We start from the raw sequence: 115343 nt of genomic DNA, 5'->3' as shown, positions 1-115343 counted from the left end.
GGGACGCCTCTCCCTGGTGTTCCAGGACGTCTACCTGTTCGACGACACCATCGAGGCCAACATCCGCATCGGCCGCCCCGGCGCCACCCCGGACGACGTCCGCGAGGCGGCCCGGCTCGCCCGGGTCGACGAGATCGTCGACCGTCTCCCCGACGGCTGGGACACCCGCGTCGGCGAAGGCGGCGCGGTGCTGTCGGGCGGCGAGCGCCAGCGCGTCTCCATCGCCCGCGCGCTGCTCAAGAACGCGCCCGTCGTCCTGCTCGACGAGGCGACCGCCGCGCTCGACCCCGAGAACGAGGCCGCCGTCCAGGACGCCCTCACCGCCCTCACCGCCGACCGGACGCTCATCGTCATCGCCCACCGGCTCCAGACCATCACCGGAGCCGACCAGATCATCGTCCTGGAGGAAGGCCGCGTCACCCAGCGGGGACGTCACCCGGAACTCGTGGAGACCCCCGGAAGGTACGCCGACTTCTGGCACGAACGCACCCACGCCCAAGGCTGGCGCCTCACCACGACTCCTGGACACTGAGGGGAAGGAGCCGATCATGCGGTGCCGGGGTTCCGCGCGGTGATCAGGTGTTGCAGGGTGCGGCGATGGTCGGGCGCGACGCCGTGGACACCGTCGAGTTCGAAGAGTTCGGTCAGCGGTGCGACCTCGACGTCCACGAAGCCGGCGCCGGTGATGCGTTCCTGCCAGGCGGTGATGGTCTCCGCCTCGGCGAGGACCAGTGCGCGGCGGGCCTCCTCGTCGTAGGCGCGGGCCCTGGGGTCGGTGTCGAGGTGCCGCATCCCGCCGGCGTGCCAGGGGGCGTCGACGACGGCCAGCCGGCCGCCCGGTCGCAGCAGGCGGCGCCAGTTGCCCAGTGCGGTGTCGACGCCGGGCAGCGTCCACAGGAGGTAGCGGCTGACGAGCGCGTCGAAGGGGGCGCCCGGCACCGCGGGGTCGACGGCGTCGCCCTGGACGAAGGTGATGTCGAGGCCGCGGGCCCGCGCGTTGGTCGCGCGCGTAGGCGACCATGGCGGGGGCGAGGTCGATCCCGGTCACCCGGGGGCCGAGGGCGGCGATGGTCAGCGCGGCGTGACCGGTGCCGGTGCCGACGTCGAGCACGGTGGCGGTGCCGTCGGGCAGTGCGCTCCGCCAGACCCGCATCCAGGCGGCGCTGTAGTCGGGGTGCCCCAGCCGCTGCTCCTGGAATCGCTGGTAGGCGGATGCGTGCTGGTCCCAGTACCGGGTGATCTGGTCCTGGACCGCCGGGTTGTACGGCATGGCGTCACCTCTCCTTGAGGTAGGCCGCGAGACGCTCCAGGCCGTCAAGGACCAGGGGCGTGGGCGGTTCGGTGAAATTGAACAGCTGCACGGTCATCGCGTCGTTCTTGACCGCGCGCAGATCTCCGGCGCCGGGGATGTCGAGCAGTGCCTGCTTGATCTCCTGGTCGGTGCCGTCGGTGTGCAGCAGGACGATGACGTCCGGGTCGCGTCCCAGCAGCTCCTCCATCGAGACCTCGAAGACGCGCTTGTCGACGTCGGCGAACACGTTCCGGGCGCCGAGGGTCTCCAGTTGCGGCGTGGCCATGCTCTGGCCTCCGTACGCCCCGACGGTCCCCTCGCCTCGGTAGGGCCACAGCACGGCGACCTTGCGGCTCTTCTGGGCGGGCAGGCCCGCTTCGACCGTCTCGATGCGCCGCCGGAGCTCCGTGACGGCCTGCTCGGCCTTGGCCTCGCGGCCGAAGACCTTCCCGTACAACCGCATCTGGCTGTAGATCGTCTCGTAGCCGGGGTCGCTGATCCCTTCCGGGCAGAAGCTGGGCTCCAGGAGCACCGGGATGCCCGCCGCGGCGAGCGACTCCCGCGTGACGCCCTCCGGGAGGCCGAGCAGCAGGTCGGGCTCCTCGGCGATGATCGACTCGGTGGAGATCCTCAGGTGCCCGTCCGAGCCGAGCCGGTCGGTGAGGGACGGCACCTTGCGGACCGCCGCGAGGGTCTGCTCGGAGTAGTACTCCGCCGGGAACTTCCCGGCCCGCGAGGCCAGCCGGTCCAGCACGCCGAGCGAGGACAGGTACTGCAGCGGAGCACTGTTGACGATCATGACGCGCGAGAGCGCCCTGTCCAGCGTGACGTCCACCCCGCAGTTCTCGACGGTGACGGGATGGCCGCCCGCGCTCCCCCGGCCGCCCTCCTCCGGGCCGGTCGAGCCGCATCCGGCGAGCGCGGCGGCCAGCAGGCCGGTCCCCAGCCAGGCGAGGTGGCGCTTCATCTGACGTTTGCTCCCTGTGTCGGTATGGCTTTCAGGTCGTGGTGGACGACGTGGGGGTGCTCTCGTGCGGCGGGGCGGTTGCGTCGTCGAGGGGGTGGAAGAGGAACTGGATGCCCCGGGACGTCTCCAGCCGTTCGACGCCGACGCCGTAGACGTCCTGGAGCAGCTCGGGTGTGAGCACGTCGGCGCAGGGTCCGTGCGCGACGGCCTCCCCGTCCTGGAGCACCAGGACGTCGTCGCAGTACCGGGCGGCGAGGTTGAGGTCGTGGAGCACGATGACCGTGGTGACGCCCAGTCCGCGGATCATGCCGAGCAGCTCGTGCTGGAACCGGATGTCGAGGTGGTTGGTCGGCTCGTCGAGCACCAGGTGCGAGGGCCGCTGCGCCAGCGCCCGGGCGATCATCACGCGCTGCTTCTCACCGCCCGACAGCCGGACGAAGACCCGGTCCGCCAGGTGCCGCGCGCCGACCCTGCGCAGTGCCGCCGCCGCGATCCGGTGGTCGTCCGCGCTGTCGCGGGAGAGCGTCGCCTGATGCGGGGCCCGGCCGAGCAGGACCATGTCGGCCACGGTCATCGGCAGGTCGCCCGGCGCCTCCTGCAGCACGACGGCGACCTGCCGGGCGAGCGCCCGGCGGCCGATGGAGTTCAGCGGACGCCCGTCCAGCAGGACCTGCCCGCCGGCGGGCGTCACGATCCCGGTGAGCATCCGCACGACCGTGGTCTTGCCGCTGCCGTTGGGGCCCAGGAGCCCGAGGACCCGGCCGGACTCGGCCCGCACGTCGACGCCGCGCACCACCGTCGCGGCGCCGTAGGCGTAGCTGAGCCCGCGTCCCTCGATCATGAACGCCTCACTCGCTTCCGGCGTGCAGGCGGCGGACCAGGACGAGCAGGAACGGCGCACCGACCAGCGCGGTGATGATGCCGATGGGCAGCTCCTGCGGGCTCAGCACCATGCGGGCGGCCAGGTCCGCCCACAACAGGAAGGTCGCGCCCATCAGCGCGGCGACGGGAACGACCCGGCGATGCGCGGCCCCCACGACCCGCCGGGCCAGGTGCGGAACCACCAGCCCGACGAAACCGATGCTGCCCGACGCCGACACCAGCACCCCCACCGCCAGGGACACCAGGACCAGCAGCACCAGGCGGAACCGCGCCGGCGAAATCCCCAGGGTGTGCGCGGTCTCGTCCCCGATCGCCAGCGCGTCCAGCCGGCGCCCCCACAGGGCGAGCGTCAGCGTCACCAGGGCGACGGCGACCAGGACCACGGCCAGCGGCACCGACCAGTGCGCGAGCGCCAGCGTGCCCAGCAGCCAGAACAGCACCGACCGCGAGCCCTCGGCCGAGTCCGAGGCGAAGATCAGGAAGCTGGTCAGCGCGTAGAGCGCGTACCCGACGGCCACCCCGGTCATCAGCAGCCGGGTCGAGGTGACCCGCCCCGCCGTTCGCGCGATCACGAAGACCAGCAGCGAGGCGGCCAGCGCGCCCAGGAACGCGGCGATCTGCAGCGCGTGCTCGCCCCACCCGGCACCGAAGCCGAACAGGATCGCCGCCGCCGCGCCCGTCGACCCGCCGGAGTTGACCCCCAGCAGGTACGGGTCGGCGAGCATGTTGCGCACCATCGCCTGCAGAGCCGTCCCGGTGACGGCGAGCCCGCCGCCGACCGCCGCACCCAGCAGCACCCGCGGCAGCCGGACCCGCCACACGATCGAGTCGTGCGCCGCCCGCCAGGTGACGTCGGCCGGGCTGCCGATCACGTGGTGGCCGACGATGTCGAAGACGGTCGTCGGCGGCACCGACACCGCGCCCATCCCGACCGCGGCGACGGCCGTCCCGCAGAACAGCGCCGAGAGCCCGGCCAGGAGCAGCAGGTACCGGCGCCGCCGGGAGGATGCCCCCAGGTCGTCGAGGTCGTGCTCCGGTCCCGCGACGGCCAGGACCACCGGTGACGAGCCCATGCATCCCCTCGGCTACTGCAACTTATATGCAACAACTAAGATCATGCAGGAGCGTCCTGTCAAGCGACAGGAAACGAGTGGAGCCGGGAGCATGCGCAAGGCCAAGATCGCCGGATGACCCCGCAACGCGTTGACACGCTGACCCGGCAACCACCGCCCCCTGATCAGCGCGCAAACGGTCCAGGTACGCGGGGGCGGCGCCCGTCAGTCTGGCGAAGGCTCGTTCTCAGACCGCGGTGCCGGACCCGGCGGCGGTGAAATGTTGGGCGGCGACATGGGTTCCGCTTGAGGATCGAGGGTGGACACGCCCAGGGCGATGGGCCCGGCCGGACGATCGGTGGTGATGGCCAGGCGGCCCAGCCGCGGCAGCTCGCCGCGCTGAAAACCGCGCAGGATCGCCTGAACTGTCGGCACGACCAGAGAGATCAGTGCGCCCAGGAGGGCCGGGCCGAGCTGCTCCGGGGGCGTGGTTCGTTTGGGGAGGCCATGGCCGCGCACCCGCCTCACCCTGCCCGAGGGCCGTCCCGGTCAACGCGGTCGGCCGGGGGGCTGCGGCTGAGGCCTCCCCGAGTCAGGTGGCGGGTTGGACGCCGAGGCTTCGCAGCACGAAGGTGGTGACGCGGTCGACGGTCTCGTCCAGGTCGCGGGTGCCCTGTCCGAGCGGGTAGCGCTCGGCCCCGAGGCACGCGTGGACCAGGTGGGCGGTGCCGGCGGGATCGCACGGGGCGAACTCGCCCGCCCTGACGCCGTCTCCGATGATCTCGGCGAGGAGCCGGCCGAGCGGGCCGACATGGGCGTGCATCTGCCGGTAGCCGTCCGGCCCGAGCAGGGTCGCGAGCTCGGGCCCGGCGGGCTGGGGGTAGGCGGCGAAGTCGGCGAGCTGCTGCCGGACGTAGACCGTGATGCGTTCGGTGGGCCCGGTCGCGTCCTGGAGCGCGCGGTTCAGCTCCCTGGTGAAACGCGTCGTCTCGTACTCGGCGTGCGCGATCAGGAGTGCGCGGACGTCGGCGAAGTAGTTGTAGACGACGCTGCGATTGACGCCTGACCTCGCGGCGACCTCGGCCATCGACAGCCTGTCCACGCCGTCGGTGGTCATGATCTCGCGGACGGCCACCAGGATGCGCTCCCGCATGGCGGCGCGGTGCTGATCGAGGGATCCGGTGATGCGGGGCACGCTCGGCATGCTAGGCGATCACCTTTCTGCCTCGTCCTGACCAGCCAGGACGAGGGCGCACCCCTGAGAACGGTCTGATACTACGTGACGTAGTAGCAAATTGTCTGTATGGTGCGGTGCGTGTCGACCGAGATCAGGACGGGCCCGGTGGATCCGGCCGCCGGTGTCGAGGCGGTGTGCACGGCGAGCGGTCTCAGCCGCGGCTACCCGGACGCCGGAAGGCTCGCCGTGGACGGCGTCTCCTTCAGCGTCCGGCCCGGCGAGGTGTTCGGGGTGCTGGGCCGCAACGGCGCCGGGAAGACGACGCTCGTGCGGATGCTGGCCGGGCTGCTGCGCCCGGACGCCGGGTCCGTGCGCATCGGCGGGTCGGACGTGACCGGGCAGGCAGCGCGCGCCGCCGCGCATGTGGCCTACCTGCCGCAGAGCGAGTCGGCGCTGACCGACATGACCGTGCGCACGGCAGTGCGGACGACGGCACGGCTCCGCGGCCTCCCCCGCGCTCATGCCCGCCGCGAGTCCGCCGAACTGCTCACCGAACTCGGTCTCGAAGACCTCGCGGACGTCCGCATCGAGCGGCTCTCGGGAGGTCAGCGCAGGCTCGCGGCGGTGGCCACCGCGCTGACCGGGCAGCGACCCGTCCTGGTGCTGGACGAGCCGACCACCGGCCTCGACCTCGATGCCCGCCGGACCGTCTGGCAGGCGCTGGACCGGCGACGCGCCGGCGGGACGGCCATCGTCCTGGTCACGCACAACGTCCTCGAAGCCGAGACCCTCCTGGACCGCGTCCTGGTCCTGCACAAGGGACGAACCGTCGCCTTCGACACCCCCGGGCGGCTCAAGGACCGGTTCGGCGGCCTCGTCCGGCTTCACCTGGTCTGGCGCCATGCCCCGCCGCTCGCCCCCGGCGATCTCGGCGGCGAGATCCATGAGCGCGGGAACCGCTGGTCGGCGCGGCTTCCGGTCCGGGACGCGCAACGGGCGCTGACGCAGATCCTGTCCGGGCCCGCGTACGCGGCGCTCGACGACTTCAGCCTCGCGCCGCCCAGCCTGGAGGACGTCCTTCTCTCCTGCGACACCGGCGAGGTTTCCTGATGGCGTCCACGTCACTCCGGACCTTCGCACCCGGGACCTTCACGCCGGTGGCCGCGACCATCGCCGCCGTCCACACCGCGCAGTCCGGCCGCGCCCGCGCGGGCGGCGGCGCCGTGGTCATCGTCGCGACCGTCCAGTCGCTGGCGATCCTCGCGCTCCTGCGCGGCGTCGGCGGGTCCGCCGAGCAGGCGTCCCGCGCCGCGGTCGTGTCCGGGGCGGTCCTCACGGTCGTGGCGTTCATCGCCTGGAACCTGCTGGCCCAGCGGCTCTCGGCGCTCAAATCGGCCGGCGGCCTGGACTTCTACGGGACGCTGCCGGTCCGGCCCACCGCCGTCGTCCTCGGCTTCTGCACCTGCTACGCGACGTTCGCCGTCCCCGGAGTCGTGGTGACCGCGGTCGCGGGAACCGCCCTGTTCGGACTCCCCGTCGCCCCCCTGTGGGTGCTGCTCCCGGCCGTGCTCACCTCGGCGATCACCTTCGGCGGCCTCGGCGCGCTCAGCGGCCTCGCCCCGGCGCGTCCGGAGACCGCCACGCTCGCGGGGCAGTTCGGCCTGACCGCCGTGATGTTCGTCGGCTTGATCCCGCCGCAGTCGCTGCCGGACTGGTCGTCACCGATCCGAGCCGCCGTGCCGATCGCCTACGACATCGACGCGTTCGCGTCCGCCCTGACCCCGCACCCCGACTGGACGGCGATCGCGCTGCGCCTCACCGGTTCGGCCGTGTTCGGCGCCTGCTGCCTCGCCCTCGCCGCCCGCGCGTACCGCACCGCCATGAACCGCTGACATGGCCGGGTCGGCGGGTCAGGTGATCGGCCACATATTCAGGCTCCCGATATGAGGCGCAGCACACCGCAGGTGGGAGGTGGACCGGTCCCCGGCCCGGGATCATGAAGTGGCAACCACAGAACGGCGGTGAAGAGTGGCTCCCGCCACGTGGCCGCCCACGCCGCCGGTCGAGCAGCATGGCGTCCGCCACGGGCTTGATCGATGAGTCCGGTTTCCCACCCCCGGGAGCTGCACATGCCCATGCTTCGCAGATCATCCGTCTTCTCGGCCCTGCTGGGGCCGCTCCTCGCGACCCCTCTGGTGATGGCCGCGCCGGCCGCGCAGGCCGACGCCCGCTGCGCCCACATGAACAAGGTCCGCGTCCCCGGCGCGGTGCATCAGGTCGCCGCCTGCCTGGACGACCTGACCACCGCCGGCACCGTCGCCTCGGGCCACACCGACAAGACCGACTGGCAGGGCCTGCACTCGGTGGCCACCCGGAACCCGAGCGGAGTGCCGGGGATCCAGATCGACGGCTACTTCCGCGACGACTCCTCGTTCAACACCACCCACGGCTGGAACCACGACTCCCAGTTCGTCATCCGCCTTCCGAAGAAGTGGAACGGCGGACTGGTCGTCTCCGGGGCGCCGGGAAACCGCCGGCAGTACGCCAACGACTTCACCATCTCCGACTGGGTGCTGTCCAAGGGGTACGCCTTCGCCTCGACCGACAAGGGCAACAACACCGCGCAGTTCTACAAGGACGGCAAGCGTCCCGGCGACGCCTACCGGGAGTGGTACTTCCGGATGACCCAGGTCACCGTCGCCGCCAAGGCGACCGTCCATCGCCACTACGGCAAGGCCCCGCGCAGGACGTACGCGGCGGGCATCTCCAACGGCGGGCAACTGGTGCGCTGGGCGCTGGAGAACCACCCCGAGCTGTACGACGGCGGCATCGATTCCGAGGGGACACTGTGGCCGCGCAAGGGGCGGAACGCGCTGACCTACCTGCCGGTGGCGCTGCGCAACTACCCCAAGTACAAGGCGACCGGCGATCCCAAGGCGCACGCCGCGATGCTGAAGGCCGGCTTCGCCCCGGGCTCGGAGTTCCTGTGGGACTTCAACTACACGGCCATCTGGGACGGCACACAGCGAAGGGCCCGAGAGGAGCTCGACCCCACCTACGACGGCGACCTGGACGCGGGCATCCCGTACTGCGAGAGCGGCACACCCAACTGCGACGCCGACTACGAGTACTTCTCGCGTCCCCGCAAGGTGCACGACGCGGTGAAGCGGATCTCGCTCACCGGCCGCATCCGCAAGCCGCTGATCACAGTGCACGGGACGTTGGACAGCCTGCTGCCGATCAAGGTCCACGGCGACGTGTACGCCTCGCTGGTCCGTTCGCACGGGGCGGGCCCCCTGCACCGCTACTACCGGATCGGGGGCGCCTCGCACCTGGACATCGAATACGACATGTTCCCGGACAGAATGCGGCCGCTGCTCCCCTGCATGCGGACGGCCTTCGAGGCCCTCGAACGCTGGGTGGGCCCGGGCGGCGGTCAGGCGCCCCCGCCCAGCGCCACCATCCCGCGCCAGACCTCCGGTGACGTGGTCAACGCCTGCGCCATCGGCTGATCGGCTTTCACGGATTCAGCCGAGTGCTCGGCGGAGCTCCTCGACGTCCACGCCTACGGCGGACAGCACAGCGTGGCACGGGTCGTCGGGCTCCGCCAGCACCGCGGACAGAAGGTGCGTGGTACCGGTCGACGGGCTCTTGCGCTCATTGGCGAGCAGGCGTGCGCGGGTCACCGCCTTCTCGGCGCCGCCTTCCATGTCCGGAATGAGCGACCCTGCCTGCGGCCGGTCGCCCGCCGGGATCAGCTCGGCGACGGCGCCCAGCACCGCGGACGGGGTGGCCCCTCGGGTGCGCAGCAGTTCGGCGGCGCCGTTGACCTGGGCGACCCCGTCGCGGAAGCGGTGGCCGGCGATGGCGATCTGGTCGTCCAGGACGAGGATGGAGAGCAGAAGATGCGCCGTGGCCACGCTGGAGTGTCCGAGCCGGACGGCCTGACGCTGTGCCTCCGAGCGCACCGTGGGCACGACGGGCGACCCGTGGCCACCGCTGGTGAGCCACCTGCCGATGCGGCCGCCCCATCCCCGGCTTGGAGCGTGGTCGAGCATGCCCAGGTTCCGGAGCCCGTCGAGGCTGAGCATGTTCGGCTTGCCGTTCTGGCGCGCGGTCGGAAGCACGGCGAGCCTGGCGATGAGTTCGTCCCGGTCCAGCCGCCGTTCGAGCAGCGTCTCACTCGCCCGGTTGCCGGGGTCGTGCAGCAGTCCCATGAGCAGGTGGGTCTCGTTCGCCCAGGCGACGCCGAGTTCGTGAGCGGACACGAGCATCCGGCCGAGCGCGGCGGCCAGCGCGCCGGAGGGCAGCGGAGGCCGGCTCTCCGGCGCGGCCGATGTGTCGGTCGGCTTCGCCTTCCGGAAGGCGACCCACCCGGCCTCGTGCAACAGCGCGGTGACCGCGGACGCGGTCGACGGGTCGCCGCCGCCGTCGTCTTCGCTCAGCCAGACCGTCTCGTCCTTGGCCAGGATGACCCCGCGCAGTCCGCCGGTGTCGCGAGACAGCAGATCCACTGCCGCGGATTCGCCCCTGAGCAGTGCGAAGAGCAGGTGCTGGGTTCCCACGGTATCGCCGGTCTGGGCGGCTTTCCGGTACGCCTGAGCCAGCGCACCCACGACCTCCAGGGAGGCGTCGGTGGTGCGGGTCTGCGATGCGTTCATCATGCGATCTCCTTCCTTGATCATCACGAGGTAGCCTATGAACGCGCCATTTCGCGGGACATCTGCCGATCAGCCGGACTTCGTGGCCGATCGGCCATCATGAGGGAGCCGACCGGCGTAGCACGCGAGCCGCGTCCCGGACGAAGGTGAGGTGTTCGCAGATTTCTCCGCTGGTCGAACGGGCCCGCTCCCTCCGCGCGGACGTCGTCCGCGAGGCGCGGGAGGCGCGGGCCGCCGTGCGCTCCGCGCCGCGTCATGTGGTGGCCGGCGAGCTCGCGATGTCCCTGACGGCGCTCGCCCTTGGATTCCTGCCGCTCTGGGCGTCACCGCCGTCGCCGGGCCTCGTGGCCGCCACCGCGGCGAGCGCCTGCTGGGCGGCTCTCCTGGTCCCCGCGCGCAGGCGCTGGCCGGCCGCGACCCTGGTGGCCACCGCACCGGTGCTGGGCGGCACCAACGTCGGGGCGATAGCGGTCCTGCCCGTCATCGCCTACTCGACGGCACGGCGCATCCGTCCCGCCCGGCGCCTGTGGACGATGGTGCTGGTGACCGCGGGTGCCGGCCTCCCCCTCAGCGTCGCGTCGGAGATGAGCTCCTCGGTCGGGCTCGGCGAGGCGCTCGCCGGTCACGTGCTGAGCGCCGCGTTCCTCCTCCCGCTGCCGGCCTGGTCCGGGAGCCTGATGGGACAGCGCCGTCCCCTGGTCCGGTTGCTGCGCGAACGCAACGAGTACCTGGAGCGGGCGCAGGCGCTCAGCGGGGAAAAGGCGCGCATGAAGGAACGCGCGCGGATCGCCACCGAAATGCACGACATGCTCGGACACCGGCTCACCCTGATATCGATTCACACCGGGGCGCTGGAGATCACCATGGCCGAGAAGGCCCCGGAGGTGAGCGACCAGGCCGTGGTCCTGCGCACCACGGCGGCGACGGCGATGGCCGAGCTGCGCGAGATCCTCGGGGTTCTCCGCGACCCCATGGAGGGCGCCACCGAGACCGCCGGAGAACACAAGGGAACCCGCACCGATATCGCCGACCTCGTGACCGAATCCCGGCGAGCAGGAATCGACGTCGACCTGGCGTGGGCCGGCGAGGACCTCGGCGACGCGGACCCGCGGACGCGCCAAGCCGTTCACCGTGTCGTCCGCGAAGGCCTGACCAATGTGCACAAGCACGCTCCCGCCACACGCACCAGGGTCGAGGTCGCCAACGACGCCGGCCGTGTCCGCGTACGCGTGATCAACGGCCCGGTACGGGGCACGCCGCAGCGTGGCCCCGGCACCCGCCAGGGACTGGTCGGCCTGGACGAGCGGATCGCCCTGCTCCACGGAGCCCTCACCGCCGGTCCCACGCCCGAGGGCGGATTCGTGGTCGCGGCCGACCTCCCTCTGCGTCCGCCCGTCCCCATGCCCGGCGACCCCGCCATGCTGCGCGATGTACCCGAACCGCCCAAGCCGCTCGACGGCGAGGTGCTCACGATGCCCCGGGCGCTGGGCGCCGGATGCCTCGGGCTGCTGGTACTCGTCCCGGTCGTCCTCGGCACCGCCGCGCTGATCGTCGCCCGAGCCCTAGAATGACGCGCGTGATCCGGACCCTGATCGCCGAGGACGAGGCGCTCATGCGAGCCGGCATGCGCCTCATCCTCGACCACGCCGACGACATCGAGGTCTCGGCCGAGGTGACCGACGGCCCCTCCGCCGTCCATGCCTGCCGCGAGCAGCAGATCGACGTCGCCCTGCTGGACGTCAACATGCCCGGCGGCGACGGCCTCGCGGCCATCCCGGGCATCGTGCGCGAATCCCCCGAGACCAACATCGTCATGGTCACCGCCTTCAGCGACGACCACAACGTCGCCCAGGCCCTCCGGGCCGGGGCCGTGGGATTCCTCCTCAAGGACACCGGCCCCACCGAGCTGATCCAGGCCGTGCGCGTGGCCGCCACCGGGGAGTCGATCCTGGCCCCGCAGATCACCCGCCGGCTGATCGAACGCCACCTGCTCTCCGACGACGGCGCCGCGACGGCCAAACGCCGGATCGAGCGGCTCACCGACACCGAACGCGACGTCCTCCGCCTGGTCACCGCGGGCCTGTCGAACGCGGAGATCGGCCAGCGACTCCACATGGCCACGGGCACCGTGAAAGCGCATGTCAGCCGCATCCTCACCAAACTCGACTGCGCCAACCGGACCCAGGCCGCCATCCTGGCCCACGACGCCGGTCTGCCGACCGCCCAATGACCCTTCGTCAGGTCAGGGGCGGTTCCCATGCGGGCGGGAGGCCGAATCCGGCGAGCAGATCGGGGCCTCCGGAGAAGACGGTGATGCGGGCGATGCCATGGGGGGTCGTGGCCAGGACGCCGAGGCCGAACGCGCGGTGGATCCCGTCGGCGGAGCGGAGGTAGGCGGCAGCGGCGGGCTGACCGTTGGCGAGGACGGGGGTCATCCGCCAGTCGCCGGGCGATCCGCTCACCTTGGCGAGGTAGCGCAGGCAGGTCGCGATGCCGGAGAACCAGGTACGGGTGCCGACCATCTCGATGGCGGCGTCGGTGCGCAGCGCCCGTTCCAGGGCCCGGGTGTCGGCGTTCTGGAAGCCGGCGATGTACTGCTCCAGGAGCGCGCGGGCGTGTGGAGCGGTGGGTTCGGTCAGCCGCTCGCGTTCGGGAGCGGCCTCGTCGAGACGGGCACGGGCCCGCTGCAGCGCGCTCTTGACCGCCGGGACCGTGGTGTCGAGCATGGCCGCGACCTCGGCGGCGGGGAAGCCCAGCACTTCGCGCAGGAGGAGCACGGCGCGCTGCCGCGGCGGCAGGTACTGCAGTCCGGCGATGAGCGCGAGCCGCAGGCTCTCGCGTGCGGCGGCGATCGCTGCGGGGTCGTCCTCCTCCGGAGTTACCAGTGCGTCCGGAATGGGCCGTAGCCAGGCCACGTCCGGGTCCGCCCCGTGTTCGGGCAGGGCGTCCGGGTCGTCGGCCGGAGCCCCCAGGCCGGACGGCAACGCCCGCCTGCCGCGGTCGCGCAGGGCGGTCAGGCACGCGTTGGTGGCGATGCGGTACAGCCAGACCCGCAGCGATGACCGTCCCTCGAAGGTGCCGTAGGAGCGCCAGGCCCGCAGGTAGGTCTCCTGGACGAGGTCTTCGGCCTCGTCCGCCGATCCGAGCATCCGGTAGCAGTGCGCCAGCAGCTCGCGCCGGAACGGCTCAGTGCCGCGGGCGAACTCGTGCTCGTCGGGCACCCGCCCCTCCCCTTCTTCGCCATGAGCCGGTCACAGCCCGAGTCTGGGACGAACCCATCCGGCCATCCTGCCGATAGCGTCGTCGGCCTCCGGAGCCCTACCCGCGGCCATCTGGAAGGTGTGCTGCATATCGGGAAAGACGTCCAGCCTCACGTCGACGCCGGCCTTGCGGGCGTGCTCGTCGAGCATGCGTGCGTCGTCCAGCAGCGTCTCGTCCCCTGCCACCTGGATGTAGACCGGTCCGAGGCCGGCCAGATCGGCGTGCAGCGGGCTCGCGAGCGGGTCCCGGGGATCGCCGCCCTCACCCAGGAAGGTGGCCGCGAGCATCCGCACGGTCTCGGGGTAGAAGAAGGGATCCTTGTCGCGGTTGGTCTCGTAGGACTTTCCTGCGGCTTCCATGTCCGTCCACGGCGAGAACGGCATCGCGGCGGCGGGCAGCGGCAGGCCCCGCTCCCGCGCCCGGAGCTGAGCGGTGATCGACAGCCCGCCTCCGGAGGAGTCGCCGGTGAAGGCGATGTGAGCGGGGTCGATCCCCTGATCGAGCAGCCATTGGTAGGCGTCGACCGCATCGTCCACCTGCGCCGGATGGGTGTGGGCGGGAGCCAGGCGGTAGTCGAAGACCAGCGCCCGCATCCCTGCCGCCTTGGCCAGATGACCGAACATCTTGCGATGCGTGTAGATCGAGCCGCTGACGAAGCCGCCGCCGTGCATGCACAACAGGACCCGGTCCTGGACGCCGTGTTTGGGCACCAGCCACATCGCGGGCATGCCGTCCGCCTCGGCCTCGGTGTAGTCCACTCCCCGCGGTTCGGCGGTGAGGTCACCCCAAGCCTCGTCGTCGGGCTGCCCGGCGTCCGGCCGGGTCATCGCCTGCCGTGCCGCCGCCCAGTGCCGTCTGACCGCTTCGGACTGCCTGCTCGTCATCCCCCCTCCTCCGTCCTGGCCGCGAGCACCTGGCGTTCGCCGGTCATGATGATCCCTCCGGTTCTCGGGACGTGCCCTTCACCCATGCAGACCACCGCCCGCCGGAAAGGAATCGCGCTCCCTTGCCGAACTTCTCGGGGCGGCCCGCCCGACAGCGGCGCAGGGCCTGTGACGTTTGGTTTCAGCGTTCAGCGGGTGACAAGGGCATACGGCGGCGGGGAGCCTCCGGAGATCGTCCACCGTTTGAGCTCCGTCCACCAGGGGAGGACACTGGAACCAGATACCGGCTCCTTGGTGTCATCAGGGTCCAGAAGCGTGGCCCACCTTTACCTCGATTTCGAGTGAGGTGGCCCGTGTCCATGCCCTTCAGAACGTCGACCGGAATCACCGTCGAGCTCACCGGCCAACACGCGGTCCTGCGGTTGCCGAGCCAGGTCGATTTCGCCAATTACGACGATCTGCATACCTGCGCGCAGCGGTTGCTGGACGACGGCGTCCCCGCCATGATCTTCGATCTCACCAGCTGCGAGTACTGCGACTCCAGCGTCGTGGACGCGATCCTGCGCGCACACCGCCGCGCCGGCGAGCTGAACACGCCCCTGACCCTGCGGCTGCCGCCTTCCGGGATCGTGCGCCGTGTCTGCGCGATCACGGGCGTGACCCGCATCGTGCCCTTCGAGGAGTCCGCGGCCTCCGTCCACCGAGAATCGCGCTTCCGCCTCGGATCACCCGAACGCCGCTTCCGCCGCTGACCGCCTCCCCCGGCGCCGGCGCGCCGGTCAGCCCTCCAAGACGCTGAAGGCGGGGACGCCTGCCGCTGGTTCGGACAGGCATCCCCTTGCACCGGCGGACGCCGCGGCACTATCGCCGGGGCTGTCGATCCCCTAACCGAGATAACGAACTTCACACACGACGCACTCGCCAGGACGAGTGATCGTTAAAGTTGGGCGAGCAGGACGGATCGGTGGTGCATGGCTTCTCAGAGCGGGTGATTGCATGGGAAGGGACTTGTCCGGTGGGCGTGAACCCGAGCATCTGGCGAACGCGCTGGCGCAGCTGGCGCGCAACCTGCTGAGGCAGCCGACGGTCCAGGCCACGTTGCGAGAGATCGTCTCGGCATCGATCAAGTTGGTGGACGGCTGTACCGACGCGAGTGTCATGGTGGTGCACCGCGGAGGGACGCACGTCCTGGCGGCCTCCAGTTCGCTGGCCCGTGACTGTGACGAGATGCAGGCGCGGTTGGGCGAGGGGCCGTGTTTCGCGGCCGCGCGGGACAACGTCCAGTCGGTGCGGATCACCGACATGACCCGCGCCGACGAACGCTGGCCGCGTTTCGTGCGCGGGGCGCGGGAGCTGGGGATGGGGTCGATGCTGGCGTTCCTGCTGTTCACCGACATCGATGACCCCAAGCAGCCGAACCTGGGATCGCTGAATCTGTACACGCGCGAGTCCGGCGCGCTCACCGACCGCTCCGAGCAGATCGGGTGGCTGCTGGCCTCCCACGCCGCCGTCGCGCTGGCAGGGGCCAACAGCGAGGAGAACCTGCACGCCGCCATCTCCTCGAACCGGCGCATCGGCGAGGCCACCGGCATCCTGATGGAACGCCACAGGATCACCGGCGACGACGCCTTCGCACTGCTGTCGCGCGCGTCCCAGAACCACAACATCAAGCTCCGCCACGTGGCCGAACGGCTCATCGAGACCAGGCAGCTGCCTGACGCCCGCTGACCCGGGCGTCAGGGCGCGAGGTCGCCGCTCAGAGCCTTGACGCCCCTTGCCGCCGCCTCGTGCAGGTGCGTGTCGCACAGCTTGGTCGCGCGCTCGGCGTCGCGGGACGCGATGGCCTCGACGAGAGCGCGGATCTCCGCCACGACCTGGGGTGGACGTCCCGGCTGGGAGAGCGAGGTGGCGCGCAGGAGCCGCACCCTCGCCTGCACCCGGCCGAGGATGTCCTGCAACGTGGGACTCGCGGCCCCGTCGAGAAGGACGCGGTAGAAGTCGTCCTTGGCCTGGAGCAGCGCGAGCATGTCCCCGCCCTCGGCCACCACCGCCTCCACGCCGTCGACGGTCGCCCGCAGTGCCTCCACCGTGTCCGCCGGGGCGCGTTCGATGAACCGCCTCACCGCCAGCGTTTCGAGGGACGCCCGTACCGCGTACAGGTCCTTCGCCTCCTCCGGAGAGGGGGCGTAGACCACGGCGCCCTTCTTCGGGACCACCACGACGAGCCCTTCGGCGGTGAGCTCCCGGAGCACCTCCCGGATGGTCGTCCGGGAGACGCCCATCCGCTCGATGAGCTCCCGTTCGACGAGACGCTCGCCCGGCTTGAGGTCGAAGTTCAGGATCGCGTCCCGCAGCCCGCCCAGGACCTGCTCGCGCAGCGGGGCGGCGACGCGGCCCACGTGGATTCCGCTCAGCGCGCCGGTCAGCGAGTTCTCGCCGCTCGCCATGTCATGATCCCGCGGTGGCCGGACCCCGCGAGCCGTGCTCGGCCTCCAGCCAGCGCACGATCTCGGTGTGGTCCGCGTCCGCGGGGAGGACGCCGGCGGCCCGGGACCACAGGTCGGCGGCCGCCTCCCCGAGGCGGGCCGGCCATCCGGTGGCCTCCGCGAGCCCGACGGCGATGCGCATGTCCTTGAGCATGAGGCGCAGCCCGAAGCCGGAGTCGAAGCCGCGGTCGAGCATGAAGCGCGGCCACTTGGCCTCCGTGGAGGCGCTGCGGCCGCTCGACACGTTGATCGCGTCGAGCATCACGGCGGGATCCAGCCCGAACTCCCGGCCCGCCATGATCGCCTCCGAGCTGGCCAGCAGATGGGTCGCCGACAGGAGGTTGTTGAGCGCCTTGAGGGCGTGCCCCGCGCCGACCGGCCCGACGTGCATGACCTTGCCGCCCAGGACTTCCAGCAGGCCCCGCAGCCGCGCGACCGGTTCCGGTTCCCCGCCGGACATGACCGTCAAGGTGCCCTTCCGGGCGCCCGCCACGCCGCCGGACACCGGCGCGTCCACCAGCGGGACGCCCCGGGCGGCGGTCTGCGCGGCCAGTTCCCGGGTCCGCAGCGGTTCCGAGGAGCTCATGTCGACCAGGACGGCGCCCTCCGCCATCCGGTCGAGCAGGCCGTCCCCGATGACCACCGAGTGGACGATCGCCGAGTTCGGCAGCATCGTGACGACGGCGTCGGCGCCGTCCGCCACCTCCGCCGCCTCGGTGACCGGCGCCGCGGTGGCCTCGGCGAACCTCGCGCGGACGGCGGGGTCCGCGTCGTATCCGCGCACGGCGTAGCCGGCGCCGGCGAGGCGCCCGGCCATCGGGAACCCCATGTTGCCCAGCCCGACGAAGCCCACGACGGAACCGGGACCGATGGCCCGCTGGTCAGTCATGCGAGCGCACCTCGGCCAGCACCGTGTCGGCGACGCGGAAGGCTTCCAGGGCCGCCGGGGCTCCGCAGTAGACCATCGTCTGCAGCAGCGCCTCCTGGATCTCCTCCTCCGTGCAGCCGTTGGTGATCGCGCCGCGCACGTGGACGGCGAGTTCGTGCATCCGGCCGAGCGCGGTGAGCATGGCCAGGTTCAGGAGGCTGCGCGTCTTGCGGTCGAGGCCGTCGCGCGTCCAGATCTCGCCCCAGCAGTACTCGGTGACGAGGTCCTGGGCGGGACGCGCGAAGTCGGTCGCCTTCGCCAGGGACCGGTCGACGTGCTCGGCGCCCAGAACCTTCCGCCGGACCGCCAGCCCCTCGTCGAAACGATCGGTGGCCTGGTGCTTCGTCATGCGTGTACCCCATCTCGAGTCGTGTCCGTTGCCGCGCCCGCCCGGGTCACGGCGCGTCGCCCGCGGCGCTGTACTCGTCGTCGCCGACGGGCTCCAGCCAGCTGGTCGTCCCTAGGGAGACGGCCAGGTGCAGCAGGTAGCTTCCGGGCGCGCCGCCGTGCCAGTGGACCTCGCCGGGCGGAACCCACACGGTGTCGCCGGCCTGGAGCCGCTGCGGCGCCTCGCCCCGCGTGCGGACGAGGCCGCCGCCGGCGGTGACGTGCAGGATCTGGCCGTGCTCATGGCTGTGCCAGTGCGTGCGCGCGCCCGGGGCGAAGAAGACGTTGTTGACCGTGGTGCCGTCGGTCGTGGGCAAGACGGGGTCCAGCCAGACGGTCCCGGTGAAGGTCTCCGAGCGCCGCACGGACACTCCGTCCGCCGCCCGGCCGCGAATGATCTTCATGCCGAGCCCCTTCCGCCGTCCGGGCCGTCGTGGAGCCTGACCCCGCCCGCGATGTCGCCGATCGCGTCCACCACGCGGTTGCTGATCATGTCGGCGTAGCCGGTGCTGCCGGCCAGGCCGAAACTCGCCAGCGGCCCGGGGGCGTTGAGGCTGGGGACGCCCAGCTCGTGCAGGCGGTCGACGTACAGGACGACGTCCTTCATCATCAGCGCGCCGGTGAGGCCGCCTTCGAGGTAGTCGCCCTCGACGATGCGGGGGAAGCGGTTGAGCGTCGCGAAGTTGACGCCGCTGCCGGTGTTGAACACCTTGAGCAGCGTCCGCATGTCCAGCCCCGCCTTGCGGCCGGCCACCATCACCTCGGCGGTCGCCGCGAGGGCCACCGCGTTGAGGAAGTTGTTGAGCAGCTTGGCGGTGTGGCCGGCGCCGCTGCCGCCCATCGGGAACACCTCGGAGGCGAACAGGCCGAGCAGCCACCCGATCGACTCCAGGGCGTCCGCCGGGCCGCCCACCATGATCGTCAGGGTGCCCTTCTCGGCGGCGGCGGCACCGCCGGTGATGCCCGCGTCCAGGTAGGCGACGTCGCGCTCGGCGAAGGCCGCGTGCAGCCGGGCGGTCGAGGACGGGGCGGCGGTGCTGAGGTCCACCACGACCTGGCCGGCCCGGCTCGACGCCAGGAGCCCGTCGTCGGCGAGGACCACCGCCTCGACGGCCCTGCTGTCGGGGAGCGACAGCAGGACGACATCGCCGCCGTCGGCGACCTCGGCGACGCTCGCCGCCGCGGACGCGCCCGCCGCCGCGGCGCGCGAGGCGTCCAGGTCGAACCCGAGCACTGGATGCCCGGCGTCGACGATGCGCCGCGTGATGCGGCCGCCCATGTTCCCGAGTCCGATGAACCCGATCCGCGATCCGGTCACGTTCCCGCCTCCTCTCGTCCACGCGGAAGGCACGCGCCCTCCGCCGGAAACCGCCGTTCGCCCGTCATGAGACGTCCCCGGGATCCCAGGCCCCGGCGCCCCCGGACGGCCGGACCGTGTTCACCACGGACGCGCCGCCGTCCGCGGAGACGATCTCGCCGGTGACGTAGCCGGCGTCGTCGCTCAGCAGGAAGGCGACCACCCCGGCGATCTCATCGGGCGTCCCGACGCGGCGCATCGGGGTGGTGGTGCCGCGCCGCTCCATGTCCCCGCCGCCTCCCCTGGCGTCCCCGCCCCCGGCGAACAGCCCGGTCGGGACGAGGCCGGGGGCGACCGCGTTCACCCGCACGCCGAGCGGCCCGCCGTACAGGGCGCACCCGTGGACCAGACCCCCGACACCGTGCTTGGAGGTCTGGTAGGGCAGCAGGTCGGAGCTGCCGCGCAGCCCGGCGATCGACCCGGTGACGACCACCGCGCCACCGCCGCCCTGCTCCTCGTACCGGCGGAAGGCTGCGCGCAGGCCGAGGAAGGGGCCGCGCAGATTGACCCCGATCACATGATCGAACTCCTCGACCGTGAGATCGGGGAGCCGCGTGAACGTCCCGAAGATCCCCGCGTTGAGGTGGTGCAGGTCGATCCGCCCGAAACGGTCCACCGCGGCGCCGACGTAGCGGTCGACGTCCTCCTCCCGCGACACGTCCGCCTGGACCGCGAACGCGTCACCGGACAGGGCCTCGGCGACGGCCCGCGCCGCCGCGCCGTCGATGTCCACCACGACGACCCGCGCGCCCTCGGCCGCCAGGCGCCGGGCGCTGGCCGCGCCGATCCCCCCGCCCGCGCCGGTGACGACCGCGACCTTGCCGCCGAGTCCGCTCAGAGCCATGGTCTCGCTTCCTTCGTGTCGGCCGGTGCCGCTCGCGCGGCCCGGTGCGTCGTTCTCTGGAGGGGTCAGCCGATGCGGACGGCCGTTCCCGGGTCAAAGCCGTCGTGGACGGGGAAGCGCCGCAGCACGTCCGGGTCGTGCCCTGGGACGAGGACCCGTCCCGGTGCCGCGACGATCTCGTTGAGGAGGTCGAAGCCGCGGTACATCGCCTCGACGTCGGCGACGAACGTGAACGGCCGGTCCCGCTCGATCTCCTCGTAGTAGTGGACGGAGTCGGAGGCCAGGACCGCCTGCCCGCCGGCCGTGGCCACGAGGACGATCGCCTGGCCCGGTGTGTGGCCTCCCACGGGAACCACCTCGATCCCCGGGGCCACGGTGTACGGCTCGTCGATCAGGGTCATCCGGCCCTGCCCGCGCACCTCGGCCAGGTGGGAGGTCTCCCGCTCCTCCGCCGACACCGCGAACTGCGCGCGCCGGGCGTAGGGGCCGGTCCAGAACTCGAACTCCCGGCGGGCCATGATCACCTCGGCGGCGGGGAACCGCGCGAGGTTGCCGATGTGGTCGTAGTGCGCGTGGGTGACGATCACCTGCGGCACCGTCGCGGCGTCCACCCCGGCCCGCGCCAGCGCCTCGACGGGGTCGACCACGGTGGTGCGTCCCCTGCGGGCGCCGCCCTCCGGGCCGAAGCCGGTGTCGATCACGACGGTGCGGGCGGCGTTGCGGGCGACCCAGCAGTAGTAGTCCATGCCGAGCGGTTCGTCCGGCTCGCCATAGATGGCGTAGTTGAGGTAGATCTCGGCTTTCGTTCCGGTCCGCGTTCCGTACCGGAGCGCGGTCACCTCGTACGTGGCGCCGTTCACGCCCGCTCGCCCTGCCCGTTCTCCAGGTCCTTCATCTCCTCGACCACGATCGGCGCGGCGGACGTGGCCGCGTGGATCCCGATGACGCTGGCGATCTCCATGACCTCGAGGATCTCCTGCGCCGTCGCGCCGTGGCCCAGGGCGTTCTCGATGTGCAGCTTGAGGCCCTTGACGTACAGGTGCGTCGCGGCGGTGTCGAAGGCGATGTAGATGAGCTCCTTGACCTTCGGTTCGAGCGGGCCGGTCCGCCACGGGACCGAGGAGAACTCTGTGTAGGCCTCGAACATCTCGGGATCCAGTTCGAGCATCTCGTCCCAGAAGGAGTGCCAGTAGCCGCGCGTCCTGGTGAACTCGGCCTTCAACTCCTCCTGGCGGGCGGTCAGCGGCGCCGGGCCGTCGCGCAGGCCGCGTTCCTGGAGCACCTCCACCAGGACCGGCACGCCGATGTTCATCGCGTGGATGCCCAGCGTGGAGGTCAGTTCGAGCACCTCCATGATCTCCTGTGGGGTCGCGCCGAGCCGGAGCGCCGCCCGGACGTGCTGCCGGACGCCCGGGAGGTACATGTGCGTCGCGGCGGCGTCGACGGCGATGTAGACGAACTCCTTGACCTTGTCGTCCAGGTGGTTCTTCCGCCACGGGACGGCGGAGAAGCCGGTGTAGGCCCGCACGAACTCGGGGTCGAGTTCCAGCATGGCCTGCCAGGTGTCCCCCCAGGTACCGCGAACCCGGATGAACTCGGCCTTGATCTCTTCCTGCACAGCGCTGAGCGCCATGGGCGTCACTCCTTCGGGATCGCGGCGCCGGGACGGCGTCGGCCGCCGGCGGCGGGCCGCCCTCCGGATCCGACTCGACGTCTGACAATACGATCGTCAGACATTAGATGGCAAGAGTGCCTCCACCCTCACCGCCGGATCCCGGCCGGGAGAGGGGCTCGGCGATGGCCCGGAGATCACCCGCGGTCGCGCGGCAATACCCTGGCCAGGGTCGTAACGGGGCCGATGGCCGATCTCGTGAACCGACTATTGCCGCCGCGTTGAGCGCGGGCTACACTGCACCGTAAATTGTCAGACAAGCCGACAGTCCAACGAAACGCTCGGGGGCGACGCGGTCGTCGCGCGGTCGGGCAGGGCCGGAACCCGGTCCACCGGCCGATGGACGCCGGCGCCCTTCCCGCTCATGCCGGGCAGGACACCTCCGGTGGGGCGACGCAACAGGTCGTACCAGATCGGCAACTCCACGAACTCCCCCGTCAAACGCGCTAACAGGAGACGACCATGTCGTACGAACCCCGGGCCCGCACGTCCCGCCGCCGTTCCCCGAACCGCCCGAGGTCCCGCGCCCTGCTCGGTGCCGGTGCGACCGGCCTGGCACTCGCGCTCCTGGCGAGCGCCTGCGGCTCCGGTGGCGAGGCCGGGGCGTCCGGGTCGGACGGCCCGATCGACCTCGGCATCTCCGTTCCGCTGAGCGGCGCCGTCGGGTCGAGCTGCGCCCCGATGAACAAGGCCATGCTCGCCTGGTTCAAGCACGTGAACGACGGCGGCGGCGTCAACGGCCGGAAGATCAAGATCGACAACCGGGACGACGGCTACGACGCCGCGCGGGCGGTCACGAACACCAAGGCGTTCATCGCCAAGAAGGTCGACGCCGTCACCGGCCAGTGCGGGAGCCTCCAGCCTCCCGCCCAGGTCCCGCTGCTCGGCGCCGCCAAGATCCCCTTCCTGTTCGTGTTCGGCGCGTCCACGAAGCTGCTGGACCCGCTGAACCCCATGTACTTCAACCTGATGCCGACCTACGGCGAGCAGCTGGTCTCCGCGGTCCCGTGGGTCTTCCAGAACGACGGCACCGGCACCGTGGCGATCATGAGCACGACCACGCCCGACTCCGAGCACACGGCGGCGCAGGTGTCGGACGCGGTGAAGAAGGCGGGCGGCACCGTCGCGGGGACGTACACCGCCCCGCCGGGGACCGCCGACTTCTCCCCCTACGTGCTCAAGATGAAGGGGCTGCGCCCCGACTACATCGTGCTCAACCAGATCCCGCAGGACGCGGCGCGCTTCACCAAGGCGATGACGGCGCAGAAGCTCGCCCCGAACCGCAAGCTGCTCGGCAGCTCCGCGGTCTCGCAGGACACCTTCCTGTCCACCGTGGACCCGGCGGTCATGCCGAAGCTGGTCGTCACCTCCGACACCCTCGACCCGGCCTCGGCGAAGAACACCGAGTGCACCAAGGTCCTCCAGGCGGCGGGGCTCAAGGTGGAGGGCGTCACGCTCCGCGGCTGCGGGACGGCGCAGGTCGTCGTCGAGGCGCTCAAGCGCGTCGGGCCGAACGTGACGGGCACCGCCATCGCCTCGCAGCTGGAGTCCTGGAAGAGCGTCAAGGCGTCCGAGATCTATCCCGAGCTGACCTTCTCCAAGACCGACCACGTCGGCGTCAGCTCGCTCTACGTCCTCGGCGTCAAGAACGGCGAGTTCGAGCGGATCGGCCAGCTCGGCGGATGACCGCGCGCGGACCGCGGCGGCCGCGGCCGCCATTCTCCGCACGCGCCTCCCGCGCGTGCCGTCGGGTGTCCCCAGTCCCAAGGAATCGGTGAGTCGTCGTGCTCGCACTGTCGGTGGTCATCAGCGGAATCGCGTTCGGCCTGGTCATCGGACTGCTGTCGTTCGTCCTCGTCTTCCTTTACAAAACAACGGGTGTCGCGAATTTCGCCGCCGGAAACATCGGAATGTTCGAGACGTTCATTGTGTATCGGATCTATACCGCCCAAGGGAACGTCTACGTGGCGGCAGGGCTCGGGATCGCGCTGAGCGTGCTGTTCGGCGCCCTGCTCTACCTGGTCGTGCTGCGGCCGTTCAGCAGCGCGGGCAACGCCAACATCCTGGTCCGGACGGTGGCGCTCTACCTGCTGCTCGCGGCGATGGCGAACGTGTTCTTCGGCAAGCACCAGCCGTACACCTTCCCGACGCTGCTCCCCAAGGGCGGGACCTCGCTCGGCGGGGTGGTCGTCGCCTGGTCCGACCTGATCAGCGTCGGCCTGGTCGTGGTCATCGGCACGCTGTTCGTGGCGATGTTCCGCTTCACGAACCTCGGGCTGCAGTTCCTCGCCGTCGCGCAGCAGGCGCCGATCGCGCGGCTGCTCGGCGTCCGGGCCGGGCGGCTGTCCGCCGTCGCCTACATGATCGCCGGGCCGCTGACCCTGCTCATCGGCCTGCTCATGGCGCCCAAGCAGCTCCTGTTCTCCCAGATGATGGACCCGATCCTGCTGTACGCCTTCGCGGCGGCGGTCGTCGGCGGCTTCACCAGCCTGCTCGGCACCTTCGTCGGCGGGATCATCATCGGCGTGGTGACCAGCCTGGTCTCCACCTACGCCGGCGGCGACCTGACACTCGCCAGCGCGCTGGCGATCATGCTGCTCACCCTGGCCGTCCGGCCGAACGGCCTGTTCGGCACCCCCCAGGTTGCGAGGCTCTGATGCTGGCACGCGCACGCGAGAACGTCGGATGGCCCCTCCTGGCCATCCTGGTCCTGCTGGCCCTCACGCCCCTCGCCGTCACGGAGGTGAGCACCCGCTCCGTCCTCGTGGTGGCCATGATCTACGCGACCGGGGCGGTCGGGCTGGACGTGCTGACCGGCTACTCCGGGCAGTTCTCCTTCGGGCAGTTCGTCTACTTCGCCGTCGGCGCGTACGTGATGAGCTCGCTCCGTGAGCACGGCGGCCTGCCGTGGGCGGCCGCGCTGGTGATCGCCGTCGCCGCGGCGGGCCTGCTGGCCGCGCTGGTGGCCTCGGCCCTGGTGCGGCTGAAGTTCTTCGGCTCCGCCGTCGGCACCTTCTTCCTGGGCGCCGTGACGCTCGACCTGCTGAGCGGGAAGCGGCTGGCGGACTGGACGGGCGGTTCGAACGGGATCGTGGCGCCGCCGGTGTCGATCGGCGGCCTCGATCTGAGCTCCGGGACGGGCCTGTACTTCGGCGCGCTCACCGCGCTGGTCCTGGCCGCGCTGGTCTGCCTCCGCTACACCCGGACCCGGGCCGGCGTCGCGGCTCGGGTGATCAAGCAGAACGAGGTCGTCGCCGCGGTGATGGGGATCCGCGTCGTCCGGGAGAAGGTGCGGGCGCACGTCCTCGCCGGCTCGGTCGCGGGGCTCGGCGGCTGCATGCTCTCGATCAACCTGGGCTACCTGTCCCCCGAGACCTTCGGCGTGACCCAGTCGATCATGCTGTTCGCCATCGTCGTCGTCGGCGGGCTCGGCAGCATCGGCGGCCCCATCCTGGGCTCGGTGTTCTTCTTCGTCTCCACGTACGCGCTGTCCACAAGGTACGAGGGAGTGTCGGAGCTCTTCTTCGCGGTGATCCTGCTGGCGATCGTGGTCTTCTTCCACGGCGGGTTCTACGACCTCGGCGAGCGGCTGGCGCGCCTCCTCCGGTCCCGGTCCGGCGGCGTGCTGAGCCGTCCCGGCCGGGGCGGTTCGGGCGGGTCCGGGCCGGCGGCCCCGGTGATCGAACCGAAGCTCCCGGTGTCCACCGGTCCGCGCGCCGCGGGCACCGTCCGCGGCGGGAGTGACGACGTGCTGCTGCGGATCGAGCACCTCACCGTGCGATTCGGCGGTGTCAAGGCCCTGGACAGCGTCTCGCTCGACGTGCGCCGCGGTGAGGTGCACGCCATCATCGGGCCCAACGGGGCGGGCAAGACCACGCTGCTCAACGCCATCAGCGGGATCCAGGCGCTGTCGTCCGGGACGGTGGCCCTCAACGGCCGCGACCTCGGCGGCCTGTCGGTCTCGTCCCGGCGCAAGCTGGGCATCTCCCGCACCTTCCAGCACCCCTCGCTGGTCGGTGACCTCGACGTGCTGCGCAACGTCACGATCGGCTCGTTCGAGAGCCACGACGGCACCATCTGGACGGAGCTGGCCGGCACCGTGAGGCAGCGCCGCCGCCGGCGGCGGGCGCACGCCCGGGCCGTGGCCGCGCTGGAGACGCTGGAGTTCCCGCGAGAGCGCTGGCCGGCCCTCGCCGGCGACATCACGATGGGCGAGCAGAAGCACGTCGACATCGCCCGCGCGATGGGCGCCGAGCCGACGCTGCTGCTGCTCGACGAGCCGACGGCCGGCCTCGGGACGGAGGAGATGGCCTCGGTCGCCAAGGCGATCGAGGCGGTCCGCGACGCGGGCGTGTCCATCCTCGTGATCGCGCACCATGTCGGGTTCGTCCGGCAGGTGGCCGACCGGTGCACCGTCCTGGACTTCGGGAAGGTGCTGCTCTGCGAGACGCCCGACCAGGTGCTCCAGGATCCGCAGGTCAGGGAGGTCTTCATGGGGACGGGAGACAAGGCGTGACATCGTCGGGACTGCGCATCGAGGACCTGTACGTCAGGATCTCGGGCGCGCGCATCATCGAGGGGCTGACGCTGTCGGTGCCGGTCGGCGACATCGTCGGCCTGGCCGGCCGCAACGGCGCGGGCAAGACGACCACGCTGCGCGCCGTCTCCGGGCTGACCGGCCGCAGCGGCGGGTCCGTCCGGCTCGACGGCGCGCCGCTGCCCGGCAGGCCGGAGGCGGTCGCCCGCAGCGGCGTCGCCCACGTCCCCGAGGGCCGGGGCATCTTCGCCGACCTGACCGTGGACGAGAACATCCGGCTCGGCATGCTCGCCGGGCGCGGCCGGGACGACGGCCTCCGGCGCAGGCTGGAGGAGGCGTTCCCCGCCGTCGCCCGGCTGCGGGGCCAGAAGGCCGGACGGCTGAGCGGCGGCGAGCAGCAGATGCTGGCGCTCGTCCGCGGCCTGATCAGCCGGCCGCGGATCCTGCTGGTCGACGAGATGAGCCTCGGGCTGTCGCCGCGGGCGCTGCGCACCGCGATCGAGACGGTGGTCGCGTTCGGGCGGACGGAAGGGGTCGGCATGCTGATCGTCGACCAGAACAGCCGGATGCTGCACGAGCACTGCGACCGGATGTTCCTGCTCAAGGACGGGCGCGTCGAGCCGTGGGACGAGGCGGCCGAGTCCGCCTCGGCGTACTTCGACTGACGCGTACTTCGACTGACGCGTACCTCGACGGACGCGTACATCAACTGACAGGGCGGCGCCGATGGATGACCGGGACACCTCCGATCCCGGAGGGCGGGTGACGCGGCCGGTGACCCGGTCGCTGGCGGTCGTCCGCCGCCTGGAACCGAGGGTCCGGGCGTGGACGCACCTCGACGAGCGCGCCTGCCTGGAGCGGGCCGGGCAGGCCGACCGGGAGGCCCCCGGCCCGCTGACCGGCCTGGTGGCCGGCGTGAAGGACCTGGTGGACACCGCCGGCATGCCGACCTCGTACGGGTCGGCGGTCTACGCGGACCACCGCCCTCGCGCCGACGCCGCCGTCGTCCGGCTGCTCAAGGACGCCGGGGGCTTCGTCCTCGGGAAGACGGTGACGACCGAGTTCGCGCTCATGACCCCCGGTCCCACGACGAACCCGTGGCGGGAGACGCGCACGCCCGGGGGCTCCTCCAGCGGCTCGGCCGCGGCCGTCGCGTGCGGCATGGCGGACGTGGCCGTCGGCACCCAGACCTACGGCTCGCTGATCAGGCCCGCGAGTTTCTGCGGGGTGTGGGCGTTCAAACCGTCCCGCGGGCGGGTCCCGGTCACCGGGGTCAGGCCGATGGCGCCGAGCTTCGACCAGATCGGCTGGTTCGCCCGCTCGCCGGCGCTCATCGAGACCGTGCACCGCGCGGTCGCCGGCGCGGCGCCCGTCCGGCCCCTCTCCGCGCCGCCGCGCCTCGGGTTCCTGGACGTGTCGGCCTGGCCCGGGCTGGAGCCGGAGGTGCCGGCGAGCCTGGCGACGCTGCGGAAGGCGGCGGCGCGGCGCGGCGCGACCGTCGTCGAGCTGGACCTCGCGGACCTGCTCCGCCGGACGGGCGAGGCACACCACACGGCCGCGTCCAGCGAGATCGCGGAGAGCCTGCGGCCGGAGCTGGAGCGCCACGGGGACCGGCTCTCCGCACCGCTGCGGGGCTTCGTGGCCGAGGGCGCGCGCGTCACCCCGGCGGACCGCGACGCGGCGCACGCGGTGCTGCGGGACCTCGGGGCGCGGCTGGCCGCGGCGCTGGAGACGGTCGACGCCCTGCTGCTCCCGTCCGCCGTCGGGGAGGCGCCCCGCGGCCTCGCCTCGACGGGCGACCCGGTGTTCTGCTCGCCGTGGACGGCCGTCGGCTTCCCCGCGCTGAACGTTCCCGGGGCGACCGGCGCGACGGGCCTGCCGATCGGCGCGCAGCTGGTCGCCGGGCCGGAGCGGGACGACTTGCTGCTGGGATGCGCGTACTGGCTCGCCGGGGAGAGGTGACCGTGCGGGACGTGGAACGACCGCCGAACGGTCCCGTCCGGCGGTCGTGGCTCATTTCAGGTCGCCGGCTCCGGGTCGTCGACCTCCCAGCGGACGAACGTCACGTCCTCGTTCACCGGGTCGAACACGGCGCGGACCCGCCGGCCGACGCGCAGCGCGTCCGGGTCGCCCACCATCGTCCCGTACATCTTCCGGCCGGCGTCGAGCTCGATGAGGCCGACCGCGTAGGGGACGTCGGCGGCGAAGGCGGGATCGAGCGCCCGGTGGTAGACGGCGAAGCTCCACAGCCTCCCCCGGGCGGGGAACTCGTGCCACGCGCGTCCGGTATGCCGGCATTCGGGGCAGACGGGCTCGGGCGGCCACTGGAGGTAGGAGCAGTGCGTGCAGCGGGGCAGGACGAGCCGCGACTCGCGGGCGGCGGCCCAGAACGGCGCCGTGAGCGGATCGTCGACGTCCGGGAGGGGTTTGGCGCTGCCGGGCAGCGGTTCGGTGGCCTCGCTCATGCGGTCTCCCTGGTGGACAGAAGGGTGGCCGCGCCCTTCCAGAAATCGTGGGTCTGCGCGTGCAGGGCCAGCTCGGGGCCGTCCAGCTGGCGGTCCCCGCACTCCCCCCGAAGCTGGCGGACGGCCTCGTACAGATGCATCCAGTTGTGGGTGTAGCTCTCCGAGAGCTGCCCGCCGTGCGTGTTGACGGGCAGGGACCCGCCGGGCCTGGTGCGTCCCTCGGCGAGGAACGGGCCGGCCTCGCCGATGCCGCAGAAGCCGTACCACTCCAGCATCTGCAGCACCCACACCGAGGTGCCGTCCTGGAGATACGCCGCGTCGATGTCGCCCGCGGTGACGCCGGCCTCGGCGTACAGCCGGCCGGCGATGTCGCCGAGCCAGGGGCGCATCAGCTTGTCCTCGTTCTGCTCGTTCCGGATGGCCGACTGCTGGGCCATCGCGAGCAGGTGCACGGGGGCGGCACGGCAATCCCTGGCCCGCTCCGCGGACGTGACGACGACCGCGGCGCCGCCGTCGGAGATGAGGGTGAGATCGGGACGCCGGAGCGGCGCCACGATGTATGGGTGCCGGAGGTAGTCGCCGATCGTCATCGGCTCGCGGAAGACCGCCAGCGGGTTCAGCCGCGCCCATTCGCGCTGCGCGACCGACACCCAGCCGAGCTGCTCCTCCGTGGTGCCGTACAGGTGCATGTGCCGCCGGACGGCCATCGCGGCGGGGCCGGCCACGTGCACCAGGCCGGCGAGGCGGAGCCAGTCGCTCGACCCGCCGATCGGGCGGGAGAAGCCGATCCGCGCGCTGCGCGCGTTGGTCCCGAAGGTGAGCAGCACGGTGGTGGCGAGCCCGGACCGGATCGCCATCGACGCCAGGTGGAGGGAGAAGGAGCCCATCCCGTAGTCGAGGGTGGTGCTGAAGGCGGGGTTGACGCCGAGCAGCGGGCCCATGGTCTCGTCGGTTCCGTGCGCCGTGAGCGGCGCCTTGCACGTGATCAGCCCGTCCACCGCCGACATGTCGAGCCCCGCGTCGGCGAGCGCGAGCACGGCCGCGCGCACGGCGATCTCCTCGGGCGACTCGCCCGGGATCTCGCCCTGCTCCGTGGCACCGACCCCCACGATCGCGCTGCGTGCGCGTTGTCCCACCCGCCGTCTCCCAACCTTCCCGGCAGGCCGACCGGCCATGCCCACCACAAATCGTCTGACAATCAGACATTATGTGGTCCATCGTGGGGAGCGCAACAGGCGGGGTTCCGGGAGCGCCGCAGACCGCGCGTTCAAAGGTGAGACGGGCGCCTCTACGGGCCACCCGGACAGGTCCGATTCGGCTATCGTCCAGGAGTGAGTTGGTCTGGCCGTCCGACAGCGGGGACTGGAGCCCACGCGACGGCGGCCCCTTTGCTCAGGAGGAGTTCGGTCATGGCGGAGCGGAACAAGCCGGAGGGCGCGGGTTCGCCGTCCACGACCGGCATGGGGCTGCGCGCACCCATCGGCCGGGTGGCGGCACCGCTGCGCGACCAGGTGCTCCAGGTCGTCCGGGAGGCGATCCTCGACTTCCGGCTGCGGCCGGGGCAGCGGCTCATCGAGCGGGAGCTGATGGAGCAGCTCAGCGTGTCCCGCGCGACCGTGCGCGAGGTGCTCGCCCAACTCGCGTCCGAGGGGCTGGTCACCAACATCCCCCAGCGCGGCGCCATCGTCAGCGTCCTGACGACCGACGAGGCCGCCGACATCTACGAGATGCGCGTCGCCCTGGAGTCCCTGGCCGTCCGCCGGTTCGTGGAGCGGGCCACCGAGGAGCACATGTCCCGGCTGCGCGCGGCGCTGGAGGAGCTTGAGGCGGCCAGGAAGAGCGAGGGCGCGGACCTCGCGCGGCTCATCGCGAAGGACGAGCTCTACAAGGCCCTGTTCGCGGGCGCCGACAGCCCTCCGCTGACCCAGATGCTGACCAGCCTGCAGGGCCGCCTGCGGCGCCTCCGCTGGACGTCCCTGTCCGCTCCGGGGCGGCTGGACCGGACCATCGCCGAGATGCGCACCCTGGTCGAGGCGATCGAGGAGCGGGACGTCGGCCGGGCCATGGCCGCCTCCGACCTGCACGTGCGCAATGCCGCGGCGATCGCGCTGGCGCGGATGGCGGAGGCGACCGGCGAGCCCGCCGAGGGGGCCGAGACCGGCTCCGGCGAGGCCGGGCGCGGCGCGTAGCGGCTCGCCTCCGCCGGCGAGTGTCTGACATCGGGCCGCGTTCCCCACGGGCCCGTTAACACCGCGGACGCACCCTGCCCTACCCCGCGTGGCCGCGACGGCCCCGCGGGGTTTCCGCATGTCCGCGGGTCACACCCCTTCTTCCCACGGCCTCGACGTGCTGTAGCGGGCACCGTCCGCCCAGCCTTGACTGGCGTGGACTCGCGAGGCAAAATGAGGCGTATCGTCTGACTGTCAGACAATATTGAAACACCGGGCATCAGAGGGGCAGCGAGTGACGGAACGAGACCAGGAAAGCTCCCCGGACGCCGCGAGCATCCTCGTCGCGGACGTCGGCGAGGGGATCGTCCGCATCACCCTCAACCGGCCAGAGAAGCGCAACGCCCTCGACGCGCAGGCGCGGCAGGCCTTCCTCGACGCGCTGGACGCGGCCAGGGGCCGCGCCAAAGTGATCATCCTGGCGGGCGCCGGCGGCACGTTCTCCGCCGGGATGGACCTCAACCAGCTCGCGGGCGGCGACACCGCCCAGGAGGACGAGCTCAACGCCTCCTGGCTGCGGGTCCAGGAGGAGATCCGCCGGCACCCCGCGATCGTCATCGCCGCGGCGTGCGGATACGCGCTGGGCGGCGGGTCCACGCTGATCAACGCGAGCGACCTCGCGGTGGTGGCGGAGGACGCGCAGATCGGCATGCCGGAGATCGGGTTCGGCTTCTACCCCGGGCTGGCCGGGCCCGCCGCCCAGCTCAGGCTGGGCCCCAAGCACGCGGCCTGGCTGGTCCTGACGGCCAAGCGCATCGACGGGCGGACGGCCGTCGACTGGGGCATGGCCAACATCGCGGTCGGCGCCGACGAGGTCGACGGCGCGGCGCTGGACCTCGCCCGCCACATCGCCAGGTTCGACGCGGTCGCGCTGGAGTGGTCGAAGAAGGCCCTCTGGCACATCCCCATGCACGTCAACGAGTGGCGGACGGCGCTCGAGTTCGGCGCCTACACCAACTCCCAGATCCACGCGCGGACCGACGGCCACCGCCAGGCGCTGGACAACTTCACCGCGGGCCGCCCGAATCCCGGCCAGGGGGCGGCGTGACAGGGTCCGAGCCGCCGCGCCTGCGGGTCGTGGAGATCTCCGGCGGGGTGGGGGGTCCGGTCTGCGGCCGGCTCTTCGCCGGGCTGGGCCACGACGTCGTCCGGTGCGAACCGGCCGGCGGGGACCCGCTCCGCCGGCGCCCCCCGCTCAACGCCGCCGGGACCGGCCTGGAGTTCGTCGCGCTCAACGCCGACAAGGACGCCGTCCGGATCGGCTCCGGGGACGCCGGCGCCCGGGACCTCCACCGGCTGCTCGACCTGGCCGACGTCGCCGTCCTCGATCTCACCCCCGCCGCCGCCGCCGAACTCGGCCTCGGCGCCGACGGCCTGCGGGAGAGGTGGCCGCGGCTCGTCGCCGTCTGGATCCTCGGCTTCGGCCGCGACGGCGCCTACCGCGACATCCCCGGGGACAGCCTGCTCGCCGAGGCCTACGGCGGCCTCGCCACGATGATCGGCGAGCCGGACCGCCGGCCGCTTGGCCTCGGCGGCGAGCAGGCCGCCTACTGCGCCGGCGTGACGGGCTTCCTGGGCGCCATGCTGGCCCTGCGGCGGCGGGACGCCGGGCACGGGGGCGACCTCGTCGAGGTGACCATGTGCGACGTCGTGGCGTACATGGACTGGAAGAGCGACGTCGCCGAGTCCATGACCGGCCGTCCGCCCATGAGGTCCGGGGCCGACCCCGGCGACTGGCGGCTGGTCCGGGCGCGCGACGGATGGGTCGGCTTCATCTTCCAGCAGAAGCACTGGGCGCAGGTCGTCGAACTCGTCGGCGCGCCGGAGCTGGCGGACCCGCTGCTGGCGGACGAGTCCCACCGGCAGGCCAGGGCCGCCGAATGGTGGCCGGTCGTCGAGCGGTGGGCGGTGGAACGGTCCGCCGAGGACATCTACCGGCTGGCGCAGCGGCTCGGGCTGCCCTTCGGGTGGGCGGCCCGCGCGTCCGACCTCGTCCGGTCGCCCCAGCTGCGCCACCGCGGGTTCATCACGCCCGAACCGGACCCGGGCGGATCGACCCCGGCCGTGGGGACGCCCGTCCACACGGCCGGGCTGCCATGGCGGTCGGGGACGGCTCCCGAGCCCGCGGACCGGATGCCGGAGCGCTGGACGTCCCGGCCGCCGGGCACCGTCCCCGGGCCGCGCCCCCCGAGCGGCACCGCACCGCTCAGCGGGATCGTCGTGCTCGACTTCGGCACGATCACGGCCGGGGCCGCCGTCACCCGGTTGCTGGCGGACTACGGCGCGACCGTCCTGAAGATCGAATGGACGGACCGCCCCGACACCTTCCGCTCCTGGAAGATGCCCGATCCCGCCGGCGGCGCGGCCACGGCACCGACGTCGCCGTACTTTCCGTCCAACAACGCCGGGAAGCTCGGCGTCGCCGTCAACCTCAAGACGCCCGAGGGCCGGGAGGTCGTGCACCGGCTCGCCCGGCGCAGCCACATCCTCGTGGAGAACTACCGGGTCGGCGTCACGCGACGGCTGGGCATCGACGCCGACACGATCCGGGCGGTCAACCCCGACCTGCTCTACCTCTCGCTGTCCAGCCAGGGGCAGGACGGCCCGGAGGCGGGGAACAGCTCCTACGGATCCACCCTGGACCTGCTGTCCGGCCTGGCGTCGGTGACCGGGTACGAGGCGGACCGCCCGCTATGGTCGTCCTCCGACGTCAACTACCCCGACCAGCTGGTGTCCCTGTTCGGGGCCGCCTTCCTGGCCTACTGCCTCCAGCGCGGGATCGAGGGCGTCCACCTGGACGTCTCCCAGCGCGAGGTGGTCAGCTGGACGCTGGCGGCCGAGATCGCCGACCACCTGGTCAACGGGAACGACGCGGCGCCGCACGGCAACCGCCGCCCCGGCCGCACCCCGCACGACACCTATCCCTGCTCCGAGCCCGGCACGTGGATCGCCATCTCCTGCTTCACCGACCGGCACCGCGACGCCCTCGCCGCGCTCGCCGCCCCGGCGGCGCTGGCGGACCACGACGGGGCCTGGTGGTGGTCCCACGAGGACCTCGTCGACACCGAGGTGACGGGCTGGACGCGGCGCCGGACGAGGAAGGAGGCGATCGCCGAGCTGCACGCCGCGGGCGTCCCCGCCGTCCCGGTGCTGGACGCGGCCGGCCGACGCGACGAGCCGGGCTTCGCCTCGCGGGGGGTCACCCTGGCCACCTGCCAGGGGCCGGTCAAGGGCCTGCCGATGCGCCTGCACGGCCACGCCCCGCGCCCGGCGGTCACCGCGCCCGGCCTTGGCGCCCACACACGGGCGGTGCTCCGCGACCTGGGTCGCATGTCAGACGAAGAGATCGATGATCTGGAGGGGCGCGGTGTCATCCACTGCGGCCCTGAGGCGAGCCCCTCCCCTATCCGCGCCCCCGAGCCGAGGAGTGATCAGCCGTGACCGTCCCAGCCACTTCCAGCGGCGAGCTGCTGTCCATTCCCACCATGCTGATCCGTGGTGGCACCAGCCGGGGCGTCTACCTTCTGGAGAGCGACCTGCCCTCCGACCGCACGCTCTGGGGGCCGTTCCTCATCGCGCTGTTCGGGGCACGCGACGCCCGGCAGCTGGACGGTCTCGGCGGTGCCATGCCGACCACCAGCAAGTGCTGCATCGTCGGCCCGAGCACCCACCCCGAGGCCGATGTCGACTACACGTTCGCGCAGGTAGGGATCGGTGAGCCGAAGGTCTACTGGGACTTCAACTGCGGCAACCTGACGCCCGGCGTGGGGACGTTCGCCGTGCTGAAGGGGCTCGTTCCCGCCCGTCCGGGGACCACCAGGGTGCGGATCAACCAGACGAACACGGGGATGCTGCTCGGCGTCGACGTGCCCGCGGGCGACGACGGGAGCCCCCTCATGGACGGCCCGCTGGAGATCGCCGGGGTCTCCGGGACAGGCGCGCCCGTGCTCACCGACTTCTCCGCGACGGTCGGCGCCTCCCTGGCCGGCGGCGTGTTCCCGACCGGGAACCGCGCCGACACGCTGGACGTTCCCGGCATCGGGACGATCACCTGCTCGATCGTCGACCTCGCCAACATGTGCGTGTTCTTCCCGGCGGAGCAGGCCGGGATGACCGGGTACGAGACGATCGACCGCGGCCCGGACGTCGTCGGCACCTTCATCGCCGTCCGGCAGGCCGCGCAGCGGCTCCTCGGCGTCGACCCCCGCAAGACGACCCCGTGGCCGGTCGCCGTCGCGCCGCCGGCGTTCTACACCACGGTGGGCGGGCGGACACTGTCCCCGGACGCCTACGACTTCGCGGTGCGCTTCGCCGGGATCCAGCCGATGCGCGACACGATGCACGAGGCGTACCCGGGGACCGCGAGCTGCTGCACGGCGGTCGCGGCCGTCACGGCGGGCACCGTCGTCCACGACCTCTACGCCGCGCGGGACCACAAGGACGAGGCCGTGCTCATGGGCCATCCGTCCGGAGTCATGCGCGCGGACGCGAAGGTGACGGAGCACCCGGGCGGGTGCACCGTCGAGCACGCCGCCATCGCGCGGACCGTACGGCCGATCATGAGCGGGGAGGCGTACGTCCGCCGGTCCGACCTGGCGGCGCTGGCCGAGGAGATCGACCCCGAGGACCTCACGCGCAGCGGCCCGCCGTCCACGACACAGGTGGCCGCCCCGGCGCCGCCCGTCACCGGGGTCAGCGGCTGAGCCCGGCGCACCGGACCCGCGGACCCGGGGTCCGCGGGTCCGGCCGTGTCAGGCCGTCGCCCGCTTCGGGAGCTTCCACCCGGGACGGGGGAAGTGGCAGGTGTAGCCGTTGGGGTACTTCTGCAGGTAGTCCTGGTGCTCGGGCTCGGCCTCCCAGAAGTCGCCCGCCGGGGCGATCTCGGTGACGACCTTGCCGGGCCACAGCCCCGAGGCGTCGACGTCGGCGATCGTGTCCTCGGCGACGCGCCTCTGCTCGTCGCCGGTGTAGAAGATCGCCGACCGGTAGCTGGTGCCGATGTCGTTGCCCTGGCGGTTCTTCGTCGTCGGGTCGTGGATCTGGAAGAAGAACTCGAGCAGCGCCCGGAAGTCGGTCTGCTCGGGGTCGTAGACGACCTCGATGGACTCCGCATGGGTGCCGTGGTTGCGGTAGGTGGCGTTGGGCACGTCGCCGCCGCTGTACCCGACGCGCGTGGACACGACGCCGGGCTGGTGGCGGAACAGCTCCTCCATGCCCCAGAAGCAGCCGCCCGCGAGGATCGCCTTCTCGGTGGTCACGTCGTCTCCCTACTTGTCGTCGGTGTCGCTCGTGAACAACGTCCGGTACTCGCCATACCCTTCCTTCTCCAAGTCGTCGAGGTGGATGAACCGCAACGACGCGGAGTTGATGCAGTAGCGCAGTCCGCCCTTGTCGACGGGTCCGTCGGGGAAGACGTGGCCGAGGTGGCTGTCCCCGTGGAGCGAGCGGGCCTCCGTCCGGATCATCCCGTGGCTGGAGTCCTCGCGCTCGACGATGTCCGTCCCGTCGATCGGCCTGGTGAAGCTCGGCCAGCCGGTGTCGCTGTCGTACTTGTCGGCGGACGCGAACAGCGGCTCGCCGGACACGACGTCGACGTAGATGCCGGGCTCGTGGTTGTCCCAGTAGGCGTTGGCGAACGGACGCTCGGTGCCGCCCTCCTGAGTCACGCGGTACTGCTCCGGAGCGAGCCGCGAAACGGCTTCCGGGTTCTTGTGGTACTGGGTCTGCCGGGGCACAGCTCTCCCTTCCCGGCCTTGCGGCGTGAAGCTGGAACCAGGTGAGGTCCACCTGGACGCACATGTACAGACACTCCGCGGCCTGGTTCTATTCCCGTACAACTGGACTCCACGGTCCCGAACCAGGGTGCGATCGAGAACGGGCAACCGACGCAGGCCCAGGGTGGTGGAGGGTGGTGCGCGTATGCGGCGCCAGCTTGACATACTTGGACTGTCAAGTCCATTAGCGCAGGGGTGAACCGGATCTCCCCCTTGCACACGCGGACAGATAGGCTTCAAGTTGGACTCTGACGTCCAATCAATTGCGGTCTACTGAACACGCAGGTCAAGCAGTAGAGAGTCCCCAGCGTTCGTCATCTGGCAATACGGGATCATAGCGCCTTCGATCAAGCTCGTTCGTGATCATTTAAAGTGGACTTGACCGACCAGTTCTGGGACGACTAGGTTCAGGCCATCCGGCTGCGAGCCTTCCTTGGCGACGGGCTGCGAAGTCCCCCTGCGTCCGCGGGGAACCAATGCTGGTGAAGCGAGATGGCGAACAAGCGAGGACTGGATCGAGGGAGGGCCTGATGAAGGCGATCGTGGTGACGGACGAGGCCGCGGGGACGGCCGGAATGACGCCGGCGGAGCGGCCGGAGCCGGAGGCGACGATCAACGATGTCGTCGTTCAGGTTCACGCGTCGGGATTCACCCCCGGAGAGCTGACGTGGCCCGGCACCTGGACCGATCGCCTCGGCCGTGACCGGACGCCGTCGATCCCCGGGCACGAGCTGGCCGGAGTCGTCAGCGCCCTCGGCTACGGCACGAGAGGGCTGACGGTGGGACAGCGCGTGTTCGGGCTCGCGGACTGGACCCGCGACGGCACCCTGGCGGAGTACACGGCCGTCGAGGCGCGCAACCTCGCGCCGCTGCCGGGCGACGTCGACTTCACGGTGGGCGCGAGCCTGCCGATCTCGGGCCTGACCGCGTGGCAGGGACTGTTCGTGCACGGCCGCTTCCAGGTGGGGCAGAGCGTCCTCGTGCACGGTGCGGCCGGTGGAGTCGGGTCGATGGTGACGCAGCTCGCCCACCAGGCCGGCGCCTACGTCATCGGCACCGGACGTACCGCCGACCGGCAGGCAGCGCTCGACTTCGGCGCGCGGGAGTTCGTCGACCTCGACAACGACCCGCTGGGCGACGTCGGCGCGGTCGATCTCGTCTTCGACGTCATCGGCGGCGACATCGGGAAGCGGTCCGCAGGCCTGGTCCGCGCCGGAGGAATGCTGGTGACCGTCGCGGGCCCGCCCGAGGCGCGGCCGGCCGACGGTCTCGCGGTCGACTTCGTCGTCGAGGCCGATCGCGCGCAACTGGGCGAGATCGTCCAGCGGGTACGGGACGGACGACTGCGGACGAACATCGGCAACGTGGTGCCCCTCGACGACGCCGTCGCCGCCTTCAACCCGACCGAGCGTCCCAAAGGCAAGACGATTATTCGCGTTCGTCCATAGGCGCCGCTGCCACTCCAGGGGAAAGACCCCGTTCGGCCGCCGGGCGACGATCGGGCGAACGTCACGCGAGCGAGCGGCACGTGGTCGGGCGGGCGCCGATCTTTCGGGCCGGTAGCCTTGCCTTCGTGACCGGGTCAGGGAGTGCCGGGCAAGGGCCGAGGCTGACACGTCGCGGCGCGGCGACCAGGCGGCGCATCATCGAGGCCGCGGCCGAGCTCATGTACGTGAAAGGGGTCAGCTCGACCACTCTGGACGAGGTCCGCGCCGCGAGCGGCACGAGCAAGTCCCAGCTCTACACCCACTTCGCGGACAAGGAGCGGCTGGTCCGCGCCGTGGTCCAGCTCCGCGCGGAAGAGATCATGGAGCGCGAGCACGCCGCGCTGCAGCGCCTCAGATCGTTCAACGGCCTGGTTCGGTGGAGGGACGCGATCGTCCAGCGCAACGCACTGCAGAAGGGCGCGTACGGCTGCATCCTCGGTTCGATCGCCGGAGAGGTCTCCGACAGGGACGAGGTCGCTCGCCTCGCCCTCGCGAAGACCTTCGAAGAGTGGGAGAACCTCATCGAGGCCGGTCTGCGCCGCATGCAGGACGCCAGGACCCTCACGGCCGACGCCGACCCCAGGAAGCTCGCGGTGGGGCTGATGGCGGCGCTCCAAGGGGGCTACCTCTTGGCCCAGACCGCCCATGACGTCACCCCCATGGAGATCGCCCTCGACATGGCGCTGGATCACGTGAGGATGCACCTCTCGCCCTGACGGCCGCGCCCGAGCCCGGCGCGCTCGGGCTGCGGGCGACGCGGGCTCTTTCAGCCGTTCATCGGCTAGACGTCCATCGCCTGAGACCTGGCCGCCTCGGCCTTGATGAAGGCGGCAAGGCGGGCGAGTCCCGCGTCCACGTCCGCGTGCGTGAGGTAGCTCGTCGAAAGCCTGATCGTTCGGCTGCCTCCGCCCTCGGGATGGAAGTAGGACATCGGCGTCCAGATCACTCCGAACTCCTCGACCGATCTGGCCAGTGCGGCGTTGTCGGCGACGAACGGCGTCCGGACGGTCAGGAAGAAGCCGCCGGTGGGTTCGTTCCAGCTCACCCCGAGCCGGGCCCGGAGCTCGGCCGGGAACTCCCGGGCCAGGCCGTCCAGCACGTACCGCATGGTGTCGCCGTAGTGCGCGGCGGTCTCGACGTTGAGGTCGGAGACACGGCCGCCGACCGAGAGCAGGGCGCCTGCCACCGCGGCCTGGCTCAGCGCCGAGGTGTTCACGGTGACCATGCTCTTGATCTTCGCCAGCTCGTCGGCGAGCAGGCCGGTCGTCCCGTCGTCCCTCACCACCGGCTGGTCGGCGATCACGTAGCCGACGCGAGCGCCGGGAAAGACGGTCTTGGCGAAGGAGCCCAGGTGGACGACCCGGTTGTGCCGGTCGAGGGACTTCAGTGTCGGGACCTGGACCCCGGGACTGACCAGCCGGTACGGGCTGTCCTCCAGGAGGAGGACGTCGAGCCGTTCGGCCAGGTCGAGAAGTGCGTGCCGGGTCTCCAGCGGCAAGGTGACACCGGACGGGTTGGAGTGGTCCGGGATGACGTAGAGCGCGCGGGGGCGGCGGCCCCGCGCCCGCTCGGCCATGATCGCGGCCTCCACATCGGCGCACGCGAGCCCGTCCGGCCCCTCCGCCACGGCGGCCACCTCGGCCCCCAGCAGCCGGGCCGCTCCGACGATGCCCATGTAGCTGGGGCTGGAGACGAGCAGCACGTCGCCCTGACCCGACATCAGCGCGCGAAGGGCGAGGAACATCGCCTCCTGGCAGCCGACGGTGACCACGATCGAGTCGGGCGGCACGTCGATCCCCTCGTCCTGACGGACCGCGTCGGCGATCAGGTCGCGGATCAGTCCGGCGGACGGGCCGTACTGGAAGACCGTCTCGCGAACCTTGGCGGGCGACCGCCCCTCGTCCTCCAGATAGGTCAGGTAGCGGCGCACGTAGGTGAAGATCTGCTCGGTGTCGAAGAAGCCGTCGTACGGCCTGCCCGGGGCGAAGGACACGGCGTCGGGGTTGCGCAGCGTCACCTCGTTCAGGAAGTTCATCGTGTCCATGACCGGATCCGCGACGCTGGAATGCAGGTCCGCCATGCGCAGCACGGCACCGCGGCCCGGCCGGTGGCCCGCCGCCTCGCCGCCCCCCTCACCGCCCGCCTCGATGAGATCGGGGCCGATCTCGGCGATCGTCGCGACGCCGGCGGCCCTCATCTCGGCCCTGAGCTCCTCGACCAGGACTCTGAGCACCTGTTCCACACCTTCGGCGGCGCCGACCGTCAGGCCGTGCAGGACAGGACGGCCGACGAGGACCGCGTCGGCGCCGAGGGCGAGCGCGGCCAGCACGTCCCGGCCGCGCCGGACGCCGCCGCCGAGAAGGACCGGCACCCGTGCGTTCGCCACGGCCGCCACCCCGGGCAGGAGGCTGAGCGTGGCCGCCACGCCATCGTCCCGGTGAACGCCGTGGTTGGAGACGATGACGCCGTCGGCGCCGGTGTCGATCGCGTGCTGAGCGTCGGCGCCCGTCAGGACGCCCTTCGCCAGGATCGGCAGCGAGGTCAGTGAGCGCAGCCGTCCCAGTTCGGCCCAGTCGAGGGCGGGATCGGCGGCGGAGTCGGGACCCGCGGCGCCGACGGCGAGGACGACCGCCTCGAAGCCCGCGGTCTCCGCTCGTCCGAGGAGATCCTCGTTCACCGAACGATCACGGGCACGGCGGGTCTGGAGCCAGAGCGGGACGCCGCTCGCGGCGGCGAGGTCCTCGACCGGATGGGCGGCGGAGGCGCCGACCACGACCGGAGCCTCCGCGACGGCCTCCGTCCCGCGGATGACGCCGAGTTCCCCGGACTCGTGTCCGAGGGCCACCTGCGCCGGCGGGGCGGCACCCACCGGCGCGTCCCACACCCGGCCAAGGATCTTGGTGGTGGTGTCCGGGCGGTCGGGCGGCCCGCCCCGGGCGGGGAGACGCATCCGCACGCGCTCGAACGCGCCGAGGTTGGCCGCGAGCGCGCGCCGCTCGCGGTCATCGCCCTCGAAGACGTCCCAGGTCGCCGGAGAGGTTCGCGCCCGGGCCAACCGCATGAAGTCGTTCAGGGACCATTCCATTATTCGCCCTTTGCGGGAAAGAGTCGCGAGTCCCACGAATTGTTTCACCGCCGCCGAACGTCCACCAGGACGTACGATCGTTCATTCGAAGGCAATCTGCGACGCCGGACGGAAATCAGGTGTCCAACCGGCGCACGGCGCCGGTTGGACACCTTCGAGACGACCGCCGGCACCCCTGACCACTACCCTGTCAGGGCCGCCAGGTGCTTCGGAATTACCGGTCAGGGCGGTCATGTAGCAGCGCGATCGGTGCATGGGAGTGTTCTCTGTGACGGAGTTTGGCAGGATTCTGCAGTTCGACGCCGCTCGCGGCTACGGGTTCATCGCACCCGACCGGGGCGGCGCCGACGTCTTCGTCCACGTGAACGAATGCGAGGGCGACCAGTCGCGCTTCATCCCCGGAGCGCGGGTGAGGTTCGAGGTCATGGACGGCGACCGGGGAAAGAAGGCCTACTGCGTCGGCGTGGTGGCGGAGGCGACCTCTTCGGGTAACCCCGCCGAGCACGACGAGGACTCCGAATTCTGCGATGTCCTGACCATCGGGGAGATGCGCGCCACACTTACCGACATGCTTCTCCGGCTTTCTCCGGAACTGACCGGATCCCAGATCGTACGGCTTCGCGACGGTTTCCTGGCCCTCGCACGCGAACGCGGCTGGGTGGAGGGTTAGCTCAACGCCCGGAGCGGCCCGGCCCCCGGCCGGGGGCCGGGCCGCCCATCCTCATCGGTGCTCAGCCGACGCTTTCGCAATTCTCGGAGGAATGTGTCGTCTCCAATTGCTGCAGCTCCGCCGCGAACGACTTCAGGACGGAGGCGTAAGCGTGGCTCAGCTCGGCCATCGAGGACAGGCAGTGCGGGGGAAGGCCCTTCTTGATGGTCTCCTCGTGACGCACGACCGCCAGGCACGCCTCGAACATCCGCAGCAGCGCCCGGCCCGCCTCGGTGAACCGCAGGGAGGGATCCCTGCGGAGCCGTTCGAATCCGGTGACGAGTTCCGCGATGACCGTGATCGACGGCGCCATCGGCACGGGATCCCCGAGCTCGGCGGGCTTCCCGGTCACGGCCTCGGATTCGGCGGCCTTCGCCCTGGCGCCATGCCGCGGCAGGACCGGATCCTCGCCGCGGCGCACCCTGTCGCGCACGTCCGCGGCGGTGGCGGGAGAGATGCCGGCCTCCCGGGCGATCCGGCGGAGGGAGGCATCCGGATCGCGCGCGATCAACTTCGCCGCCCGCTCCCGGCCGGCCGACCCGTCGACCGGCCGGACCCTGCCGTCCCGGCCGATCCTGACGGCGGGCTGCGGGATGTCGCCGGCCACCTGTCTCCGCAGCCGGCCGACCTTCTTGTTCGACATGCCCACCACGATCGCGACCATGCGGTCCGACCACTCGGGATGGGTGACGAAGATGCGCTCGGCCGCGGCCATCCGGTCCCGCTGCGACAGGGGAAGGCCGTGCTGGATGTTGGCCGCGACCGAGAGCAGGAACACGTCGGCCTCGGTGCCATGGAAGAAGCGAGCGTCGATCTCCTCCTCACCGCGGAGGATGGCGGCGCGCAGGCGGTGCATGCCGTCGATGACCCGGCGCGACGGCAGGTGCACCACGATCGGGGGCAGAGCGCCGCCCGCGTCGGCGAGCACGCGCACATGCTCGGCGTCCTCGCCCTCCAGCCGCGGCGATCCCGCCGTCACCAGCGATGCTATCGGTATTCGCGCCACCGCCGAACGCTCGATGCCTTCCTGCTGAACGGAGAGATGCCTGACGAGCGCGTTCTCGCTCGAGAATGTTCCACCTGCGTTTGCCTCACGTCCAGTACCGTCCACACCGACCAACCCCAACCAGGAAGATGAAGCCGCCCACACAGCAGACTCATTCACCGTTCACTGCACTGAGGCCCGCTGTTGGGAGCCCACGAGCGACCCGATGCGGAAATGGGTACTCGAAGAACAGCGTCCGGTTACTCTGATCGAACAGGCCCATGAATGGCCGACCACGTGCGGAGCCGCGTGTGGGAGCCGGACTCCCGTCCGCCCGTCCCCCGTCTTCCCTCCAGTAGATTGCGGCCCCGCCGCGATCTTCACCCGACGTTACCGAGACCACCCTTACCGATGGCTAACCGAACAAGAGCCGAATGGTTAGCCGACTTCCACGGACCATCGAATGGTCGCCGGACGCGATCCGATTGTCACCGGGCGTACACGGTAACCGCATCGAGAGTGAATGCGGCCGCGCGTGCACCGGGCTGCCCCGAACGGGTGTTTATGGTCAGCGAACTGATCTGATCGGTTTGACCAGAAGTCCGCTGACCACCGCCATGACGGCCGCCAAAAGGAACAGAAGCGTGTAACCACCGAGGCCGACACTCGCGATCGCCACGATCGGAGCGACCACGACGGCACTGCTGCCCGCCATGTTCATCGTGCCGAGGTCTCTGCCCCGGTCCTCGTCGTTGCGCAGGAGCTGGGTCACGAGCGCCTGCCCGACCGCCAGATGGGCGCCGTAGCCGGCGCCGAGCGCGGTGGCGGCGACGACGGCCACCGTCCAGGTCGGCACCGACGCCATCCCGGTCAGGGCGACGGCCATCAGCAGCGCGGCGGCGACCACGAATATCCTGCGCCGTTCCAGGCGGTCGGACAGGCGGCCGATCAGCAGGCCCACCAAGACGATGCCCGAGGTGAACAGCAGGCTGAGCACCGCCACGCCCTCGGCGGGGTCACCGATCCGGATCTCGTCCCGGAGAAAGTAGAGCAGATAGACGGTGGCCAGTGACGTCGCGAGCTGTGCCGCGAAGCGCCCGGCCCACGCCCAGGCGAATTCGGGCCCCAGGGAGCCCGGATCGGGAAGCCGCCGTTGCCGCCGCTCCGCCCGCGCCGGCGCGGGCACGTCCCGCCCGATGAACGCATAGGGGACGGCGAGCAGCACCGCCAGCCCGGCGACCAGTGGATAGGCGTCCTCGATGGAGAGGCTCGACACCAGCAGCGTCCCGGCGACCAGTCCCACCGGCTGGGCGAGGTCGACCACGGCGAACACCGTGCCCCGGCGGTTCACCGCCACACGGTCGGCCACCACGGCGCACACCACCGCGTGGACGCCGCCCGTACCGCCGTGCACGAACGCCCAGCACAGGCCGACGCCGAGGAGCGACGACTGCAGGGGAAGCGCGAGCAGCGCGACCGCGCACACCGCGGAGCCGCCGATGATCCAGGAGCGGCGCCGGCCGAACCGCCACCGGGTGCGGTCGGAGAGCACGCCCATGAGGGGAGCCGAGACGACGGCCGCCGAGGCGCCCGCGGCGGTCACGATTCCGAGCGCCAATTCCTTGCGCGCGGCGCCGATGACCTCGATCTGCGAAGGCAGCAGGACCTGCGCGGACGCCAGCAGTCCGAGCCACGATCCGAGGGTGACCGCGAAGAGCGCGACGATCCACGAATATGAAAATGAAGCGAATGGTGGACTTTTCTTGGCGGGGGACGACGTTAACACAGGGGGATGACGCATTGGGAGCCTACAAACCCCGTACCCTCGACAGCATCGTATGGGCGCCGCTCGAATCTAGCACAGCCCCGGCAGGCCCATAACCCATTACCTATGAGCCGGTCAGACGCGCCCTGGCCCATTAAGGTCCGACCTCATCGCACATTACTGAGCTTCGGGAGACGGCGATTCATCGCGGAAGTCGACGCGCTCCCGCAGCCGCTCTTCGGCGGTGTGCTCGACGCGGGCCATGGTCAGCCGCAGGACCGGCGGGGCCATCACCGAGGTCACGATCGCGACCAGGACGATGATGGTGTACGCCTCGGGCCCGAGCACGCCGAGCCGCAGCCCCACCATCGCGATGATCACCTCGATGACGCCGCGGGCGTTCATCCCGGCGCCGAGGGCGAGCGCCTCCCAGTGCCCGATCCGGCTGGCCCGGGCTCCCAGGTACGCACCCGCGAACTTGCCGAGGACCGCCGCGAGCAGCACGCCGAGCCCGGCCAGCAGGACGCCGGGCCTGGCGAGCGCGGTCAGGTCCATGCGCAGCCCGGCGGTCGCGAAGAACACCGGCGCCAGCACCGACAGCACCACCCCGCGCAAGGGGGCCAGCCTGGCGGGATCCAGCCCGCAGCTGCTGATCACTATCCCGCACACGAAGGCGCCGAGCACGGCCTCCAGCCCCATCGCCTGCGTGCCCGCCGCGGCCAGCAGCACCAGGGCGCTCACCAGCGCGAGCGTGACGCCGTCCCCGCTCGCCCGATCGTGGCGGTCGGAGGCCCGGAGCACGGCCCGGATCAACGGGCGGACCGCCGGCGCGCAGGCGATGGTGAGCACCACGTAGCCGATCGAGAGCGCCACATGGCCGGCCTGCACGCCGCCGGTGGCCATCGCCGCGACCACCGACAGCAGCAGCCACCCGACGATGTCGTCGATCATCACCGCGCACAGAATCAGCTGCCCCACGTTGCGGTGCAGCAGGCGCATCTCCATCAGCGTCTTGGCGATGACGGGGATCGCGCTCACCCCCATCGCCACGCCGAGGAACAGCGCGAACGTGCCGCGGTCGGCCGTACCGGGCACCAGCGAGGCGGGCAGGACCAGCCCCACGACGACCCCGAGCCCGAGCGGGACCGCCACTCCGGCCGCGCTGACCCGGGCGGCGGTCGTCCCCCTCCGCCGGACCAGGCCGAGGTCCATGTGCGCACCGGTCAGGCCGACCAGCAGGAGGACACCGATCTGTCCCACCGCGTCGAGCAGGTGGAACTGGGCGGTGTCCTGCGGCAGGAACCAGTCGTAGAAGCCGGGCGCCAGGTTCGCCAGCACCGAGGGACCGACCAGCACGCCCGCGCACAGCTCCCCCACGATCGCCGGCAGCCCGAACCGGACCGCCACCCTGCCCAGTCCCACCGCGAGCGCGAGCAGTGACCCGACTTGCAGCAGGAAGAGCAACAGGTCATGGGGGCTGATCGGCGCCACCGGACCAACCGCGACTGGCATGGAGTTCCCTTCACCGGGACTCCGCGAGCCACCGGGCCGGTCGGACGTGTGCGGGTCAGGCGCTCGGGTGGGTCCAGTGCAGCCCGTCCGGCGTGCTGACGAGCCCGTCCGGGAAGAGCGGCGCCGGCTCCACGCCCAGCAGGACCTCCGCCTGCATGTTCGCGCTCTCGGCCATCGCGTTCGCCACCACGGGCCTGCCGTGCAGGTCGCCGGAGTCCGTGCCGCTCCGGCCGGCGGCCGCCAGTGCCTCGGTCCCGCTCACCAGCTCCTCGGAGACCGACTGCGGCGTGGCGTCGATCACGTCGCCGGAGGCCAGCCCGCCGACGAGCTCCACGAAGGCCTCCAGCTCCGAGTCGGGATAGTTCGTCACCTTCTTGGCCGCCCAGAAATAGGACCGCTCGTCCGCCTGCATCCCGTAGAAGGAGACGAGGAACTCGTAGAAGACGCCGTACTCTCGCCGGTAGCGGCGTTCGAACTCCTGGAACGCCTCCTTCTCCCCGACCGTGCCGGCCAGGCAGCTGTTCACGGAACGCGCGGCGAGCAGCCCGCTGTAGGTCGCGAGGTGCACCCCCGAGGAGAAGACCGGATCGACGAAGCAGGCGGCGTCCCCGACCAGGACCATGCCCGGCCGCCAGAACCGGGTGTTGCAGTACGAGTAGTCCTTGCGCACGCGCAGTTCCCCGTAGGGGCCCGACGTCACCCGCCGCGCGCCGGCCAGGTACTCCTTGATCAGCGGGCACGCCTCGATGAGGCGGTTCAGCGCCGCCTCCCGGTCGCCCTGCACCTTGCTCGCGGCGTCCCGGTGCACGACGGCTCCCACGCTGGTCAAGGTCGGCGAGAGCGGGATGTACCAGAACCAGCCGTCCTCGAAGGCGGCCGACAGGATGTTGCCCGAGTTGGGGGCCGGCAGGCGTTTGCCGCCCTCGAAGTAACCGAAGAGCGCGAGGTTGCGGAAGAACTCCGAGTAACGTCGCTCCCCTCCGACATGGCGGTGGGTGCGGCCGGTGTTGCCCGACGCGTCCACCACGAATGTCGACTCGACCGTGTGCTCGTTCCCGTCAGCGTCGACATAGCGGACGCCGCCGATCCTCCCCTCGTCCTCGAGCACGCCGATCACGGTGCTCTCCTCCCGCACCTCGACGCCGTGCCGGCGCGCGTTGTCCAGCAGGATCTGGTCGAACTTCATCCGTTCGACCTGGTAGGCGAACGACGTCGGGCCCGCGAGCTTCGGCGAGACCGCGAAGCTGAACGTCCACGGCTCGGGATTGGAGCCCCAGCGGAACGTCCCGCCCTTCTTCCTCGTGAACCCCGCGCTCCGCAGTTCCTCGTCCACGCCGAGCAGCCTGGCGATGCCGTGCGCCGTCGCGGGGAGCAGCGACTCGCCGATCTGGTAGCGCGGGAACGTGTCCCGTTCTAGGAGCAGGACCCGGTGCCCCTGCTTCGCGGTCAGGGTGGACACGGTCGACCCGCCGGGGCCGCCGCCGATGACCACGATGTCGAAACTCTCCGCCGTGGATGAACTCACTTCTCCTCCAGTTCAGTCGATCGAGGCGAGCAACGCGCGCACCGCCGATCCGATCCGGGCCATCGGGGCCGCCCGGCCCATGTCGCGGTGCTCGCAGTCCACCTCGTGCTCGTGCACCTCTCCCTCGACGAACGGCTTCCACGCCGTCGCCGACAGGCCGTCCCGGTCCCCGCGGACCGCGGTGAAGAGGTGGGCGTCCCCGCTGACCCGCGGTGGGGCGTGGTCCAGCAGGATCTTGTAGTTCGCGGCGAACACGTCGACGATGCGCCCGATGGTGACCTCGTCGAGGCTCGCCAGCGCGCTGCCCTCGCGGCGGGCGAGCCACAGCACGGTCGTGCGGTCGATCGGCCCGGTCACCGCCTCATCGGACGGCAGGTCGATGAAGTGCAGGAGATCGGCCAGCAGGTCCGCCTCGGTGCCCGCGTGCCGCAACCGGGAGGGGACCCGGGGATGGGTGTCGAGCATCGCGAGGAACTCGACCCGCTCTCCCTGCTCCTGAAGCCGGGCCGCCAGCGCGTGCGCCACCAGGCCGCCGAAGGACCAGCCGAGCAGGCGGTACGGCCCGGTGCCCCGCACCGACCTGATCACCGTCAGGTAGCGGTCCACCATCTCGTCCATGCCGCGGCTCGGCGGCAGGCGGCCGGTCAGCCCGCCGGCCTGGATCCCGTACACCGGCTGCTCCGCGTCGAGATGGGGCAGCAGCCTCGCGTACGACCAGCCGATCCCGCCCGCCGGGTGCACGCAGAACAGGGGCGGCCTCGACCCGGATTCGCGGAGCGGCAGCAGGACCTCCAGCGCGCTCTCCCGCCGGTCGAGCCCGAGCAGCCGGGCGAGCCGGCCGGGGGTGCCCGCCTCCACGATCGACGCGATGGGCAGGTCGTCGCCGAGCGTGAGGCGTATCCGGCTCGCCAGCCGGGCGGCGAGCAGCGAGTCCCCGCCGAGCTCGAAGAAGTTGTCGTCGATGCCGACCGCGGGCAGCACGAGCACCTCGGCGAAGATCCTGCACAGGACCTCCTCCTGCGGCGTCCGGGGCGCGGCACGGGAGCCGCGGGGCACGAACCGGGGCGCCGGCAGCGCGCCCAGGTCGAGCTTGCCGCTGGCGGTCAGCGGGAGCGCGGGGATCGCCACCACGGCCGCCGGGACCATGTAGTCCGGGAGGGCCTCGGCCACCCTGCGGCGCAGGCCCGCCGCCGAGACGTGGCCGTCCTCGACCGGCACCGCGTAGGCGACCAGGTACGCGGTGTCCCCCATGCGCCGCAGCCGCACCCGCGCCTGCGCGACCTCGGGGTCGGTGAGGAGCACCTCCTCGATCTCGGCGGGCTCGATCCGGTATCCGCGGATCTTGATCTGGTCGTCCGCGCGGCCGTGGAAGTCGAGCATGCCGTCGGGGCGCCGGCTGGCGAGGTCGCCGGTGCGGTACATGCGGGAGCCGTCCGAGCGGAAGGGATCGGCGACGAACCGGGCGGCGGTGAGGCCCGGCCGGCGCAGGTATCCCCGCGCGAGCCCGTGCCCCGAGACGAACAGCTCCCCGACCGAGCCGACCGGCGCCGGCCGCAGGCGGTCGTCCAGCACGTACGCCCGGGTGTTGAGGATCGGCCGGCCGATGGGGGGCCTGCCCGCCCCCGGCGGCAGGCGCGCCATCGTCGCGCACACCGTGCTCTCGGTCGGCCCGTAGCCATTGATCATCAGCCGGCCGCGCGACCACCGGTCGGCGACGCCCGCGGGGCAGGCCTCCCCCGCCACGATGAGCGCGAGGTCCGGCGGCAGCCGGTCGGGCCCTTCCTGGAGGGGCAGTACCGCGGGCGGCAGCGTGGCGTGGGTGATGGACTCCCTGGTGACCACGTCGGCGAGCGCCGCCCCCGGCATCAGCCGCTCCTGCGGCGCGAGCACGAGCGTCGCGCCGTGCAGGAGCGCCATGCAGATCTCGGACACCGCGGCGTCGAAGCCCAAGGAGGCGAACTGCAGGACGCGGCTGGCCGGCCCGACGCCGAACTCCTCCGCTTGGGCCGCGGACAGGCTCGGTATCCCGCGATGGGTGACGACCACCCCCTTGGGACGACCCGTGGAGCCCGAGGTGTAGACCACGTAGGCGGGATGGCCGACGTGCAGGGGCGCGACGCGGTCCCGGTCGTCGGTGAGGTCCACCGGTGAACGGCCGGCGGCCTCGCCGTCCAGTGCCGCGAACGGCAGGACCCGGCCGTGCCGCCCGAGGTGCGGCGGGGACCCGTCCGCGGTCAGCGTCAGCGCCGGCCCGGCGTCCTTCAGCATTCCGGCGACGCGGGGTGCCGGGTGCGACAGGTCGACGGGGAGCACCGCGCCGCCGGCCTTGAGCACGGCGAGCATGGCCACGATGACGTCGATGGATCGCGGCATCGCCAGGGCGACGACCTGTTCCGGGCCGATCCGCCGGTCCACGAGGGCGCGGGCCAGCCGGTTCGCCCGCGCGTTGAGCGCGGCGTAGCCGCAGTCACGGCCCTCGAAACGGAGGGCGACGGCACGGGGGGTACGCGCCGCCTGCGCCTCGAACAGGGCCGGGAGGGTCGCCTCCGGGAGTTCCCTGTCCGTCTCGTTCCATGGGGCGAGCGGCCGCCCGCCGACGTCCCGGCCGACGGTCAGCGTATCGGGTCCGGGCGACGCGGACTGGCTCATGCACTCTCTCCCACTGGCTGGGCGGCCGCGACGGGCCGGACGGAATCGGGGCCGATGTCGGCGAGCGCGCGGAGGCCCGCGAGGGCCATGGCGTCGGTCAGCTCGCCGAGCAGGATGTCCAGCACGTCCGTCACTCCCTGGGCGGCGCCGACCGCGAGGCCGTGCAGGACCGGCCGGCCGAGGAGCACCGCGTCGGCGCCGAGCGCGAGCGCGGCGAGCACGTCCCGGCCACGGCGCACTCCCCCGTCGAGCAGGACGGGGACGCGCCCGGCCACCGCCGCCGCGATCTCCGGCAGGACGTCGAGGGTGGCGGGGACGCCGTCGAGCTGCCGGCCGCCGTGATTGGACACGACGATGCCGTCCGCCCCGGCCTCGGCCGCCCGCACCGCGTCGGTGCCGGTGAGGATCCCCTTGAGCAGGATCGGCAGCGCGCTGACCGAGCGCAGCCAGTCCACCACCGACCAGTCGAGGTCGGGGGCGAACTCGGCCCTGGCGTGCGCGGCCGGCACGGTGAAGTCGTGGCCGTCGAGGTTGGCGGGGACGATCCCCTCGGGAAGCCGGAACCCGTTGCGCAGGTCGCGCAGCCTCCGGCCGAGGCGGGGCGCGTCGACGGTGAGGACGAGCGCCTCGAAGCCCGCGCCCTCCGCACGTTCGATGATGCGCCGCGTCATCGAGCGTTCGCGCAGGCAGTAGACCTGGAACCAGAGGGGGCCGCCGGCGCCGGAGAGCTCCCGAAGGTCGCGTCCGGCGAAGGTGCTGATCACGACCGGCACGCGGGCGGCCGCCGCCGTCCCGCGCACGGTGGCGAGCTCGCCCAGCGGGTGGGCCAGGGTCTGGTAGGCCAGCGGGGCGATCGCCACCGGCGCGTCCCAGGCGCGGCCGAGGATCGTGGTCGCGGTCTCGGGACGGCCGGCGCCGCGCAGGACCAGCGGCCGCAGCCACCGCCGGTCGAACGCCTCGACGTTGGCGGCGAGGGTCCGTTCCTCACCGGCGCCGCCCTCGAAGAAGTCCCAGACCGCGGGGTCGAGCCGGGCCCTGGCCGATCGCGCGAAGTCGTCGAGCGTCAGTCTCATCGCCGGGGAGCTCTTCAGTCCTGGGCGATCGGGTCGCTCGCCTTCCGGCGCTCCACGGCCTCGTAGAGGGCGTGGATGTTGTTGCTGCCGAAGGTGCGGGCGCCGCGGCGGTCGATCAGTTCGTAGAAGAGGGTGCCCCTCGGGTGCCGCGACTCGGTGAAGATCTGGAGCATGACCCCCGAGTGGTCGCGGTCGGCCAGGACGTTGAGCTCGCGCAGCGCCTCCACCGGGACGTCGATCGGTCCGAGGCGGGACGGCAGCATGTCGTAGTAGCTCGGGGGCGTGGTGAGGAACCGCACGCCCCTCTCGGCGCTCTCGGCCACGGCGGTCAGGATGTCCTCGGTCAGGAACGCGATGTGCTGGACCCCGGCGCCGTCGTGGGCCGCGACGAACGCGTCGATCTGGCCCGGGTCGCGGGTGACGTCCGGCTCCAGGATCGTGAGGGTCAGGCGTTCGGAGCGGCTCTGGACGACCTTCGAGTCCATGGCCTGGGAGCCGACGACGATCCGCTCCTCGAAGATCTGGCGCAGGCCGAAGACCTCCTCGTAGCGGCGCACCGTCTCCCCGAGCGTGCCCGCGGGAACGCAGACCGCGATGTGGTCGACGTCCGTGACCAGGCCCCAGCCGGAGCGGCCGCAGCCGGTCTCCTCGATCAGCGGGGCGAAGGGGCCGCCCGGCAGGTCGCGGGAGACGAAGCGGTGCTCCACGTCGCCGAACCCGGTCACCGAGGCGAAGCAGACCCGGGCGCCCTCGGGACCGAAGGTCTCCGGCGGGGCGACGGGGGCGGCCCCGCGCTCGACCGCCTCGGCGAACGCGGCCTGCGCGTCGTCGACGCGCAGGGCGATCACGCCGACGCCGTCGCCGTGCCGCGCGACGTACTCGGCGGCACGGCTGTCCGGGCTGGTGGCCGAGGTCAGCAGCAGGGTGATGCCGTCCTGCCGCAACAGCACCGACTCACATCCGCGAAGGCCCGTGTGGGCTCCACCGCGGCCTGCCAAAGCGAAACCGAACTGGTCGCGCAGAGCGGTGGCCGCCTCCTCGGCGTCCTCGACGAATAACTCGATGTGATCTATCGAGCGGATCTCCATGTGTCACCTCCAGGTCGCGCGCCGGCCGGCTCTGGCGGCGGTGCACTGCGGATCGTGCTCATGACGGCCGCCTTCCGAAGCGGCCGGCCTTCTCCAGGACGTCCTCGCTGTAGAGCCGGAGCGCCTGCTGCAGCGCGAACTCGGCCATGTAGAGGCGGAACTCGTCCTCCGGCTCCGCCGCGAAGTTGAGCATGTGCCGGTTGGCCGCCACGGCGGGGCCGCGTGAACGCGCGAGGACGCGTTCGACGGCCTCGTCCAGCTCGTCGCTCTCGTGGACCTCGTCCACCAGCGGGCGGGCGTCGGCCTCGGTGGCCCGGATCCGCCGGCCGCCGAGGATCACCTGGCGCGCGAGCCGATGGCCCGCGACGCGCGGGAGGCGGAGGTTCGCGGCCCCGGGGATGATGCCCTCCTGGGCGGCGGGCAGGCTGATGTAGGCGTCGGCCGCGGCCAGGACGTGGTCGAACACCAGCAGCAGCTGGGCGCCGCCGCCGATCGCGAACGTGTCCACGGCGGCGACCCACGGCTTCCCGGCGGCCGGGGAACGCCACGCCGCCGGGCGGTCGGTGCGCACGCCGCGCACGATCTTGTGGATGTAGCCGAGCTCGCGCCCCAGGAGGAAGCCGGCCAGCGAGATGCCCCCGGCGTGCAGCGCCTTCAGGTTGATGCCGGCGCTGAACACCCGCCGCCCGCGGTGGCGGGGATGGGTCATCGTGCCGCCGCGCAGCAGGCACACCTCCACGGCCGGGTCGAGCTGCGCCAGGTCGACGGCGGTCTCCATGTCCGCGACCTGGCGCTCGTCCTCGGCGTTGAGGCAGTCGTCCCGGCACATGGTCAGCCGGGCCACGCCGTCGGCGCGCTCCAGGGTCACCGATCCGAGGTCGGCCGTTCCGGTCGCGGTGAACTCCGGCAGCAGGGCGAGAGCGCGCGGTGTCGGGCGCAGCATCGCGTCGACCAGGTGGGCGCCGGCCGATCGCGAGCGCAGCACACCGCGGAAGAAGATGCCCTGGTCGATCTCGTGGCCCTCCTTGGCCGCCTGCGGCCTGGCGCGCTCGGCCGCGAGCCGTTCCGCGCCGGGGACCAGCCCCGGAAAGGCCAGGGCGGCGGCCTCGGCGAGCTCGGCCACCCTCAGCCGGCGTGTGCGGCCGGCGGTGAGCTCGTCGTAGACGGCCTCGGCATGCCGGTCCATGAACCGGGAGCGCAGCGCGCGGGCCGACTCCAGGGCCGACGCGGCGGCCAGTCTCTGTTCCGGCGACCGCTCCCCCGGCTCGGGCAGGCCCGCCAGCAGGTCATCGACCCGGGTCGCCGCCTCCGCGAGCTCGGCGCGGGCGGCGTCCAGGCCGGACGCCTCCGCGCGAGGAGCGCTCCGCGTCCGGTGGTCGGCGGCGGTCACGACGCGGCCCCGACGGCGGCGCGGCGCAAGACCCGGTCACAGGCCGCCAGATGGGCGCCCAGCGCTTCCTCGAAACCGGTCGTGGACGCCTCCGACATCAGCTGCCGCCGGATGGCCAGCTCGGATCCCGGCACGGCCGTCACCTCCACGGCCGCCAGGGCGCCCTCCGGGTCGTCGGCCACCTCGTCCACCAGATGCAGGGCGAGCGCGTCGGCGGCGGCGACCGGGGTCCCGAAGAGCACGGCCCGGCGGATCGGCGCGGCGGCCGCGCCGCGCTGCGCGAGGCGGTAGAGCGCCATCCCCGGCCAGGTCGTCCCCGCCAGGACGGAGGGCACCAGGCGCACCGCGGGGGTGGCGATGCGGTAGTCGGTGGCCAGCAACGCGTCCAGGGCCGGCCCGCCGCAGTCGCCGTCGGCCACGGCGACCGTGACCGCGGGCAGGCGCTCCAGCCGGCGCAGCGCGCGTTCCCACTTGCTGACGAGATCCACCGTCAGCCCCGCCGGCTCGGGCCCGCCGGGCGCACCCGACACCCGGACGACGACCCTGCTCGCGCCGGCCCGGTCCTCCGCGGCGTCGCAGACGGCGGCCACGGCGGCCACCATCCCGGGCGTCACGGGCCCGCGCCCGTCGATGGTCAGGGGCAGGTCACCGGGCGCCCGCGCGGGCAGATCCCCGATCGTCTCGTACTGTGCGTTCGTCATCCCGCCGCCCCCGTCACCACTGCACCAGTGCCGTCTCGATGGTCGATCCGGGTCCCATGGCCATCAGGACCCCGTACTCGCCGGGCCGGGTGACGCGTTCCCGGAGCAGCCGCTCGTAGGAGAACAGGAACGAGCCGCTCGACAGGTTGCCGTAGTCGCGCAGGACGCCGGTCGTGTGCCGGACGTCGTGGCGGGTGAGGCCCAGGTTCATCCGCACCGCGTCGATGACCTTCTTGCCGCCGGAGTGCACCAGCCAATGGCCGATGTCGCTGCGGCGCAGGCCGGCGCCGGACAGCAGCCTCGCGACGACGTGGCCGGCGTTCGCGCCGACCACGTACGGGATCTCCGGGGCGAGGTAGAAGCTGAACTTGCCCTGCGCGTCGTCCCAGTCGTAGCGCATCGCGCCGATCGCGTCGCCGATGAGGTGGCCGGCGAAGCCCAGAATGCGGGGACCGGCGGACGCGTGCCCGGCGGTCGTGTCCGCGCCGTCCGAGGGGCCGGCGACGAGGGCGACGGCGGCGGCACCGTCGCCGAACAGGCTGTTCACCACGGCCGTGCGCATCGTGCCGTCGATGACGTAGCCGGCCGAGCACGCCTCCGCGCACAGCATCACGGCGACCTTGCCGGGGTTGGCGGCGGCCCAGCCGGCGGTCGCGTTCAGCGCGTTGAGGCCGCCGTTGCAGCCCATCCCGACGACGTCGACGCGGACGACGCCGGGCGGGATGCCCGTGTCGCGGATGAGGTAGGCGCTCAGGCCCGGGCTGAGGAATCCCGTGGTGGTGACGCAGCACAGGTAGTCGATGTCGGCCAGGCCGAGGCCCGCGTCGTCCAGGCAGGCCCGGACCGCCTTCGCCCCCATCTCCAGGGCGTGGGCCTTGTGCTTGGCGAGCAGGTCGCCCTGGGCCTCGGTGACGCGGCCGCCGCCGGCGTCCCGCGGGGGGAGCACGAGGTGGCGCCGCTCGATCGCGCTGTTGAGGAAGACGGACCGGACCCGGGGATCGGTGATGTCGAAGATGTCGAGGATCTCGCGCTGGGAGTAGGACGTCTCCGTGGTCGCGGTGCCGATGCCCACGATCCTGGTGGCACCGGCCGATAAGGAGCGATCGGGCGCGGCGGGACCGGACGCCGGCGCCCGGACGGTGATCGTCATCGGAATGTCCACCCCCACATGCGGGGCTTGCTGCGGACGGGGACCACCGCTGTGAGCATGTCGGCGCCTGCCTTCCGGTGTGTGGTGGTTGCGGGATCGGACGCGGCGGGCGGCGCGGGGGTGCGCCGCCCGCCGATGGCATGGGGGCGCGGCCGTCACCAGCGCCATTCCTGCCGGCCGTAGAGGTGGCCGGCCGGGATCCCCCGGTCCTTGCACCAGGTCAGGAACTCGTCGATCTGCTTGATCTGGTACGTGTCCTCGTCGTAGGTGGTGGCCATGACGTGGCCGAGCCAGGGTTCCTCGCCCATGGCGTACACGTACGCCGACCCGGCGCCGAGCTCGGTCATGATGGCGGCGGCCTGCTCGGCGTTGGAGCCGGAGAGCTTGCGCGAGTCGCTCATCTTCTTGGTGACCGGGATGGTCAGCAGCGCCTGGTAGAGCCAGGTCAGCGGCGCGCCGTCGCACTCCATGCCGAGGAAGGCCATGTCGGCGACGCCCAGGTGCTGCCGCACGTGGCGGTAGAGCGACGGGGCGATGCCGGAGGAGTCGGCGCCGACGTAGATCTTCTTGCCCGCCAGCTCGACCCAGTACGTCGACTTCGCCCGGATGTCGAGGTCGCAGTGCTCTCCGAGGAACGGCGTGGCGGTGACCTTGCCGCCCGGGAAGTCGACCTCGTCGAAGTCGTCGACCTCCGTGACGGAGAACCCCAGGTGCTTGAGCATCAGGCCGAGGGACGGGTCGGACAGGTTGCCGCGGGACGCGCGCGGCACGACGACGCTGCCGACCCGGCCGCGCAGCTGCAGCAGCGTCTCGAGCACGATGTGGTCCTGGTGCCCGTGGGTGATCAGCACCAGGTCGATGCGGTCGGGGAGGTCGTCCAGGGTGTAGCGGTCCCCGGCGGAGCTGTCCGCGCTGATGAACGGATCGGTCACGATGGCGGCCTGCGGCGTCTGCAGGACCAGGCAGGCGTGCCCGAAGTAGCGCACGCGGCCGCCGGCGTCGATGTGGCGGTCGGGGGCGAGGGCGGGCCGCTCGGCGAGCATTCCGGAGAGCCGTTCGGTCTGCGCGTCGTCCAGTTCCAGCGCCTCGCGCAGGTGGCCGAGGGTCGTGGGGTGCACCCTGGCCTTGAACAGCTCCTCCAGACCGGGGTGGCGGAAGGGGATGCCGAGTTCGAGGACGTCCGGTGACGGCAGCCGCGGCGTGCTGAGGACGAACGGCCGCTCGATCCCGGTCTCGAACGACAGCTGCACCGACTGGCGCGACTCCTGGTAGAGGTCGGTGGTGTAGGCGACCGGCTCCATGAAGCGCATCTGCGCCTGGTTGTCGGTGTCGTAGGCGAGCTCGACGAGACCGCTCACCTCCGGGGGCAGCTTGTCGTACAGCGGGGTCAGGTCGAATCCGGTGGCATTGGCGCGCAGCGTTTCCTGGCCCTCGGCGACCGCCTCGGCGAACCGCAGGATATGCGCCCGGTCGCGCTTGATCCCGGCGAGCAGGTCGCGCACCTCGTCGGCGCGCTCCGCCGGGATGTTGACGAAGTAGCCGCCGCGCAGTTCCGGATTGCCGCTGGCGGCGATGTGCACCTGGGGGGACTGCAGGTACGACTCGAGGAGCGGCACCTGGAGGAACGCGAGATTCATCGCCGATTGCACCGGAGCCACCGTGTACGGCCAGGCGATAAACCGGTCCAGCAACGGCTCGACAATGACCTTCGACTTGAGGAACAGCGGCTCATCGGCCATCTGCGGCCTACCTCCGATTGAAAAGATATGGATGCAGACCGGACCATACTCTGCACTTTCCGTTCCTGGCCCAGGTGTTCAACTGCATCCGCGCGGCAGTTGAACGGGCAGGAGGGGCGGATACGGTCCATGGTATTGATCGGGTGGCCTGTGACGCCGTCACTGCCATTTTTCCGCTCCCAGACGATGGGAAATGACAGGTCTCTATGCCTTTTGTCAAGAGCAACGGAATCCGGCTCTCGTATCGGCGGTCGGGCCATGGAGAGCCAGTGCTTCTCATCATGGGGTCGTCCGCCGCGGGACATGTCTGGTCCATGCATCAGACGCCGGCGCTGAACAGGGCCGGATACGAGACGATCACGTTCGACAACCGGGGCGTCGCGCCGTCGGACGCGCCCGAGGGCGACTACACCCTCGCCGAGATGGTCGCCGACACCGCGGGACTGATCGAGGCGCTCGGCCTCGGCCCGTGCCACCTCGCCGGGGCCTCGCTGGGCGCCATGATCGCGCAGGAGCTGGCGCTCGGCCGCCCGGACCTGGTGCGCTCGGCGGTGCTGATCGCCCCCCGGGCCCGCTCCGACGCGTTCCGGCGCGCGCAGTCGGCCGCCGACCGGGAGCTGCACGCCAGCGGAGTCCGGCTGCCGCCCGGGTACCGGGCCACCCGGGCGGTGCTGGAGATGCTCTCGACCCGGACGCTGAACGACGAGGCCGCGGTCGCGACCTGGCTGGAGGTCTTCGAGGTCTCCGGGAGCGACACCGCCCACGGGCAGCTCGCCGCCGTCGAGACCCAGGGAGACCGGCGCGCCGCGCTGCGCGGGGTCACCGTGCCCTGCCGGGTCATCGCGTTCTCCGACGACCTGACCTGCCCGCCCCACCTGGCCGCCGAGGTCGCGCACGCGATCCCCGGCTGCGACCTCGTGGAGATCCCCGACGCCGGTCACATCGGGTACCTGGAACGCCCCGACGCGGTCAACGCCGCCATCATCGAGTTCCTCGGCCGCGAGAGCGGGACGGCGCCCGCGGTCAACGGCGCGGGAGTGAGGCGGGCGCCATGACGACGCCCGGCGGCTCCCGCATGGGCCCGCTCAGCCTCCGGCCGGCCCATGAGGCGGTGCCCCGCCGGCGCGTCAAGCGCGGGACGATCCGGCGGATGCTGCCGTACGCGCGGCCCTACCGGTGGCAGATCGCGCTGCTGCTGTCGACCACGGTGCTCGACGCCTGCATCGCGGCGGCCAGCCCGCTCGTCCTCAAGCTGATCATCGATCGCGGCATCGCGCGGGAGAACCTCTCCCTCGTCGTGGGGCTCAGCCTGGGGCTCGCGGGGCTCGCGCTGGTGGCCGCCGTGGCGAGCTTCGTCCAGAACCGGGCCTCGGGCCGCGTCGGCGAGGGGATCGTCTACGAACTGCGCACCGCGGTGTTCGCCCATGTGCAGCACCAGCCGCTGGCGTTCTTCACCCGCGTGCAGACGGGAAAGCTGATCAGCCGGCTCAACGCCGACGTGATGGGCGCCCGGCAGGCCCTGACGATCCTGCTGTCCCAGGCCCTGTCGGCGCTGCTGACCCTGCTCCTCGGGCTGGCCGCGATGTTCTACGTGTCCTGGCAGATCACGCTGGCGGCGCTGGCGATGATCCCGCTGTTCCTGATCCCCGGGCGGAAGATCGGGCACCGGCTGCAGCGCCTGTCCAGGGCGGTGATGGAGCAGGACGCCGAGATGAGCTCGATGATGACCGAGCGGTTCAACGTCGCGGGCGCGCTGCTGGCCAAGCTCTACGGGCGGGTGCCCGAGGAGCGGGAGCTGTTCGCCGCCAAGGCCGGCCGGCTGCGCGACGCGGGCGTCACGGCCGTGACCTGGGCGCAGTTCCTGCCGATAACCGTCATGCTGCTCACCTCCTTCACGACGGCCCTGGTGTACGGCCTCGGCGGCGCGCTGGCCATCGACGGCGCGCTCGGGGTCGGGAGCCTGGTCGCCATGGTGGCGCTGCTGCTCCGGTTGTACGGCCCCATCAACCAGCTCTCCAGCATGCAGTCGTCCGTCATGACGGCCCTGGTGAGCTTCGACCGCGTCTTCGAGGTGCTCGACCTCCGGCCGCTCGTGGCGGAACGGCCGGGCGCGCGTGCCCTACCGGTCTCCGGGCCATCCGATGAGGAGGGCCGGCCCGGGGGCGGCGCGTCCGGCGTCGAGTTCGAGAACGTCTTCTTCCGGTACCCGGCCGCCGAGGAGGTGTCGCTGGCGTCGCTGGAGTCGGCCGCGCAGCCCGCGACCGACCGGGTCGGCGCCTCCCGCGGAGTCCTGCACGACCTGAGCTTCCACGTCCCGGCGGGCACGCTCACCGCGCTGGTCGGCCCGTCGGGCGCCGGCAAGACCACCATCACCCATCTGGTGCCGCGCCTGTACGACCCGACGTCGGGCACGGTGCGCATCGGCGGCCACGACGTCCGCGACCTGACCTTCGCGTCCCTGGGCGAGCACGTCGGCGTGGTCACCCAGGACGCGCACCTGTTCAACGACACCCTGCGCGCCAACCTGCTGTACGCGCGGCCGGACGCCGGCGAGCGGGACCTCGTCGAGGCGTGCAAGGCCGCGCTGATCTGGGACACCATCGAGAGCCTTCCCGACGGGCTCGACACCATGGCCGGCGACCGGGGCTACCGGTTCTCCGGAGGGGAGAAGCAGCGGATCGCGCTGGCCCGGCTCCTGGTCAAGGCCCCGCCCATCGTCGTGCTCGACGAGGCCACGGCCCACCTGGACTCGGAGTCCGAGGCGCGGATCCAGCGGGCGCTCACGACGGCCCTCGCCGGCCGCACCTCGCTGGTGATCGCGCACCGGCTGTCCACCGTCCGGGAGGCGGACCAGATCCTGGTCATCGACTCCGGGACGGTCCGCCAGTGCGGGACGCACGACAGCCTGCTGGCCGAGGGCGGCCTCTATGCCGACCTGTACCACCGCCAGTTCGCCGGCCAGGCCGCGCAGCCGGCGGACGCCGGAGAGCGATGAGAGGGCACAGCCGATGACCGACTATCTGCCGCAGGTGGCGACCGTTCCGTTCCGTCTGGGCCGCCCGGAGGACCTGCCGGACGATCTGGCGGAGGTCGCCGCCGCCGGGGCCGGCACCCGGCACGCCGTCCGGCTCCTCGACGACGCCGCGTGGACCGGCTGCGACACGCTGGAAGGCGCCGCCCGCGCCGCGCGCGCGGCGCTGGCCGCCGACCACGGGCCTCGCGTCCGGGACGACCCGCGGGAGTCGGCGGCCAACCGCGACAACGACCTGGCCTTCGGGATCGAGCGCCACGGCGGCGCCGCGCTCCCGCTGATGGTCGACGCCGGGCTGGCCGCGCTGATCGGGCTTCTGGAGGCGGCCCGCCGGTGCGGCACCGGGCTGCCCGGGGACGACTGGGCCGACCTGTTCGCCGGCTTCGCGACGGTGACCTGCTGGCCGGCCGACCCCGCCGACCCTCCCGTCCGTCCGGCGCCGGGCCCACCGCGCCCGCATGGTGAGGCACTGCCGAAGGACGCGCTCCGCAAGTGGGTCCGCGGCCACCACGTCTTCATGGTCTTCGCCCAGTGCGGCGCGGTCGCGCTGCGCTGCCTGCGCTCGGCCGCCGACGCCGGCGACACGGCCGGCGCCCGGTCGGCGGCGCGGACCGCCACGACCATGATGCGCGCTTCGCGCGGTGCCCTGCGCTTCGCGGGCGACTCCGGCAACGACGAGTACGTGGCGGAGATCCGGCCGACGCTGATGCCGCCGATCGCCCCGCCCAAGATGAGCGGGCTGCGCTGGCGGGACCACGAAGCGCTGATCGGCGCGCTCGCCGACGCGGGCGACGCCTGGGCCGCGCTCGGCGACGACGGGCTGATCGCCGGCTTCCGCGACGCGCTGGACGGCGCGTACGCCGCGCACCGCGGCGTGTGCGAGCACTTCGTGGGCGACAGCTCCCCGAGCCTGCTGGCCACCGCCGGGTCCCGCCGGTCCGCGGTCGGGGTGCTCTCCCAGTTCCGGGACAAGCGGCTCGGCCTGCTGCCGCCCTCCGGCGGCCGGGAGGGCTGACGGATCGGACCGGGCCCGCCGCGGTCATGGGCGGCCCGCCGTCACGACCCCCATCCCGCTCGGCAGGCGCAGCGTGGACCGCGGCTCCAGCCCGGCGTCGCGCAGCAGCCGCCGGACGGCCTCGTCCCCGCGCTCGCCGCCGCCGTCGCCGCCGAACAGCGACATCAGGTAGAGGTCCATCCCGGCCGCGAACCGGGACGAGTCGTCGGTCCCGCCGTCCGGCAGCAGGTCGATGACCATGAGCGTGGCGTCCGGCGGCATCGCCGTGCGGCAGACGCGCAGGATGTCGACCGCCCGTTCGTCGTCCCAGTCGTGCAGCACGTGCGACAGCAGGTACAGGTCGCCGCCGGACGGGACCTCCGCGAAGAAGTCGCCGGCGACGAGCGAGCAGCGGCCGGCGAGCCCCCGGGCCGCGAGCCGACCGGCCGCGCGCGCCACCGTGCCGGGCAGGTCCAGCAGCCGGCCGTGCGCCCCCGGCACCCCCTCCAGCAGGCGTGCGAGCAGTTCGCCGTCGCCACCGCCGACGTCGACGATCCGCCGGTACGGGGTGAAGTCGACGGCGCCGAAGACCTCGTCGAGCTCGACGCGCAGCCCCTCGGCCTGTGACCGGTCGAACGTCGCGTTCAGTTCCGGCTCGCCTGTCAGGTGCTCGAAGAAGCCGGTGCCGAAGGCGTCGGTGAACGCCGACCCGCCGGTGCGGGCGGTGTGACCCAGCCGCGTCCACGCGGTGCCGACCGGACCGCCCAGCAGCAGCGCGGTCGGCCGGGCCGAGCCGGGCGCGTCCTCGCACAGCGTCGCGCCGAGCGGGGTGAGCCGGAAGGCGCCGTCGGCGTCCGCGGCGAACACGTCGAAGGCGCTGAGCGCGCGCAGCAGCCGCCGCACGGCGCCGGGATGGGCCGACACGCGGGCGGCCAGCTCCTCGGCCGTGCGCGGACCGTCGCGCAGCTCGTCGGCGAGCCCGAGCTCGGCCACGACGCACAGGGCCCGGGACACGATCTGCCCGTGCAGGAGGGCGCGCATCCGCACCGCGTGTTCGGTCATTTCGTGCTCCCCTCGTCCCGTGTGCTCAGCCACTCGGTCATCGCCTCCCCGACCAGCGGGACCATGTCGGGCCGGGTCATGTCCGAGTGGCCGCACGGCAGGCCCACGGTGGTGATCCGGCCCGCGAGATGGGACCCCCACATCGCCTCGGAGGAGAACTCCGCCGGCTTTCCGTCCTCCGCGACGAGGATCAGCGTGTCGCCGTCGAACCGGCCGTATCGATGAGCGCCCCTGACCGTCGCGTTGTTGTGGAACACGCGCGCCAGCCGCATGACCTCGTCGTCCAGCAGGCCTCCCAGCCGCTGCCTCGTCTCGGCGCGGATGCGCCGTGCCAGTCGCGCGACGGCGTCGGGCGGCACGGCGCGCGCGGGATCGCCGCCCGCGATGGCGGCGGCCGTCTCGTCGTCCTCCTCCTCGCCGGTGACCGCGGGCGCGGCGCCCCGATACGGCGGGTAGGCGTCCATGAGGATCAGCGACACGTCCTCGCCCTCGGACCTGAGCCGGACCGCGGCCTCGTGCGCCGGGGTCCCGCCGAAGGACCAGCCCACCAGGTGGTACGGACCGGACGGCTGCGCGGAGCGGATGCGCTCCACGTAGGCCGCGGCCATCTCGGCGACGGAGCCCGGCATCCCGTCCTCGCCGTCGAGGCCCTGCGCCTGCAGGCCGTAGAGCGGGTGCCCCTCCGGCATGTGCCGGGCGAACGGGAGGTAGCACCAGCTCAGCCCGCCCGCGGGATGGACGAAGAAGAACGCCGGCTTCGTACCGCCGGCGCGGATCTGCAGCAGCCCGCCGAGGGCGTCCCGCATGGACGACAGGGTGAACGAGTGGATCAGCCGGCCGGGCGTCGGGTTGGCGATCACCTCGCGCAGCGCGACCGTGACGCCCTCGGCCCGCAGCCGTTCGACGAGCCTCACCGCCAGCAGCGAGTGGCCGCCGAGCGCGAAGAAGTCGTCGTCCACGCCGACCTCGGGCACGTCGAGGACGTCGGCGAACGCCCCGCGCACGGTCGCCTCGAACATGTCGGCGGAGGCGAGGTTGCGGGACGGGGCGGAATCCGCCGCGCTCCTCGGGGCGGGCAGGGCGGCGCGGTCGACCTTGCCGCTCGGCCGCAACGGCAGGGCGTCCAGGACGACGACGGCCGAGGGCACCATGTAGTGCGGCAGCCGGGTGGCCGCGGACCTGCGCAGAGCGTCCGGCAGCGCCTCGGTGTCCGCGCCGGGATCGGCGGGCACGACGTAGCCGACCAGGCGCGCGTCGTCCTGCGCCTCGGCCCGGACGGTCACGACGGCCTGCGCGACCCGTTCGTCGGCCGACAGCACGGCCTCGATCTCCCCGAGCTCGATCCGGAACCCGCGGACCTTGACCTGGTCGTCGGTGCGCCCCGCGAAGACCAGCTCGCCGTCGGTGGTCCAGCGGGCGAGGTCACCGGTCCGGTACATCCGCTCGCCGGCCCCGAACGGGTCGGCGACGAACCGCTCGCCGGTCAGGGCGGGCCGGCCGAGGTAGCCGCGCGCCACACCGGCCCCGGCCACGTAGAGCTCCCCGGTCACCCCGGCCGGGACCGGCCGCAGGCGGGCGTCCAGCACGACGGTGCGGGTGTTCGCGATCGGCCCGCCGATCGGGACCTCCGCCGTCCCCGGGCGGCACCGCCACGCCGAGGCGTGGATGGTCGTCTCGGTCGGCCCGTACGTGTGGAACATGGCGCGTCCCGGCGACCAGCGGTCGACCAGCTCCGGCGGGCACGACTCACCGCCGACCTGCAGCACCACGTGCGGGGGTATCGCGCCCTCGCGGATTCCGGCCAGGACGGCGGGCGACATGGCGGCGTAGGTGATCTCGCGGTCGACGATGAAGCGCGACAGCTCCTCGCCCATCCGCTCCGCGTCGGGGACGACCACCAGGGTGGCGCCCGTCGACAGCGCGATCGACCACTCCAGGGAGAACCTGTCGAAGCCCGCCGACGTGGCCTGGGCGACCCTCACGGTCGGGTGCGTCCCCAGCCGGGCGCCTCCGGCCACCGCGGTGTTCACCAGCCCGGCACGGGTGACCACCACGCCCTTCGGCCGCCCCGTGGACCCCGAGGTGTAGCAGACGTACGCCGGGTGCTCGCCGCGCGGAGGCGCCGGCCGCTCGTCCGCCTCGATCGCCCGTGCGGGCAGCCCCGCCGTCTCGGCCGCGAACGCGGCGGAACCGACGTCGATGACCTGGCCCGGGAACCCCTGAACGGAGGCGGCCCCGAGCGCGTCGGCGACGACCAGCACGGGCCCGGCGTCCTCGAGGATGAAGGCGAGCCGCTCGGCGGGCTGCACGAGATCGAGCGCCAGGTAGGCGCCCCCCGCCTTCAGCACGCCCAGCAGGACGGCCGTCAGGCCGGCTCCCCGCTCCATCGCGACCGCGACCACCGACTCCGGGCCGGCCCCTCGGGCGATCAGCGCGCGGGCGAGGCGGTTCGCCCGCGCGTCCAGCTCGGCGTACGACAGCTCGGCGTCGTCGGCGAGCACGGCCGGGGCGTCCGGCGTCCGCGCCGCCTGGGCCTCGAACATCCCGGTCACCGACGTGTGCGGCACCTCCGTCGCGGTGTCGTTCCAGGCCCAGGTCAGCCGATCGCGCTCGGACTTGTCGAGCACCTCGATCGCGCCGACCCGCGCGGCCGGATCCTCTTCGAGGGCCGTCACCAGGTGGTCGACGCAGGTCTGCAGCATCCGGCAGACCACCGCCGCCTCCGCCGGCGCCACCGTGTCCACGGTCAGCTCGATCCCGTCGCCCAGGTCGTCCACCGACACGGTCATCGGGTAGTTGGTGGCCCTGCCGGTGTACATCATCTTGATGCCGGAGGGTGCCGGTGCCTGCCGCGAGGCCGACGCCGGGTCCGGGCCGTGGGAGTACCGGTAGTTGAGGATCGAGGTGAACAGCGGGCTGCCGCCGGGCACGCCGCTCGCCCGCTGGGCGAGGGCGAGCGAGGCGTGCTCGTGGACGAGCAGCTCGGCCAGCTGGCCGCGCATGGAGTTCAGCGCGTCCTCGACGCCGGTGCCGTCCATCCGGACCCGCACCGGCAGCGTGTTGAGGAACAGGCCCGCCGTCCGGTCCGCTCCCCGTCCCGCGTTCATGCGGCCGAACAGCACGGTGCCGAAGACGACGTCCTCGCGGCCGCTGAGGGTGGCCAGCACCCGCGCCCACGCCAGATGGAAGATCGTCGCCGGGCTCATCCCCAGCGTGCGCGCGACCTCCCGGGTCCGCCTGCTCACCTCCTCGTCGATGAACCGGCTCGCCGAGGTAATGCCGCTCCCGTCACGGTGGACGTCCAGCAGCCCGTACGGCGCCGTGGTCTCCTCGACGTCGCCCAGCAGATCCGCGAAGTACCGCTCGTGCTCCTCCCGCGGCACGCCCAGCCGCGCCTGCGCGACGAAGTTACGGAAAGGCAGCGGCTCGGGCAGCTCGTCCTCCCGGCCGGTCAAGATCGCACGTAGTTCGCCCAGCAGGACGTCCTGGGTCGTGTGGTCCTGGACCAGGTGGTGGATGCGCAGCAGTGCCAGCCAACGCCCGTCCACCGGCCGGTCGGAGACATGCACGTCGATCAGCGGCGCACGCCGCAGGTCCATCCCCGCACCCGCCGCCGCCAGCAACCGCCGCACCGGCTCGGCACCGTCATCCAGCACGACCTCCCGCACCGGCAGCACCGCCCGGCGGACCACCACCTGCACCGGCTCCCGCACTCCCTCCCACACGATCGCGGTCCGGTAGATGTCGCGCCGGTCGATCACCTGCTGCAACGCGGCCAGGAACCCGTCCAGGCGGTCCCGGGAATCGAAGCCGACGACCTTCGGGGAGACGTAGACGTCCCGGCCGCCGTCGGCCTGAAGCAGATGGTGGAAGAACAGACCCTCCTGCAAGGGAGCCAGCGGATAGACGTCCGCGATGTTGGCCGCACCGCCCTCCACCGCGGCGACGATCCGCTCCACCTCATCGGCGGACAGGTCCACGAGCGTGAGCATGTCCGGCGTGATCTCGGTGGCGTCCGCCGGGATGCGGTTCTCCGGCACCGGCACCTCGGCCGGGCCCGCCGCCGCGGCGAGGCTGGCCGGGCTGGGCGACTCGAACAGCGTCCGCACCGAGACCGACACCCCGCGCTCCCGCAGCACCTCCACCAGCCGCACCGCCAGCAGCGAGTGCCCGCCCAGCGCGAAGAAGTCGTCGTCCACGCCGACGGCGTCCAGGCCGAGCACCTCGGCGAAGGACTGGCAGAGGACCTCTTCCTCCACGCTGCTCGGGGCACGCCCGCTCACGACGGCGTGGTCCGGCGCGGGCAGGGCGGCCCGGTCGAGCTTGCCGTTGCCGGTCAGCGGCAGGGCGTCGAGTGCGACGAAGGCCGAGGGCACCATGTGGCCGGGCAGCTTCGCGGCGGCGTAGCGGCGCAGCTCGGCCTCGTCCGCGTCGCCCACCGCGTAGGCGACCAGCCGTTCGTCGCGCATCACCACCGCGGCCCGCTCGACCAGCGGATGTCCGGCGAGGACGCTCTCGACCTCGCCCGGTTCCACGCGGAACCCGCGGATCTTGACCTGGTCGTCGACCCGGCCCGCGAACTCCAGCTCCCCGCCCGCCGTCCACCGCGCCAGGTCCCCGGTGCGGTACATCCGCCCGCCGAACGGGCAGGCGACGAACCGCTCCGCCGTGAGCGCCGGACGTCCCGCGTACCCGCGGGCCACCTGGGCGCCGGCCACGTACAGTTCACCGGCCACCCCGGCCGGCACCGGCTCCAGCCGGCCGTCCAGCACGTACAGCCGGGTGTTGGCGACCGGGGTGCCGATCGGCGCCCCCGGCGCCAGCCGCGCCGTGGCCACACCGATCGTGGTCTCCGTGGGTCCGTAGTGGTTGAACACCTCGCAGTCCGCGGCCAGCAGCTCCGCGACCAGGTCCGGCGGAGCCGCCTCGCCGCCGAGCACCAGCGCGCCGCCCGGCACCGCGCCGGCCCCGAGCGCGGCCAGGTGCGACGGAACGACCTTCAGGAAGTCGATCCGGTGGTCGGCCAGATACGACCGCACCGCGGCCGCGTCGGTCACCATCTCCTCGGGCGGGATGTGGAGCCGGCCGCCGGAGGTGAGGCTCGCGAACACGACCGTGTTGCCGAGGTCGGTGGCCTGGCCCTGCAGCACCGCGTACCGGCCCGTCCCGAACCCGACGCGCTCCGGCACCGTGGACACGTAGTTCGCCAGCCCGCCGTGGGTGACCACCACTCCCTTGGGGCGTCCGGTCGATCCCGACGTGTAGATCACGTACGCCGCCTGCCCCGCGGCCACGGGCACGCGCGGTGCGTCGCCGGGCATCGCCGCCAGCAGTGCCGCCGTCGGCGCGCCGTCCAGCGCCTCCACCCGATGGCGGCCCGCCGGAAGATCGTCCAGCACCTCCTCGCAGGTGAGGGTCAGCACCGCGCCGCTGTCGGACTGCATGTGGGCTATCCGCTCGGCGGGCTGCCCCGGGTCGATCGGAACGTAGGCCGCGCCCGCCTTCCACACGCCCAGGATCGCCGCGACCATCTCGGCGCCGCGCGGCAGGCACACCCCCACCACCGACTCGGCGCCGACCCCCTGGCCGCGCAGGAAGTGCGCCAGCCGGTTCGCCCGCGCCTCCAGCTCCGCGTAGGACACCTCGCCGCCGTCCTCGACGACCGCGACCGCGTCCGGGGTCCGGGCCGCCTGGGCCTCGAACAGCTCCGGCACCGGCAGGGGCCCGGTCTCGGCCGCCGTGTCGTTCCATGCGACGAGCAGCCGGTCACGCTCGGCGGGGTCCAGCACGTCCAGCGCGCTCACCCGCGCCGACGGATCCTCGACCGCCGCCGAGAGGACCCGCACGAAGCGGTCCGCGATCCGCTCGACCGAGGCGGCCTCGAACAGGTCCGCCGCCCCCGCGATCTGCCCGCCGATCCCTCGCGGCGCACCGTCCGCCGCGAACTTCTCCCCCACCAGCACCGACAGGTCGAACTTCGCCGGGCCCTCGTTCATCGGCAGCGTCGTGGCACGCACTCCGGAGCGCGCGGGGCCCGGGCCGGCGTCCGGGCGCGTGCCGGTCACCGGCATGGTGTTGTGCATGGTGAGGATCACCTGGAACAGCGGCTGCCGGGCCAGCGAACGCGCCGGGGCGAGCTCCTCGACCAGCCGCTCGAAGGGCACGTCCTGGTGCTCGAACGCCGCCAGTCCCCGGCTCCGCACCCGTCCCAGCAACTCCGCGAACGTCGGGTCGCCCGACAGGTCGCTGCGGATCACGAGCGTGTTGACGAAGCAGCCCACCAGGTCGTCCAGCGCCTCGTCCGACCGGCCGGCCACCGCCGACCCGATCGGGATGTCGGTGCCCGCGCCGAGGCGGTTGAGCATGGTCGCCAGGGCCGCCTGGAGCACCATGAACACCGTGACGCCCTCGGCGCGCGCCACCTCGCGGACCCGCGCGTGCACCTCCGCCGGGACCTCCACCGCGGTCGCGTGCCCTCGATGCGAGGCGACGGCCGGCCGGGCGCGGTCGAACGGCAGCGCCAGCTCCTCCGGCGCGCCGGCCAGCGCCTCGCGCCAGTACGCCACCTGCCGCGACAGCGGGCTCTCCGGGTCGTCCGGCGAGCCCAGCACCTCGCGCTGCCACAGCGCGTAGTCGGCGTACTGGACCGGCAGCGGCGCCCATTCCGGTGCGCGGCCCGCGCACCGCGCCGCGTAGGCCGCGTTCAGGTCACGCGCCAGCGGCTCCATCGACCAGCCGTCCACGGCGATGTGGTGCACCATCAGGGTGAGCACGTGCTCGTCCCGTCCGAGGTCGAACACCCACGCCCTGAACGGGACCTCGGCGGACAGATCGAAGGCGTACTCGCTCGCCTCCGCCACGGCGCCGGCGAGTCCCTCCGGGGCCACCTCGGCGACCGTGGGCTCCCACTCCAGCTCCTCGACGCCCAGCACGCGCTGGTACGGCTCACCATCGGCCACCGCGTACACCGTCCGCAGCACCTCGTGCCGCCCGATCACGTCCCGCAGCGCCGCCGCCAGCGCCGCCCGGTCCAACCCTCCGGACAGCCGCACCACCACGGGGCTGTTGTAGGTCGGGCTCGGCCCCTCCAGCTGGCCGATGAACCACAGCCGCCGCTGCCCGTAGGACAGCGGCACCCGCTCGGGACGGGTCCGCGCGACCAGCGCCGGCCGCCTGTGACCGGCGCCGGAGAGCCGGGCCGCCAGCCCGGCCGCCGAGCGGGCCTCGAAGACCGCCCGCAGCGGCACCTCGACGTCCAGGACCGCGCGCGCCCGGCTCACCAGCCGCATCACCAGCAGCGAATGCCCGCCGAGCGCGAAGAAGTCGTCCTCCGGGCCCACCGACGGCAGCCCCAGCACCTCGGCGAACACCTGGCACAGGATCTCCTCCCGTGCGTCGGCCGGCCCGCGGCCCCCGCCCGCGCCGGCGGCGGGCCCGGGTGCGGGCAGCGCGGCCCGGTCGAGCTTGCCGTTGCCCGTCAGCGGCAGCGCGCCGAGCATGACGACCGCCGAGGGGACCATGTACTCGGGCAGCGACTCCGCGCAGAAGGCGCGCAGCGCGGCCGGATCGGCGTCGCCGGTCGCGTACGCGACGAGCCGCCGGTCGCCGGGCCGGTCCTCGCGGACCAGCACCGCGACCTGGCCCACCGACGGATGCCGGGCCAGGACCGCCTCGATCTCGCCCGGCTCGATCCGGAACCCGCGAAGCTGCACCTGCTGGTCGGCGCGCCCCCGGTACTCCAGCGTGCCGTCGGGGAGCCAGCGGGCCAGGTCGCCGGTGCGGTACATCCGCCCGGGTCCGTGCGGGCAGGCCACGAAGCGCTCGGCGCTCAGGCCCGGCCGGTTCAGGTAGCCGCGGGCCAGCCCGGCCGCGGCCACGTACAGCTCCCCGGTGACGCCGGCCGGCACCGGGCGCAGTCTCGCGTCCAGCACGTACAGCCGCATGTCGGGCAGGCCGGTGCCGATCGTGCCGCGCCCGCCGGCCGCGGACGACCGGTCCAGCGGACCGTACGTCGTGTGCACGGTCGTCTCGGTGATCCCGTACATGTTGACGAGCACCGGCGCGTCGTCCGGATGCCGCGCGTACCACGTCTCCAGGCGCGCCGGATCCAGCGCCTCGCCCCCGAAGATCACGTACCGCAGCGCCAGCTCGCCCGGCGGCTCCACCTCCGCGAGCTGGTAGAAGGCGGACGGCGTCTGGTTGAGCACCGTGACCCGCTCGCGGGCCAGCAGGTCGAGCGCCTCCTCCGGCGACCTCGACACGGCGTGCGGCACGACGACCAGCCGGCCTCCGTACAGCAGCGCGCCCCACATCTCCCAGACGGAGAAGTCGAAGGCGTACGAGTGGAACAGCGCCCATACATCGTCGGGGCCGAAGCCGTACCACCGCTCGGTCGCCGCCAGCAGCCGCACCACGTTCCGGTGCGGGACGACCACGCCCTTCGGGCGGCCGGTCGAGCCGGAGGTGTAGATCACGTACGCCGGGTGGTCCGGGGACAGCGGCACACGCGGGGCGGTGGCCGGATACCGGGACAGCCCGGCCTGGAAGGCGTCGTCGAGCAGGATCCGCTCGCCCGATCCGGGGTGCGGCCCCTTGGCCAGCAGCAGCGCCGGGCGGGCGTCGTCCAGCACGTACGCGATGCGGTCGGCGGGGTTCGCCGGATCGATCGGCAGGTAGGCCCCGCCCGCCTTGAGCACGGCGAGGATCGCCACGATCATGTCCTCGTCGCGCGGGAGCGCCAGCGCCACCGGCCGCTCCGGGCCGACGCCCCGCTCGATCAGGTGGTGCGCGAGCCGGTTCGCGCGCTCGTCCAGCTCCCCGTATGTGAGGGTGGAGCCGCCGCTGGTGACGGCGGGCGCGTCAGGCGTGCGGCCCGCCCGCTCCTCGAAAAGCGCCGGGATCGTGATCGCGCGGCTCGCGCCGGCGGCCCCCGTGCCCCGGCTCCACTCCGACAGGGTCCGCTCCCGCTCGGCCGGGTCGAGGACGTCCAGCATGCTCAACCGGACGCCGGGGTCGTCCTGGAGCGCGTCCACCAGGTTGGCGAGGCAGGTGTGCAGCAGCCGGCACAGTGCCGTGCCGTCGACCGCGTCCACCGCGTCCACCGTCAGCCCGAACCCGGCGCCGTGGTCCTCGATCGACACCGCCACCGGATAGTTGGTGGCCTCCCGCGCCGACACGGTCCGGATCCCCTCGGCGCGCCGGTGCGGCGCGTCGCCACGGTCCGAGCCGTGCCGGTAGTTCAGGATCGAGGTGAACAGCGGCCTGCCGCCCGGCATCCCGCTGGCCTGCTGGGCAAGGCTGAGCGGGGCGTGCTCGTGCACCAGCAGCTCGGCGAGCTGGTCCCGCATCGCGTCCAGCGCGTCGCCCACGCCGGTCTCATCGAGGCGCACCCGCACCGGCAGCGTGTTGATGAACAACCCCGGCACCCGGTCCGCGCCCGCGCCCGCGTTCATCCGGCCGAACAGCACGGTGCCGAACACCACGTCGTCCCGGCCGCTCACCGTCCCGAGCACCCGGGCCCACGCCAGGTGGAAGATGGTGGCGGCGCTGACGCGCAGGCCGCGCGCCACCTCGCGGACCCGTGCGCCGAGGTCGTGGTCGACGGTCACGCGGGCCCGTTCGACGCTCCCGCCGTCGCCGTGCACGTCGACCAGGTCGTACGGCGCGGTCGTCTCCTCGACGTCGCCGAGCAGGTCCGCGAAGTAGCGCTCGTGCTCTTCCCGCGGCATCCCCAGCCGGGCCTGCGCCACGAAGTCCCGGAACGGCAGCGGCTCGGGCAGCTCGTCCTCGCGCCCCGACATGATCGCGTCCAGCTCCGCCAGCAGCACCTCCACGGTGGTGTGGTCCTGGACGAGGTGGTGCGTCCGTAGCAGCGCCAGCCACCCGCCGCCGTCCTCCGGCGCGACGTGCACATCGATCAGCGGGGCGCGCCCCGTGTCCATCGCGGTCCCCTCCGCGGCGGCGAGGTCCGCCACCTCGTGGACCGGCAGCACCGCCCGGCGCGTCACCACCTGGACCGGCTCCCGCAGTCCCTCCCACACGACCCCCGTGCGGTAGACGTCATGCCGGTCGATCACGCGCTGCAGCGCGGCCAGGAAGGCGTCCAGGCGCTCCCGCGCGTCGAACCGGAGCACCTGGGGAACGAGATAGGCGTCCCGGCCGTCGTCGGCCATCAGGTGGTGGAAGAACAGGCCCTCCTGAAGCGGAGCCAGCGGATACACATCGGCGATGTTGGCGGCGCCGCCCTCCACCCTGTCCACGACCCGCCCGACCTCGTCGGCCGTGAGGTCGGCGAGCGGCAGCATCTCCGGGGTGAGGTGGTCGGCATCCGGCGGGATCAGGTTCGGCGGGACCTCGACCGTCTCGGCCTCGGCCCCCGCGGCCAGACCCGCCGGTGTCGGCGTCTGGAACAGCGTGCGCACCGACACCGAGACGCCCTGGTCGCGCAGCGCCTCCACCAGCCGGACCGCCAGCAGCGAATGCCCGCCCAGCCGGAAGAAGTCGTCCTCGACCCCCACGCCGTCCAGGCCGAGGACCTCCGCGAACGCGCGGCACACGATCTCTTCCCGCACGCCGGCCGGCGCCCGGCCGGCGCCCGCCGCGAACCGGGGAGCGGGCAGGGCCGCGCGGTCCAGCTTCCCGCTGGCGTTCAGCGGCAGTGCGTCCAGGCGCACGAACGCCGAAGGCACCATGTAGCCGGGCAGCCGGTCGGCCACGAACCGGTGCAAGTCCTCCTGACCTGCCTCGCCCACCGTGTAGGCGACCAGGTGCCTGCCCCCGGGACCGTCCTCACGCGCGACCACCGCGGCCTGGCGAACTCCCGGGTGAGCGGTCGTCACCGCCTCGACCTCGCCCGGCTCGATCCGGAAGCCCCGGATCTTCACCTGGTCGTCGGCGCGGCCCGCGAACACCAGCTGCCCGCCGGGTGTCCATCGGACGAGATCCCCCGTCCGGTACATCCGCTCGCCCGGCTCGAACGGGCACGCCACGAACCGCTCGCCCGTCAACCGCGCGAGCCCCAGATACCCCCGGGCCAACCCGGCTCCGGACACGTACAACTCGCCCACGACGCCCGGCGGAACAGGCCGCAGGGCGTCGTCCACCACGTACACACGGGTGTTGGGGATCGGGGTGCCGATCGGCACCGCGCCGCCGGCCACCGACTCGGGGTCGCACCGCCACACCGCCGCGTTCACCGTCGTCTCGCTGGGGCCGTAGCTGTTGAACATCACCCGCCCGTCCGAGGCCCACCGCGTCACCACCTCGGCGGGCAGTGCCTCGCCTCCCACGTCCAGCACGAATTCCGGATCCAGCGATCCCTCGGGGAGCGTGGCCACCACCGCCGGCGGGAGCGTCGCGTGCGTCACCCCCGACTCGTTCAGGAACCCCGCCAGTTCGCCCCCCAGCCGCCGCTCCGGGGGGACGATCACCAGCGCCGCCCCGCCCAGCAGCGCCAGCAGCCACTCCTCGCAGAACATGTCGAAGCCCACCGAGGCGAACTGCGCCACCCGCGACCGCCCCGGCACCAGCCCGAACCGGTCGTGGCTCACCGTCAGGTTCGCGAACCCCGCATGGGAGATCACCACGCCCTTGGGCCGGCCCGTCGACCCCGTCGTGTACACCACGTACGCCGCGTTCCCGCCCTGGACGTCCACGCGCCGATCACCGGTGTCCATCTCCGCGTCCGGCGAGGCGAGGCCGGGAGAGCCCATCTCCACGACCGGTGCCGGGGACCCGCTCACCGACGCCGCACCCGCCGCGTTCGTGATCACCAGGCACGGCCCGGCGTCGGCCAGCACGGACGACGACCGCTCGGCCGGCTGCGCCGGGTCCAGTGCCAGGTACGCGGCGCCCGCCTTCAGCACCCCCAGCAGGACCACCATCAGATCGGCGCCTCGCGGCATGGCGACGGCCACCACCGACTCCGGCCCCGCGCCCCGTCCCCGCAACCAGCGCGCCACCCGGTCCGCTCGCGCGTCGAGCTCCGCGTACGACAGCGAGATGTCACCGTCCACCAGCGCCATCGCGCCGGGAAGCCGCGCCGCCTGCTCCTCGAACATCCGCACCACCGACACGGTCGGCGCGTCCACCGCCGTCCGGTTCCACTCCACCAGCATCCGGTGCCGTTCGGCCGGGTCCAGGACCTCGACCCGGCTCACCCGCGCCGACTGGTCGAGCGCCACCGCGGACAGCACCCGGGCCAGGGCGTCGGCGAACCGCTCGGCCGTCCGCTGATCGAAGACGTCGGCGGCCGCGGTCACCGATCCGCGCAGCCCAGCCGGCGCGCCCTCGCCGTCGAAGACCTCCTCGACGCTGACGTCCAGGTCGAACGTCGCCGTCGCGGTCCCGGACCGGGGCGCCGACGCCGGCGCGCCGCCCGCGCGGACCCCGGGGAGGTCCAGGGTCGCCTGGGCGTTGTTCTGCAACGTCACCATCACCTGGAACAGCGGGTGGCGCGCCAGCGACCGGGCCGGAGCCAGTTCCTCCACCAGACGCTCGAACGGCACGTCCTGATGGGCGTAGGCGCGCAGGCTCGTCTCGCGCACCCGGGCCAGCATCTCGGCGAACGTCGGGTCGCCGGACAGGTCACCGCGGATCACCAGCGTGTTCACGAAGAACCCGACCAGACCGTCCAGCGCCTCGTCCAGACGGCCCGCGACCGCCGAACCGATCGGGACATCGGTGCCCGCGCCCAGCCGCGACAGCGTCACCGCCAAGGCCGCCTGGAGCACCATGAACACGGTCACGCCATGTTCGCGCGCCACCTCACGGACTTGGGCGTGCACGTCGGGCGGCACCGTGAGCGGCGCCCGGTACCCACGGTTCGATGCCATCGCGGGACGCGGCCGGTCGAACGGCAGCGCCAGCTCCTCCGGGACCCCCGCCAGCGCCTCGCGCCAGTACGCGACCTGTTCCGCGAGGAGGCTCCCGGGATCGTCCTCCGACCCGAGCAGATCCCGCTGCCACAGCGTGTAGTCCGCGTACTGCACCGGCAGCGGCGCCCACTCCGGCGCGTGCCCCGCTCGCCGGGCCGCGTAGGCGGCGCTCAGGTCGCGCGCCAGCGGCGCCATCGACCAGCCGTCGGCGGCGATGTGGTGCACCACCAGCGCCAGCACGTGCTCGTCCGGTCCGAGCGTGAACAACCACGCCCGGATCGGCACCTCGGCCGACAGGTCGAACGCGTACCGGTTCGCCTCGGCCACCGCGTCCGGCAGCTCGTCCCGGGTGATCTGGTCGGCCGTCAGGGCGAAGAACGGCTCGCCGCGGTCCAGCACCCGCTGGTACGGCTGGCCGTCGGCCACCGGGAACACCGTGCGCAGCACCTCGTGCCGTTCCAGCACGTCGCGGAACGCCTCTTCCAGCGCCCGCCGGTCCAGCTCGCCAGTCAGCCGCAGGGTGGTGGAGACGTTGTAGGCCGGGCTCGGCCCCTCCAGCTGCGCGAGGAACCAGAGCCGCCGCTGCGCGTACGACAGCGGCAGCCGCTCCGGACGCCCCACCGGCGCCAAGGCGGTGCGCGCCCGCTCGGCCTCGAACAGCCGTCCGGCCAGGCCGGCGGGGGTCGGCGACTCGAACAGCGTCCGCAGCGGCACCTCGGCTCCGAGGATGGTGCGCACTCGGCCCACCAGCCGCGTCGCGAGCAGCGAATGCCCGCCGAGTGCGAAGAAGTCGTCGTCCACGCCGACGTCGTCCAACCCCAGCACCTGCGCGAACACCTGGCACAGGAGTTCCTCCCGCGCGCTCGCCGGAGCACGGCCGGCCGGGGTCGCGGTCCCGAAGGCGGGTGCGGGCAGCGCCTTGCGGTCGAGCTTGCCGTTCACGGTCAGCGGCAGCGCGTCCAGGGCGACGAACGCGGCGGGCACCATGTGCTCGGGCAGGCCCGCCACCGCCAACGCCCTCAGCTCCGCCTCCTCCACCACACCCTGCACATAGGCGACGAGCCGCTCCTCATGAACGACCACCGCGACATCGGCCACCCCCGGATGCCGCGCCAGCACCGCCTTGACCTCACCCAGCTCCACCCGGAACCCGCGCAACTGCACCTGCTCGTCGCTGCGGCCCAGATACTCCACGTCTCCGCCGGCCCGCCACCGGACCACATCGCCGGTCCGGTACATCCGGGTCCCCGCCGCCCCGAACGGGTCGGCCACGAACCGCTCCGCACTCAACCCCGGACGATGCAGATAGCCCCGAGCCAGCCCCGCACCCGCCACGTACAACTCACCCGCCACCCCAGGCGGTACCGGCCGCAACCGCCGATCCAGCACATAAAGCCGCAGGTCCGCCAGACCAGAGCCGATGACGTTCGACGCGGTCCGCACCCGCTCGCGGTCCAGGGCGTAGCGGGTGGCGAACACGGTGGTCTCGGTGGGCCCGTAGACGTTCATGAGCCGCGGCGCGTCGTCCGCGTGCCGGTCGTACCAGTCCTCCAGGCGGCCCAGTTCCCACGACTCGCCGCCGATGTTCACGTGCCGCAGCGACCAGTCGTCGCGCTGTTCCGCCATGAGCTGGAAGAACGCCGAGGGCGTCTGGTTCAGCACCGTGACCCGCTCGGCCGCCAGCAGCTCCGCGAACTCGCGCGGCGACCGCGACGTCAGGTACGGCACCACCACCAGCCGGCCGCCGTACAGCAGCGGGCCCCACAGCTCGCACACCGTGAAGTCGAAGGCGTACGAGTGGAACAGCGTCCACGCGTCATCCGGTCCGAAGTCGAACCACCGCTCCAGCGAGCGCACGAATCGCACGACGTTCTGGTGGGGGACGACCACGCCCTTCGGGCGACCGGTCGACCCCGACGTGTAGATCACGTACGCCGCGTGCTCCGGTGACACCGCGACCCCGAGATCACCATCGTCATAGCCGAGGACGTCCACGTCCTCGACCCCAACGGTCACCACCGGATCGGTGTCACCCAGCACGAAATCGATCCGATCCTGCGGATAATCCGGATCGATCGGCACATACGCCGCCCCGGACTTCAGCACCGCCAGCACCGCGACGACCAGCTCCACCGACCGCGGCAGAACCAACGCCACGAAACGCTCCGGCCCCGCACCCCGCTCCACCAGGTACCGGGCCAGCCGGTTCGCCCGCGCGTTCAACTCCGCATAACTGATCGACGAACCCTCGAACGTCACCGCCGGAGCATCCGGCGTCCGCGCCACCTGCGCCTCGAACAGCGCCGGAACCGTCGACCGCTCTTCTACGACCGCCCCGCCGCCGGCCCACTCTTCCAAGATCACCGCGCGCTCGGCCTCACCGAGGACGGCGACGTCCGGCAGCCGGCGCGCCGGCGCCTCCTCCAGCGCGTCCGCCAGGTCGGCGACGCAGGTGTGCATCAACCGGCACAGAGCCGGTCCGTCGACGGACGCCACCGCGTCGACCGTCAGCCCGAACCCGGCGCCGCGGTCCTCCACGGACATGGCCACCGGGTAGTTCATGGCCTCCCGCGTCGACACGGTGCGGATGCCCGAGACACCCGCGGGCGCGGCATCGGTCCGGCTGTGCCGGTAGTTGAGAATGGAGCTGAACAGCGCGCTGCCGCCCGGCACCGCACTCGCCTGCTGGGCGAGGCTGAGCGGGGCGTGCTCGTGCACCAGCAGCTCGGCGAGCTGGTCCCGCATCGCGTCCAGCGCGTCGCCCACGCCCGTCTCGCCCAGGCGCACCCGCACCGGCAGCGTGTTGATGAACAACCCCGGCACCCGGTCCGCGCCCGCACCCGCGTTCATCCGGCCCAGCAGCACGGTGCCGAACACCACGTCGTCCCGGCCGCTCACCGTCCCGAGCACCCGGGCCCACGCCAGGTGGAAGATCGTGGCGGGGCTCACTCCCCGCGCACGGGCGATCGTCCGGATCCGCCGGCCCACCTCGCCGTCCACGTCCAGGCGGGCCTTCTCGGCCCCGCTCCCGTCGTGGTGGACGTCCAGCAGCCCGAACGGCGCGGTCGTCTCCTCGACGTCGCCGAGCAGGTCCGCGAAGTAGCGCTCGTGCTCCTCCCGCGCCATCCCCAGCCGGGCCTGCGCCACGAAGTCGCGGAACGGCAGCGGCTCGGGCAACTCGTCCTCGCGCCCCGTCATGATCGCGTCCAGCTCCGCCAGCAGGACGTCCTGCGTGGTGTGGTCCTGGACGAGGTGGTGCATCCGCAGCAGCGCCAGCCACCCGCCGCCCTCCTCCGGCGCGACGTGCACATCGATCAGCGGGGCGCGCCCCACCCGCATCGGCGCCCCGTCCTGGAGCCGCCCGACCTCCCGGACCGGCAGCTCCGCCCGGCGGACCACCACCTGCACCGGCTCGGACAGCCCTTCCCACACGATCGCGGTGCGGTAGATGTCGTGCCGGTCGACCACCCGCTGCAGCGCGGCCAGGAAGGCGTCCAGGCGCTCGCGCGCGTCGAACCGCAGCACCCGCGGCACCACGTAGGCGTCCTCACCGCCATCGGCCATCAGATGATGGAAGAACAGGCCCTCCTGAAGCGGAGCCAGCGGGTACACGTCCGCGATGTTCGCCGCACCGCCCTCCACCGCGGCGACGACCCGCTCCACCTCGGCCGCGGACAGGTCCACGAGCGTGAGCATGTCCGGGGTGATCTCCGTCGCGCCCGCCGGGATCAGGTTCTCCGGCACCGCCACCTCGGCCGGACCCGCCGAGACCGCCAGCCCGGCCGGTGTCGGCGCCTCGAACAGCGCCCGTACCGAGACCGGGACCCCGCGCTCGCGCAGCACCTCCACCAGCCGGACCGCCAGCAGCGAATGCCCGCCCAGCCGGAAGAAGTCGTCATGCACACCGACGACCTCCACGCCGAGGACCTCGGCGAAGGCCTGGCACAGGATCTCCTCCTGCACGCTCCCGGGGGCGCGGCCGGCGGCGCCCGCGGCGGAGTAGTCCGGTTCGGGCAGCGCCGCGTGGTCGAGCTTCCCGTTGGCCGTGAGCGGCAGCGCGTCGAGAGCGACGAAGGCCGCGGGCACCATGAACTCGGGGAGGCTCGCCGCGGCCAGCTCCCGCAGCTCCGCCGCCCCGGCGTCGCCGGTCACGTAGGCGACGAGGCGGTCGCCTCTCGCGACCACCGCGACATCGGTCACCGCTTCGTGCCGCGCCAGCACCGCCCGTACCTCGCCCGGCTCGACCCGGAACCCGCGGATCTTTACCTGCTCGTCGACGCGCCCGAGGAACTCCAGGTTCCCGTCCGCCCGCCACCGCACGAGGTCGCCGGTCCGGTACATCCGCTCGCCCGCGCCCGCGTACGGGCAGGCCACGAACCGCTCCGCGGTCAGGCCGGGCCGGCCGAGGTAGCCGCGGGCCACCAGCGTGCCCGAGACGTACAGCTCGCCCGCCACTCCGGCGGGCACCGGCCGCAGCCGCCCGTCCAGGGCGTAGAGCCGCACGCCCGCGAGCGGGCCACCGATCATGCTGCCCGGCGCGGCGGCGGCACGCGCGCGGTCCAGCGCGTAGCCGCTGACGAGCACGGTGGTCTCGGTCGGACCGTAGGTGTTCGTCACCAGCGGCGCGTCGTCCGGGTGCCGGGCGTACCAGTCCTCCAGGCGGCCGAGGTCCAGCGCCTCACCGCCCAGGAACACGTACCGCAGCGCCCAGTCGTCGCGCTGTTCGGCCATGAGCTGGTAGAGCGCGGCCGGCGTCTGGTTCATCACCGTCACGCGCTCGGCGGCCAGCAGCTCCGCGAACTCGCGCGGCGACCGCGAGATCTCGTACGGCACCACGACCAGCCGGGCGCCGTGCAGGAGCGCCCCCCACAGCTCCCACACCGTCAGGTCGAAGCCGTACGAGTGGAACAGCGTGCGCACATCGCCCGGCCCGATGTCGCACATCTCGTCCAGGGCCCGCACCATCCACACCACGTTCTGGTGGGAGACCACCACGCCCTTCGGACGTCCCGTGGACCCCGACGTGTAGATCACGTACGCCGCGTGCTCCGGCGCGATCGGCAGGCCGAGGTCGCCGTCGTCGTGGCCGGAGACGTGCACGTCCTCGGGCCGGACGACCAGCACCGGGTCGGCGTCGGCCAGCATGAACGCGATCCGGTCGTCCGGATGATCGGGGTCGATCGGCACATAGGGCGCCCCGGACTTCAGCACGGCCAGCACCGCGACGACCAGGTCGGCCGACCGGGGCAGCACCAGCGCCACCGGCCGTTCCGGCCCCGCACCCCGCTCCACCAGGTACCGGGCCAGCCGGTTCGCCCGCGCGTTCAGCTCCGCATAGCTGATCGACGAACCCTCGAACGTCACCGCCGGAGCGTCCGGCGTCCGCGCCGCCTGCGCCTCGAACAGCGCCGGGATCGTCGTGCGCTCCTCCGCGGGCATCGCGCCGCCGGCCCACTCGTCCAGGATCACCGCGCGTTCGGCCCCGTCGAGGATGTCGACCGCGCCGATCGGGGTGTCCGGCGCGGTGACGACCGCCTCGACCACGCGTTCCAGGCGGCCGGCGAACCGCGCGGCGGTCCCGGCCTCGAACACGTCGGTGGCCACGATCACCGCGCCGCGCAGCCCGGCCGGGGCTCCCTCGGCGTCGAAGGCCTCGGTGAGGCTGAACTCCAGGTCGAACTTCGCCGTCACCGGGCCGTCCGCGGGCCCGGCCGGCAGGCCGCCCGCACGCACGCCGGGCAGGTCCAGCTCCGGCCGGGCGTTGTTCTCGAAGGTCAGCATCACCTGGAACAGCGGGTGCCGCGCCAGGGAGCGGGCGGGCGCCAGTTCCTCGACGAGGCGCTCGAACGGCACGTCCTGGTGCTCGAACGCGCCCAGCCCCGTCTCCCGCACCCGCTCCACGAGCTCGGCGAACGTCGGGTCGCCGGACAGGTCGGTGCGGATGACCAGGGTGTTGACGAAGAAGCCGACCAGGTCGTCCAGCGCCTCGTCCAGACGGCCCGCGATCCCGGATCCGATCGGGATGTCGGTGCCGCCGCCCAGCCGCGACAGGGTGACCGCCACGGCGGCCTGGAGCACCATGAACACGGTGACACCGTGTTCGCGCGCCACCTCGCGGACCCGGGCGTGCACCTCCGCGGGCAGCGCCAGCGGCACCCGGTGCCCCCGATACGAGGCCGCCGCGGGGCGCGGCCGGTCGAACGGCAGCGCCAGCTCCTCCGGGACCCCCGCCAGCGCCTCGCGCCAGTACGCGACCTGTTCCGCGAGGAGGCTCCCGGGATCGTCCTCCGACCCCAGCAGCTCGCGCTGCCACTGCGCGTAGTCCGCGTACTGCACCGGCAGCGGCGTCCACTCCGGCGCCCGGCCCTCGCGCCGGGCCGCGTAGGCGGTGCCCAGGTCGCGCGCCAGCGGCGCCATCGACCACGCGTCTCCCGCGATGTGGTGCACCACCAGCGCCAGCACGTGCTCGTCCGGCCCGGCCTCGCACAGCCACGCCCTGATCGGGATCTCGGCGGAAAGGTCGAACGCGTGCCCGCCCGCGTCGGCCACCGCCTCGACCAGAGGCAGCTCGAACCCGGTCTCGTCCACTCGGAGGATCCGCTGGTACGGCTCGCCGTCGGCGACCGCGAACACCGTGCGCAGCACCTCGTGCCGTTCCAGCACGTCGCGGAACGCCTCTTCCAGCGCCCGCCGGTCCAGCTCGCCGGTCAGCCGCAGGGTCACCCGGATGTTGTAGGTCTCGCTGGGACCCTCCAGCTGCGCGAGGAACCAGAGCCGCCGCTGCGCGTACGAGAGCGGCATCCGCTCGGTGCGTTCCCTCGGGGCCGGCGCCGGCCTCTCCCGGCGGGCCTCGAAGAGGCGTGCGGCCAGGCCGGCGGGGGTCGGCGACTCGAACAGCGTCCGCAGCGGCACCTCGGCACCGAGCACGGCGCGTACCCGGCTCACCAGCCGCGTCGCGAGCAGCGAGTGCCCGCCGAGCGCGAAGAAGCCGTCGTCCACGCCGACGGTCTCCACGCCGAGCACCTCGGCGAACACCTGGCAGAGGAGCTCCTCCCGCACCGTGGCGGGCCGGCGGCCTCCCCCTGCCGCGAACTCGGGTGCGGGCAGCGCCTCGCGGTCGAGCTTGCCGTTCACGGTCAGCGGCAGCGCGTCGAGGGCGACGAACGCGGCGGGCACCATGTGCTCGGGCAGGCTCGCCACGGCCAGCGCCCGCAACTCCGCCGCCTCGGCGTCGCCGGTCACGTAGGCGACGAGGCGCTCCTCATGCACGACCACCGCGACGTCGGCGACGGCTTCGTGCCGCGCCAGCACCGCCTTGACCTCACCCAGCTCCACCCGGAACCCGCGAAGCTGCACCTGCTCGTCGCTCCGGCCCAGGTACTCGACATCGCCGCCGGCGCGCCACCGCACCACATCGCCGGTCCGGTACATCCGGGTCCCCACCGGCCCATACGGGTCGGCCACGAACCGCTCCGCACTCAGCCCCGGACGATTCAGATAACCCCGGGCCAACCCGGGACCCGCCACGTACAGCTCACCCGCGACGCCGATCGGCGCGGGCCGCAGCCGTTCGTCCAGCACGTAGAGGCGCAGGTCACCCACGCCGGCGCCGATGATGTTCCCCGCCGCGCTCTCGGCCCGCGCCCGGTCCAGCAGGTACCCGGAGGCGAAGAGCGTCGTCTCCGTCGGCCCGTACATGTTGGACAGCCGCGGCGCGTCGTCGGCGTGCCGGGCGTACCACTCCCCCAGGCGGCCCGGTTCCCACGACTCGCCACCGACCGTCACGTACCGCAGCGCCCAGTCGGGCCGCTCCTCGCTCACCAGCTGGAAGAAGGAGGAGGGCGTCTGGTTCAGCACCGTCACACCCTCGGCCGCGAGCAGCTCCGCGAACTCGCGCGGCGACCGCGACGTCAGGTACGGCACCACCACGAGCCGGCCGCCGTACAGCAGGGAACCCCACAGCTCGAACACGGTCAGGTCGAACGCGTAGGAGTGGAACAGCGTCCCGACATCGTCCGGCCCGAGGTCGAACCACCGCTCCAGGGAGCGCAGCAGCCGCACCACGTTCTGGTGCGGGACGACGACCCCCTTCGGGCGTCCGGTGGACCCCGACGTGTAGATCACGTACGCCGCATGATCCGGCGACACCGCGACCCCGAGATCACCGTCCTCGTGACCCGGGACGTCCACGTCATCGGCCCGAACCGTCAGCACCGGCTCGATGTCGGACAGGATCAAATCAATCCGATCCTGCGGATAATCCGGATCGATCGGCACATACGCCGCCCCGGACTTCAGCACCGCCAGCACCGCGACGACCAGCTCCACCGACCGCGGCAGAACCAACGCCACGAACCGCTCCGGCCCCGCACCCCGCTCCACCAGGTACCGGGCCAGCCGGTTCGCCCGCGCGTTCAACTCCGCATAACTGATCGACGAACCCTCGAACGTCACCGCCGGAGCATCCGGCGTCCGCGCCACCTGCGCCTCGAACAACGCCGGAACCGTCGAACGCTCTTCTACGACCGCCCCGCCGCCGGCCCACTCTTCCAGGATCAGCGCACGCTCCCCGTCACCGAGGACGTCCACCGCGTTCACGCGCACCGACGGATCCGCGACGACCTGCGCCAGCACCTGGGCCCAGACGTGCGCGAGCCGCTCGATCGTCCGTTCCTCGAACAGGTCCGTCGCGCCCGTCACGGCTACCCGCATGCCGGCCGGCGCGCCGTCGGCGCCGAAGCTCTCGGCGGCCGTGAACTGCAGGTCGAACTTCGCCGAGGACTCACCCGCGGGGAGGCCGGAAACCGTGAGGCCCGGCAGGTCGAGCTGGGCGGACCCCGTGTTCTGCACGGTCAGCATCACCTGGAACAGCGGGTGCCGCGCCAGCGACCGCGCCGGCGCCAGCTCCTCGACGAGCCGCTCGAACGGCACGTCCTGGTGCTCGAACGCCTCCAGGCCCACCTCGCGGACCCGGGCCAGCAACTCCGCGAACGTCGGATCCCCCGCCAGGTCGACCCGCATGACCAGGGTGTTGACGAAGAACCCGATCAGGTCGTTCAACGCCCTCTCGGTACGCCCGGCGACCGCCGACCCGATCGGGACGTCCGTGCCCGCCCCGTGCCGCGACAGCAGGACCGCCAGCGCCGCCTGCAGCACCATGAACGAGGTCATGCGCCGCTCGCGCGCCACGGTCACCAGGGCCCGGTGCACGTCGGCCGGGACCTCCAGCTCGACCCGGTGCCCGCGGTACGAGGGCATCGCCGGCCGTAACCGGTCCGCCGGCAGCCGGAGCTCCTCCGGGGCTCCGGACAGGGCATCGCGCCAGTACGCCACCTGCCGGGCGAGGATGCTCTCGGCGTCGTCCTCGTCGCCGAGCAGCTCGCGCTGCCACAGGGTGTAGTCGGCGTACTGCACCGGCAGGGGCTCCCAGCCCGGTCGCCCGCCCTCCCGCCGGGCGGCGTACGCCGCGGACAGATCGCGTGCCAGCGGGCCGGTCGACCAGCCGTCCCACGCGATGTGGTGCACGACCACGACGAGCACGTGCGCGTCCGGACCCTCCCTGAACAGCCACGCCCGCAGCGGGATCTCGGCGGCCAGGTCGAACGCGTGCCGCGAGACGCGGGCGACGGCGACCGGCAGCTCCTCCGCCGCCACTTCGGAGACGGCGAGCGAGAACCCGGTCTCGCCCTCCGCGAGGACCCGCTGGTACGGCTCGCCGTCCCGCTCCGGGAAGACCGTGCGCAGCACCTCGTGCCGGGCGAGCACGTCCCGGAGCGCCGCGTCGAGCGCCTCGGCGTGGAGCTCGCCGGAGAGGCGGAGTGCGATGGGGTTGTTGTAGGCGGCGTTCGGTCCCTCCATCTGGGTGAGAAACCACAGCCGCCGCTGGGCGTACGAGAGCGGGGTCATGATGATTCCTCCTGCGCGTGCATCCGCCGTAGCGCCGGCCGGGCCGTTCGCCGGCCGGCACCGTGTTCCGCGATCCAGGCCGCGAGCCCGGCCGGGGTCGGGGTCGAGAAGACCTGCCGGATCGGCAGCTCCACCCCCAGTTCCGCCCGTACCTCGCCGACCAGCTTGGTGGCGAGCAGCGAGTGCCCGCCCAGTGCGAAGAAGTCGTCGTCCACCCCGGCACGCTCCAGCCCGAGCACCCGTCCGAAGGCCCGGCAGAGGGTCTCCTCGGCCGCGTTCGCCGGCGCTCGACCGGTCGCGGCGGTCGAGGCCGCGGCGTAGTCGGGGGCGGGGAGGGCCTTGCGGTCCAGCTTGCCGCCCCGGGTCAGGGGCAGCGCGTCGAGGGCGGCGAAGGCCGAGGGCACCATGTAGTCGGGCAGCTTCGCGGCGGCGAACCGGCGCAGCTCGTCGCCGTCCGCGTCGCCCACCACGTAGGCGACCAGGCGCTCGTCGCGCGCGACCACCGCGGCCTGCGCGACCAGCGGATGACCGGACAGGACGCCCTCCACCTCGCCCGGCTCCACCCGGAACCCGCGGACCTTGACCTGGTCGTCGACCCGGCCCAGGAACTCCAGCAGGCCGTCCCCGGCAGAGCGCACGAGGTCGCCGGTGCGGTACATCCGCCCGCCGGACGGGCATGCCACGAACCGCTCCGCGGTCAGCCCGGCACGACCGGCGTAGCCGCGCGCCAGCTGGTCGCCGGCGACGTACAGCTCCCCCGCCACACCGGCCGGCACCGGCTGCAGGAACCCGTCCAGGACGAACATCCGCACGCCCGGCGCGGGCCGGCCGATCAGCACGCCGCCGTCGCCGCCGACCGGCACCGTCTCGCCGGGTGCCGCGGCCGAGATGACGCAGCCCACCGTCGCCTCGGTCGGCCCGTACTCGTTCACCACCGTCGCGGCGGGATTGGCGACGCGCCACCGCTCCACCACGCCGCCCGGCAGCGCCTCGCCGCCCACGACCAGGTCGCCGGCGAATCCCCGCATCAGCCCGTCCAGCATGGCCAGGTGAGTGGGCGTCACTTTCAGGAACGTGCACGCCGGCGCGTCGCCGGCGTCGTCGGTCAGGTCGATGATCCGCACGCGGCCGCCCGCCGCCAGAGGCCCCCACAGCGCGGTCACCGCCAGGTCGAACGCCACCCCGGAGTGCAGGCCCGCCGTACCGCCGAGCCCCGGATAGGCACGAGCGGCCCAGCCGAGATAGGCCGCCGCGCTCCGCTGCGAGACCAGCACGCCCTTCGGGCGGCCCGTCGACCCGGAGGTGTAGATCACGTAGGCCGCCTGGTCCGGCGGCGCCGGTACGCGCGGTGCACGGCCGGGCATTCCGGCCAGCCGCGTCGCCGTCGGCGCGTCGTCCATCGCCACCAGGCGATGACGGCCCGCCGGAAGGTCCTCCAGCACCTCCTCGCTGGTGAGCGTGAGCACGGCGCCGCTGTCGGCCTGGACGAAAGCGATCCGCTCCGCCGGCTGGCCCGGGTCGATCGGGACGTACGCCGCCCCGGCCTTCCACGTTCCCAGCAGGGCCGTCACGAGCTCGATCCCGCGCGGCAGGCACACCCCCACCACCGACTCGGCGCCGACCCCCTGGCCGCGCAGGAAGTGCGCCAGCCGGTTCGCCCGCGCGTCCAGCTCGGCGTACGACACCTCGACACCGCCGGCGGACACCGCCACCGCGTCCGGCGTGCGCGCTGCCCAAGCCTCGAACAGCTCCGTGACCGTGGTGGCCACCGCGGGCACCGCGTCGTCGCGGTCTTCCGGCCGCTCGGCCTCGTCGAGGACCCTGACGGACGACAGCCGGTCCGCCGGGTCGTTCTCCAGGGCCGTCACCAGGTTGCGGAGGCACGCGTGCAGCATCCGGCAGATCTCCGGGCCGGCCTCGGCCGCGGCGTTCACGGTCAGCGCGAAGCCGGTGCCCAGGTCGTCCACCAGCACGGTCACGGGGTAGTTGGTGCTGCCCTCGGCGGGCGTGTACACGGTGCCGATGCCGGGAGTCCGGACGGCGTCCCGCTGGTCCGGCGCCCCCGAGCGGTGGTGATGGCGGAAGTCGAACAGCGCGGTGAACAGCGGGCTGCCGCCGGGCACGCCGCTCGCCCGCTGGGCGAGGGAGAGCGGCGCGTGCTCGTGGACGAGCAGCTCGGCGAGCTGGCCGCGCAGTGCCTCCAGCGCCTCGCCGGCGCCGGTCCCGCCGACGCGCACGCGCACCGGCAGCGTGTTAATGAACAGGCCGGGCACCCGGTCCGCGCCGGTGTTCATGCGGCCGAGGAGCACGGTGCCGAAGACGACGTCGTCACGGCCGCTGAGGGTGGCCAGCACCCGCGCCCACGCCAGATGGAAGATCGTCGCCGGACTCGTCCGCAGCGCGCGCGCCACCTCGCGGACGCGGGCGGCGATCTCCTCGTCGACGGCAAGGGAGGCCCGCTCGATGCCGCGGCCGTCGCCGTGGACGTCCAGCAGCCCGTACGGCGCCGTGGTCTCCTCGACGTCGCCCAGCAGATCCGCGAAGTACCGCTCGTGCTCCTCCCGCGGCACGCCCAGCCGCGCCTGCGCGACGAAGTCGCGGAACGGCGGCGGCTCGGGCAGCTCGTCCTCCCGGCCGGCCAGGATGGCGTCCATCTCCCCCAGCAGGACGTCCTGGGTGGTCCGATCCTGGACCAGGTGGTGGATGCGCAGCAGGGCCAGCCAACGCCCGTCCACCGGCCGGTCGGAGACGTGCACGTCGATCAGCGGCGCACGTCGCAGGTCCATCCCCGCACCGGCCGCCGCCAGCAACCGCCGCACCGGGTCCGCGCCATCGTCCAGCACGACCTCCCGCACCGGCAGCACCGCCCGGCGGACCACCACCTGCACCGGCTCCCGCACCCCCTCCCACACGATCGCGGTCCGGTAGATGTCATGCCGGTCGATCACCCGCTGCAACGCGGCCAGGATGCCGTCGCGCCGTTCCCTCGAGTCGAACCCCAGCACGCGCGGCGAGGCGTAGACGTCCCGGCCGCCGTCGGCCTGAAGCAGATGGTGGAAGAACAGACCCTCCTGCAAGGGAGCCAGCGGATAGACGTCCGCGATGTTGGCCGCACCGCCCTCCACCGCGGCGACGACCCGCTCCACCTCATCGGCGGACAGGTCCACGAGCGTGAGCATGTCCGGCGCGATCTCCGTCGCGCCCGCCGGGATCCGGTTCGGCGGGATCTCGATCGCCTCGGGCGCCGCCACGACCGCCAGCTCGGCGGGTGTGGGCGACTCGAAGAGCGCCCGCACCGACACCGACACACCGCGCCCCCGCAACAGGTCCACCAGCCGCACCGCCAGCAGCGAGTGCCCGCCCAGCCGGAAGAAGTCGTCCTCCACCCCCACATGGTCCAGGCCCAGGATCTGGGCGAACGCGTGGCACAGGAGCTCCTCCTGCACGGTCGCCGGGGCCCGGCCCTCCCCGGCGGCGACCTCGGGCGCGGGCAACGCGGCCCGGTCGAGCTTGCCGTTGGTGGTCAGCGGCAGCTCGTCCAACGTCACGAACGCCGCGGGCACCATGTAGTCCGGCAACCGCTCGGCGGCCAGCCGCCGCAGCCGGTCCTCGTCGGCCCGCCCGACGACGTAGGCCACCAGCCGCCTGTCCCCCGCGGAGTCCTCGCGGGCGACGACCGCGACCCGCGCGACCCGCGCGTCGCCCGCCAGCACGCTCTCGATCTCGCCCAGCTCGATCCGGTGCCCGCGGATCTTGACCTGGTCGTCCGCGCGCCCCGCGAACGCCAGACGGCCGTCGGACGCCCACCGCGCCAGGTCGCCGGTGCGGTACATCCGCTCGCCCGGCCCCCCGAACGGGCACGCCACGAACCGCTCCCCGGTCAGGTCGGGACGCCCCGCGTAGCCGCGCGCCAGCCCGGCGCCCGCCACGTACAGCTCGCCGGTCACCCCCACCGGCACCGGGCGGAGCGCCTCGTCCAGCACGAACACCCGCGTGTTGGCGACCGGGGCGCCGATCGAGACCTCGCCGGCGGCCGGGTCGCACTCCCACAGGGTCGCGTCGACGGTCGTCTCGGCGGGGCCGTAGGAGTTGAACATCCGGCGCCCCGGGGCCCACCGGTCCAGCACCTCCCCCGAGGACGCCTCACCGGCCACGACCAGCACGACCCCGGGGTCGACGGCGGCCTCGTCCAGCGTCGCCAGGACGGCGGGGGGAAGCGTCACATGCGACACGCGCTCGTCGGCCAGCAGCTTCGGCAGGGCCGCGCCCAGACGCCGGTCGCGCGGGATCACCACCAGCGTGGCCCCGGTCAGAAGTGCCGACATCCACTCCCACCCGAAGGTGTCGAACGCCGCCGAGGCGAACTGGCCCACCCGCGACCCCGGGCCCACGCCCAGGTGGCGGACGTGACCGTCGAGCATGCTCGCCACACCCGCGTGCGACACCACGACGCCCTTGGGCACGCCCGTCGAGCCCGAGGTGTAGATCACGTATGCCGCGGACGCCAGAGCCGGGGCGGCACCGGCCGCGGCTTCGTCCAGTCCGCCGAGCTCCAGGATCGTGGCGGGGTCGTCCACGACCACACGCGCCACGTCGCCGGGCAGCGCACCGGTCCAGTCCCCCGTGGTCACCACCGTGTGCGCGTCCGCGTCGCGGAGCATGAACGCGATGCGCTCGGCCGGGTGGTCGGCGTCCAGGAGCAGATAGGCCGCGCCCGCCTTCACCACCCCCAGCAACGCCACGGTCAGGTCGACGCCTCGTTCCATCGCGACCGCGACCACGCTCTCCGGACCGGTGCCGTGCCGCACCAGCAGGCGGGCGAGGCGGTTCGCACGCGCGTCCAGCTCCCGATACGAGATCCGGACGCCGTCGGCGGCCACCGCGTCCGCGTCCGGAGCCCGCTCCACCTGTGCCGCGAACAGCTCGGGAATCGTCAGGGCCGGTACGTCCACCGCGGTGTCGTTCCAGACCCGCAGCAGCCGGTCGCGCTCAGCGGCGTCCAGCGCCTCGACCGCCCCCACCCGCGCCACGGGATCGGAGACCAGCGCCGCCAGCATGCGCGACCAGACGCCCGCGATCCGGGCGGCCGACTCCGCCTCGAACACATCGGCGGCGGCGAGCAGCGAGCAGCGCACGCCCGCCGGGGCGCCGCCGCCGTCGAAGACCTCGGTGGCGTTGATCTCCAGATCGAACTCGGACTTGGGCGTGGTCGCGGACGCACCGGCGACCTCGACGCCGGGCAGGGCCAACCGGGTGCCGCCGGTGTTCTGCAGGATCAGCATCGCCTGGATCAGCGGGTGGCGCCCCAGCGAGCGGGCCGGGGCCAGCTCCTCCACCAGCCGCTCGAACGGCACGTCCTGGTGGGCGAAGGCGTCGAGGCTCGTCTCGCGGACGCGGGCCAGCAGCTCGGCGAACGTGGGGTCGCCCGACAGGTCGCTCCGGATGACGAGGGTGTTCACGAAGAACCCGACGAGGTCGTCCAGGGCGCCGTCCAGCCGGCCCGCGACCGCCGCCCCTATCGGGACGTCGGTGCCCGCGCCGAGGCGCGACAGCGTCACCGCCAGGGCGGCCTGCAACACCATGAACACCGTGACGCCCTCCGCGCGCGCCACCTCGCGGATCCGCGCGTGCACCTCGGCCGGAACGTCGATTCCGACGGCATGCCCCCGATGGGAGGCCGCCGGAGGGCGCGGCCGGTCGAACGGCAGCGCCAGCTCCTCCGGCACACCCGCCAGCGCCTCGCGCCAGTACGCCACCTGCCGCGACAGGGGGCTGCCGGGGTCGTCGTCGGATCCCAGCAGCTCCCGCTGCCAGATGCTGTAGTCCGCGTACTGGACCGGCAGCGGCGTCCACGCCGGCTCCCGGCCCGCGCATCGGGCCGCATAGGCGGTGCTCAGGTCGCGGCCGAGCGGGCCGCGCGACCAGCCGTCCTGCGCGATGTGGTGCGTCACCAGCACGAGCACGTGCTCGTCGGGCGCCACGCCGAACAGCCACGCCTTGATCGGCACCTCGGCCGACAGGTCGAACGCGTACTCCCCCGCCTCGGCCACCGCGCGGCGCAGATCCTCCGGCGCCGTCGCCGAGACGGACAGTTCGAACCCGGTCTCCTCCACGTCGAGGATCCGCTGGTACGGCTCGCCGTCGGCCGCCGGGAACACCGTCCGCAGCACCTCGTGCCGCTCCAGCACGTCCCGCAGCGCCGCCTCCAGCGCCCGCCGGTCCAGCTCGCCGGTCAGGCGCAGGGCCATCGGGATGTTGTAGGTCGGGCTCGGGCCCTCCAGCTGCCCGATGAACCACAGCCGGCGCTGGGCGTAGGACAGCGGCACCCGCTCGGGCCGCGTCCGCGCGGCCAGCGGCGCGCGCGCCGGCTCCGCTTCGAACAGGCGCGCCGCCAGCCCGGCCGGAGTGGGCGCCTCGAACACCGACCTCAGCGGCATCTCGGTGCCGAGGACGGCGCGCACCCGGCTCACGAGCCGCATCGCCGAGAGCGAGTGCCCGCCCAGGGTGAAGAAGTCGTCGTCCGGGCCGACGCCGTCCACGCCCAGCACATCGGCGAACACCTGGCAGAGGATCTCCTCCCGCACACCTGCCGGTTCGCGGCCCGCGCCGGTCGCGTAGCCGGGCGCGGGCAGCGCGGCCCGGTCGAGCTTGCCGTTGCCGGTCAGCGGCAGCGCCTCCAGGGTGACGACGGCCGACGGCACCATGTGGGCGGGCAGCTTCGCGGCGGCGTACCCCCGCAGGTCCGCCTCGGCCACGTCACCGGCCACGTAGGCGACGAGCCGCTCGTCGCGGACGACCACGGCGGCGTCGGTCACGCCCTCGTGCCGGGCCAGCACGCTCCGGACCTCGCCGGGCTCGACCCGGAAGCCGCGGATCTTGACCTGGTCGTCGGCCCGGCCGGCGAAGACCAGCAGCCCGTCCCCCGTCCAGCGCGCCAGGTCGCCGGTGCGGTACATCCGCTCGCCCGCGCCGGCGAACGGGCAGGCCACGAACCGCTCGGCGGTGAGCCCCGGCCGGCCCACGTAGCAGCGGGCCACCTGGACGCCGGCGACGTACAGCTCGCCGGCCACGCCGACGGGGACCGGCCGCAGCCGGTCGTCCAGCACGTAGACGCGGGTGTTCGCGACCGGGGAGCCGATCGGCACGACCCCGGCCTCCACCAGCTCCGGCGTCAGCCGCGCGGTGGCGACGCCGATCGTGGTCTCCGTCGGGCCGTAGTGGTTGAACACGGCCCGGTCTCCGGCGACCAGCTCCGCGACCAGCTCCGGCGGCGGCGCCTCGCCGCCGAGCACCAGCGACCCGCCGGGCAGCACGTCCGTGCCGAGCGCCGCCAGATGGGACGGCACCGCCTTGAGGCGGTCGATCCGATGCTCGGCCATGAAGGCCCGCACCGCCGCGGGGCTCAGCACGGTGTCCTCGTCCGGGATGTGCAGCGTGCCGCCCGAGGCGAGGCTGGCGAACACGGCCGTGTTGCCCAGGTCGGTGGCCTGGCCCTGCAATACCGCGAACCTGCCCGCCGTGAAGCCGACGCGGGCGGGCACCGTGGCGACGTAGTTCGCCAGCCCCCGGTGCGTGACCGCCACGCCCTTCGGGTGCCCCGTCGACCCCGACGTGTAGATCACGTATGCCATCTGGCCGGGCGAGACCGGGACGCCGGGATCGCCGTCGGGGCCGGTGGCGTCGATGTCCTCGGTGCCGAGCACCAGCACCGGGTCGGCGTCGGCGAGCAGGAACGCGATCCGCTCCTCCGGCTGGTCCGGGTCGATCGGCAGGTACGCCGCACCCGCCTTCCAGACGCCCAGGATCGCGGTGACCATGTCGATACCGCGCGGCAGTCGCACGCCCACCACCGACTCCGGGCGCACGCCCCGGGCCCGTAGCCGGTGCGCGAGCCGGTTCGCCCGCGCGTTCAGCTCGGCGTAGGTGACCTCCGTCCCGCCGGCGGCCACGGCCACCGCGTCGGGCGTCCGCGCCGCCTGCGCCTCGACCATCTCGACCACCGGTACCGGCGGCACCTCGACCGCGGTGGCGTTCCACTCGCCCACCAGCCGGTCCCGCTCGACCTTGCCCAGCACGTCCAGCGCGTCGAGCCGGGCCCCGGGGTCGTCCTCCAGCGCGGTCACGAGGCCGGCGAGGCAGGTGTGCAGCAGGCGGCACAGCGCCGCGCCGTCCACCGCCTCCACCGCGTCCACGGTCAGCCCGAATCCGGCGCCGTGGTCCTCGACCGACATCGCGACCGGGTAGTTGGTGGCCTCCCGGATGGACTCGGTCGAGATCCCCTCCCCGCCCTGGACGGTGCGGACCGGGGAGTGCCGGTAGTTGAGGATCGAGCTGAACAGGGCGCCGCCGCCCGGGATTCCCGCGGCCTGCTGGGCGAGGCTCAGCGGCGCGTGCTCGTGCGCGAGCAGCTCGGCGAGCTGGCTCCGCAGGCCGTCCAGCGCCTCGCCGACGCCGGCGCCGCCCAGCCGCACGCGCACCGGGAGCGTGTTGATGAACAACCCCGGCACCCGGTCCGCGCCCGCTCCGGCGTTCATCCGGCCGAACAGCACGGTGCCGAACACCACGTCGTCGCGCCCGCTCACGGCACCGAGCACCCGCGCCCACGCCAGGTGGAAGATCGTCGCGGGGCTGACGCCGAGGCCGCGCGCGGCCTCCCGGATCCGGCGGCTCACCTCGTCCTCGACGGGCATGTGCGCGCGCCGGACGTCGCTGCCGTCGCCGAGCACGTCGGCCAGGCCGTACGGCGCGGTCGTCTCCTCGACGTCGCCGAGCAGCTCCCCGAAGTACCGCTCGTGCTCCTCGCGCGAGACGCCGAGCCTCGCCTGCGCGACGAAGTCACGGAACGGCAGCGGTTCGGGCAGGCTGTCCTCGTGCCCGCCCACGATCGCGGACAGCTCCTCGATCAGGATGTCCTGGGCGGTGTGGTCCTGCACGAGGTGGTGCAGCCGGAGCAGTGCCCGCCATTCGCCGGAGTCGCCCGCCTCGGCGGCGATGTGCACGTCCACCAGCGGGGCGCGCCCCACGTCCATCGCCGGGACGTCCGCCGCGTCCAGGTCCGCCACCTCGCGGACCGGGAGCTCCGCCCGGCGCGCCACCACCTGCACCGGCTCCGCCAGCCCCTCCCAGACGAACGCGGTCCGGTAGATGTCGTGCCGGTCGATCACACGTTGCAGCCCGGCCAGGAAGGCGTCCAGCCGTTCGCGGGAGTCGAACCGCAGCCGCCGCGGCATCACGTACGCGTCGGTGCCGCCGTCGGCCATCACGTGGTGGAAGAACAGGCCCTCCTGGAGGGGGGCCAGCGGGTAGACGTCCGCGACGTTGGCCGCGCCGCCGTCGATCGTGGCGACGACCCGCCCGATCTCGTCGGCGGACAGGTCGACGAGCGTGAGCATGTCCGGAGTGATCTCCGTCGCGCCCGCCGGGATCCGGTTCTCCGGCACGACGACGGCGGCCGGCCCCGCCACCGCGGCGAGGCCCTCCGGCGTCGGCGACTCGAACAGCGCCCGCACCGACACCGTGACGCCGCGTTCCCGCAGGCGCTCCACCAGCCGCACGGCCAGCAGCGAGTGCCCGCCCAGCCTGAAGAAGTCGTCGCGCACCCCGACGGCGTCCAGCCCGAGGACCTCGGCGAACACCTGGCAGAGGATCTCCTCCTGCACCGTGGCCGGGCCGCGGCCCGCCACTCGCGCGTACTCGGGTTCCGGCAGCGCCGCGCGGTCGAGCTTGCCGTTCGCGGTCAGCGGCAGGGCGTCGAGGGAGACGAACGCCGACGGCACCATGTAGCCGGGAAGCCGCGCCGCGGCCAGCTCGTGCAGCTCGTCCTCGCCGGCGTCGCCGATGACGTAGGCGACCAGGCGCTCGTCGCGGACGACCACGGCCGCCCGGGCCACCTCCGGATGGGCGGCCAGCACGGCCTCGACCTCGCCGGGCTCGACGCGGAAACCGCGGATCTTGACCTGCTCGTCGGCGCGCCCGGCGAAGACCAGCTCGCCGTCCGCGGTCCAGCGGGCCAGGTCGCCGGTGCGGTACATCCGCCCGCCGAACGGGCAGGCGACGAACCGCTCCGCGGTGAGCCCGGGGCGGCCCGCGTACCCGCGGGTGATCTGAGCGCCGGCGATGTAGAGCTCACCGGCCACGCCGACCGGCACAGGCCGCAGCCGCCCGTCCAGGACGAACAGCCGGGTGTTGGCGACCGGGCGGCCCATCGGCACGACCGGCTCCGACCCGTCGACGCGACCGGTGGTCACCATCACGGTCGCCTCGGTCGGGCCGTAGGTGTTCACCAGGCGGCGGTCCCGCGACCAGGCCTGGGCCTGCGCACGGCCGATCGGCTCGGCCCCGACCAGGATGGTCGACGGCTCCGGCAGCCCGTCCGGGTCCAGCACCCCGAGAAGCGACGGCACCACGCTCGTCGTTCCCACGCCGGTCCGGCGGATCATCCGGGTCAGCAGCTCCGGGTCCGACCGCTCGGCCGCCGACGCCACCACGAGCGTGCCGCCCGCCACCAAGGTCGCGGTCACGTCCAGCACCGACGCGTCGAAGCCGAAGGACGCGAACTGCAGGACGCGCACCCCGGGCCCCGCGCCCAGCACCGGCCCGAGCGCGAGCGCCAGGTTCACCAGCCCGCCGTGGGTGGCCACCACGCCCTTCGGCCGCCCCGTGGAACCCGAGGTGTAGATCACGTACGCCGCCTGGTCCGGTGTCACCGGCACCCGCGAGGTGCGCGTCCCGGCCGCCGGGGCTTCGTCCGGGTTCAGATTCCGCACCCCGGGCAGGACCACCTCGCCGTTCCCGACGACGACCCGTGCGCCGCATTCGGCGACCATCCACTCCAGCCGGGCGACGGGATCTCCCGGGTCCAGCGGCACGTAGGCCGCTCCGGCCTTCCAGACGGCCAGGATCGCCGTGACCATCCCGATGCCGCGCGGCAGGCACAGGCCCACGACCGACTCGGCCCCGACGTCCTGGCTCCGCAGGAGACCCGCCAGCCGGTCCGCCCTCGCGTCCAGCTCCGCGTACGACACCTCGGCGCCGTCGGCGACGACCGCAACGGCATCCGGGGCGCGAGCCGCCCGGGCCTCGAACAGCTCCGGCACCGACACGGCCGGGACCTCGGCCGCCGTGTCGTTCCATGCCCGCACCAGCCGATCACGCTCGGCGTCACCGAGGAGCCCGACCGCGCCCACGCGGACGTCCGGCGCGGCCACCACCTCCTCGACGACCCGCGCCAGCCAGCCCGCGAACCGCCCCGCCGTCTCCGCCTCGAACACGTCGGCCGCCACCGTCACCGCACCGCGGATTCCGGCCGCGGCACCCTCCCGGTCGAAGGCCTCGGTGAAGGTGATCTCCAGGTCGAACTTCGCGGTCACCGACTGCGACCGCTGCGAAGTCCCCGCCGACACCTGCACTCCGGGCAGGTCGAGATCGGTCGGGGCGTTGTTCTGCAGGGTCAGCATCACCTGGAACAGCGGATGCCGCGCCAGCGAACGGACCGGCGCCAGTTCCTCGACGAGCCGCTCGAACGGCACGTCCTGGTGCTCGTAGGCGCCCAGGCTCGTCTCCCGCGAACGGCCCAGCACCTCGGCGAACGTGGGGTCGCCGGACAGATCCGTACGAATCACCAGCGTGTTCACGAAGAACCCGACCAGATCGTCCAGCGCCTCGTCCAACCGGCCCGCGACCGCCGACCCGATCGGGAGATCGGCCCCGGCGCCGAGACGGTGCAGCATGACCGCCACCGCGGCCTGCACCACCATGAACACCGTCACGCCCTCGGCACGCGCGACCTCCCGCACCCGGGCGTGCACCTCCGCCGGGAGTTCCAGGGGGACGCGGTACCCGCGGTGCGACGCGACGGGCGGGCGGCCCCGGTCATAGGGCAGCTCCAGCTCCTCCGGCACCCCCGCGAGCATCTCGCGCCAGTACGCCACCTGCTCCGCCAGGAGGCTGTCGGGGTCGCCCTCCGATCCGAGCAGCTCCCGCTGCCACAGCGCGTAGTCCGCGTACTGCACCGGCAGCGGCGCCCACTCCGGTGCCCGCCCCGCGCGCCGGGCCGCGTACGCGATCGACACGTCCCTCGCCAGCGGTCCCATCGACCACCCGTCGCTCGCGATGTGGTGCACCACCAGCAGCAGCACATGCTCACCGGGCCGGACGGCGAACAGCCACGCCTTGATCGGCACCTCCGCCGACAGGTCGAAGGCGTAGGCGCCCGCCTCCCTCACCGCCTCCGGCAGGTGCTCGGCGGTCACCGCCGCCGTCGCCAGGCCGAATCCGGTCTCCTCCACACCGAGGACCCGCTGGTACGGCTCGCCGTCGGCCGTGGCGAACACCGTCCGCAGCACCTCGTGCCGCCCGAGGACGTCGGCCAGAGCGGACTCCAGCGCCCGCCGGTCCAGGCCGCCGGACAACCGGACCGTCGTGGTGAGGTTGAACGTGGCGTTCGGTCCGTCCAGTTCCCCCAGGAACCACAGCCGCCGCTGCGCGAACGACAGCGGCACCCGCTCGGGCCGCGCCTCCGGCAGCAGCGGCGGCCGCGCCCGGTCGGCGTCCGCGAGGCGGGCCGCCAGGCCCGCCGCCGTCGGCGCCTCGAACACGGCGCGCAGCGGCACTTCGACGCCGAGGACCGCGCGCACCCGGCTCACCAGCCGCGTCGCCAGCAGCGAATGACCGCCCAGCTTGAAGAAATCGTCGTCGGGCCCGACATGCTCCAAGCCCAGAATGCGCGCGAACGTCTGGCAGAGGATCTCCTCCCGGGCCGTGAGCGGGCCGCGGCCCCCGGGCTTCGCCGCGGCGAAGTCGGGGGCGGGAAGCGCCGCGCGGTCCAGCTTGCCGTTCACCGTGACCGGCAGCGCGTCCAGGACCACGAAGGCCGCCGGGAGCATGGCGTCCGGCAGCCGGGTACGAGCGTGCGCGCGGAGGTCATCGCCGAGTCGTGCCGGGTCGAACCATCGCGGCGCGGCGGCGGCCGGCGGCGGGGCGGGGCGCCCGGCGGCGTCCGGACGGGCGGCGTGGACGGAGTACATCCCCGTGCCGGCCAGGTCGTCCGTCGACTCCACGCTGGTGCGAAAGCCCCGGTCGCGCAGCAGCCCGACGACGGTGTCGAGGCGGCCGTCGATGTCGTGGACCTCCGCCACGATCTGCCGGATGATCGGCCAGTGCTCGGGCTCGATGCCCCGCAGGACGTCCAGCTCGCTCTTCTCCACGTCGACCTTCAGGAGGTCGATCACCGGGATCCCGTTGTCCCGGATCACCTGCGAGAGCGTTCGCATCGGGACCTCGACCCGCTCGCCGCGCAGCCGCTCGGTCAGCAGTTCCGCCAGCGCGTGCTCGTCGAGTCCCGCCCGTGCCGCGTCATCGCCGACGACCTGTTCCAGGACGCGGCGCTCCTCGCGCTCGTCGGCGAAGCGGCCGGACAGCAGCGACAGATCCGGGTAGTAGGTGAACGCCGCGACCCCCTCTTCGCTGCCGATGCCGCAATCGGTGACCACCGCGTCGACGTCGTGCAGCTCGGCGTTGAGCCGGAACATCCTGGCCAGCTCGGGGATCGGCTCGAACGCGTGGATCCTGCAGTCCGGCCGCCGCTCCTTGACGAACAGGGAGAACAGGCCGACATGGCCGCCGACGTCCACCACATGCGCGCCTTCGGGCAGTGCCGCCGCGGCTCGAAGGTATTCGTCCCGGACGAAGATCTCGTCGTACAGGAAGGCGGTGCTGGAGGGGTTGCGCGCGCAGACCATCATCCCGTTGGGCAGCTCGTGCATCTCCTGGCCGTCGAGACGGCCCTGCCCGCGCAGGCGGGCGATGTTCGCCGCCGGTCCGGCCGCGTCCGTGTCCGGCACCACGTAGGCGACCAGGCGCGGCCCGCCCTCGGCGGGGCGGGCGACCACCGCGGCGCGCTCGACGCCCGGATGATCGGTCAGCACCGCCTCGACCTCGCCGGGTTCGATGCGCTGCCCCCGGATCTTGACCTGGTCGTCGGCGCGGCCCAGGTACTCGATCCGCCCGTGCCGGTCCCAGCGGACGACGTCTCCGGTGCGGTACATCCGCTCCCCGGGCGCGCCGGAGGGATCGGCCACGAACCGCTCCGCCGTCATCCCAGGACGATCGCGGTATCCGCGGGCCAGCTGCGCGCCCGCCAGGAACAGCTCGCCCGGCACCCCCGGCGGGACGGGGCCGAGCCGCGCGTCCAGCACGCGGACCCGGGTGTTCCACACGGGCCGGCCGATCGTCACCGGGCCGGTGCCCGGCGGGCACGCGGCGGCGGTCACGTCGACCGCCGCCTCGGTCGGCCCGTACAGGTTGTTCAGTCCGGCATCGAGAACCGAGTGGAACCGGTCGCGCAGATGGGCGGACAGTGCTTCACCACTGCAGATGACCTCCCGCAGGGTGGTGCACTCCCGGGCGGCGGGCTCCTGAACGAAGTCCTGCAGCAACGAGGGGACGAAGTGCGTCACCGTCACGCCGGCCCGCTGGATCAGCTCGGCCAGATACGCCGGATCGCGGTGGCCGTCCGGCCTCGCCACGACCAGGGTGGCGCCGGAGATGAGCGGCAGGAACAGCTCCCACACCGACACGTCGAAGCCGAGCGGGGTCTTCTGCAGGATCCGGTCGCCGGCGTTCACCGCGTAGTGGTCCCGCATCCACAGCAAGCGGTTCACGATCGCGGCGTGCTCCACCACCACGGCCTTCGGCCGCCCCGTCGACCCCGAGGTATAGAGGACGTACGCCGGGTTCGCGGGACTCGGGGCCCCGGCCGGGACCGCGTCGCCGGCGTCGTCCTCAGCTGGCACGGCCGGGTCGTCGACCAGGACGTGTGCGACGCCATCCGGGACCGGGACGTCCCGGGCGGCGACCGTGACCAGCGGACGGGCGTCGTCGTACAGCAACGCCACCCGGTCCTCGGGATAGGCCGGGTCGATCGGCAGGTACGCGGCGCCCGCCTTCAGGATCCCCAGCAGGGCCACCATCATCTCCACCGACCGCGGCACCATCACCGCGACCACGCTCTCCGGCCCCGCACCCCGCTCCGCCAGACGCCGCGCGAGCCGGTTCGCCCGCGCGTCCAGTTCCGCGTAGCCCACCGTCACGCCTTCGAAGGCCACCGCGGGAGCATCCGGCGTCCGCGCCGCCTGCGCCTCGAACAGCGCCGGGATCGTCGAACGGTCCACGGGCACCGATTCGCCGGCGGACCACTCACCGACGATCACCGCACGCTCGGCGTCACCGAGGAGCCCGACCGCGCCCACGCGGACGTCCGGCGCGGCCACCACCTCCTCGACGACCCGCGCCAGCCAGCCCGCGAACCGCTCCGCCGTCTCCGCCTCGAACACGTCCGCCGCCGCCGTCACCGCACCGCGCATCCCGGCCGCGGCGCCGTCCTGATCGAAGGCCTCGGTGAAGGTGATCTCCAAGTCGAACTTCGCGGTCACCGTCCCCGACCGCTGCGCCGCGCCCGCCGACACCCGCACTCCAGGCAGGTCGAGATCGGTCGGGGCGTTGTTCTGCAGGGTCAGCATCACCTGGAACAACGGGTGCCGCGCCAGCGAACGGACCGGCGCCAGTTCCTCGACGAGCCGCTCGAACGGCGCGTCCTGGTGCTCGAATGCCGCCAGCCCCGTCTGCCGTACCCGGCCCAGCACCTCGGCGAACGTCGGGTCGCCGGACAGATCCGTACGTATCACCAGCGTGTTCACGAAGAACCCGACCAGGTCGTCCAGCGCCTCGTCCAACCGGCCCGCCACCACCGAGCCGATCGGGACGTCGGTGCCGGCGCCGAGACGGTGCAGCATGACCGCCACCGCGGCCTGCACCACCATGAACACCGTCACGCCCTCGTCGTGCGCGACCTCCCGGAGCCGGGCGTGCACCTCGGCCGGGAGCTCCAGGGGGACGCGGTACCCGAGATGCGACGCCATCGGCGGGCGACCCCGGTCGTAGGGCAGCTCCAGTTCCTCCGGAGCCCCTGCCAGTTCCTCGCGCCAGTACGCGACCTGACGCGAGAGCAGGCTGTCCGGATCGTGTTCCGACCCGAGCAGCTCCCGCTGCCACAGCGCGTAGTCCGCGTACTGCACCGGCAGCGGCGCCCACTCCGGCGCCCGCCCCGCGACCCGTGCCGCATAGGCCGCGTTCAGGTCACGCGCCAGCGGACCGCCCGACCAGCCGTCGCTGGCGATGTGGTGCACCACCAGCGTGAGCACGTGCTCGCCGGGCTCGACGGCGAACAGCCATCCCTTGACCGGCACCTCGGCCGACAGGTCGAACACGGACCGGCCCGCCTCCGCGACCGCGTCCGGCAGCGCCTCGGCCGCCACCTCCACCACCGGCAGCTCGAAGCCCGTGTCCTCCACCGCGAGAATCCGCTGGTACGGTTCGCCGTCGACCGCCGGGAACACCGTCCGCAGCACCTCGTGCCGCTCCAGCACGTCCCGCAGCGCCGCCTCCAGCGCCCGCCGGTCCAGCTCGCCCGTCAACCGCAGGGCCATCGAGATGTTGTACGTCGGGCTCGGCCCCTCCAGCTGCGCCAGGAACCACAGCCGCCGCTGGGCGTACGACAACGGCACCCGGTCCGGACGCCGCATCGGGGCCGGCGCGACACGTGCCCGCCCCGTCTCGGAGAGGCGGGCGGCCAGGCCCGCCGCCGTGGGCGCCTCGAACAGCGCGCGGAGCGGCAGCTCCGCGCCCAAGACCGTGCGCACCCGGCTCACCAGCCGCGTGGCCAGCAGCGAATGGCCGCCCAGCCGGAAGAAGTCGTCGTCCGGACCAACGCGGTCCAGGCCGAGGACCTGCGCGAACACCTGGCAGAGGATCTCCTCGCGCGCGGTGGCGGGCGCGCGGCCCGTCCCGCCGCCGGGGTACGCGGGGGCGGGCAGGGCTCCGCGGTCGAGCTTGCCGTTGGCGGTGAGCGGCAGCGCGTCCAGGGCGACGACGGCGGCGGGCACCATGTGATCGGGCAACCGGCTCGCGGCGAAGTCCCGGATCCCGGCGGGATCGGCACCGGCGCCGGCGGGCACGACGTAGCCGACCAGGCGCCGGTCACCGGGGGTGTCCTCCCGTACCACCACCGCGGCCCGGGCCACCTGGGAATGCTCCGCCAGCACGGCCCGCACCTCGCCGGGCTCGACGCGGAAGCCCCGGATCTTGACCTGCTCGTCGGCTCGTCCCGCGAACACCAGCCGACCGCCGGGCGTCCAGCGCACCAGGTCCCCGGTCCGGTACATCCGTGCGCCGGCGGCGAAGGGGCAGGCCACGAACCGCTCACCGGTCAGCCCGGGGCGTCCGACGTAGCCGCGGGCCACCTGGGCCCCGGCGATGTACAGCTCGCCGGGCACGCCCACCGGCACGGGGGCCAGGCGCTCGTCCAGGACGAAGAGGCTCACGTTCGCGACCGGCCCGCCCATCGGCACCGGTTCCGTGCCATCGACCGGCCCCGCCGTCACCATCACGGTCGCCTCGGTCGGCCCGTAGGTGTTGACGAGGTGACGGCCGTCGGACCAGGCCGCCGCCTGCGCCGAGCCGATGGGCTCGGCTCCGACCACCACGCGGGACAGGTCCGGAACATCGTCCGGGTCCAGCACCTCCAGGAGTGACGGCACGACGCTCATCGTCGATATGCGGGCCTCGCGGATGAGGCGCGCCAGCGCGCGGGTGTCCGAGCGCTCCTCCGAGGGCGCGAGCACCAGGGCCCCGCCTGCCGCCAGCGTGACGGCCACGTCCAGCACCGACGCGTCGAAGCTGAATGAGGCGAACTGCAGGACGCGCGTCCCCGGCCCGGCGCCGAGCGCCGGAGCCAGGGCCGTGGCCATGTTCGCGACGCTCGCGTGTGACACGCCCACGCCCTTGGGCCGCCCGGTGGAACCCGACGTGTAGATGACGTACGCCAGTTGCTGCGGTGCCACCGGAACGTCCGGCGGGTCCTCGGACGTCTCCGTCAGCCGCGGGTCGTCCAGATCGAGCACGGTGACGCCCGCCGAGCCGGGGATGATGTCCCCGCGGCCGACCAGCAGCCTCGCACCGCTGTCGGCCAGCATGAAGGCGAGCCGGTCGGCCGGGTACTCCGGGTCCAGAGGCACGTACGCCGCCCCGGCCTTCCACACGCCCAGGATCGCGACGACCGTCGGGATGCCGCGCGGCACGCACAGCCCGACCACCGACTCCGCGCCCACGCCCTGAGCCCGCAGTCGATGTGCGAGCCGGTTCGCCCGCACGTCCAGCTCGGCGTACGTCAGCTCATCGTCGCCGTGCGCCACCGCGACCGCGTCCGGTGCGCGTGCCACCTGCGCGGCGAACATTTCCGGCACCAAGCCTTCCGGCGCCTCCAGCGCCGGGCCGTGCCCCCATGCCAGCAGCCGGTCTCGCTCGGTCCCGTGCACGAGGTCGACCGCGGCAACGGGCCTGCCCGGCTCCTGAACCACCGCCTCGACCACGCGGGCGAACCACTCGGCGATTCGTCCGGCGGTGTCCTCGTCGAACACGTCGGCGGACGCGACCAGCCGTCCGCGCATGCCCGCCGGGGCGCCCTCGGCGTCGAAGGCCTCCCGCACCGCGACGTCGAGGTCGAACCTCGTCGTCCTCTCCTCCGAGAGCGCCGCGTTCGAGATCCCGCTCACGTCCAGGCCGGGCAGCGACAGCTCCGCGGAGCCCGCGTTCTGCACCGTCAGCATGATCTGGAACAAGGGATGCCGGGCCAGCGACCGCGCCGGGGCCAGTTCCTCGACGAGGCGTTCGAACGGGACGTCCTGGTGCGCGTACGCGCCGACGCTCGCGTCCCGAACCCGCCCCAGCAGGTCCCCGAACGTCGGGTCGCCGGACAGATCGGCGCGGACGACCAGCGTGTTGACGAAGAACCCGACCAGATCGTCCAGCGACTCGTCCAGGCGGCCCGCCACCGCGGCGCCGGTCGGGATGTCCGTGCCCGCGCCCAGCCGGTGCAGCGTCACCGCCAGCGCGGCCTGCAGCACCATGAACACCGTCACGCCCTCGGCGCGGGCCACGGCCCGCACCCGTGCGTGCACGTCCGGGGGCAGGTCCAGCGCGACCCGGTGGCCCCGATGCGAGGCCGCCGCCGGCCGCACCCGGTCGTACGGCAGTGCCAGTTCCTCCGGCGCCCCGGCCAACGTCTCGCGCCAGTACGCGACCTGCCGCGACAGCACGCTCCCCGGATCGTCCTCCGCGCCCAGCAACTCGCGCTGCCACAGTGCGTAGTCCGCGTACTGCACGGGCAACGGCGTCCACTCCGGCGCCCGGCCCGCGCGCCGTGCCGTGTACGCGGCGGCCAGGTCGCGCGCGAGCGGGCGGGTCGACCAGGCATCGCCGGCGATGTGGTGCACCACCATCAGGAGGACGTGCTCGCGCGGGCCGGCCGCGAAGAGCCAGGCGCGGAACGGGATCTCCGTGCTCAGGTCGAAGGCGTACCGTGCCGACTCGGCCATCACGCCGGATCGCTCCCCCGCGGTCGTCTCCACCAGCGGCAGGTCGAAACCGGTCTCCTCCGCCGTGAGAATCCGCTGGTGCGGTTCGCCGTCGACCGCCGGGAACACCGTCCGCAGCACCTCGTGCCGCTCCAGCACGTCCCGCAGCGCCGCCTCCAGCGCAGGCCGGTCCAGGTCGCCCGTCAACCGCAGGGCCATCGGGAGGTTGTAGGAGGCACCGGGCCCCTCCAGCTCGGCCAGGAACCACAGGCGCCGCTGAGCGAACGAGAGCGGGATCATCGAATCTCCTCGTGCCGGCCCATCGGGCGTAGCTTCGGCCTGGCCTGGTCCGGCCGGTTCCCGGGATCGGAGAGCCAGGACGCCAGCGCGCCCGGCGTCGGGGTGGCGAAGAGGCGCCGGATCGGCAGCTCGACTCCGAGGACCGTCCGTACCCGGCTCACCAGCCGCGTCGCCAGCAGCGAATGGCCTCCCAGCGTGAAGAAGTCGTCGTCCACGCCGACCGCGGGGTGGCCGAGCAGCTCCGCGAAGGCGTCGCAGAGCGCCTTCTCGTACTCGGTCTCGGGACCCCGGCCCGTGCCGTTGCGGCCGGCGCCGCCGGGGGCGGGCAGGGCCGCGCGGTCGAGCTTGCCGTTGGCGGTCAGCGGAAGGGCGTCGATGGCGACCACCGCCGCGGGAAGCATGTAGTGCGGCAGCCGTTCGGCGGCGAACGCCCGCACCTCGTCGGCCAGTTCGCGCGCTTCCCCGCCGTCGCGCCCGGGGTCGGCGGGGACGATGTAGCCGACCAGGCGCGCGTCTCCGGGGACGTCCTCGCGGGAGACCACGGCGGCGCCGGCGACCCGGGGGTGCGCGGTGAGGACCGCCCGCACCTCGCCCGGCTCGACCCGGAACCCGCGGATCTTGACCTGCTCGTCGGCCCGGCCGGCGTAGACCAGCCGGCCGCGGGCGTCCCGGCGCGCCAGGTCGCCGGTGCGGTACATCCGGGTGCCCGGTCCGCCGAACGGGCAGGCCACGAACCGCTCGCCGGTCGGCGCCGGCCGTCCGACGTAGCCGCGGGCCAGGCTCGGGCCGGCGACGTACAGCTCGCCCACCGCGCCGTCCGGCACCGGCCGCAGGAACGCGTCGAGCAGGTACACCCGCGTGTTCGCGATCGGCACGCCGATGGTGACCTCGTCGTCCGGCGCCAGCGGCGCCGAGATGGCGGCGCCGACCGTGGTCTCGGTGGGGCCGTACCCGTTGACGAGCCGGCGGCCCGGCGCCCAGCGCGCGACCTGTTCGGCGGTCAGCGCCTCGCCCGCCGACGCCAGCGACACCAGGGACGGCAGGTCCGCGGGCTCCAGCATCGCCAGCACCGTGGGCGACAGCGCCACGTGGGTCACGCCGTGCCTGCCCATGACGCCGGCCAGCCCCGGGCCGGGCAGCAGCTCGTCGGCGTCGGCGCACACCAGGCGCCCTCCGCAGGACAGCGGCATCAGCACCTCGCCGATCGCCGCGTCGAAGCTCAGCGGAGCGAACTGCAGCAGCCGGCTCGCCTCGTTCACCGCGAGACGCTCCACCTGGGAGGCCACCAGGCTCGCCAGGCCGGCGTGCGGCACCGCCACGCCTTTCGGCCGCCCCGTCGACCCCGACGTGTAGATCACATAGGCCAGCCGCCCCGGCGTGACCGGCGCTCGCGGCGCGTCCTCGGGCATCGCCGCCACCTGCGCCGCCACCGGCGGGTCGGCCAGGTTCAGCACCCGCACCCCGGGCTGCGCCGTCGTCATCCCGCCGTGCGTGACCAGCACGTGGGCGCCGCTGTCGGCCAGGACGAACTCCAGCCGTTCCGCCGGCTGCCCCGGGTCGATCGGCAGATACGCCGCCCCCGCCTTCCAGATCGCCAGCATCGCGGTGACCGCCTCGACGCCGCGCGGCAGGCACACCCCCGCCACGGACTCGGCACGCACGCCCTGGGCCCGCAGCCAGTGCGCCAGCCGGTTCGCCCGCGCGTCCAGCTCGCGGTAGGTGATCCGCGCGTCGCGGTGTTCCACCGCGACCGCGTCGGGGGTCCGCCGCGCCTGCGCCTCGAAGATGTGCGCCGCCGGGACCTGCGGGATGTCGGCCGCGGTGTCGTTCTCTTCCCGCACGAGCCGCTCGAACTCCGCCCTGCCGAGGATGTCGACCGCCGACAGCCGGCTCTGCGGAGCCTCGTCCAGCGCCGTCACCAGGTTGGCGACGCAGGTGTGGACCAGGCCGCAGACCTCCTCCGCGTCGATGGACGCCACCGCGTCGACGGTCACCCGGAATCCGGTCCCGGAGTCGTCGACGGAGACGCCGAGCGGGTAGTTGGTGCGTTCGCGGGAAAGGAGGAGCCGGATGCCGTCGAGTCCGGTGTCCCCGTCCCTCCCCGGGGACCGGCCGGCCACGCGGTTGTGCCTGTAGTTGAACGCCGATGTGAAGGCCGGGCCGCCGCCGGGGACGCCGCTGGCGCGCTGGGCGAGGGCGAGCGGCGCGTGCTCGTGGACGAGCAGCTCGGCGAGCTGGCCGCGCAGCGCCTCCAGCGCCTCACCGACGCCCGTCCCGCCGACGCGCACGCGCACCGGCAGCGTGTTGATGAACGGGCCTTGGACCCGGTGCGCCCCCTCCCCGGAGTTCATGCGGCCGAACAGGACCGTGCCGAACACGACGTCGTCGCGTCCGCTGAGGGTGGCCAGCACCCGCGCCCAGGCGAGGTGGAAGACGGTGGCGGGGCTCACCCCCCAGGCACGCGCGGCCGCTCGCAGCCGGGTGCCGACCTCGTCGTCGACGGCGAGCCGGGCCCGCTCGACATCGCCGCCGTCGCCGTGCACGTCCAGCAGCCCGTACGGCGCCGTCGTCTCGTCCACGTCGCCCAGCAGCTCCGCGAAGTACCGCTCGTGCTGCTCCCGTGGTGTCCCCAGGCGTGCCTGGGCGACGAAGTCACGGAACGGCAGCGGCTCGAGCAGCTCGTCCTCCCGTCCGGACAGGATCGCGCCCAGCTCCCTCAGCAGGGCCTCCTGGCTGGTGTGGTCGCGGACCATCTGGTGGATGCGGAGCATGGCCAGCAGGCCGGGGCCGCCGTCCGGGGCGGCGGCGACGTGCACGTCGATCAGCGGGGCGTGCCCCAGATCCATCCTCGGCCCGCTCGCCGCGAGCAGTTGCTCGATCGGGTCGGCGCCGCCTGGGTCGAGCACGACCTCGCGGACCGGCAGCTCCGCCCGGTGGGTCACGACCTGGACCGGCTCCGGCAGCCCCTCCCAGACGATCGCGGTGCGGTAGATGTCATGCCGGTCGATCACCCGTTGCAGCGCCGCCGTGAACGCCTCGAACCGTTCCCGCGAGTCGAAGCCGAACACGATCGGCAGCACGTAGGCGTCGCGGCTTTCCTGCGCCGCCATCATGTGGTGGAAGAAGATTCCTTCCTGCAGCGGCGCCAGCGGGTACACGTCGGCGATGCCGGGCGCGCCGCCGTCGACGGCCTCGGTCAGGCGTGCCAGCTCCTCGGGCGTCAGGTCGACCAGCGGGAGCATGTCCGGGGTGAGGTGGGCGGCGCCGGGCGGAATCCGGTTCTCCGGGACCTCGACCGTGTCGGGCGCGGCCGCCGCGGCCAGCCCCTCGGGGGTCGGCGTCTGGAACAGCGCCCGCACCGAGACCGCCATGCCCCGGGCACGGAGCCGCGCCACCAGCGACACCGCGAGCAGCGAGTGGCCGCCGAGGGCGAAGAAGTCGTCGTGGACGCCGACGCGGTCCACGCCGAGCACCTCGGCGAACGTCTGGCAGAGGATCTCCTCCTGCACGGAGGCGGGCGCCCGGCCCTCTCCGCCCGCCGCCATCGTGTAGTCGGGCGCGGGCAGGGCCTTGCGGTCGAGCTTGCCGTTGGCGGTCAGCGGCAGGGCGTCCAGGGCGACGACCGCCGAGGGCACCATGTGGCCGGGCAGCCGTCCGGCGGCGAACTCGCGGACCCCGCCGGTGTCCACATCGCCGGGCGCCACATAGCCGATCAGACGCCGGTCGCCCGGCACGTCCTCACGCGCTACCACCGCGGCCTGCACCACCTGCGGATGGGCCGCCAGAACGCTCTGCACCTCGCCCGGCTCGACGCGGAACCCGCGGATCTTGACCTGCTCGTCGGCCCGGCCGACGAACACCAGCTCACCGTCGTCGGTCCACCGGACCAGGTCACCCGTCCGGTACATCCGCTCCCCGGGCGAGAACGGGCAGGCCACGAATCGCCCGCCGGTCAGCCCCGGCCGCCCCACATAGCCCCGGGCGAGCTGGGCTCCGGCGACGTAGAGCTCGCCCGCCACGCCCACCGGGACCGGCTCCAGCCGATCGTCGAGGACGTACAGCCGGGTGTTCGGCACCGGCCGGCCGATCGGAACGCTCTCCGGCCCAGGGGTCAGCCGGGTGGTGGCCACGCCGATCGTCGCCTCGGTCGGACCGTAGTGGTTGAACACGCCCCGGTCACCCGCGGCCGCCAGCACATCAGCCACCAGCTCCGGCACTGCCGCCTCACCACCCAGCACCAGCGACCTGCGCGGCAACACGCCCCGCACGCCGCCGGACGACAGCGCGGCCAGATGTGAAGGCACCGCCTTTAGGTAGTCGATGCGGTGCTCGGCCAGGTAAGCGCGCACCGCATCGGGGTCGGCGACGGTGTCCTCATCGAGGATGTGCAGCTCACCACCACAGACCAGACTCGCGAACACCATCGTGTTGCCCAAGTCGGTCGCCTGCGCCTGCAACACCGCATACCGGCCACCACCCAACCCCAACCGGTCCGGCACCGCGGCCACGTAGTTCGCCAGGTTGCCGTGTGTCACCGCCACACCCTTGGGACGACCCGTCGACCCCGAGGTATAGATGACATACGCCGTCTGCCCCGGCAGGACCGGTGCCCCGGGGGCATGGTCGGGCATCGCCGCCAGCCGCGTCGCCGTCAGCGGCTCGTCCACCGCCATCAGCCGGTGACGGCCCGCGGGCAGCTCCTCCATCAGCTCTTCGCTGGTCAGCGTCAACACCGCACCGCTGTCGGACTGCACGTAGGCGATGCGCTCCGCCGGCTGGTCCGGATCGACCGGCACGTAGGCCGCCCCGGCCTTCCACACCCCGAGGATCGCCGTGACCATCTCGGCCCCGCGGGGCAGGCACACCCCCACCACCGACTCGGCCCCGACGCCCTGGCTGAGCAGAAGATGCGCCAGCCGGTTCGCCCGCGCGTCCAGTTCCCCGTACGGCATCGCCTCGCCGCCGCACACCAGCGCCACGCTGTCCGGCGTCCGCTCCACCTGGGCCGCGATGAGGTCCGGGACCGACGGCGGCGGTACCGGCACAGCGGTGTCGTTCCATTCGACGAGCACGCGGTCGCGCTCCGCGCCGTCCAGGACGCTCACCGCGCCCACGCGCACGGACGGGTCCTCGACCAGCGCCGACAGCACCCGCACCCATCCCTCGGCGATGCGCCCCGCCGCACGCTCGCCGAACAGGTCGGCCGCCACCGTCACCGCGCCCCGCACACCGGCCGGGGCGCCCTCGGCGTCGAACTTCTCGCCCACCATCACGTCGAGGTCGAACTTGGCCGCCGGACGTGCGGTCGGGACGTGCTCGCTCACGAGCCCCGGCAGCGCCAGCACCGCCTCGGCCGTGTCATGCATGGTCAGGACGACCTGGAAGAGCGGGTGCCGGGCCGGCGACCGCGCCGGGGCCAGCTCCTCCACCAGCCGCTCGAACGGCACATCCTGGTGCGCGTACGCACCCAGACTCGCCTCCCGAACCCGCCCCAGCACCTCGGCGAACGTCGGATCACCCGAAAGATCACTCCGGATCACCAGCGTGTTGACGAAACACCCGACCAGATCATCCAGCGCCTCGTCGGACCGGCCCGCCACCGCCGACCCGATCGGCACATCGGTACCGGCCCCCAGCCGCGACAGCAGCACCGCCAGTGAGGCCTGCAACACCATGAACACGGTCACGCCCTCGGTCCGCGCGACCTCACGCAGCCGGGCGTGCACCGCCGCGGGCACGTCGAGCGGCACCTGGTGCCCCCGGTGCGAGGCCACGGCCGGACGAGGCCGGTCGTAGGGCAGCGCCAATTCCTCCGGAAGATCCGCCAGCGCGCCGCGCCAGTACGCGATCTGACGGGCCAGCGTGCTGTCCGGATCGTCCTGGTCGCCGAGCAGGTCCCGCTGCCACAGCGCGTAGTCCGCGTACTGAACGGGCAGCGGCTCCACGGCGGGCGGCCGGCCCTCGCGTCTCGCCGCGTACGCCTCGGACAGATCCCGGAGCAGGGGTGCCATCGACCAGCCGTCGGCCGTGATGTGGTGCACCACCAGGGCGAGCACGTGCTCGTCCGGTCGCGTGCGGAACAGCCATGCCTTGACCGGGACCTCGGTGGCCAGGTGGAAGGCGTGTCCACTCGCCTCGGCCACGGCGGCGGGCAGCCGCTCCGGCGTGGTCTCGGCGACGGTCAGGTCCCACGCCAGGCCGGCCGGGTCCACGACACGCTGGTACGGCTCGCCGTCGGCGACCGGGAAGACCGTGCGCAGTACCTCGTGACGGCTGATCACGTCGCGCAGCGCCTGGGCCAGTGCCCGCTCGTCCAGCTCGCCCGCCAGCCGCAGTACCACCGGGCTGTTGTAGGTCTTGCTCGGCCCCTCCAGCTGGCCGAGGAACCACAGCCGGCGCTGGGCGTACGACAGCGGCACGCGCTCGGGGCGCTCTCCGGCCACGAGCGCCGCACGCGCCCGGCCCGCCTCCCCCAGGCGGGCGGCCAGGCCCGCCGGTGTCGGCGCCTCGAACAGCGTCCGGATCTGCAGTTCCACCATGAGCACCGTGCGCACCCGGCTCACCAGGCGCGTCGCCAGCAGCGAGTGGCCGCCCAGCTCGAAGAAGTCGTCGTGGACGCCGACACGGTCCAGGCCGAGCACCTCGGCGAACGCCTGGCAGAGGATCTCCTCCTCCAGGCTCGCCGGACCGCGTCCGGCGTCGGGGCGAGCCGCGTGGTCCGGTGCGGGCAGGGCCTTGCGGTCGAGCTTGCCGTTGGCGGTCAGCGGCAGGGCGTCCAGGGCGACGACCGCCGAGGGCACCATGTGGCCGGGCAGCCGCCCGGCCGCGAAGTCCCGGACCTCGGCGACGCCGGCGTCGGCGGGCACGACGTAGGCGACCAGGCGCCGGTCGCCCGGCACATCCTCCCGGGCCACCACCGCGGCCTGCACCACCTGGGGGTGCGCCAGGAGAACGGCGCGGACCTCGCCCGGCTCGACGCGGAACCCGCGGATCTTGACCTGCTCGTCGGCCCGGCCGACGAACACCAGCTCACCGTCGTCGGTCCACCGGGCCAGGTCACCCGTCCGGTACATCCGCTCCCCGCCGGCGAAGGGGTTCGCGACGAAGCGCTCCGCGGTCAGCGCGCCACGGCCCACGTACCCGCGCGCGAGCTGGGCGCCGGCGATGTAGAGCTCCCCGGCCACGCCCACCGGGACCGGCTCCAGCCTGCGGTCCAGGACGTACAGCCGGGTGTTGGCCACCGGCGCGCCGATCGCCACCGGCCCGGGGGTCAGCCGGGTGGTGGCCACGCCGATCGTCGCCTCGGTCGGACCGTAGTGGTTGAACACGCCCCGGTCACCCGCGGCCGCCAGCACATCAGCCACCAGCTCCGGCACTGCCGCCTCACCACCCAGCACCAGCGACCTGCGCGGCAACACGCCCCGCACGCCACCGGACGACAGCGCGGCCAGATGCGAGGGCACCGCCTTCAGGTAGTCGATGCGATGCTCGGCCAGGTAGGCGCGCACCGCATCGGGGTCGGCGACGGTGTCCTCATCGAGGATGTGCAGCTCACCACCACAGACCAGACTCGCGAACACCATCGTGTTGCCCAAGTCGGTCGCCTGCGCCTGCAACACCGCATACCGGCCACCCCCCAACCCCAACCGGTCCGGCACCGCGGCCACGTAGTTCGCCAGGTTGCCGTGTGTCACCGCCACACCCTTGGGACGACCCGTCGACCCCGAGGTATAGATGACATACGCCACCTGCCCTGCCACGAGCGGCACCCGAGGCGCATCGGCAGGCATCGCCGGCGACCGCATCCCCGTCACCATGTCGTCGACCGCCACCAAGCGGTGACGGCCCGCGGGCAGCTCCTCCATCAGCTCTTCGCTGGTCAGCGTCAACACCGCACCGCTGTCGGACTGCACGTAGGCGATGCGCTCCGCCGGCTGGTCCGGATCGACCGGCACGTAGGCCGCCCCGGCCTTCCACACCCCGAGGATCGCCGTGACCATCTCGGCCCCGCGGGGCAGGCACACCCCCACCACCGACTCGGCCCCGGCGCCCTGATCGCGCAGGAACCGCGCCAGGCCGTTCGCCCGCGCGTCCAGCTCGCCATACGTCACCCGCCGGTCGCCGTGCACCAGCGCCACCGCGCCCGGCGTCCGCGCCGCCTGCGCCTCGAACGCCTCCAGGACCGGCACCGGGGCGCTCTCCGTGGCGGTGTCGTTCCACTCCACCAGGACCTTGCGGCGCTCCGCCGGATCCAGCACGTCGACGGCGTCCACCGGCACCGACGGGTCCGCGGCCACCGCGGCGAGGACCCGGGCGAAGCACTCCGCGATCCACCCCGCCGCGCGCTCGTCGAAGAGGTCCGCGGCCACCGTCACCGCGCCCCACAGACCGGCGGGGGCGCCTTCGGCGTCGGCGTCCTCCCCCACCATCACGTCCAGATCGAACTTGGCGACGGGCTTGTCGAAGAACAGCGGCTCCGCCTCGATCCCCGGGAGGGCCAGCGTCGAGGCGTCGGCGTTCACCTTGGTCAGGACGACCTGGAAGAGCGGGTGCCGGGCCAGCGAACGCGCCGGAGCCAGCTCCTCCACCAACCGCTCGAACGGCACATCCTGGTGCGCGTACGCACCCAGACTCGTCTCCCGAACCCGGCCCAGCACCTCGGCGAACGTCGGATCACCCGAAAGATCACTCCGGATCACCAGCGTGTTGACGAAACACCCGACCAGATCATCCAGCGCCTCGTCCAACCGGCCCGCCACCGCCGACCCCACCGGCACATCCGTGCCCGCCCCCAGCCGCGACAACGTCACCGCCAACGCCGCGTGCAACACCATGAACACCGTCACACCCTCGGTCCGCGCGACCTCCCGCAACCGCGCGTGCACGTCGGACGGGACGTCCAACCGGGCCGTGAACCCCTGATGCGAAGCCACCGCGGGACGCGCACGGTCGAACGGCAGCGGCAGCTCCTCCGGCGACCCCGCCAGAGCCTCCCGCCAGTACCCCACCTGACGGGACAGCAGACTGCCGGGATCGCCCTCCGACCCCAGCAACTCCCGCTGCCACAACGCGTAATCGGCGTACTGCACCGGCAACGCCGCCCACTCCGGCACCCGGCCCTCACACCGCGCCGCATACGCCACCGACAGATCACGCGCCAACCGGCCCATCGACCAGCCATCACCCGCGATGTGATGCACCACCAGCACCAGCACATGCTCATCCGGCCCCACACCGAACAACCACGCCCGCACCGGCACCTCGACCGACAGATCGAAGGCGTAGGCGCTCGCCTCGGCCACGGCGCCGGCGAGCATCTCCGGGGCGACCTCGGCGGCCGTCAGGCTCCACGGCAGCTCGTCCAGGCGCATGACCCGCTGGTACGGCTCACCGTCGGCCACCGGGAACACCGTCCGCAGCGACTCGTGCCGCCCGATCACGTCCCGCAGCGCCTCACCGAGCGCCGCCCGGTCCAGCGCTCCGGTCAGCCGGAGCACCGCGGGGCTGTTGTAGGTCGGGCTCGGGCCCTCCATCTGCCCGAGGAACCACAGTCGGCGCTGCGCGTAGGACAGCGGCACCCGCTCAGGGCGCGCGCCCGCGACCAGCGCCGCACGTGCCCGGCCGGACGCGGAGAGGCGGGCGGCCAGGCCCGCCGGTGTCGGCGCCTCGAACAGCGCCCGGATCTCCACCTCGACGCCCAGCAGGGCGCGCACCCGGCTGACCAGGCGTGTCGCCAGCAGTGAATGCCCGCCCAGCTCGAAGAAGTCGTCCTCGACGCCGACACCGTCCAGGCCGAGCACCTCGGCGAACGCCTGGCAGAGGATCTCCTCGTGCGGGCCGGCGGGCTCCCGGCCGGCGCCCGCGCTCGCCGCGCGGCCGGGTGCGGGCAGCGCGGCGCGGTCGAGCTTGCCGTTGGCGGTCAGCGGCAACGCCTCCAGCGGCACCACCGCCGACGGCACCATGTAGTCGGGCAGTCGCTCCGTGGCGAGCGCCCGCAGTTCCGCTTCGCCGGCGGTGCCGACCACGTAGGCGACGAGGCGCTCGTCACGCACGAC

59 protein-coding genes and 2 pseudogenes (2 of these 61 cut by a window edge) are annotated in these 115343 nt (G+C 73.0%); 23 read left to right on the top strand and 38 right to left on the bottom strand.

Going from position 1 to position 115343, the window contains the following annotated elements; translation table 11 throughout:
• Nucleotides 1–532: the end of an ABC transporter ATP-binding protein gene (locus K8Z49_RS48490; RefSeq protein WP_412517244.1), read on the top strand. Its footprint begins 1211 nt before the window's first position; the window shows 532 of its 1743 coding nt (coding positions 1212–1743); its start codon lies beyond the left edge, outside the window; its stop codon occupies nucleotides 530–532.
• A gap of 14 nt (nucleotides 533–546) precedes the next feature.
• Here K8Z49_RS48490 and K8Z49_RS48485 read toward each other — a convergent pair.
• From K8Z49_RS48485 to K8Z49_RS48455, 7 genes and pseudogenes are all read right to left on the bottom strand, one after another.
• Nucleotides 547–987, bottom strand: a pseudogene (locus K8Z49_RS48485) (methyltransferase domain-containing protein); the annotation flags it as partial.
• A 25-nt stretch (nucleotides 988–1012) separates the two neighbouring features.
• Nucleotides 1013–1153 (bottom strand): annotated as a pseudogene (locus K8Z49_RS48480) (class I SAM-dependent methyltransferase); the annotation flags it as partial.
• A gap of 121 nt (nucleotides 1154–1274) precedes the next feature.
• A complete protein-coding gene (locus tag K8Z49_RS48475; RefSeq protein WP_412517243.1) occupies nucleotides 1275–2258 on the bottom strand; it encodes an ABC transporter substrate-binding protein in 984 nt (327 codons plus the stop codon).
• 31 nt (nucleotides 2259–2289) lie between these two features.
• Complete coding sequence (locus K8Z49_RS48470) at nucleotides 2290–3099, bottom strand: ABC transporter ATP-binding protein (protein ID WP_412517242.1); 810 nt, start codon at nucleotides 3097–3099, stop codon at nucleotides 2290–2292.
• 7 nt (nucleotides 3100–3106) lie between these two features.
• Nucleotides 3107–4213, bottom strand: a complete 1107-nt coding sequence (locus K8Z49_RS48465) for a FecCD family ABC transporter permease (protein WP_412517241.1) — start codon at nucleotides 4211–4213, stop codon at nucleotides 3107–3109.
• Between the two features lie 204 nt (nucleotides 4214–4417).
• Entirely contained in the window at nucleotides 4418–4711 is a 294-nt protein-coding gene (locus K8Z49_RS48460) for a hypothetical protein (protein ID WP_412517240.1), read from the bottom strand.
• 73 nt (nucleotides 4712–4784) lie between these two features.
• Complete coding sequence (locus K8Z49_RS48455) at nucleotides 4785–5387, bottom strand: TetR/AcrR family transcriptional regulator (RefSeq protein ID WP_024933960.1); 603 nt, start codon at nucleotides 5385–5387, stop codon at nucleotides 4785–4787.
• A 120-nt stretch (nucleotides 5388–5507) separates the two neighbouring features.
• Between K8Z49_RS48455 and K8Z49_RS48450 the strand changes: the two genes are divergently transcribed.
• The 3 genes from K8Z49_RS48450 (at nucleotide 5508) to K8Z49_RS48440 (ending at nucleotide 8881) form a co-directional block, all read left to right on the top strand.
• Nucleotides 5508–6479 (top strand): ABC transporter ATP-binding protein, encoded by a 972-nt coding sequence (locus tag K8Z49_RS48450; protein ID WP_200871666.1) that lies wholly within the window; start codon nucleotides 5508–5510, stop codon nucleotides 6477–6479.
• Complete coding sequence (locus K8Z49_RS48445; RefSeq protein ID WP_021592484.1) at nucleotides 6479–7261, top strand: ABC transporter permease; 783 nt, start codon at nucleotides 6479–6481, stop codon at nucleotides 7259–7261. Before K8Z49_RS48450 ends, K8Z49_RS48445 begins: the two co-directional genes overlap by 1 nt.
• 237 nt (nucleotides 7262–7498) lie before the next feature.
• On the top strand, nucleotides 7499–8881 hold the full coding sequence (locus tag K8Z49_RS48440; protein WP_021592483.1) for a tannase/feruloyl esterase family alpha/beta hydrolase: 1383 nt from the start codon (nucleotides 7499–7501) through the stop codon (nucleotides 8879–8881).
• A 15-nt stretch (nucleotides 8882–8896) separates the two neighbouring features.
• On the opposite strand, the gene K8Z49_RS48435 is transcribed toward K8Z49_RS48440, so the two are convergent.
• Nucleotides 8897–10033: a Clp protease N-terminal domain-containing protein gene (locus tag K8Z49_RS48435; protein ID WP_412517239.1), complete on the bottom strand. Its 1137-nt coding sequence runs from the start codon at nucleotides 10031–10033 to the stop codon at nucleotides 8897–8899.
• A gap of 143 nt (nucleotides 10034–10176) precedes the next feature.
• Here K8Z49_RS48435 and K8Z49_RS48430 point away from each other — a divergent pair, with 143 nt between their 5' ends.
• On the top strand, nucleotides 10177–11601 hold the full coding sequence (locus tag K8Z49_RS48430) for a sensor histidine kinase (RefSeq protein ID WP_412517238.1): 1425 nt from the start codon (nucleotides 10177–10179) through the stop codon (nucleotides 11599–11601).
• Between the two features lie 5 nt (nucleotides 11602–11606).
• Nucleotides 11607–12260, top strand: a complete 654-nt coding sequence (locus K8Z49_RS48425) for a response regulator (protein WP_024933959.1) — start codon at nucleotides 11607–11609, stop codon at nucleotides 12258–12260.
• Between the two features lie 7 nt (nucleotides 12261–12267).
• Here K8Z49_RS48425 and K8Z49_RS48420 read toward each other — a convergent pair whose 3' ends face one another.
• Together K8Z49_RS48420 and K8Z49_RS48415 are read right to left on the bottom strand one after the other, a co-directional pair.
• Nucleotides 12268–13251, bottom strand: a complete 984-nt coding sequence (locus K8Z49_RS48420; protein ID WP_021592479.1) for a sigma-70 family RNA polymerase sigma factor — start codon at nucleotides 13249–13251, stop codon at nucleotides 12268–12270.
• Between the two features lie 30 nt (nucleotides 13252–13281).
• Nucleotides 13282–14175, bottom strand: coding sequence for an alpha/beta hydrolase (locus K8Z49_RS48415; protein ID WP_021592478.1), 894 nt, complete (start codon nucleotides 14173–14175; stop codon nucleotides 13282–13284).
• A gap of 359 nt (nucleotides 14176–14534) precedes the next feature.
• Between K8Z49_RS48415 and K8Z49_RS48410 the strand changes: the two genes are divergently transcribed.
• Both K8Z49_RS48410 and K8Z49_RS48405 read left to right on the top strand, forming a co-directional pair.
• On the top strand, nucleotides 14535–14927 hold the full coding sequence (locus K8Z49_RS48410; protein ID WP_021592477.1) for an STAS domain-containing protein: 393 nt from the start codon (nucleotides 14535–14537) through the stop codon (nucleotides 14925–14927).
• Nucleotides 14928–15171: 244 nt separating this feature from the next.
• Complete coding sequence (locus tag K8Z49_RS48405; RefSeq protein ID WP_021592476.1) at nucleotides 15172–15903, top strand: GAF and ANTAR domain-containing protein; 732 nt, start codon at nucleotides 15172–15174, stop codon at nucleotides 15901–15903.
• An 8-nt stretch (nucleotides 15904–15911) separates the two neighbouring features.
• On the opposite strand, the gene K8Z49_RS48400 is transcribed toward K8Z49_RS48405, so the two are convergent.
• The 8 genes from K8Z49_RS48400 to K8Z49_RS48365 form a co-directional block, all read right to left on the bottom strand.
• Complete coding sequence (locus K8Z49_RS48400) at nucleotides 15912–16622, bottom strand: GntR family transcriptional regulator (RefSeq protein WP_075023205.1); 711 nt, start codon at nucleotides 16620–16622, stop codon at nucleotides 15912–15914.
• 1 nt (nucleotide 16623) lies between these two features.
• A complete protein-coding gene (locus K8Z49_RS48395) occupies nucleotides 16624–17550 on the bottom strand; it encodes an NAD(P)-dependent oxidoreductase (RefSeq protein ID WP_412517237.1) in 927 nt (308 codons plus the stop codon).
• Nucleotides 17543–17938 carry a 4-carboxymuconolactone decarboxylase gene (pcaC, locus tag K8Z49_RS48390; protein ID WP_021592473.1) on the bottom strand — a complete coding sequence of 132 codons (396 nt, stop codon included), beginning with the start codon at nucleotides 17936–17938 and terminating at the stop codon, nucleotides 17543–17545. Before pcaC ends, K8Z49_RS48395 begins: the two co-directional genes overlap by 8 nt.
• 46 nt (nucleotides 17939–17984) lie before the next feature.
• Nucleotides 17985–18380 carry a cupin domain-containing protein gene (locus tag K8Z49_RS48385; RefSeq protein ID WP_021592472.1) on the bottom strand — a complete coding sequence of 132 codons (396 nt, stop codon included), beginning with the start codon at nucleotides 18378–18380 and terminating at the stop codon, nucleotides 17985–17987.
• Nucleotides 18377–19294, bottom strand: coding sequence for an NAD(P)-dependent oxidoreductase (locus tag K8Z49_RS48380; RefSeq protein WP_021592471.1), 918 nt, complete (start codon nucleotides 19292–19294; stop codon nucleotides 18377–18379). The genes K8Z49_RS48385 and K8Z49_RS48380 overlap by 4 nt, the downstream gene beginning before the upstream one ends.
• Before the next feature lie 64 nt (nucleotides 19295–19358).
• Entirely contained in the window at nucleotides 19359–20177 is an 819-nt protein-coding gene (locus K8Z49_RS48375; protein ID WP_021592470.1) for an SDR family NAD(P)-dependent oxidoreductase, read from the bottom strand.
• A gap of 65 nt (nucleotides 20178–20242) precedes the next feature.
• Entirely contained in the window at nucleotides 20243–21037 is a 795-nt protein-coding gene (locus K8Z49_RS48370) for an N-acyl homoserine lactonase family protein (protein WP_412517236.1), read from the bottom strand.
• Nucleotides 21034–21810, bottom strand: coding sequence for a carboxymuconolactone decarboxylase family protein (locus K8Z49_RS48365; protein ID WP_021592468.1), 777 nt, complete (start codon nucleotides 21808–21810; stop codon nucleotides 21034–21036). Before K8Z49_RS48365 ends, K8Z49_RS48370 begins: the two co-directional genes overlap by 4 nt.
• 501 nt (nucleotides 21811–22311) lie before the next feature.
• Between K8Z49_RS48365 and K8Z49_RS48360 the strand changes: the two genes are divergently transcribed.
• From K8Z49_RS48360 to K8Z49_RS48340, 5 genes are all read left to right on the top strand, one after another.
• Nucleotides 22312–23535 carry an ABC transporter substrate-binding protein gene (locus K8Z49_RS48360; protein ID WP_021592466.1) on the top strand — a complete coding sequence of 408 codons (1224 nt, stop codon included), beginning with the start codon at nucleotides 22312–22314 and terminating at the stop codon, nucleotides 23533–23535.
• Nucleotides 23536–23633: 98 nt separating this feature from the next.
• Complete coding sequence (locus tag K8Z49_RS48355; RefSeq protein ID WP_021592465.1) at nucleotides 23634–24506, top strand: branched-chain amino acid ABC transporter permease; 873 nt, start codon at nucleotides 23634–23636, stop codon at nucleotides 24504–24506.
• Complete coding sequence (locus K8Z49_RS48350) at nucleotides 24506–26365, top strand: ABC transporter permease subunit (RefSeq protein ID WP_412517235.1); 1860 nt, start codon at nucleotides 24506–24508, stop codon at nucleotides 26363–26365. The genes K8Z49_RS48355 and K8Z49_RS48350 overlap by 1 nt, the downstream gene beginning before the upstream one ends.
• The gene (locus K8Z49_RS48345; RefSeq protein ID WP_021592463.1) at nucleotides 26362–27051 is read left to right on the top strand and encodes an ABC transporter ATP-binding protein; all 690 of its coding nucleotides are present in this window, start codon (nucleotides 26362–26364) and stop codon (nucleotides 27049–27051) included. Before K8Z49_RS48350 ends, K8Z49_RS48345 begins: the two co-directional genes overlap by 4 nt.
• 61 nt (nucleotides 27052–27112) lie before the next feature.
• Nucleotides 27113–28348: an amidase gene (locus K8Z49_RS48340; protein WP_111833248.1), complete on the top strand. Its 1236-nt coding sequence runs from the start codon at nucleotides 27113–27115 to the stop codon at nucleotides 28346–28348.
• Between the two features lie 56 nt (nucleotides 28349–28404).
• Here K8Z49_RS48340 and K8Z49_RS48335 read toward each other — a convergent pair whose 3' ends face one another.
• Nucleotides 28405–28851, bottom strand: a complete 447-nt coding sequence (locus K8Z49_RS48335) for a Zn-ribbon domain-containing OB-fold protein (protein WP_075023199.1) — start codon at nucleotides 28849–28851, stop codon at nucleotides 28405–28407.
• Nucleotides 28848–29987, bottom strand: a complete 1140-nt coding sequence (locus K8Z49_RS48330; RefSeq protein ID WP_412517234.1) for a thiolase C-terminal domain-containing protein — start codon at nucleotides 29985–29987, stop codon at nucleotides 28848–28850. Before K8Z49_RS48330 ends, K8Z49_RS48335 begins: the two co-directional genes overlap by 4 nt.
• Before the next feature lie 273 nt (nucleotides 29988–30260).
• Between K8Z49_RS48330 and K8Z49_RS48325 the strand changes: the two genes are divergently transcribed.
• The 4 genes from K8Z49_RS48325 (at nucleotide 30261) to K8Z49_RS48310 (ending at nucleotide 35782) form a co-directional block, all read left to right on the top strand.
• A complete protein-coding gene (locus tag K8Z49_RS48325) occupies nucleotides 30261–31040 on the top strand; it encodes a GntR family transcriptional regulator (RefSeq protein WP_021592459.1) in 780 nt (259 codons plus the stop codon).
• A 274-nt stretch (nucleotides 31041–31314) separates the two neighbouring features.
• A complete protein-coding gene (locus K8Z49_RS48320) occupies nucleotides 31315–32127 on the top strand; it encodes an enoyl-CoA hydratase/isomerase family protein (RefSeq protein WP_412517233.1) in 813 nt (270 codons plus the stop codon).
• Entirely contained in the window at nucleotides 32124–34520 is a 2397-nt protein-coding gene (locus tag K8Z49_RS48315) for a CoA transferase (RefSeq protein ID WP_412517232.1), read from the top strand. Before K8Z49_RS48320 ends, K8Z49_RS48315 begins: the two co-directional genes overlap by 4 nt.
• Nucleotides 34517–35782: a PrpF domain-containing protein gene (locus K8Z49_RS48310; protein ID WP_412517231.1), complete on the top strand. Its 1266-nt coding sequence runs from the start codon at nucleotides 34517–34519 to the stop codon at nucleotides 35780–35782. The genes K8Z49_RS48315 and K8Z49_RS48310 overlap by 4 nt, the downstream gene beginning before the upstream one ends.
• A 48-nt stretch (nucleotides 35783–35830) precedes the next feature.
• On the opposite strand, the gene msrA is transcribed toward K8Z49_RS48310, so the two are convergent.
• Together msrA and msrB are read right to left on the bottom strand one after the other, a co-directional pair.
• Nucleotides 35831–36337 carry a peptide-methionine (S)-S-oxide reductase MsrA gene (gene msrA, locus K8Z49_RS48305; RefSeq protein ID WP_021592455.1) on the bottom strand — a complete coding sequence of 169 codons (507 nt, stop codon included), beginning with the start codon at nucleotides 36335–36337 and terminating at the stop codon, nucleotides 35831–35833.
• A gap of 9 nt (nucleotides 36338–36346) precedes the next feature.
• Nucleotides 36347–36814, bottom strand: coding sequence for a peptide-methionine (R)-S-oxide reductase MsrB (msrB, locus tag K8Z49_RS48300; RefSeq protein WP_021592454.1), 468 nt, complete (start codon nucleotides 36812–36814; stop codon nucleotides 36347–36349).
• 569 nt (nucleotides 36815–37383) lie between these two features.
• On the opposite strand from msrB, the gene K8Z49_RS48295 reads away from it, so the two are divergent.
• Complete coding sequence (locus K8Z49_RS48295) at nucleotides 37384–38301, top strand: NADP-dependent oxidoreductase (RefSeq protein WP_021592453.1); 918 nt, start codon at nucleotides 37384–37386, stop codon at nucleotides 38299–38301.
• A 125-nt stretch (nucleotides 38302–38426) separates the two neighbouring features.
• Complete coding sequence (locus tag K8Z49_RS48290; RefSeq protein WP_075023316.1) at nucleotides 38427–39056, top strand: TetR/AcrR family transcriptional regulator; 630 nt, start codon at nucleotides 38427–38429, stop codon at nucleotides 39054–39056.
• 65 nt (nucleotides 39057–39121) lie between these two features.
• On the opposite strand, the gene K8Z49_RS48285 is transcribed toward K8Z49_RS48290, so the two are convergent.
• Entirely contained in the window at nucleotides 39122–41425 is a 2304-nt protein-coding gene (locus tag K8Z49_RS48285; RefSeq protein WP_412517230.1) for an aminotransferase class I/II-fold pyridoxal phosphate-dependent enzyme, read from the bottom strand.
• Between the two features lie 268 nt (nucleotides 41426–41693).
• On the opposite strand from K8Z49_RS48285, the gene K8Z49_RS48280 reads away from it, so the two are divergent.
• Nucleotides 41694–42095, top strand: a complete 402-nt coding sequence (locus tag K8Z49_RS48280) for a cold-shock protein (RefSeq protein ID WP_024933952.1) — start codon at nucleotides 41694–41696, stop codon at nucleotides 42093–42095.
• A 61-nt stretch (nucleotides 42096–42156) separates the two neighbouring features.
• On the opposite strand, the gene K8Z49_RS48275 is transcribed toward K8Z49_RS48280, so the two are convergent.
• From K8Z49_RS48275 to K8Z49_RS48225, 11 genes are all read right to left on the bottom strand, one after another.
• The gene (locus K8Z49_RS48275; protein ID WP_412517229.1) at nucleotides 42157–43245 is read right to left on the bottom strand and encodes a streptomycin biosynthesis regulator; all 1089 of its coding nucleotides are present in this window, start codon (nucleotides 43243–43245) and stop codon (nucleotides 42157–42159) included.
• A 442-nt stretch (nucleotides 43246–43687) separates the two neighbouring features.
• Nucleotides 43688–44920 carry an MFS transporter gene (locus K8Z49_RS48270; protein WP_081842115.1) on the bottom strand — a complete coding sequence of 411 codons (1233 nt, stop codon included), beginning with the start codon at nucleotides 44918–44920 and terminating at the stop codon, nucleotides 43688–43690.
• 141 nt (nucleotides 44921–45061) lie between these two features.
• On the bottom strand, nucleotides 45062–46396 hold the full coding sequence (locus K8Z49_RS48265; protein WP_024933949.1) for a cation:proton antiporter: 1335 nt from the start codon (nucleotides 46394–46396) through the stop codon (nucleotides 45062–45064).
• Nucleotides 46397–46451: 55 nt separating this feature from the next.
• Nucleotides 46452–47921, bottom strand: a complete 1470-nt coding sequence (locus tag K8Z49_RS48260; protein ID WP_412517228.1) for a tryptophan 7-halogenase — start codon at nucleotides 47919–47921, stop codon at nucleotides 46452–46454.
• A 12-nt stretch (nucleotides 47922–47933) separates the two neighbouring features.
• Nucleotides 47934–50570 carry an amino acid adenylation domain-containing protein gene (locus tag K8Z49_RS48255; protein ID WP_021592445.1) on the bottom strand — a complete coding sequence of 879 codons (2637 nt, stop codon included), beginning with the start codon at nucleotides 50568–50570 and terminating at the stop codon, nucleotides 47934–47936.
• Nucleotides 50567–51643, bottom strand: coding sequence for an alpha-hydroxy acid oxidase (locus K8Z49_RS48250; protein ID WP_412517227.1), 1077 nt, complete (start codon nucleotides 51641–51643; stop codon nucleotides 50567–50569). The genes K8Z49_RS48255 and K8Z49_RS48250 overlap by 4 nt, the downstream gene beginning before the upstream one ends.
• A gap of 14 nt (nucleotides 51644–51657) precedes the next feature.
• Entirely contained in the window at nucleotides 51658–52731 is a 1074-nt protein-coding gene (gene hppD, locus K8Z49_RS48245) for a 4-hydroxyphenylpyruvate dioxygenase (RefSeq protein WP_075023187.1), read from the bottom strand.
• Nucleotides 52732–52789: 58 nt separating this feature from the next.
• On the bottom strand, nucleotides 52790–54121 hold the full coding sequence (gene dpgC, locus K8Z49_RS48240) for a (3,5-dihydroxyphenyl)acetyl-CoA 1,2-dioxygenase DpgC (protein WP_412517226.1): 1332 nt from the start codon (nucleotides 54119–54121) through the stop codon (nucleotides 52790–52792).
• A complete protein-coding gene (dpgB, locus tag K8Z49_RS48235) occupies nucleotides 54118–54822 on the bottom strand; it encodes an enoyl-CoA-hydratase DpgB (protein ID WP_412517225.1) in 705 nt (234 codons plus the stop codon). Before dpgB ends, dpgC begins: the two co-directional genes overlap by 4 nt.
• A 13-nt stretch (nucleotides 54823–54835) precedes the next feature.
• Nucleotides 54836–55972: a 3,5-dihydroxyphenylacetyl-CoA synthase DpgA gene (gene dpgA / locus K8Z49_RS48230; protein ID WP_075023184.1), complete on the bottom strand. Its 1137-nt coding sequence runs from the start codon at nucleotides 55970–55972 to the stop codon at nucleotides 54836–54838.
• Between the two features lie 155 nt (nucleotides 55973–56127).
• Nucleotides 56128–57711 (bottom strand): MBL fold metallo-hydrolase, encoded by a 1584-nt coding sequence (locus K8Z49_RS48225; protein ID WP_021598978.1) that lies wholly within the window; start codon nucleotides 57709–57711, stop codon nucleotides 56128–56130.
• Nucleotides 57712–57917: 206 nt separating this feature from the next.
• Here K8Z49_RS48225 and K8Z49_RS48220 point away from each other — a divergent pair, with 206 nt between their 5' ends.
• Genes K8Z49_RS48220 through K8Z49_RS48210 form a run of 3 tightly spaced genes read left to right on the top strand, consistent with a single transcriptional unit; the run spans nucleotide 57918 to nucleotide 61757 of the window.
• Nucleotides 57918–58766 (top strand): alpha/beta fold hydrolase, encoded by an 849-nt coding sequence (locus K8Z49_RS48220; RefSeq protein ID WP_024933946.1) that lies wholly within the window; start codon nucleotides 57918–57920, stop codon nucleotides 58764–58766.
• Nucleotides 58763–60706, top strand: a complete 1944-nt coding sequence (locus K8Z49_RS48215; protein WP_111833237.1) for an ABC transporter ATP-binding protein — start codon at nucleotides 58763–58765, stop codon at nucleotides 60704–60706. Before K8Z49_RS48220 ends, K8Z49_RS48215 begins: the two co-directional genes overlap by 4 nt.
• Nucleotides 60707–60719: 13 nt before the next feature.
• Nucleotides 60720–61757, top strand: coding sequence for a hypothetical protein (locus K8Z49_RS48210; protein WP_024933945.1), 1038 nt, complete (start codon nucleotides 60720–60722; stop codon nucleotides 61755–61757).
• A gap of 24 nt (nucleotides 61758–61781) precedes the next feature.
• On the opposite strand, the gene K8Z49_RS48205 is transcribed toward K8Z49_RS48210, so the two are convergent.
• The 4 genes in view from K8Z49_RS48205 to K8Z49_RS48190 are tightly spaced (each overlapping or abutting the next) and all read right to left on the bottom strand, a layout consistent with a single transcriptional unit that may run on beyond the window.
• Entirely contained in the window at nucleotides 61782–62798 is a 1017-nt protein-coding gene (locus K8Z49_RS48205) for a methyltransferase (RefSeq protein ID WP_021593731.1), read from the bottom strand.
• Nucleotides 62795–85579, bottom strand: a complete 22785-nt coding sequence (locus K8Z49_RS48200; RefSeq protein WP_412517224.1) for a non-ribosomal peptide synthase/polyketide synthase — start codon at nucleotides 85577–85579, stop codon at nucleotides 62795–62797. The genes K8Z49_RS48205 and K8Z49_RS48200 overlap by 4 nt, the downstream gene beginning before the upstream one ends.
• Nucleotides 85576–105288, bottom strand: a complete 19713-nt coding sequence (locus tag K8Z49_RS48195; RefSeq protein WP_412517223.1) for a non-ribosomal peptide synthase/polyketide synthase — start codon at nucleotides 105286–105288, stop codon at nucleotides 85576–85578. Before K8Z49_RS48195 ends, K8Z49_RS48200 begins: the two co-directional genes overlap by 4 nt.
• On the bottom strand, nucleotides 105285–115343 hold the 3' portion of the coding sequence (locus tag K8Z49_RS48190; RefSeq protein WP_412517222.1) for an amino acid adenylation domain-containing protein. Its footprint extends 5838 nt past the window's final position; only the last 10059 of its 15897 coding nucleotides appear in the window; the start codon falls outside the window, past its right edge — the gene reads right to left on this strand; it ends in the stop codon at nucleotides 105285–105287. Before K8Z49_RS48190 ends, K8Z49_RS48195 begins: the two co-directional genes overlap by 4 nt.

The organism is Actinomadura madurae (assembly GCF_047130825.1).
Lineage (GTDB): Bacteria > Actinomycetota > Actinomycetes > Streptosporangiales > Streptosporangiaceae > Spirillospora > Spirillospora madurae.
This window is presented reverse-complemented; position numbering and strand designations above follow the sequence as displayed.

Bases quoted from the DNA above. Each gene is read 5' to 3' on its own strand.
- K8Z49_RS48365 (WP_021592468.1), bottom strand. From the start codon at position 21,810: ATGGCGCTCAGCGCTGTGCAGGAAGAGATCAAGGCCGAGTTCATCCGG.
- K8Z49_RS48400 (WP_075023205.1), bottom strand. From the start codon at position 16,622: ATGGCGAGCGGCGAGAACTCGCTGACCGGCGCGCTGAGCGGAATCCAC.
- K8Z49_RS48250 (WP_412517227.1), bottom strand. From the start codon at position 51,643: ATGAGACTGACGCTCGACGACTTCGCGCGATCGGCCAGGGCCCGGCTC.
- K8Z49_RS48395 (WP_412517237.1), bottom strand. From the start codon at position 17,550: ATGACTGACCAGCGGGCCATCGGTCCCGGTTCCGTCGTGGGCTTCGTC.
- dpgA (WP_075023184.1), bottom strand. From the start codon at position 55,972: ATGACGATCACCGTCCGGGCGCCGGCGTCCGGTCCCGCCGCGCCCGAT.
- K8Z49_RS48220 (WP_024933946.1), top strand. From the start codon at position 57,918: ATGCCTTTTGTCAAGAGCAACGGAATCCGGCTCTCGTATCGGCGGTCG.
- K8Z49_RS48225 (WP_021598978.1), bottom strand. From the start codon at position 57,711: ATGGCCGATGAGCCGCTGTTCCTCAAGTCGAAGGTCATTGTCGAGCCG.
- K8Z49_RS48360 (WP_021592466.1), top strand. From the start codon at position 22,312: ATGTCGTACGAACCCCGGGCCCGCACGTCCCGCCGCCGTTCCCCGAAC.
- K8Z49_RS48335 (WP_075023199.1), bottom strand. From the start codon at position 28,851: ATGAGCGAGGCCACCGAACCGCTGCCCGGCAGCGCCAAACCCCTCCCG.
- K8Z49_RS48285 (WP_412517230.1), bottom strand. From the start codon at position 41,425: ATGGAATGGTCCCTGAACGACTTCATGCGGTTGGCCCGGGCGCGAACC.
- K8Z49_RS48385 (WP_021592472.1), bottom strand. From the start codon at position 18,380: ATGAAGATCATTCGCGGCCGGGCGGCGGACGGAGTGTCCGTGCGGCGC.
- K8Z49_RS48410 (WP_021592477.1), top strand. From the start codon at position 14,535: ATGCCCTTCAGAACGTCGACCGGAATCACCGTCGAGCTCACCGGCCAA.
- K8Z49_RS48210 (WP_024933945.1), top strand. From the start codon at position 60,720: ATGACCGACTATCTGCCGCAGGTGGCGACCGTTCCGTTCCGTCTGGGC.
- K8Z49_RS48215 (WP_111833237.1), top strand. From the start codon at position 58,763: ATGACGACGCCCGGCGGCTCCCGCATGGGCCCGCTCAGCCTCCGGCCG.
- K8Z49_RS48465 (WP_412517241.1), bottom strand. From the start codon at position 4,213: ATGGGCTCGTCACCGGTGGTCCTGGCCGTCGCGGGACCGGAGCACGAC.
- K8Z49_RS48265 (WP_024933949.1), bottom strand. From the start codon at position 46,396: ATGCCAGTCGCGGTTGGTCCGGTGGCGCCGATCAGCCCCCATGACCTG.
- K8Z49_RS48195 (WP_412517223.1), bottom strand. From the start codon at position 105,288: ATGATCCCGCTCTCGTTCGCTCAGCGGCGCCTGTGGTTCCTGGCCGAG.
- K8Z49_RS48255 (WP_021592445.1), bottom strand. From the start codon at position 50,570: ATGAGCCAGTCCGCGTCGCCCGGACCCGATACGCTGACCGTCGGCCGG.
- dpgB (WP_412517225.1), bottom strand. From the start codon at position 54,822: ATGACGAACGCACAGTACGAGACGATCGGGGATCTGCCCGCGCGGGCG.
- K8Z49_RS48435 (WP_412517239.1), bottom strand. From the start codon at position 10,033: ATGATGAACGCATCGCAGACCCGCACCACCGACGCCTCCCTGGAGGTC.
- K8Z49_RS48445 (WP_021592484.1), top strand. From the start codon at position 6,479: ATGGCGTCCACGTCACTCCGGACCTTCGCACCCGGGACCTTCACGCCG.
- K8Z49_RS48405 (WP_021592476.1), top strand. From the start codon at position 15,172: ATGGGAAGGGACTTGTCCGGTGGGCGTGAACCCGAGCATCTGGCGAAC.
- K8Z49_RS48375 (WP_021592470.1), bottom strand. From the start codon at position 20,177: ATGGCTCTGAGCGGACTCGGCGGCAAGGTCGCGGTCGTCACCGGCGCG.
- K8Z49_RS48325 (WP_021592459.1), top strand. From the start codon at position 30,261: ATGGCGGAGCGGAACAAGCCGGAGGGCGCGGGTTCGCCGTCCACGACC.
- K8Z49_RS48470 (WP_412517242.1), bottom strand. From the start codon at position 3,099: ATGATCGAGGGACGCGGGCTCAGCTACGCCTACGGCGCCGCGACGGTG.
- K8Z49_RS48475 (WP_412517243.1), bottom strand. From the start codon at position 2,258: ATGAAGCGCCACCTCGCCTGGCTGGGGACCGGCCTGCTGGCCGCCGCG.
- K8Z49_RS48270 (WP_081842115.1), bottom strand. From the start codon at position 44,920: ATGCGTCATCCCCCTGTGTTAACGTCGTCCCCCGCCAAGAAAAGTCCA.
- K8Z49_RS48350 (WP_412517235.1), top strand. From the start codon at position 24,506: ATGCTGGCACGCGCACGCGAGAACGTCGGATGGCCCCTCCTGGCCATC.
- K8Z49_RS48200 (WP_412517224.1), bottom strand. From the start codon at position 85,579: ATGACCCCGCTCTCGTACGCCCAGCGGCGGCTGTGGTTTCTCACCCAG.
- hppD (WP_075023187.1), bottom strand. From the start codon at position 52,731: ATGGAGATCCGCTCGATAGATCACATCGAGTTATTCGTCGAGGACGCC.
- K8Z49_RS48440 (WP_021592483.1), top strand. From the start codon at position 7,499: ATGCCCATGCTTCGCAGATCATCCGTCTTCTCGGCCCTGCTGGGGCCG.
- K8Z49_RS48295 (WP_021592453.1), top strand. From the start codon at position 37,384: ATGAAGGCGATCGTGGTGACGGACGAGGCCGCGGGGACGGCCGGAATG.
- pcaC (WP_021592473.1), bottom strand. From the start codon at position 17,938: ATGACGAAGCACCAGGCCACCGATCGTTTCGACGAGGGGCTGGCGGTC.
- K8Z49_RS48340 (WP_111833248.1), top strand. From the start codon at position 27,113: ATGGATGACCGGGACACCTCCGATCCCGGAGGGCGGGTGACGCGGCCG.
- K8Z49_RS48205 (WP_021593731.1), bottom strand. From the start codon at position 62,798: ATGACCGAACACGCGGTGCGGATGCGCGCCCTCCTGCACGGGCAGATC.
- K8Z49_RS48415 (WP_021592478.1), bottom strand. From the start codon at position 14,175: ATGACGAGCAGGCAGTCCGAAGCGGTCAGACGGCACTGGGCGGCGGCA.